The 85,143-nt window shown below is 72.8% G+C and carries 80 protein-coding genes and 1 pseudogene (1 of these 81 cut by a window edge); 44 read left to right on the forward strand and 37 right to left on the reverse strand.

Translation table 11 applies throughout. The features are described from left to right. The 8 genes and pseudogenes from ACFWW8_RS17775 to ACFWW8_RS17810 form a co-directional block, all read left to right on the forward strand. A protein-coding gene (locus ACFWW8_RS17775; protein ID WP_386529741.1) for an aldehyde dehydrogenase family protein crosses the window boundary here: on the forward strand, positions 1 to 1,196 show its 3' portion. It extends 262 nt beyond the left edge of the window; only the last 1,196 of its 1,458 coding nucleotides appear in the window; its start codon lies beyond the left edge, outside the window; it ends in the stop codon at positions 1,194 to 1,196. A 61-nt stretch (positions 1,197 to 1,257) separates the two neighbouring features. Further along, a complete protein-coding gene (gene mrdA / locus ACFWW8_RS17780) occupies positions 1,258 to 3,351 on the forward strand; it encodes a penicillin-binding protein 2 (RefSeq protein WP_386529742.1) in 2,094 nt (697 codons plus the stop codon). Between the two features lie 128 nt (positions 3,352 to 3,479). Beyond that, positions 3,480 to 3,992: a DinB family protein gene (locus ACFWW8_RS17785; protein WP_386529744.1), complete on the forward strand. Its 513-nt coding sequence runs from the start codon at positions 3,480 to 3,482 to the stop codon at positions 3,990 to 3,992. A gap of 13 nt (positions 3,993 to 4,005) precedes the next feature. After that, positions 4,006 to 4,641: a PadR family transcriptional regulator gene (locus ACFWW8_RS17790; RefSeq protein WP_386529745.1), complete on the forward strand. Its 636-nt coding sequence runs from the start codon at positions 4,006 to 4,008 to the stop codon at positions 4,639 to 4,641. Positions 4,642 to 4,718: 77 nt separating this feature from the next. Then, entirely contained in the window at positions 4,719 to 5,702 is a 984-nt protein-coding gene (locus ACFWW8_RS17795) for an ATP-binding cassette domain-containing protein (RefSeq protein WP_386529746.1), read from the forward strand. Beyond that, on the forward strand, positions 5,699 to 6,484 hold the full coding sequence (locus tag ACFWW8_RS17800) for an ABC transporter permease (RefSeq protein ID WP_386529748.1): 786 nt from the start codon (positions 5,699 to 5,701) through the stop codon (positions 6,482 to 6,484). The genes ACFWW8_RS17795 and ACFWW8_RS17800 overlap by 4 nt, the downstream gene beginning before the upstream one ends. 93 nt (positions 6,485 to 6,577) lie before the next feature. Then, complete coding sequence (locus tag ACFWW8_RS17805) at positions 6,578 to 7,336, forward strand: MerR family transcriptional regulator (RefSeq protein ID WP_386529750.1); 759 nt, start codon at positions 6,578 to 6,580, stop codon at positions 7,334 to 7,336. A gap of 132 nt (positions 7,337 to 7,468) precedes the next feature. Further along, positions 7,469 to 8,137, forward strand: a pseudogene (locus tag ACFWW8_RS17810) (VTT domain-containing protein); the annotation flags it as partial. A gap of 198 nt (positions 8,138 to 8,335) precedes the next feature. Here ACFWW8_RS17810 and ACFWW8_RS17815 read toward each other — a convergent pair. Continuing rightward, positions 8,336 to 9,979, reverse strand: coding sequence for a threonine/serine exporter ThrE family protein (locus tag ACFWW8_RS17815; RefSeq protein WP_386529751.1), 1,644 nt, complete (start codon positions 9,977 to 9,979; stop codon positions 8,336 to 8,338). 202 nt (positions 9,980 to 10,181) lie between these two features. Continuing rightward, positions 10,182 to 10,676, reverse strand: a complete 495-nt coding sequence (locus tag ACFWW8_RS17820) for an inorganic diphosphatase (protein ID WP_267723126.1) — start codon at positions 10,674 to 10,676, stop codon at positions 10,182 to 10,184. Positions 10,677 to 10,839: 163 nt separating this feature from the next. Between ACFWW8_RS17820 and dacB the strand changes: the two genes are divergently transcribed. The 6 genes from dacB (at position 10,840) to folE (ending at position 18,331) form a co-directional block, all read left to right on the forward strand. Further along, complete coding sequence (gene dacB, locus ACFWW8_RS17825) at positions 10,840 to 12,267, forward strand: D-alanyl-D-alanine carboxypeptidase/D-alanyl-D-alanine-endopeptidase (RefSeq protein ID WP_386529753.1); 1,428 nt, start codon at positions 10,840 to 10,842, stop codon at positions 12,265 to 12,267. 38 nt (positions 12,268 to 12,305) lie between these two features. After that, the gene (locus ACFWW8_RS17830) at positions 12,306 to 13,451 is read left to right on the forward strand and encodes a zinc-dependent metalloprotease (protein WP_386529754.1); all 1,146 of its coding nucleotides are present in this window, start codon (positions 12,306 to 12,308) and stop codon (positions 13,449 to 13,451) included. A 246-nt stretch (positions 13,452 to 13,697) separates the two neighbouring features. Further along, entirely contained in the window at positions 13,698 to 14,759 is a 1,062-nt protein-coding gene (gene tilS, locus ACFWW8_RS17835) for a tRNA lysidine(34) synthetase TilS (RefSeq protein ID WP_386529756.1), read from the forward strand. 65 nt (positions 14,760 to 14,824) lie between these two features. Further along, on the forward strand, positions 14,825 to 15,385 hold the full coding sequence (gene hpt / locus ACFWW8_RS17840) for a hypoxanthine phosphoribosyltransferase (RefSeq protein WP_383918050.1): 561 nt from the start codon (positions 14,825 to 14,827) through the stop codon (positions 15,383 to 15,385). Between the two features lie 207 nt (positions 15,386 to 15,592). After that, positions 15,593 to 17,626 carry an ATP-dependent zinc metalloprotease FtsH gene (ftsH, locus tag ACFWW8_RS17845; RefSeq protein WP_386529758.1) on the forward strand — a complete coding sequence of 678 codons (2,034 nt, stop codon included), beginning with the start codon at positions 15,593 to 15,595 and terminating at the stop codon, positions 17,624 to 17,626. Between the two features lie 96 nt (positions 17,627 to 17,722). Then, complete coding sequence (gene folE, locus ACFWW8_RS17850; RefSeq protein ID WP_386529759.1) at positions 17,723 to 18,331, forward strand: GTP cyclohydrolase I FolE; 609 nt, start codon at positions 17,723 to 17,725, stop codon at positions 18,329 to 18,331. A 94-nt stretch (positions 18,332 to 18,425) separates the two neighbouring features. On the opposite strand, the gene ACFWW8_RS17855 is transcribed toward folE, so the two are convergent. The 6 genes from ACFWW8_RS17855 to ACFWW8_RS17880 form a co-directional block, all read right to left on the reverse strand. Further along, positions 18,426 to 18,914, reverse strand: a complete 489-nt coding sequence (locus ACFWW8_RS17855; protein WP_386529760.1) for a DUF3180 domain-containing protein — start codon at positions 18,912 to 18,914, stop codon at positions 18,426 to 18,428. A gap of 58 nt (positions 18,915 to 18,972) precedes the next feature. Beyond that, positions 18,973 to 19,581: a 2-amino-4-hydroxy-6-hydroxymethyldihydropteridine diphosphokinase gene (folK, locus tag ACFWW8_RS17860; protein WP_386529762.1), complete on the reverse strand. Its 609-nt coding sequence runs from the start codon at positions 19,579 to 19,581 to the stop codon at positions 18,973 to 18,975. Further along, positions 19,578 to 19,937 carry a dihydroneopterin aldolase gene (gene folB / locus ACFWW8_RS17865; RefSeq protein ID WP_267723076.1) on the reverse strand — a complete coding sequence of 120 codons (360 nt, stop codon included), beginning with the start codon at positions 19,935 to 19,937 and terminating at the stop codon, positions 19,578 to 19,580. The genes folK and folB overlap by 4 nt, the downstream gene beginning before the upstream one ends. A gap of 131 nt (positions 19,938 to 20,068) precedes the next feature. Next, entirely contained in the window at positions 20,069 to 20,512 is a 444-nt protein-coding gene (locus ACFWW8_RS17870) for a nuclear transport factor 2 family protein (RefSeq protein ID WP_386529764.1), read from the reverse strand. A gap of 22 nt (positions 20,513 to 20,534) precedes the next feature. Then, positions 20,535 to 21,404, reverse strand: a complete 870-nt coding sequence (gene folP, locus ACFWW8_RS17875; protein WP_386529766.1) for a dihydropteroate synthase — start codon at positions 21,402 to 21,404, stop codon at positions 20,535 to 20,537. Between the two features lie 91 nt (positions 21,405 to 21,495). Further along, complete coding sequence (locus tag ACFWW8_RS17880; RefSeq protein WP_386529768.1) at positions 21,496 to 23,346, reverse strand: phosphatidylglycerol lysyltransferase domain-containing protein; 1,851 nt, start codon at positions 23,344 to 23,346, stop codon at positions 21,496 to 21,498. Positions 23,347 to 23,498: 152 nt separating this feature from the next. On the opposite strand from ACFWW8_RS17880, the gene ACFWW8_RS17885 reads away from it, so the two are divergent. After that, on the forward strand, positions 23,499 to 24,608 hold the full coding sequence (locus ACFWW8_RS17885) for an alpha/beta hydrolase (RefSeq protein ID WP_386529770.1): 1,110 nt from the start codon (positions 23,499 to 23,501) through the stop codon (positions 24,606 to 24,608). A 145-nt stretch (positions 24,609 to 24,753) separates the two neighbouring features. On the opposite strand, the gene ACFWW8_RS17890 is transcribed toward ACFWW8_RS17885, so the two are convergent. Next, positions 24,754 to 25,722 (reverse strand): ABC transporter ATP-binding protein, encoded by a 969-nt coding sequence (locus ACFWW8_RS17890; protein ID WP_386529772.1) that lies wholly within the window; start codon positions 25,720 to 25,722, stop codon positions 24,754 to 24,756. Between the two features lie 177 nt (positions 25,723 to 25,899). Here ACFWW8_RS17890 and ACFWW8_RS17895 point away from each other — a divergent pair, with 177 nt between their 5' ends. From ACFWW8_RS17895 to ACFWW8_RS17910, 4 genes are all read left to right on the forward strand, one after another. Next, positions 25,900 to 26,598, forward strand: a complete 699-nt coding sequence (locus ACFWW8_RS17895; RefSeq protein WP_386529774.1) for an ABC transporter permease — start codon at positions 25,900 to 25,902, stop codon at positions 26,596 to 26,598. A 4-nt stretch (positions 26,599 to 26,602) separates the two neighbouring features. Continuing rightward, entirely contained in the window at positions 26,603 to 27,271 is a 669-nt protein-coding gene (locus ACFWW8_RS17900) for an ABC transporter permease (protein ID WP_386529776.1), read from the forward strand. 32 nt (positions 27,272 to 27,303) lie between these two features. Then, positions 27,304 to 28,290 carry a glycine betaine ABC transporter substrate-binding protein gene (locus ACFWW8_RS17905; protein WP_386529778.1) on the forward strand — a complete coding sequence of 329 codons (987 nt, stop codon included), beginning with the start codon at positions 27,304 to 27,306 and terminating at the stop codon, positions 28,288 to 28,290. A 98-nt stretch (positions 28,291 to 28,388) separates the two neighbouring features. After that, on the forward strand, positions 28,389 to 29,492 hold the full coding sequence (locus ACFWW8_RS17910) for a hypothetical protein (RefSeq protein WP_386529780.1): 1,104 nt from the start codon (positions 28,389 to 28,391) through the stop codon (positions 29,490 to 29,492). Here ACFWW8_RS17910 and ACFWW8_RS17915 read toward each other — a convergent pair. From ACFWW8_RS17915 to ACFWW8_RS17925, 3 genes are all read right to left on the reverse strand, one after another. Continuing rightward, positions 29,489 to 30,619: a sensor histidine kinase gene (locus tag ACFWW8_RS17915; RefSeq protein ID WP_386529781.1), complete on the reverse strand. Its 1,131-nt coding sequence runs from the start codon at positions 30,617 to 30,619 to the stop codon at positions 29,489 to 29,491. The genes ACFWW8_RS17910 and ACFWW8_RS17915 overlap by 4 nt on opposite strands. Then, a complete protein-coding gene (locus tag ACFWW8_RS17920) occupies positions 30,612 to 31,334 on the reverse strand; it encodes a response regulator transcription factor (protein WP_386529783.1) in 723 nt (240 codons plus the stop codon). Before ACFWW8_RS17920 ends, ACFWW8_RS17915 begins: the two co-directional genes overlap by 8 nt. 99 nt (positions 31,335 to 31,433) lie before the next feature. Beyond that, entirely contained in the window at positions 31,434 to 32,168 is a 735-nt protein-coding gene (locus ACFWW8_RS17925) for a VanZ family protein (protein WP_386529784.1), read from the reverse strand. Between ACFWW8_RS17925 and ACFWW8_RS17930 the strand changes: the two genes are divergently transcribed. Next, complete coding sequence (locus ACFWW8_RS17930; protein ID WP_386529786.1) at positions 32,167 to 32,550, forward strand: hypothetical protein; 384 nt, start codon at positions 32,167 to 32,169, stop codon at positions 32,548 to 32,550. The two genes, ACFWW8_RS17925 and ACFWW8_RS17930, sit on opposite strands and share 2 nt — an antisense overlap. A gap of 4 nt (positions 32,551 to 32,554) precedes the next feature. Here the strand turns inward: ACFWW8_RS17930 and ACFWW8_RS17935 are convergent, their stop codons facing one another. The 3 genes from ACFWW8_RS17935 to ACFWW8_RS17945 form a co-directional block, all read right to left on the reverse strand. Next, on the reverse strand, positions 32,555 to 32,770 hold the full coding sequence (locus ACFWW8_RS17935; protein WP_386529788.1) for a hypothetical protein: 216 nt from the start codon (positions 32,768 to 32,770) through the stop codon (positions 32,555 to 32,557). Positions 32,771 to 33,001: 231 nt separating this feature from the next. Then, positions 33,002 to 33,859: an arylamine N-acetyltransferase gene (locus ACFWW8_RS17940; protein WP_386529789.1), complete on the reverse strand. Its 858-nt coding sequence runs from the start codon at positions 33,857 to 33,859 to the stop codon at positions 33,002 to 33,004. Between the two features lie 40 nt (positions 33,860 to 33,899). Continuing rightward, complete coding sequence (locus tag ACFWW8_RS17945; protein WP_386529791.1) at positions 33,900 to 35,042, reverse strand: NADH-quinone oxidoreductase subunit D; 1,143 nt, start codon at positions 35,040 to 35,042, stop codon at positions 33,900 to 33,902. 76 nt (positions 35,043 to 35,118) lie between these two features. Between ACFWW8_RS17945 and ACFWW8_RS17950 the strand changes: the two genes are divergently transcribed. Then, positions 35,119 to 35,610, forward strand: coding sequence for a PH domain-containing protein (locus ACFWW8_RS17950; RefSeq protein ID WP_386529793.1), 492 nt, complete (start codon positions 35,119 to 35,121; stop codon positions 35,608 to 35,610). 26 nt (positions 35,611 to 35,636) lie between these two features. Next, a complete protein-coding gene (locus ACFWW8_RS17955) occupies positions 35,637 to 37,142 on the forward strand; it encodes a PH domain-containing protein (RefSeq protein ID WP_386529794.1) in 1,506 nt (501 codons plus the stop codon). A gap of 67 nt (positions 37,143 to 37,209) precedes the next feature. Here the strand turns inward: ACFWW8_RS17955 and ACFWW8_RS17960 are convergent, their stop codons facing one another. After that, positions 37,210 to 37,890 carry a response regulator gene (locus ACFWW8_RS17960; RefSeq protein ID WP_386529796.1) on the reverse strand — a complete coding sequence of 227 codons (681 nt, stop codon included), beginning with the start codon at positions 37,888 to 37,890 and terminating at the stop codon, positions 37,210 to 37,212. Positions 37,891 to 37,937: 47 nt separating this feature from the next. Then, positions 37,938 to 39,137, reverse strand: coding sequence for a sensor histidine kinase (locus tag ACFWW8_RS17965; RefSeq protein ID WP_386529798.1), 1,200 nt, complete (start codon positions 39,135 to 39,137; stop codon positions 37,938 to 37,940). 106 nt (positions 39,138 to 39,243) lie between these two features. Here ACFWW8_RS17965 and ACFWW8_RS17970 point away from each other — a divergent pair, with 106 nt between their 5' ends. Continuing rightward, complete coding sequence (locus ACFWW8_RS17970) at positions 39,244 to 40,236, forward strand: SAM-dependent methyltransferase (RefSeq protein ID WP_386529800.1); 993 nt, start codon at positions 39,244 to 39,246, stop codon at positions 40,234 to 40,236. Positions 40,237 to 40,376: 140 nt separating this feature from the next. Here ACFWW8_RS17970 and ACFWW8_RS17975 read toward each other — a convergent pair whose 3' ends face one another. Together ACFWW8_RS17975 and ACFWW8_RS17980 are read right to left on the reverse strand one after the other, a co-directional pair. Then, on the reverse strand, positions 40,377 to 41,930 hold the full coding sequence (locus tag ACFWW8_RS17975) for a M28 family metallopeptidase (RefSeq protein WP_386529801.1): 1,554 nt from the start codon (positions 41,928 to 41,930) through the stop codon (positions 40,377 to 40,379). Between the two features lie 284 nt (positions 41,931 to 42,214). Then, positions 42,215 to 43,339, reverse strand: a complete 1,125-nt coding sequence (locus ACFWW8_RS17980; RefSeq protein ID WP_386529802.1) for a DUF5937 family protein — start codon at positions 43,337 to 43,339, stop codon at positions 42,215 to 42,217. A 152-nt stretch (positions 43,340 to 43,491) separates the two neighbouring features. Here ACFWW8_RS17980 and ACFWW8_RS17985 point away from each other — a divergent pair, with 152 nt between their 5' ends. Then, the gene (locus tag ACFWW8_RS17985; RefSeq protein WP_386529803.1) at positions 43,492 to 43,728 is read left to right on the forward strand and encodes a hypothetical protein; all 237 of its coding nucleotides are present in this window, start codon (positions 43,492 to 43,494) and stop codon (positions 43,726 to 43,728) included. A gap of 36 nt (positions 43,729 to 43,764) precedes the next feature. Here the strand turns inward: ACFWW8_RS17985 and ACFWW8_RS17990 are convergent, their stop codons facing one another. From ACFWW8_RS17990 to ACFWW8_RS18010, 5 genes are read right to left on the reverse strand one after another with little or no spacing between them, the layout of a single operon-like run. Beyond that, positions 43,765 to 44,574 (reverse strand): type III pantothenate kinase, encoded by an 810-nt coding sequence (locus tag ACFWW8_RS17990; RefSeq protein ID WP_386529805.1) that lies wholly within the window; start codon positions 44,572 to 44,574, stop codon positions 43,765 to 43,767. Positions 44,575 to 44,577: 3 nt separating this feature from the next. Further along, positions 44,578 to 45,549 carry a carboxylating nicotinate-nucleotide diphosphorylase gene (nadC, locus tag ACFWW8_RS17995; RefSeq protein ID WP_386529806.1) on the reverse strand — a complete coding sequence of 324 codons (972 nt, stop codon included), beginning with the start codon at positions 45,547 to 45,549 and terminating at the stop codon, positions 44,578 to 44,580. Positions 45,550 to 45,551: 2 nt separating this feature from the next. After that, entirely contained in the window at positions 45,552 to 47,300 is a 1,749-nt protein-coding gene (locus ACFWW8_RS18000; RefSeq protein ID WP_386529808.1) for an L-aspartate oxidase, read from the reverse strand. Continuing rightward, positions 47,297 to 48,289 carry a pantoate--beta-alanine ligase gene (gene panC, locus ACFWW8_RS18005; protein WP_386529810.1) on the reverse strand — a complete coding sequence of 331 codons (993 nt, stop codon included), beginning with the start codon at positions 48,287 to 48,289 and terminating at the stop codon, positions 47,297 to 47,299. The genes ACFWW8_RS18000 and panC overlap by 4 nt, the downstream gene beginning before the upstream one ends. After that, a complete protein-coding gene (locus tag ACFWW8_RS18010; protein WP_386529811.1) occupies positions 48,286 to 49,188 on the reverse strand; it encodes a Rossmann-like and DUF2520 domain-containing protein in 903 nt (300 codons plus the stop codon). Before ACFWW8_RS18010 ends, panC begins: the two co-directional genes overlap by 4 nt. Positions 49,189 to 49,298: 110 nt before the next feature. Here ACFWW8_RS18010 and ACFWW8_RS18015 point away from each other — a divergent pair, with 110 nt between their 5' ends. From ACFWW8_RS18015 to ACFWW8_RS18045, 7 genes are all read left to right on the forward strand, one after another. Next, a complete protein-coding gene (locus ACFWW8_RS18015) occupies positions 49,299 to 50,441 on the forward strand; it encodes a threonine aldolase family protein (protein WP_386529813.1) in 1,143 nt (380 codons plus the stop codon). 354 nt (positions 50,442 to 50,795) lie between these two features. Then, the gene (locus ACFWW8_RS18020; protein WP_386529815.1) at positions 50,796 to 50,981 is read left to right on the forward strand and encodes a DUF397 domain-containing protein; all 186 of its coding nucleotides are present in this window, start codon (positions 50,796 to 50,798) and stop codon (positions 50,979 to 50,981) included. Between the two features lie 80 nt (positions 50,982 to 51,061). Then, positions 51,062 to 51,661, forward strand: a complete 600-nt coding sequence (locus ACFWW8_RS18025) for a hypothetical protein (protein ID WP_386529816.1) — start codon at positions 51,062 to 51,064, stop codon at positions 51,659 to 51,661. A gap of 13 nt (positions 51,662 to 51,674) precedes the next feature. Continuing rightward, positions 51,675 to 51,842: a hypothetical protein gene (locus tag ACFWW8_RS18030; protein ID WP_386529818.1), complete on the forward strand. Its 168-nt coding sequence runs from the start codon at positions 51,675 to 51,677 to the stop codon at positions 51,840 to 51,842. A gap of 136 nt (positions 51,843 to 51,978) precedes the next feature. Beyond that, the gene (locus ACFWW8_RS18035) at positions 51,979 to 52,464 is read left to right on the forward strand and encodes a BlaI/MecI/CopY family transcriptional regulator (protein WP_386529819.1); all 486 of its coding nucleotides are present in this window, start codon (positions 51,979 to 51,981) and stop codon (positions 52,462 to 52,464) included. Between the two features lie 11 nt (positions 52,465 to 52,475). Beyond that, complete coding sequence (locus ACFWW8_RS18040) at positions 52,476 to 53,006, forward strand: amino-acid N-acetyltransferase (protein ID WP_386529820.1); 531 nt, start codon at positions 52,476 to 52,478, stop codon at positions 53,004 to 53,006. A 165-nt stretch (positions 53,007 to 53,171) separates the two neighbouring features. Next, positions 53,172 to 53,510 (forward strand): Lsr2 family protein, encoded by a 339-nt coding sequence (locus tag ACFWW8_RS18045; RefSeq protein WP_383932049.1) that lies wholly within the window; start codon positions 53,172 to 53,174, stop codon positions 53,508 to 53,510. Here ACFWW8_RS18045 and ACFWW8_RS18050 read toward each other — a convergent pair. Continuing rightward, entirely contained in the window at positions 53,489 to 54,067 is a 579-nt protein-coding gene (locus ACFWW8_RS18050; protein WP_386529821.1) for an SCO3374 family protein, read from the reverse strand. The two genes, ACFWW8_RS18045 and ACFWW8_RS18050, sit on opposite strands and share 22 nt — an antisense overlap. A 463-nt stretch (positions 54,068 to 54,530) precedes the next feature. Between ACFWW8_RS18050 and ACFWW8_RS18055 the strand changes: the two genes are divergently transcribed. Then, positions 54,531 to 57,056, forward strand: coding sequence for an ATP-dependent Clp protease ATP-binding subunit (locus tag ACFWW8_RS18055; RefSeq protein ID WP_386529822.1), 2,526 nt, complete (start codon positions 54,531 to 54,533; stop codon positions 57,054 to 57,056). A gap of 696 nt (positions 57,057 to 57,752) precedes the next feature. Continuing rightward, positions 57,753 to 58,379 carry a M23 family metallopeptidase gene (locus ACFWW8_RS18060; RefSeq protein WP_386529824.1) on the forward strand — a complete coding sequence of 209 codons (627 nt, stop codon included), beginning with the start codon at positions 57,753 to 57,755 and terminating at the stop codon, positions 58,377 to 58,379. 49 nt (positions 58,380 to 58,428) lie between these two features. Here ACFWW8_RS18060 and ACFWW8_RS18065 read toward each other — a convergent pair whose 3' ends face one another. The 7 genes from ACFWW8_RS18065 to ACFWW8_RS18095 all read right to left on the reverse strand — a co-directional run bounded on the left by ACFWW8_RS18065 (position 58,429) and on the right by ACFWW8_RS18095 (position 64,936). Beyond that, positions 58,429 to 59,733, reverse strand: coding sequence for a LamG-like jellyroll fold domain-containing protein (locus tag ACFWW8_RS18065; RefSeq protein WP_386529825.1), 1,305 nt, complete (start codon positions 59,731 to 59,733; stop codon positions 58,429 to 58,431). Positions 59,734 to 59,804: 71 nt separating this feature from the next. Further along, positions 59,805 to 61,121, reverse strand: coding sequence for a two-component system sensor histidine kinase CseC (gene cseC / locus ACFWW8_RS18070; RefSeq protein WP_386529827.1), 1,317 nt, complete (start codon positions 61,119 to 61,121; stop codon positions 59,805 to 59,807). A 12-nt stretch (positions 61,122 to 61,133) separates the two neighbouring features. Next, positions 61,134 to 61,841: a two-component system response regulator CseB gene (gene cseB / locus ACFWW8_RS18075; protein WP_386529828.1), complete on the reverse strand. Its 708-nt coding sequence runs from the start codon at positions 61,839 to 61,841 to the stop codon at positions 61,134 to 61,136. Between the two features lie 85 nt (positions 61,842 to 61,926). Next, positions 61,927 to 62,556 (reverse strand): hypothetical protein, encoded by a 630-nt coding sequence (locus ACFWW8_RS18080; protein WP_386529867.1) that lies wholly within the window; start codon positions 62,554 to 62,556, stop codon positions 61,927 to 61,929. A 38-nt stretch (positions 62,557 to 62,594) separates the two neighbouring features. After that, positions 62,595 to 63,155: a SigE family RNA polymerase sigma factor gene (locus ACFWW8_RS18085; RefSeq protein ID WP_319727094.1), complete on the reverse strand. Its 561-nt coding sequence runs from the start codon at positions 63,153 to 63,155 to the stop codon at positions 62,595 to 62,597. Between the two features lie 195 nt (positions 63,156 to 63,350). Beyond that, on the reverse strand, positions 63,351 to 64,298 hold the full coding sequence (locus tag ACFWW8_RS18090; protein ID WP_386529830.1) for an A/G-specific adenine glycosylase: 948 nt from the start codon (positions 64,296 to 64,298) through the stop codon (positions 63,351 to 63,353). Between the two features lie 29 nt (positions 64,299 to 64,327). Continuing rightward, complete coding sequence (locus ACFWW8_RS18095) at positions 64,328 to 64,936, reverse strand: phosphatase PAP2 family protein (RefSeq protein ID WP_386529831.1); 609 nt, start codon at positions 64,934 to 64,936, stop codon at positions 64,328 to 64,330. Between the two features lie 170 nt (positions 64,937 to 65,106). On the opposite strand from ACFWW8_RS18095, the gene ACFWW8_RS18100 reads away from it, so the two are divergent. Next, positions 65,107 to 65,928: a hypothetical protein gene (locus ACFWW8_RS18100; protein WP_386529833.1), complete on the forward strand. Its 822-nt coding sequence runs from the start codon at positions 65,107 to 65,109 to the stop codon at positions 65,926 to 65,928. Between the two features lie 68 nt (positions 65,929 to 65,996). On the opposite strand, the gene disA is transcribed toward ACFWW8_RS18100, so the two are convergent. Together disA and radA are read right to left on the reverse strand one after the other, a co-directional pair. After that, positions 65,997 to 67,121 (reverse strand): DNA integrity scanning diadenylate cyclase DisA, encoded by a 1,125-nt coding sequence (gene disA, locus ACFWW8_RS18105; protein WP_386529834.1) that lies wholly within the window; start codon positions 67,119 to 67,121, stop codon positions 65,997 to 65,999. 151 nt (positions 67,122 to 67,272) lie between these two features. Next, on the reverse strand, positions 67,273 to 68,685 hold the full coding sequence (radA, locus tag ACFWW8_RS18110) for a DNA repair protein RadA (protein ID WP_383929658.1): 1,413 nt from the start codon (positions 68,683 to 68,685) through the stop codon (positions 67,273 to 67,275). 315 nt (positions 68,686 to 69,000) lie between these two features. Here radA and ACFWW8_RS18115 point away from each other — a divergent pair, with 315 nt between their 5' ends. After that, the gene (locus tag ACFWW8_RS18115; protein WP_386529869.1) at positions 69,001 to 70,851 is read left to right on the forward strand and encodes a hypothetical protein; all 1,851 of its coding nucleotides are present in this window, start codon (positions 69,001 to 69,003) and stop codon (positions 70,849 to 70,851) included. Positions 70,852 to 70,974: 123 nt separating this feature from the next. On the opposite strand, the gene ACFWW8_RS18120 is transcribed toward ACFWW8_RS18115, so the two are convergent. Beyond that, entirely contained in the window at positions 70,975 to 71,805 is an 831-nt protein-coding gene (locus tag ACFWW8_RS18120; RefSeq protein ID WP_386529836.1) for a hypothetical protein, read from the reverse strand. Between the two features lie 63 nt (positions 71,806 to 71,868). Here ACFWW8_RS18120 and ACFWW8_RS18125 point away from each other — a divergent pair, with 63 nt between their 5' ends. From ACFWW8_RS18125 to ilvD, 4 genes are all read left to right on the forward strand, one after another. Next, positions 71,869 to 72,819 (forward strand): Ppx/GppA family phosphatase, encoded by a 951-nt coding sequence (locus tag ACFWW8_RS18125; RefSeq protein ID WP_386529838.1) that lies wholly within the window; start codon positions 71,869 to 71,871, stop codon positions 72,817 to 72,819. A 399-nt stretch (positions 72,820 to 73,218) separates the two neighbouring features. Then, a complete protein-coding gene (locus ACFWW8_RS18130; RefSeq protein ID WP_386529840.1) occupies positions 73,219 to 74,115 on the forward strand; it encodes a sugar phosphate isomerase/epimerase family protein in 897 nt (298 codons plus the stop codon). Then, positions 74,112 to 74,870, forward strand: a complete 759-nt coding sequence (locus ACFWW8_RS18135; RefSeq protein ID WP_386529842.1) for a TetR family transcriptional regulator — start codon at positions 74,112 to 74,114, stop codon at positions 74,868 to 74,870. Before ACFWW8_RS18130 ends, ACFWW8_RS18135 begins: the two co-directional genes overlap by 4 nt. 127 nt (positions 74,871 to 74,997) lie before the next feature. Continuing rightward, complete coding sequence (gene ilvD / locus ACFWW8_RS18140; RefSeq protein WP_386529844.1) at positions 74,998 to 76,848, forward strand: dihydroxy-acid dehydratase; 1,851 nt, start codon at positions 74,998 to 75,000, stop codon at positions 76,846 to 76,848. 121 nt (positions 76,849 to 76,969) lie between these two features. On the opposite strand, the gene ACFWW8_RS18145 is transcribed toward ilvD, so the two are convergent. Next, the gene (locus tag ACFWW8_RS18145) at positions 76,970 to 79,153 is read right to left on the reverse strand and encodes a PQQ-binding-like beta-propeller repeat protein (RefSeq protein ID WP_386529845.1); all 2,184 of its coding nucleotides are present in this window, start codon (positions 79,151 to 79,153) and stop codon (positions 76,970 to 76,972) included. 106 nt (positions 79,154 to 79,259) lie between these two features. On the opposite strand from ACFWW8_RS18145, the gene ACFWW8_RS18150 reads away from it, so the two are divergent. The 5 genes from ACFWW8_RS18150 to proC all read left to right on the forward strand — a co-directional run bounded on the left by ACFWW8_RS18150 (position 79,260) and on the right by proC (position 83,175). After that, positions 79,260 to 79,577 (forward strand): SH3 domain-containing protein, encoded by a 318-nt coding sequence (locus tag ACFWW8_RS18150; protein ID WP_386529847.1) that lies wholly within the window; start codon positions 79,260 to 79,262, stop codon positions 79,575 to 79,577. A 118-nt stretch (positions 79,578 to 79,695) separates the two neighbouring features. Further along, on the forward strand, positions 79,696 to 80,238 hold the full coding sequence (locus ACFWW8_RS18155) for a hypothetical protein (protein WP_386529848.1): 543 nt from the start codon (positions 79,696 to 79,698) through the stop codon (positions 80,236 to 80,238). 414 nt (positions 80,239 to 80,652) lie between these two features. Next, the gene (locus tag ACFWW8_RS18160; protein ID WP_386529850.1) at positions 80,653 to 81,519 is read left to right on the forward strand and encodes an ABC transporter ATP-binding protein; all 867 of its coding nucleotides are present in this window, start codon (positions 80,653 to 80,655) and stop codon (positions 81,517 to 81,519) included. Beyond that, on the forward strand, positions 81,516 to 82,262 hold the full coding sequence (locus ACFWW8_RS18165; protein WP_386529852.1) for an ABC transporter permease: 747 nt from the start codon (positions 81,516 to 81,518) through the stop codon (positions 82,260 to 82,262). The genes ACFWW8_RS18160 and ACFWW8_RS18165 overlap by 4 nt, the downstream gene beginning before the upstream one ends. Before the next feature lie 103 nt (positions 82,263 to 82,365). Continuing rightward, positions 82,366 to 83,175, forward strand: a complete 810-nt coding sequence (proC, locus tag ACFWW8_RS18170) for a pyrroline-5-carboxylate reductase (protein ID WP_383929690.1) — start codon at positions 82,366 to 82,368, stop codon at positions 83,173 to 83,175. 48 nt (positions 83,176 to 83,223) lie between these two features. On the opposite strand, the gene trpS is transcribed toward proC, so the two are convergent. Then, positions 83,224 to 84,222: a tryptophan--tRNA ligase gene (trpS, locus tag ACFWW8_RS18175; RefSeq protein ID WP_383809802.1), complete on the reverse strand. Its 999-nt coding sequence runs from the start codon at positions 84,220 to 84,222 to the stop codon at positions 83,224 to 83,226. Positions 84,223 to 85,143 lie beyond the last annotated feature (921 nt).

Genomic DNA, 85,143 nt, shown 5'->3' on the forward strand with positions numbered 1-85,143 from the left:
TCGAGGCGATGATCGACGAGCTCGGCGGGACGCGTCCCAAGGCCGAGTACGAGGTCCACATCGCCATGGAGTTCATCCGCGAGGCGATCCAGCTGGCCGTCCGCCCCGAGGGCCGCATCCTGGCCTCGCCGGTCGAGGGCAAGGAGAACCGCGTCCAGCGCCTCCCGGTCGGCGTCGTGACCGTGATCAGCCCGTTCAACTTCCCGTTCCTGGTCACCCTGAAGTCCGTCGCCCCGGCCCTGGCCCTGGGCAACGCCGTGGTGATCAAGCCGAACCAGAACGCGCCCGTGGTCGGCGGCGGGGTCATCGCCAAGATCTTCGAGGACGCCGGGCTCCCCGCGGGCCTGCTGAACGTCCTCGTCACCGACATAGCGGAGATCGGCGACGCCCTGCTGACCCACCCCGTGCCCAAGGTGATCTCCTTCGCCGGCTCGGACCGCGTCGGCCGACACGTGGGCGCCGTCGCCGCCCGGCACTTCAAGCGGACCGTCCTGGAGCTGAGCGGGAACAGCGCGCTCGTCGTCCTCGACGACGCCGACCTCGACTACGCGGTGGACGCGGCGGTCTTCAGCCGGTTCGTCTACCAGGGCCAGGTCTGCATGGCCGCCAACCGCATCCTGGTCGACGTCTCCGTCGCGGAGGAGTTCACCGAGAAGTTCACCGCCCGGGTCCGCGCCCTGAAGACGGGCGACCCGCACGACGCGGACACCCACATCGGCCCGCTGATCAACTCCTTCCAGGCCGACGCGCTCACCGCGCTCGTGGACCGGGCCCTCGCCGAGGGCGCGCAGGCGCTCGTGCGCGGATCTACGCGCGGCAACCTGGTGGAACCGACCGTCCTGGCCGGCCTCCCCGAGGACTCCCCGCTGCTGGGCCAGGAGATCTTCGGCCCGGTGGCCCTGCTGGTGGTCTTCGACGGCGAGGACGAGGCCGTGCGGCTGACCAACCTCACCCCGTACGGGCTGAGCGGCGCGGTGCACACCCGGGACGTGGAGCGGGGCGTGCGCTTCGCGCAGCGCATCGAGACGGGGATGATCCACGTCAACGACTCCACGATCGGGGACGAGCCGCTGGCCGCCTTCGGCGGGGAGAAGGCCTCGGGGCTGGGCCGGCTGAACGGCGAGGCCACCGTCGAGGCGTTCACGACCCAGAAGTGGATCTCGGTGCAGCACGGGCGGACGCGCTTCCCCTTCTGAGGGCTGCCCGATCTACACTCGACCGGGCGTACGCGGAGCAGCCGCCCGGGGGAGAGCAGAGTTGAGCAACATACCCGAGACCGGCCGGACCCCTCGGGTCCAGAACCGGCTCGTCGTCATCCAGATCGTCGTCTTCTCGCTCCTGCTCACCCTGGGCGGAAGACTCTGGTACCTCCAGATACGCAACGGCCAGGAGTACACGGACGAGGCCAAGAACAACCACGTCCAGCGTGTCGTCCAGCCCGCGGTCCGCGGCTCGATCCTGGACTCCCGCGGGGTCCCGCTCGCCGACAGCCAGACCCACCTCGTGGTCTCCGCCAGCCGCACCGAGCTGCTCAAGATGAAGGACCGCGGCACCGGAGTGCTGACGCGCCTCGCCGGTGTCCTGGGCATGAACCCCCAGGACGTCGTCGACAAGGTCCGGCTGTGCGACGCCAAGACGCCGCAGCCCTGCTGGAACGGCTCTCCCTACCAGCCCATCCCGGTCAGCGACGAGGCCACCACCGAGCAGGCGCTCCAGATCCACGAGCACGCCGAGGACTTCCCCGGGATCACCGCCGAGCCCACCGCCATGCGCCGCTACGCCGGACCGGACGGGGCCAACACCTCCCAGGTGCTCGGCTACCTCTCCCCGGTGACCGACGAGGAGATCGCCAAGGCGAAGAACTCCGACTCGCCGTACCTGCGCTCCGACCAGGTGGGCCGCTCGGGCCTGGAGCGGACGTACGACAAGGACCTGCGGGGCAAGGCGGGCATCACCCGCTACGAGGTCGACAACCTGGGGCGCGTCATCGGCCAGGGCCAGGCCGACAAGTCGCAGCCCGGCTCGAACGTGGTGACCTCGATCGACTCCCGGGTGCAGGCGGTCGCCGAGCGCGAGCTGAACAACGCCATGGTCGAGGCCCGCAAGACCTTCGACAAGAACAACACCCGCAAGAACTACGTCGCGGACTCGGGCGCCGTCGTCGTCATGGAGGCCAGGACCGGCCGCGTCGTGGCGATGGCGTCGAACCCGACCTACGACCCGAACGCCTGGGTGGGCGGGATCTCGGGCAAGGACTACGCCGAGCTCACCGACAAGAAGTCGAACTATCCGCTGCTGAACCGGGCGATCCAGGGCCAGGCGGCCCCCGGCTCCGTCTTCAAGGTGGTCTCCTCGACGGCGGCGGTCAACGCCGGCTACCCCTTCAACCGGCGCTACCCCTGCCCGAGCTCGTACTCGGTCGGCAACCAGACCTTCACCAACTTCGAATCCCAGGGCTACGGCGACATCACCATCGGCCGGGCCCTGGAGGTCTCCTGCGACACGGTGTACTACGCCATCGCGGACCAGGAGTGGAAGAAGGACGGCGGCATCAACCCCAAGAAGAACCCCAACGACTGGTTCTTCAAGACCGCCCACGCGTTCGGCCTCGGCAAGCCCACCGGCATAGACCTGCCGAACGAGGTGCCCGGCCGGGTCCCCGACCGCAAGTGGAAGCAGGACTTCTTCGAGGCGAGCAAGGCCTCCTGGTGCCGCGACGGCAAGAAGAACGGCACCTTCGCCGAGAAGATCGCCTACGAGAACTGCCGCGAGGGCGACCAGATGCGCGAGGGCGACGCCATCAACTACTCGATCGGCCAGGGCGACACCCTCGTCACCCCCGTCCAGATGGCCTCCGTCTACGCGGCCATCGCCAACGGCGGCACCCTCCACCAGCCCAGCGTCGGCAAGGCCGTGGTCAGCGCCGACGGCACCTCGGTCAAGGAGATCGCCCCGAAGGTCCAGGGCAGGCTGCCGATGGACGCGAAGCTGCGCAACGACATCGACGGGGCCCTCGCCGACGTCGCCACCACCGGCAGCGCCGCCTGGCGCTTCGGCGGCTGGCCGCAGAAGCAGATCCCGATGCACGCCAAGACCGGCACCGCCGAGGTCCAGGGCAAGCAGACGACCTCGTGGTTCGCCTCGTACACCGAGGACTACGCGATCGTCATGACGATCTCCCAGGGCGGCACCGGCTCCGGCGCCTCGGGCCCCGCGGTCCGCAAGATCTACGAGGCCATGTACGGGCTGGACGAGAAGGGCAACCAGGACCTCGCCAAGGCCCTGCTGCCGAAGCCGGCCACCGGACTCCCGGCGCTGCGCCCGGACGAGACCGGCGAAGCGACGCGCTGAACCGGCGATTGAGGACGGGAACTGACCGCAAGGCTCCGTAGCGTGGTTCACGTGACCGGGGGACGACACCCCTCCCGGTCACGAGCACCACGACCGCTACGAGAACCCCAGGAAAGAAGGCGTCCACCATGGCTCAGGTTTCCACCGAGGTCCCCGGCGACGAGCGCGGCACCCTGCTGGCCTTCGTCGAGGCCCAGCGCGCCGCCCTGCGCGAGGCGGCGGAGGGGCTGGACGAGGAGCAGGCGGCGAGCCGCCCGAGCGTCAGCGAGCTCTCGCTGTCCGGGCTGCTCAAGCACGCGGCGGAGTGCGAGCTGGGCTGGCTGCGCATGGCGCAGGGCAGGCCCGACGAGACCATCCGTTCCGAGGCGGACTGGAACGAGGCCTTCCGTCTCGTCGAAGGGGAGAGCATCCCGTCCGTCCTGGCCTACTGGGACGGGGTCGCGCGCGAGACGGAGGCCTTCATCCGCGCCGTCCCCAGCCTCGACGACAGCTTCCCGCTGCCGCCGGCGCCCTGGTTCCCCCAGGATGCGAAGGTCTCCATGCGCTGGCTGCTCCTGCACCTGGTGGAGGAGTTCGCCCGGCACGCGGGCCATGCGGACATCATCCGCGAATCCCTCGACGGGACCCGCGCGATGGGGTGAGTAGCCTGGCCCCATGTCAGCGATCCGGCTTCTCGTCCTCGGTGCCGTCCGCCAGCACGGGCGGGCGCACGGGTACCAGGTGCGAAACGACCTGGAGTACTGGGGCGCGCACGAGTGGTCGAACACGAAGCCCGGGTCGATCTACCACGCGCTCAAGCAGATGGCCAAGCAGGGCGTCCTGCTCGCGCACGAGGTGGCTCCCAGCGCCGCCGGCGGTCCGCCGCGCACCGAGTACGAGGTGACGGCCGCCGGCCGCGAGGAGTACTTCAAGCTGCTGCGCGAGGCCCTCGCCGCCTACGACCAGAAGGCGGACCTCCTCTCCTCGGCGATCGGCTTCATGGTCGACCTGCCCCGGGCCGAGGTCCTGGAGCTGCTCCGGGAGCGGCTGGGGAAGCTGGCGCAGTGGCGCTCGTCGGTGACGGACTACTACACGCCGGAGGGCGGCCCGCAGCAGCTCGGGCACATCGGCGAGATCATGCACCGCTGGGTGAGCTCCGCCGATGCCGAGGCGGACTGGACCCGGGGTCTGATCGCCCGGATCGAGGGGGGCGCGTACTCCTTCGCGGGCGAAGGCGGCGAGCCGTTCGTGGGGGTCCTGGCCGAGGGCCGGGAGAACCCCTACGCGCCGTCCGCGGAGTCCGGCAGGTAATCAAGTTTGACTAGGCCCTTCGCGGGCAGTACCTTGGCGCAGCTCGCTATTCAAGTTTGATTAGTGAAGGAGTTGCTTTGACGGTCTTCGTCGAAGGCGTTCACAAGCGGTACGGGGACAAGCCCGCCCTCGCCGGGCTCGACCTGGAGGTCCCCGCCGGCACCGTCCAGGCGGTGCTCGGCCCCAACGGGGCGGGCAAGACCACGGCCGTACGGATCATGAGCACCCTGCTGCGCCCCGACGCGGGAACCGTCCGCGTAGCGGGCCACGACGCCCGGACCGACCCGGCCGCCGTCCGCGCGCGGATCGGGCTCCTCGGCCAGCACGCGGCGCTCGACGAGGAACTGGACGGCCGGCAGAACCTGGAGATGTTCGGCCGCCTCTACCACCTGGGCGCCCGGCGGGCCGGGCTGCGGGCGGACGAGCTGCTGGCCCGCTTCGGCCTCGCGGACACCGGCCGCAAGGCGGTGAAGCAGTACAGCGGCGGCATGCGGCGCCGCCTCGACCTCGCGGCCTCGCTGATCACCGAACCGGAGGTGCTGTTCCTCGACGAGCCCACCACCGGTCTCGACCCGCGCGGCCGCGCCGAGGTGTGGGGCGCGGTCCGCTCCCTGGTCGGCGGCGGAACGACGGTCCTGCTCACCACCCAGTACCTGGAGGAGGCCGACCAGCTGGCCGACCGGATCGCCCTGGTCGACGGCGGCCGGGTCGCGGCCGAGGGGACGGCGGACGAGCTGAAGTCCCTGGTCGGCGCGGACCGGATCGTCGTCGTCCTGCGGGATCCGGACCGGCTGGCGGAGGCGGCCGCGCTGCTGCCGGACCCGGTGGTGACCACGGACCCGCCGACGCTCGGCTTCCCGGTCGAGAACCGGATGGAGGGGCTGGCCCTGACCCTGCGGGCGCTGGAGGGGGCGGGCATCGAGGCGGCGGACCTCGCGGTCCGCCGGCCCACGCTCGACGAGGTGTTCCTCCACCTGACGGACGGACCCGACGGCTCCGGGCCCCGCCCCGGCGGCTCCGCCGGGGCGGGCCGCGCCGACCGTACGGAGGTGTCCGCATGAGCGCGGCGGCATGGGTGGTCTCGGACTCCTGGACGATGACCCGGCGCGAACTCGCGCACTGGGCGCGGCAGCCGGTGCAGGTGGTCGTCGGGCTGGCCTTCCCGGTCATGATGCTGCTGATGTTCGGCTTCCTCGTGGGCGGCGGACGCGGCGTCGACGGCGAGTACGTCGAGTTCCTGGTCCCCGGCATGCTGGTGCTGACCATGGCCTTCGGCCTGGAGGGCACCATGACGGCCGTCACCCAGGACCTCGGCAAGGGGGTCATCGACCGCTTCCGCGCCATGCCGATGTCCTCCTCGGCCGTCCTGGTCGGGCGCAGCGCGGCCGACATGCTCCAGTCGGCGGTGGGCCTCGCCGTCCTGGCGGGCGTCGGGATGCTGCTCGGCTGGCGCTGGCACGGTTCGCCGGGCGCCGCGCTGACGGCCTTCGCGCTGCTCCTGCTGCTGCGCTTCGCCATGCTGTGGATCGGGATCTACCTGGGCATGGTCGCGGGCCGGCCGGAGCTGGTGGTGGCCGTGCAGATCCTGGTGTGGCCGGTGGGCTTCCTGTCCAACGCCTTCGCCAGCCCGGCGTCGATGCCCGGATGGCTGGGGGCGGTGGTCGAGTGGAACCCCATGTCGGCGACGGCGACCGCGGTCCGGGACCTGTTCGGCAACCCGGCGGCGGCCTCCGGCTCCTGGGCCTTCGAGCACGCCGGCCCGCTGGCCGTGGGCTGGCCGCTGCTGCTGCTCGCGGTCTTCGTCCCGCTGGCCGTGGGCCGCTTCCGGGGCCTCGGCCGCTGACCGCTCGCGGCGCACCGGCGGGGGCGGACTTGCACCTCACGCCGCGTGAGGAGCCACAGTGAAGGGCGTACCCGACCGAGAGGAGCGGAAGCGATGGGCTACTCAGTGGGCCAGGTCGCCGGATTCGCCGGAGTGACGGTGCGCACCCTGCACCACTACGACGAGATCGGTCTGCTCTCCCCGAGCGGCCGCAGCCACGCGGGGCACCGGCGGTACGACGACGCCGACCTCGACCGGCTGCAGCGCGTCCTGTTCTACCGGGAGCTCGGCTTCCCGCTCGACGAGGTCGCGGTCCTGCTGGACGACCCGGAATCGGATCCGCGGGAGCACCTGCGCCGGCAGCACGCCCTGCTGTCCGACCGGATCGCCCGGCTCCAGCAGATGGCCGCGGCCGTGGAGAACGCCATGGAGGCACAGAAGATGGGCATCAACCTCACCCCCGAGGAGAAGTTCGAGGTCTTCGGGGACTTCGATCCCGACGATCACGCGGAGGAGGTGGAGCGGCGCTGGGGCGGCACCGACGCCTACGCCGAGTCGCAGCGCCGGTCGGCCGGCTACACGAAGGACGACTGGCAGCGGATCCAGGACCAGGCGGACGACCTCAACCGGCGGCTCGTCGCGCTGATGGACTCGGGCGCGTCCGCCGAGTCGGAGCAGGCCATGGACCTGGCCGAGGAACACCGCGGCTGGATCACCGGCAACCACTACGCCTGCTCGTACGAGATGCACACCTGCCTCGGCGAGATGTACGTCGCGGACGAGCGCTTCACGGCCTACTACGACGCCCTGCGGCCCGGCCTGGCGGTGTTCGTGCGGGACGCGATCACGGCCAACGCGATCCGCAACCTGTAGACGGAAGGTCACGGATTCGACCCCCGCCGGTCCCTGGAACCGGGCGGGGGTCGTGTGCGTTGATAATTGAGACGCCCGCCCCGCCTGCCTGCCTCCGCCGGCACCCCCCCGATCCAGGAGAGTCCGGAACCCGTGTACACGATTGCGCTCGGCCCTGAGTGGCTGTCCCCGGACTATTTGATCTCGCACTTCGGCCTGATCGGCATCCTGGTCATCGTCTTCGCGGAGTCGGGACTCTTCGCGTTCCTGCCCGGCGACTCGCTGCTCTTCACGGCGGGCCTGCTCGTCGCGGACGGCCAGTACATCAAGCAGCCCCTGTGGCTGGTCTGCACGCTGATCGTGGCCGCCGCCATCATCGGCGACCAGGTCGGCTACATGATCGGCAAGTTCTTCGGGCCGAAGCTGTTCAACCGGCCCAACTCCAAGCTCTTCAAGCGGGAGAACCTCGACAAGGCACACGAGTTCATGGACCGGCACGGTCCGAAGGCCATCGTGCTCGCCCGCTTCGTGCCGATCATCCGCACCTTCGCCCCGATGGTCGCCGGCGCCGGCTCGATGAAGTACCGCACCTTCCTGACGTACAACATCATCGGCGGCATCGGCTGGGGCGCGGGCGTCACGGTCGCCGGATACTGGCTCGGCCAGATCGAGTTCATCAAGACCAACGTCGAGCCGATCCTCGTGGGCATCGTCCTCATCTCGGTGATCCCGGTGGTCTTCGAGGTGCTGAAGGCCCGCAAGGAGGGCAAGGCGAAGGCCGCCCAGGCGCCCGCCGTCGAGAACGAGGGCCCGCAGGCCCCGGGCCAGCGCGGCCGCCACGCCAAGCGCTAGCTCCCGCGGCCCCGGCCGCCCCGTCACGCCCCGGAGGCCCGCACAGGGCCCCGGGGCGTACGTGTGAGCGCAGAGGGCGCCGAGGGCGCCGTACGCCGGCACGGGAGCGGGTGCGGGTGCGGGGTTACGGGGTGCGGCGTACGGGGTGCTGGCCGGGCGCGGCGACCGTCAGAAGCCGCGGGTGCGCTTCGCCGCGCGGCGCTTGGCGGCGCTCGCGGCCCCCGGGATCCGCATGAACATCCGCGAGGCCTCCGAGCCCAGGTTGACCCCGATCGCGATGGCCAGCGCGATGGCCGCGGCGTTGGTCAGCGAGCCGAGCCCCTGGCTCAGGTGGTTCTCGGCGATCAGCAGCAGTCCGTAGTACGTCGCCGAGCCGGGCAGCAGCGGGCCGATGGCCGCGGTCACGTACGGCAGGGCGGACGCGAAGCGGTAACGGGAGAAGAGCTGCCCGAACAGGCCGACCAGGCCGGCCGCGATGGCCGTGGACGGCACCGGCTCCAGGCCTCCCGCGTAGTGCAGCGCCCCGAACGTCGACCAGGCGATCCCGCCGTTCAGCGTCACGATCCACACCGTGGAGCGCTCCTGCTGGAGCAGGATCGCGAAGGTGAACACCAGCACCATCGAGGCGGCGATCTGGATCAGCGGCCGCTGCTGGATCTCCAGGACCTCCTCCGGCCGGGGCGAGGCGTCGTTGAACTGCAGCCCCACGTAGAGCACGACCAGCACGCCCAGGATGATGCCGATGAAGAGGTACATGACCTCCAGCAGCCGGGCGGACGCGGTGATGTAGTAGCCGGTCAGGCCGTCCTGCACGGCCGCGACCAGGGCCCGCCCGGGCAGCAGCGCGAACAGCCCGCCGGTGATCACGGCAGAGGCCTTGACGTCGATCCCGGTCATGTTCAGCGCCACGCCGATGGCGGCGGGCGGCATCGCGGCGACGACGAACTGGTAGAACTCGGGCAGTCCCCGGCCGGCGCAGAGCCACGCCAGCCGGTCGCCGAGGACCGCGCCGATCGCGGCCGCGAAGAACACCAGGACCCCGCCGCCGACGAGGGTGGAGGCCGCGCCGGCGAGCAGCCCGGCGGCCGTCGTGAGCATCCAGCCGGGGTACGGGTGCCGGTTGCGGCGGATCTCGGCGAGGCGCCGGTAGGCCTCCTCCAGCGAGACGTCGTCGTGGGTGCTGATGTCGTCGACCAGCCGGAAGACGGCCGCGAGGCGGTTGTAGTCGGTGCCGCGGCGGCGCACGGTGCGGTTCGCCGACACCGGGTCGTCCACCAGCGAGGGCTGGTGGGTGATCGACAGCATGGTGAAGGTGACGGTGGGCTCGCAGCGGTCCAGCCCGTACGAGCGGGCCACCGCGAACATGGCCGCCTCCACGTCCTCGGCGGCCTCGCCGCCCGCCAGCAGCAGCTCGCCGATGCGCAGGGTCAGGTCGAGCACGCGCCCCACGGCCGGCCCGGTGTCCTCGGCCTGCTTGAACACGCGGTCGGGCACGGGACGGACGTCGACCGGCATGCGCAGCATGGTGCGCATCCGGTCCTGCCAGGGGGACTCCTTCAAGCCGGCCACGGGGAACCCCTGGGCGGGGGTGTAGGCGGGCGGGGAGTGCTGGGCGCTGTACGTGGCGGGGTGGGCGAAGGCGGAGCCCTCGGGCTCGGCCGGGAGGGTCGCGAAGCCGTCGGGCACCGCGAACTCGGAGGTCGGCTGGTCCTCCTCCGGCGCCTCGGGCACCATCCCGGGCGGCGTGGTGAAGGCGCTGCGCGCCTCGTCGGACTGGGGCTTCCTGTCCTCCGCCCCGTCGGCCTCCGCCACGCGTCCTCCTGTCCGTGATCGTCCCCGTGATCGTGCCCGTGATCATCCGCGCCTTCAGTATGCGGAATCGCTTCGTCCCCGGCGAAAGGGGCGTCCGTACCGGAAAAGCACAGCGGGCGGCACCCCCGACGGGGGGTGCCGCCCGCTGTGGCACGCGAAGGCCGGGGGCGAAACGCCCCGCGGACCCGCTCACCGGCGGAACCTAGTGGTGGCCGCCCTGCGCCTCCAGGCGCTTGTACGAGTTCTCGATCTCGGCCTCGGCCTCGGTGCGGCCGACCCAGTTCGCGCCCTCGACCGACTTGCCCGGCTCCAGGTCCTTGTAGACCTCGAAGAAGTGCTGGATCTCCAGGCGGTCGAACTCGGACACGTGGTGGATGTCGCGCAGGTGCTCGACACGCGGGTCGGAGGCCGGCACGCACAGCAGCTTGTCGTCGCCGCCCGCCTCGTCCGTCATGCGGAACATGCCGATCGCGCGGCACTTGATCAGGCAGCCGGGGAAGGTCGGCTCGTCCAGGATGACCAGCGCGTCCAGCGGGTCGCCGTCCTCGCCGAGGGTGTTCTCGACGAAGCCGTAGTCGGCCGGGTAGCTGGTCGAGGTGAAGAGGCGTCGGTCCAGACGGATCCGGCCGGTCTCGTGGTCCACCTCGTACTTGTTCCGCGAACCCTTGGGGATCTCGATGGTGACGTCGAACTCCACGTCCTGCTCCTCCATGATCAGCTTCATTGCTCCGGGACTGCGTTGGTTCCTCCGCGCGCGCGGTGGACCCGGCCCCGCGGGGTGGGGTGCCATGCTCGCGGCAAGACGCAGTGGTTAAGTGTCCCTCACGCATATGTGTGATCGCGAAAGGGGCTGGTCCGAGGTGCCCTCGCTCAAAACGTGGCAGCTCATCGCGGGGTCGGCCGCCCTCGGCCTGGCCCTGTCGGTGGCGACGGTGTCCGCCGCCGGTCCTTGGGACTCCGGCCAGCGTACGGCCGAGCGGGACAGGGTCGCCTCCTGGGGCCGTACGGGTGGCGCAGATCACGGCGCCGGCCCCCTGCCGCAGGCCGCGCCCAGCGCCCCCGGGGTGCTCGGGGCCGTCGGCCCCGGCGTCCCGCGCGGGCAGGCCGCGGCCGCCTCCGGGGGACTCGCCGCCGTGCTCGGCCCGCTGCTCGCCGACCGGGCCCTGGGCACCGTACGCGCCGCCTCCGTCGTCGACACCGCCACCGGGCAGGTGCTGTACGAGGCCGGGGCGCGGGACGCGATGACCCCCGCGTCCACCGTCAAGATCGCCACCGGGGTCGCGGCGCTGGCCGCCCTCGGGCCCGAGCACCGGATCCGTACGTCCGTCGCGCAGGGCGCGGCCCCCGGGCAGATCGTCCTGGTGGGCGGCGGAGACCCCTCGCTCACCGCCCGCAAGAAGGCGCCCGCCGGCTCCGGCGGCAGCCTCGTCGCCCTCGCCGCCGACACGGCCCAGGCCCTCAAGGCCGCCGGCACCGCCTCCGTGAGCCTCGGGTACGACGACTCCCTCTACACCGGCCCCGCCCGCCACCCGATCGGCGTCAACCCCAACCTCGCGCCCGTGACCGCCCTGACGGCCGACGAGGGCCGCCCCGACGAGTCCGTCTCCGGGCCCGTCGAACGGTCCGAGGACCCGTCGAAGGACGCCGCCCGCGCCTTCGCCGCCCTGCTGGCCGAGCGCGGCATCACGGTCACCGGCGAACCCGCCCGCGCCAAGGTCCCGCAGGGGGCCGCCCAGCCGCTGGCCTCCACCCTCTCCACTCCGCTGGCCGGGCTCGTCGAGCGGATGCTGACCCACAGCGACAACGACATCGCCGAGGCGCTGGCCCGGCAGACCGCCCTCGCCTCCGGACAGCCCGCGAGCTTCGAGGGCGCCGAGAGGGCCGTCGCCGCCCGCCTCGCCTCCCTCGGCGTCGACACCGCCGGCTCCCGCTTCGCCGACGGCAGCGGCCTGAACCGCGCCGACAAGGTCAGCGCCGGCCTGCTGACCGGGCTGCTGGCCAAGGCCGCCGACCCGCAGCGGCCGGAGCTGCGGCCCGTCCTGACCGGGCTGCCCGTCGCCGGGTTCACCGGCACGCTGCGCGCCCGCAACGCCGGTGCCTCCCCGGCCGCGGGCCTGCTCCGGGCCAAGACCGGCACCCTGACCGGGGTCAACTCCCTCGCCGGAACCGTCGTCGACTCCTCCGGCCGGCTCCTCGCCTTCGCCTTCCTCACCTCGAACAGCCCGGGCCCCGAAGGTGCGGAGAAGGCCCTGGACAAGCTGGCCGCGGCGGTCGCGGCCGCGTCGTAGGGGGTCCGCCCGGGGGCCGGTCCACGTACGGTTGACGCATGACGAGCATCAGTGGTGCGGAGATGGTCGACTGGAACCTCGCGGTGGCGACCGCGACCCGGCTGGTGCGACCCGGCCCGGAGGTCGGCCGGGACGAGGCGCGGGCCGTCGTCGCGGAGCTGCGCGGGCACGCCAGGACCTCGGAACGGCACGTGCGCGAGTTCACCCGGATGATGCCCGAGGGCATCGTCCTCCCCGACACGCCCGTGCTGGTCGTCGACCGCGCCGGATGGGTCAAGGCCAACGTGGCGGGCTTCCGGGCCCTGCTGCAGCCCCTGTTGGGCACGATGCAGGAGCGCCGCGCCGCCACTCCCGGCGGCGCCGTCCTCGGTGCGGTCGGCGGCAAGGTCACCGGCGTCGAGCTCGGCATGCTGCTGAGTTTCCTGGCCTCCCGCGTCCTCGGCCAGTACGAGACCTTCGCGCCGCCCTCCCGCGACCTGCCGGGCGCCGCCGCGGGGGGCGGGCGGCTGCTGCTCGTCGCGCCGAACATCGTGCACGTGGAGCGCGAGCTGGAGGTGAACCCGCACGACTTCCGGCTGTGGGTCTGCCTGCACGAGGAGACCCACCGTACGCAGTTCACGGCCGTCCCGTGGCTCCGGGACCACCTGGAGGGCGAAATCCAGACGTTCCTCGGAGCCACCGAACTGGACCCCTCGACGGTCCTGGAACGCATCCGCGAAGCCGCCCAGTCCTTCGCCGGGGCCCGCCCGGAAGCCGAGCGGGGCGACGAGGGCCGCTCCTTCGTCGAGCTGGTGCAGACCCCCGAGCAGCGCGAGGTGCTGGGCCGGCTCACCGCCGTCATGTCCCTCCTGGAGGGCCACGCCGACTTCGTCATGGACGGGGTCGGCCCCCAGGTGGTGCCCTCCGTCGCCGAGATCCGGGAGAAGTTCCAGCAGCGCAGGGCCACCGGGGCGGGCCGCCTCGACGCCGCCCTGCGCAAGCTCCTCGGCCTCGACGCGAAGCTGCGCCAGTACCGCGACGGGGAACGCTTCGTGCGCGCCGTCGTCGGCGAGGTCGGCATGGAGGGCTTCAACCGCGTGTGGACCTCTCCGAACACACTGCCGACGAAGGCCGAGATCGCCAGGCCCGCGGACTGGGTGGCCCGTGTGCACCGCAAGGGGAGCGAAGAGGGCGAACGGGAGTGACGCAGGGGGCGTAAAGATGTCTCACTGGGGGAAGCGGCGTCACCCGTCCGAGGGACCGTGGGCCGGGAATGGGCGTGCGATGCTCAGGGAACGGCTCGGCTCTGTCACCATCGACGCACTCTGAGTGACATCCCCGCCCCGCGGGGAAATCCGGGCACCACTCCAGAGCATCCCGTCCCAGGGGCCCTCCCGACACCCGCCGGGGGAGCCTCCGAGGCATCCGAACTCCACCGAAGGGCACCGGACATGGGTCCCCATCCTGCGGTCGCGGCGATACGCCTGGCGGTCCGCCGCGTACTCCACGACATCCTCACCGATCTCACCGAACTCCCCCAGACCCGGTCCGGGGCCGCGCCCTGTGCCGACCCGCGCTCCCGGGCCGGCGGCCCGCCGCTCGTCCTCGTCGCCTGCTCCGGCGGCGCCGACTCGATGGCCCTCGCCTCCGCCCTGGCCTTCGAGGCGCCCAAGCTCGGCATCCGGGCCGGCGGCATCACCGTCGACCACGGCCTCCAGGACGGCTCCGACCTGCGGGCCGCCGAGGTCGTCACCCGCATGACCGCGCTCCGCCTCGACCCGGTGGAATCCGTCGCCGTGCGCGTCGGCCGCGGCGGAGGCCCCGAGGCCGCCGCCCGCGACGCCCGCTACGGAGCCCTGGACGAGGCCGCCGACCGGCTGGGCGCCGCCGCCGTGCTGCTGGGCCACACCCGCGACGACCAGGCCGAAACCGTTTTGCTGGGCCTCGCCCGCGGTTCCGGCATCCGGTCCCTGTCCGGCATGGCCGAGAAGTCGGGCGGCCCCGGCCGGACCAACCGCTACCGCCGCCCCTTCCTCCAGGTCGACCGGCAGACCGCCCGCAAGGCCTGCATGGTCCAGTCCCTCCCCGTCTGGGACGACCCGCACAACACCGACCCCGCCTACACCCGCTCCCGGCTGCGCCACGAGGGGCTGCCCGCGCTGGAGAAGGCGCTGGGCAAGGGGGTCGTCGAGGCCCTGGCCCGGACCGCCCAGCTGTCCCGCGACGACGCCGACGCCCTGGACTCCTGGGCCGCGTCCGCGGAGACCGGCGTACGGGACGACGACGGCCGCCTGGAGTGCGCCAAGCTGTACGCCCTGCCCCCGGCCGTCCGCCGCCGGGTGCTGCGCAGGGCCGTGGTCGCCGCCGGTTCTCCCGCGGGGTCTCTCTTCGCCCGTCACATCGAGGAAGTCGACCGCCTCATCACCGGATGGCGCGGTCAGGGCGCCATCAACCTGCCCGGCCGGGTCGAGGCCCAGCGGCAGGGTGGCAGACTTGTCATTCGGCAGGGCTGATTGGCGCTCGAAACACGGCTGAGTCCTCCGGGTCGCCCCCGGAGCCCCGGCCGACAACGAAAGTGATGCGGGTGGACGAGAAGGACATGGGCAGCGACCTCCAGTCGGTGCTCATCACCAAGGAAGAGATCGACGCGAAGCTGGCCGAGCTGGCCGCGAAGATCGATGCGGAGTACGCGGGCAAGGACCTGCTCATCGTCGGTGTGCTCAAGGGCGCCGTGATGGTGATGGCGGACCTGGCACGTGCCTTGTCCACCCCGCTCACCATGGACTGGATGGCGGTGTCCTCGTACGGTGCCGGGACCCAGTCCTCGGGCGTGGTCCGGATCCTCAAGGACCTGGACACCGACATCAAGGGCAAGCACGTCGTGATCGTCGAGGACATCATCGACTCGGGTCTGACGCTGTCCTGGCTGCTGTCGAACCTGGGCTCCCGCGAGCCGGCCTCCCTGGAGGTCGTCACGCTGCTGCGCAAGCCCGACGCCGCGAAGGTCGCCATCGACGTGAAGTGGGTCGGCTTCGACATCCCCAACGAGTTCGTCGTGGGCTACGGCCTCGACTACGCGGAGAAGTACCGCAACCTGCCGTTCGTCGGCACGCTCGCCCCGCACGTGTACGGCGGCTGATCACCCTCCCGGCCCCCGGGACCACCCCTTCGCCCGGCGAGGGGAACCTGGGGGCGCTCCCCGGCGTTGGAGCAGGGGAAGCGGGTCTGTCAGCCGTCCCACGAGGCCGCGGGTGACAATACAGGGGTACATTCCGAAGAACAGTCTTTACTCACAGCAGCATTTACCTACGGGCAGGAGGGACGGGGTGCCTGGCGCCCCGTATGGATGGACGTGAAGCGATACTTCCGTGGGCCGGTCATGTGGATCGTGCTGGCCGTCCTCGCCGTGGTCGTGTTGATGAATGTCGTCGGCTCCGGCGGCGGCTACAAGTCGGTGGACACCAGCGAGGTCGTCAAGGCGATCAACAGTGGCCAGGTGGAGCAGGCGCGCCTGACCACCGGCGACAGCCAGATGATCAAGATCGATCTGAAGAGCGATCAGAAGCTCGACAAGCGCGACGGCACCAAGTTCCAGGCCAACTACATCGGGGATCAGGGCGTCCAGCTCGCCCAGAACCTCCAGAGCAAGTACGAAGCCGGTCAGATTCCCAAGGGCTACTCCGTCTCTCCGGACAAGACCAGCCCGTTCCTGAGCGTGCTGCTCTCGCTCCTGCCCTTCGTCCTCATCGTCGTTGTCTTCCTGTTCCTGATGAACCAGATGCAGGGCGGCGGCTCCCGGGTCATGAACTTCGGGAAGTCCAAGGCCAAGCTCATCACCAAGGACACCCCGAAGACGACGTTCGCCGATGTCGCGGGTTCGGACGAGGCCGTCGAGGAACTCCACGAGATCAAGGAGTTCCTCCAGGAGCCGGCGAAGTTCCAGGCCGTCGGCGCCAAGATCCCCAAGGGCGTGCTGCTGTACGGCCCGCCCGGCACCGGTAAGACCCTGCTCGCGCGCGCCGTCGCGGGCGAGGCCGGTGTTCCCTTCTACTCGATCTCCGGTTCCGACTTCGTCGAGATGTTCGTCGGTGTCGGTGCCTCGCGTGTCCGTGACCTGTTCGAGCAGGCCAAGGCCAACGCCCCGGCGATCGTCTTCGTCGACGAGATCGACGCCGTCGGCCGGCACCGCGGTGCGGGTCTCGGCGGCGGTCACGACGAGCGCGAGCAGACCCTCAACCAGCTGCTGGTCGAGATGGACGGCTTCGACGTGAAGGGCGGCGTCATCCTGATCGCCGCCACGAACCGTCCGGACATCCTCGACCCGGCGCTGCTGCGTCCGGGCCGTTTCGACCGGCAGATCGCGGTCGACCGTCCCGACATGCAGGGCCGTCTGGAGATCCTCAAGGTCCACCAGAAGGGCAAGCCGGTCGCCCCGGACGTCGACCTGGGCGCGGTTGCCCGGCGCACGCCCGGCTTCACCGGTGCCGATCTGGCCAACGTCCTGAACGAAGCGGCCCTGCTGACCGCCCGCTCGGACAAGAAGCTGGTCGACAACCACTCGCTGGACGAGGCGATCGACCGTGTCGTGGCGGGCCCGCAGAAGCGGACCCGGATCATGTCGGACCGGGAAAAGAAGATCACCGCGTACCACGAGGGCGGACACGCCCTGGTCGCGGCGGCCTCCCCGAACTCCGACCCGGTCCACAAGATCACGATCCTGTCCCGCGGACGGGCCCTGGGTTACACCATGGTCCTGCCCGACGAGGACAAGTACTCGACCACGCGCAACGAGATGCTCGACCAGCTGGCGTACATGCTGGGCGGGCGCGCGGCCGAGGAGCTGGTCTTCCACGACCCGACGACGGGCGCGGCGAACGACATCGAGAAGGCCACCGCCACGGCGCGGGCCATGGTCACGCAGTACGGCATGACCGAGCGTCTCGGTGCGATCAAGTTCGGCGGCGACAACACCGAGCCGTTCCTGGGGCGCGAAATGGCGCACCCGCGGGACTACTCGGAAGAGGTCGCGGCGCTGGTCGACGAAGAGGTCAAGAAGCTCATCGAGACCGCGCACAACGAGGCGTGGGAGATCCTCGTCGAGAACCGGGACGTCCTCGACAACCTGGTTCTCGAGCTGCTGGAGAAGGAGACGCTGAACAAGGAGCAGATCGCCGAGGTCTTCTCGACGATCGTGAAGCGTCCGGCCCGCCCCGCGTGGACCGGCTCCTCCCGCCGCACCCCCTCCACCCGTCCGCCGGTGCTCTCTCCCAAGGAGCTCCAGCTGACGAATTCGGCGAACGGCACGTCGGCGTCCGTCGCCGCGCCGGTCACGACGGAGAAGGGCATCGAGGTGGCCCCCGAGGACACCCCCGAGGCCTGATCCGACCGGAATGGAAGCCGCGCCCCCCAGGTTCTAGCCTGGGGGGCGCGGCACTTTCACGTGCCCGTTTGCGTGCCACACAGGAACGAGGATGAGATGACCGACCCAGTGACCCTGACCGGCGGCGAGGGCAGGATCGGCGAGTTCGACGAGAAGCGTGCCGAAGCCGCCGTACGCGAGCTCCTGATCGCCGTCGGGGAGGATCCGGACCGCGAGGGCCTGCGGGAGACCCCGGCGCGCGTGGCGCGGGCGTACCGGGAGATCCTGGCCGGTCTGCGGCAGAACCCCGAGGACGTGCTGACCACGGTCTTCGACCTGGGGCACGACGAGCTGGTCCTGGTGAAGGACATCGAGATCGTCAGCCTGTGCGAGCACCACCTGCTGCCGTTCCACGGCGTGGCCCACGTCGGCTACATACCGGCGGAGAACGGCAAGATCACCGGCCTGTCGAAGCTGGCCCGCCTGGTGGACGTCTTCGCCCGCCGCCCGCAGGTGCAGGAACGTCTCACCACCCAGATAGCCGACTCGCTGATGGAGATCCTGGACGCCCGTGGCGCCATCGTCGTCGTCGAGGCCGAGCACATGTGCATGTCGGTCCGCGGCATCCGCAAGCCGGGCGCCAAGACGATCACGTCCGCGGTCCGCGGCCAGCTCCGCGCCCCGGCGACGCGCGGCGAGGCCATGAGCTTGATCATCGCCCGCTGAGCGCCGCCGGCCGGCGCTCGGCGGCGCCGTACCTGCGCCACGGCCCCCCTCCGCGGACGCGCGGAGGGGGGCCGTGGCGTGTGGCGTGCTGCCGTCAGGCGGGGGCCGGGGCCTCCGGGGACTCGTCGTCGTCCCCGGGGAGCTTGAGGACGTGTTCCAGGAAGAGCGCCGCGGCGATGACCGCAGCGCCCGCCAGGACCGAGAAGGCGGCGTACCAGGCCTGGTCGCGGCGGGCGGGGACGTCCATGGCCTCGGTGAGCAGGAAGACGCCCACACCGCCGTACATCCCCGCCACGAGCGCCGCCACCAGGGCGCTGGCCTGGCCGAAGACCACCGCGCGGGCCGCCATCAGCGGCTCCACGCCCTTGGCGCCGGGCCGCCGTTCGCGCTGGGCCTTCAGCCGGGCGCGCAGCGACAGCGCGGTGGCCAGCAGCACCACGGCGATCACCGCCAGGACGATCGGAGCGGCCAGCGGGACGCCGGGGAGGGTGCCGTACGCGTTCCACAGGCGGGCGCCCGCCCAGGACAGGACGGCGGCGACCGCGAAGATGCCCGTCAGTACCGCCGGCCTCAGTTGCTTCACTTGCCCGTCCCCGCTTCCGCTCTACGCGCCGATCCGTCAGCAGCCCACAGGGTAACGACTACTCCGGGAGGCGGAGTTCCAGGTCGGTGCGCGGCGTGACGCCGGTCAGGCCGATGCCGGCCAGGAGCGCGGAGACGGCTCCCCGGCCCGGGATCTGGGCCTCCGGGTCGATGTCGTGCCAGGGGGCCAGCACGAAGGCGCGCTCGTGGGCGCGCGGGTGCGGGAGGGTGAGGAGGGGGTCCTCGGAGACCTCCTCGGCGTACGCGACGATGTCGACGTCGATGGTGCGGGGGCCCCAGCGCTCCTCGCGGACGCGGTCGAAGGCCTCCTCGATGGCCTGTCCGCGCTCCAGGAGGGAAGACGGGGGCAGGGTCGTCTTCACCGAGACGACCGCGTTGAAGTACGCGGGCTGGGAGCCGGGGTCCACGCCCCACGGCTCGGTCTCGTACACGCGGGAGACCGCCTTGACCCGCAGGCCCGGGGTGTCGCCGAGGGCGTCGATGGCGCCCTGGAGGGTCTCCAGCCGGTTCCCGAGGTTCGCGCCGAGCGCGATCACGGCCCATTTCGGGTTGGACAGCGTGACGTCCGCCGCGTCGACCGCCTCCACGACGGAGGCCGGTACCGGCTGGACGGTGGGGTCGCTCTGTGCGTTCAGTCCGTTGTTCATGCGCGGCTCCGGGTGATCGTGATGGTCACGTCGTCGAAGGGGACGGTGATGGGCGCGTCCGGCTTGTGGACGACGACCTCCACCTGTGCCACCGCTTCGTGCTTCAGGCACTGCTGGGCGATCCGCTCGGCGAGCGTCTCGATCAGGTCGACCGGCTCTCCCTGGACCACGTCGACGACCTCCTCCGCGACCACCCCGTAGTGCACGGTCTTGGCCAGGTCGTCGTCGGCCGCCGCGGGGCGGGTGTCGATGTGGAGCACGAGGTCGACGATGAAGGTCTGGCCCTCCTCGCGTTCCCGGGGGAAGACGCCGTGGTGCCCGCGGGCCTTGAGGCCGCGCAGCGAGACACGATCCACGCGAATCACTCCTGCTTTCGTAGGTGCTGCCGGTCCCGGGACTCCCCGGGGCCATGGGCCTACGCCGAGTGCGGTCGGCGTCGTCCGGCTTCGAATTTACCTGCGAAACACCCCGGCTCCCGCCGGAGGGGTCAGGAGGGGGCGTCCTCGTCGTCCTCGTCGGACTCCGTGAGGACGGGTGAACCGTGGTGGGACCAGAGCCGCCAGCCCCCGGGTGTGCGTCGGAACACATTCGTCGCGACGACCAGCTGGCCGACCAGCGGGCCGAGATCCCCGCCGTCCTCGGCGGGCCCGCCGCTGAGGATGTTCTCCGTACAGGTCACCAGTGCGGTGTCCTCGATGACGGCCACCTTGGTGTCGGTGAGGAAGAACTGGATGTAGTCCGTGTGGGACATGATCAACGCGTACGAGCGCAGCACTTCGCCGCGGCCGGAGAGGACCGGCCAGCCCGGGTGCACGCAGGAGATCTCGTCCTCCAGCCAGAGCGCCGACAGGGCGTCGAAGTCCCCCACCTCCAAGGCCCCGTAGAAGGCCGTGTTGACCTCTTCGACCGCTTCGATGTCGGTTCTGCTCACTGGGCTCCTCTTCGGTCGGTGGTCACAGTGCCCCTTCCACGGCGCGGGCCACCCGAACCGCGTCCGCGGTCGCCCGTACCTCGTGGACCCGTACGGCCCACGCACCCTGGTGGGAGGCGATGGCGGAGACGGCGGCGGTGGCCGCGTCGCGCTCGCGGGCGGGCGGCGGGGCGGCGTCCGCGCCAGCCAGGACCCGGCCGAGGAAACGCTTCCGCGAGGCGGCGATCAGGAGCGGGAAGCCGAGCGCGCGCAGGGCGGGGAGGTGGGCGACCAGGGCCAGGTCGTGGTCGGCGTTCTTCGCGAAGCCGAGGCCGGGGTCGACGACGAGCCGTTCGGGGGAGATGCCGCCGGCGACGACCGCGTCGAGGCGGTCGCGGAGTTCGGCGCCGACCTCGGCCACCACGTCGTCGTAGACGGCGAGGCTGTTCATGCCGGCGCTGAAGCCGCGCCAGTGCATCACCACGAAGGGGACCTCGGCGGCGGCGACCGCCGCGATCATCCCGGGGTCGGCGAGCCCGCCGCTGACGTCGTTGACCAGGACCGCGCCCGCGGCGACGGCGCGGGCCGCGACGCTCGCGCGCATGGTGTCGACGGAGACGGTCACGCCTTCGGAGGCCAGGCCGCGCACGACGGGCACGACCCGGCGCAGCTCCTCCTCCTCGTCGACGCGGGGGGCGCCGGGCCGGGTGGACTCGCCGCCGACGTCCACGAGGTCGGCGCCCTGGACGACGAGGTCGAGCCCGCGCTTGACGGCCGCGGTGGTGTCGAACCAGCGGCCGCCGTCGGAGAACGAGTCGGGGGTGACGTTGACGACGCCCATGACCCCGCAGCGGTCCCACTCCGGAAGACCTGCGACCCGGCCCCTGCCGGTGGCTCCGCGCTTCGTGTTCATAGGTCCAAGGGTAGGGCTGACCTGGATACGGCAGGGCCCCGGAGTCGCGGACCCGGCAGGGTCGCAGCTCCGGGGCCCGGTCGGTCCCGCCCTATGCGGCCTGGGCGGAGCGCTCCGTCTGCTTCGGAACCGCCGCCATGGGGTGGTGGGCGCAGGTGCGGACCGGCTTGGGCCGCCGGCGGCTGGCGAACAGCCGCGGCAGGGCCAGCGTCACGAAGCCCTCGGCCTGCATCGCGGCGAAGCCGATGCGGGGCAGGTCGCGGGTGGTGCGGAAGACCACGAAGCGGGGCTCCCAGCGGGGGCGGAACTTCGCGTTGAACTTGTACAGGGACTCGATCTGGAACCAGCGGGACAGGAAGACCAGCAGCCCGCGCCACATCCGCAGCACCGGGCCGGCGCCGATCTTCTCGCCGCGGGCGAGGGCCGAGCGGAACATCGCGAAGTTCAGCGAGACCTTCTCGATCTTCAGACCGGGGGCGGCCTCCAGGGAGGCCACGATGAGCAGCTCGTTCATGCCGGGGTCGGCGGCGCGGTCGCGGCGCATCAGCTCCAGCGACATGCCGTCGGCGCCCCACGGGACGAAGTGCAGGACGGCCTTCAGGTCGCCGAAGGGGCTCGTGTCGCCCTCCTCGACCCGGTGGGCGGTGGCGATGAAGCAGTCGCCGTCGCCCGGGTCGCCGACGCGGCCCAGCGCCATGGAGAAGCCGCGCTCGGTGTCGGTGCCCCGCCAGGCCTCGGCGGCGCCGCGCACCTGTTCCAGCTCGGTCTCGGTGAGCTCGCTGACCCGGCGGACCTTGGTGGTGTAGCCGTTGCGCTCGATGCGCTTCACCATCTGGCGGACATTGCGCATGGCGCGGCCCGAGAGGGAGAAGTCTTTGACATCGACAATCGCCTCGTCACCCAGCTCCAGGGCGTCGAGACCGGTCTCGCGGGTCCAGACCTCGCCGCCGGTCTCGCTGCAGCCCATGACGGCCGGGGTCCAGGAGTGGGCCTTGGCCTCCTCCATGAACCGCTCGATGGCGCCGGGCCAGGCCTCGACGTCGCCGATGGGGTCGCCGGAGGCGAGCATCACACCGGAGACGACGCGGTAGGTGACGGCGGCCTTGCCGCTGGGGGAGAACACCACGGCCTTGTCGCGGCGGAGCGCGAAGTGGCCGAGGGAGTCGCGCCCACCGTGCTTGGCGAGCAGCCCGCGCAGCTGGGCCTCGTCGTCGGCGGTGAGCCGGGCGGCCGGGTGCTCGGGACGGAAGGCCAGGTAGATGGTGGTGAGCGCGGTGAGCATGCCGAGCGCACCGAGGGAGTAGCCGACCGTCCAGGACACCCGTCCGGCGTAGTCGACGGGACCCTCGTAGCCGAAGAGGCCGTAGACGACGTGGGTGATCTGCTCGTAGAGGCTCGGGTCGCCGACGACCTTGCCCGGGTGCACGTTGACGATGACCAGGCCCAGGCCGATGGAACCGGCGCTCATCAGAACGAAGTTCGCGAGCGCCTTCCAGCGGCTGCGCGGGTCGGGCAGCGCCTTGAATTCACCCTGGTGGCGCAGCAGGAGCGCGAGGAGCACCGCCGAGATGATCACGCTGATCAGCGAGTGGCGGTACGTGAACTGCGCCGCCGCGCCGGCGGGCAGCAGGACGACGGCCGCCCGCCAGGCGCGCCGCTTGTGCCGCTTGAGGCCGTGTGCGAGCAGCAGGAGCAGGACGCCCGCGCTGATCGACAGGGCCGCCGCGAAGGGGCCGAGGGAACCGGGCAGCACTTCGGTCACCGCGTGGATCCGGCTGTGCCGGAAGCGCGGGAAGACTCCCGCCGCGATGTCCAGAAGGCCGACGATCATGACGGCCGTACCTACCAGGCCGGGAACCGACTCCGGCCGTGGTCCGCGGAGGATCCGGCGGACCCCGCTCGGAACCTGTCCCGACTTATCGCCATCTATCCTGCTAGACATCGCTTCCCGTTGCTCCGCGAGAGATCATGTGGCCGAAGGCCGCGACAGCCTCCGGTGTGTGGTGCGTCCATTAGGACGACATCGACGAGGAGCGGGTTCACTCTTCCGTCGGAAATTTCCAGTCCTGCCATCAGAAAGTCGACTGACTGCTCATGGGTCTCACCAGTTATACGGTCCTGGCGCTGGCCATCCTCGCCGGTGTGCTGCTCTTCGCGGCCACCGTCGTGTTCTGGCCGAGGCTCTCGGGCCGCACCTGGCGCGCGTACACCGGCCGGATCGGACTGCTGCTGGCGACCCAGCTGGCGCTGTTCTCGGCAGTGGGTCTCGCGGCCAACAAGTCGTTCCTGTTCTACGGCACATGGGCCGACCTGTTCGGCCGGGAGACGTCGATCGGCAAGGTCGTCGACCACTCGATGAGCAGCAAGGACATCAAGGTCGTCGACAAGCAGAAGCTGGACGTCCCCGGCGGGGGCAAGCCCCAGGTGGGCGGTCAGATCCTGAAGGTTGCCATATCGGGGCAGAAGTCGAAGATAACGAGCCCCGGCTACGTGTGGCTCCCGCCGGAGTACTTCCAACCGCAGCACAAGGACCAGAACTTCCCGGCGTCCATCGTCCTGACGGGGTACCCGGGCACGGCCGAGAACCTCATCAAGGGGCTCGACTACCCGATGAAGGCCTTCAGCCTGTCCAAGGCGGGCAAGATGAAGCCGATGATCCTGGTCATGCTGCGTCCGACGATCGCGCCGCCGCGTGACACCGAGTGCGTCGACATACCCGGCGGGCCGCAGACCGAGACCTTCTTCGGCGTGGACCTGCCGCAGGCCATCACCGACACGTTCCGGGTCGGCAAGAAGCCCGAGAACATGGGCTTCATCGGTAATTCCACGGGCGGTTACTGCGCTCTGAAGATCGCCGCGCACTACCCGCAGACGTTCGGTGCCGCCGCCGGGCTGTCCGCCTACTACGAGGCCCCCGACGACCCGACGACCGGTGACCTGTTCCACGGCGACGCGCAGCTGAAGAAGCGCGCGGACGTCCTGGCCAGCATCGACGCCAAGGAGCCGAGCGGGACCTCGTTCCTCGTCACCAGCAGCGAGAAGGGCGAGCCGAACCTCGGCGACACCAAGAAGTTCATCAAGAAGGTGAAGTCCCCCGACCGCGTCTCCTCGATCATCCTCGACAGCGGCGGCCACAACTTCAACACGTGGCGCCGCGAGATCCCGCCGATGCTGGCGTGGATGAGCGGCCGCATCCAGGCCTGAGCCGGGGGTGCGCGCAGGGGGACGCGCGGGAACGTGTGGGGGGAGGGCCCGGCTTCGGCCGGGCCCTCCCGCCGTTCCCGGCTCAGGCCGTGTCTTTCGGATCATGCCGGACACCCCGGGCCCGCCATGATCCGAAAGACACGGCCTAAGCCTCCTGGAGCTGGGCCCGGCGCAGCGCCCGGTGCACGCCCTCCGGGGTCAGCACGCCGATCAGCGCGCCGGAGGCCGGGTCGGTGACGCCGATCCGGCCCGAGTCCTCCTGGAGCAGGGCCGCCAGGGCCTCGCGCAGGCTCGCGCCCAGCTCGACCGCGGCCGCCGGGGCGGGGGCCTTCGCGTCCGCCCGCGCCAGGTCGGCCTCCGCGACGGCGGTGACGGCGAGCCGCTTGAGCCCCCGGTCGGCGCCGACGAAGGAGGCCACGTACGCGGTGGCGGGCGCCGCGAGCACGGCCGCCGGGCGGGCGAACTGCTCGATGGTGCCCGTGCCGTAGACGGCGATCCGGTCGCCGAGTCGGATGGCCTCCTCCAGGTCGTGCGTGACCAGCAGGATCGTCTTGCGCACCGTCTTCTGGAGCGTCAGGAACTCGTTCTGCAGCCGCTCGCGCACCACCGGGTCCACCGCGCCGAACGGCTCGTCCATCAGCAGCACCGGCGGATCGGCCGCCAGCGCACGGGCCACGCCGACCCGCTGGCGCTGTCCGCCCGACAGCTGCTCCGGGTAGCGGCTGCCGTACACGGACGGGTCCAGGCCGACCAGGTCGAGCAGTTCGGCGGCCCGCGCCCGGGCCTTGGCCTTCGGGGTGCCGATCAGCTGCGGCACGGTCGCCGTGTTCTCCAGCACCGTCCTGTGCGGGAACAGCCCGACCTGCTGGATGACGTACCCGATCCGGCGGCGCAGCTCCACCGGGTCGGCGCCGGCGATGTCCTCGCCGCCGAGGAGGATGCGGCCGGAGGTCGGCTCGATCAGCCGGTTGACCATCTTCATGGTGGTCGTCTTGCCGCAGCCGGACGGGCCCACGAGCGTGACCAGCTCCCCCTCCGCCACCTCGAAGGACAGGTCCTCGACGGCTGTCGTCCCGTCGGGGTAGCGCTTGGTCACGTGCTCGAATCGGATCACCCCGCCATCCTTCCCCAAGAGGGCGGTCCTATGGGCTTCGGGTGTGTCAGGGGAGTGTTGCGGGCGTGCGAAGGTTTCCGGCCAATGTGGGTACCTGGGGTTAAGGTCGCTCCTGGTTGTGGCATTCGGCAGGGACGTGCGTGCGGTGGGCGTTCGGTGAAGGGGGAGGTGAGGAGCGTGGCGGGGCAGAGCTGCCTGGTGGCGAACGACTGGATCTGCTGGGACTACGTGACCTCCCGCTCCCAGGAGCTCACCGACGCCACCCTCGAACACGTCTGGATCACCGGCGCCTCGGTCCTCATCGGGATCGCCGTGTCCGTGCCCCTCGCGCTGCTGGCCCGCCGCGGCCGCCGCTGGGCGGCCCCCGTGCTGGGTCTCACCACGCTGCTCTACACGGTGCCCTCCCTCGCCATGTTCTCCCTGCTGCTGCCCGTCTTCGGGCTCTCGGCGACGCTGGTGGTGACCGGCCTGGTGCTGTACTCGCTGACCATCCTGGTCCGCAACGTCCTGGCCGGCCTGGAAGCCGTCCCCGAGGAGGTGCGGGAGGCCGCGCGCGGCATGGGCTACGGCCCTTCCCGGCTGCTGTGGCAGGTGGAACTGCCGCTGGCGCTGCCCGCACTGCTGGCCGGTGTCCGGATCGCGACGGTCTCGACCGTGGCGCTGACCACGGTCGGTTCCATCGTCGGCAAGGGCGGCCTCGGCAACCTGATCGCCCCCGCCGTGAACACCTCCTTCAAGGCTCAGGTACTCACCGCCTCCGTCCTGTGCGTGCTGCTCGCGCTGGTCGCGGACCTGCTGCTGCTCGGCGTGCAGCGGCTGCTCACCCCCTGGACCCGGGTCACCGGGCGCCCCGCCGTCTCCGGCAAGGGGGCCTGAGGCCGTGGGCGTACTGGGCGGGGCCTGGGACTGGCTGGCCGACGGAGCCAACTGGTCCGGCGAGAGCGGCGTCTGGCACCGGCTCGGCGAGCACGTCTACGTCAGCGGGATCGCGCTGGCGATCGCCTGCGCGGTGGCGCTCCCGGTCGGCCTGTACCTCGGCCACCTCGGCAAGGGCGGCGCGCTCGCGGTCAACGTCTCCAACATCGGCCGGGCCGTGCCCGTCTTCGCGGTGCTGGCGCTGTTCATGGTCTCCCCGCTGCGCAACTCCGGCTACCTGCCGACCATCGTCGCCCTGGTGCTGTTCGCCATCCCGCCGCTGCTGACCAACGCGTACGTCGGCATGCGCGAGGTCGACCGTTCGGTGGTCGAGGCCGCCCGCGGCATGGGCATGTCCGGCGGCCAGCTCTTCCTGCGCGTGGAACTCCCGCTCGCCCGGCCCCTGGTGATGACGGGCCTGCGGTCCGGCGCCGTGCAGGTCATCGCCACCGCCACCATCGCGGCGATGGTCGGCCAGGGCGGACTCGGCCGGATCATCACCGCCGGCTTCAACACGTACGACACCGCGCAGGTCGTCGCCGGCGCCCTGCTCGTGGCGGCGCTCGCCCTGCTGGTGGAGGGCGCACTGATCGCGGCGGACCGGCTGCTGCCGCGGGCCGCGGCGTCCCGCTGATTCCTGTCCATCGCCTCGAACGGAGTACCCCCATGAGCAAGACCACGCGCGTCCTCGGCGCGTCCCTGGGCGCCCTGGCGCTGACGGTGTCGCTGGCCGCGTGCGGCGGCGACAGCCTGGAGAAGAGCAAGGACGGCGGCTCCGGCTCCGCCGAGCCCTCCGCGGGAGGCGGCAAGGGCAGCCTGGTGGTCGGCTCGGCCGGCTTCACCGAGGCCAACGTGCTCGCGGAGCTGTACGCGCAGGTCCTCAAGGACGCGGGCTACAGCACCTCCGTCAAGACGGTCAACAACCGCGAGCTGTACGAACCGTCGCTGGAGAAGGGCGAGATCGACGTCGTCCCGGAGTACGCGGCCACCCTCGCGGAGTTCCTCAACGCCAAGGTGAACGGTGCGAAGGCGCCGGAGGAGAAGCCGGTCGCCTCCAGCGACGTCGCGGCGACCGTGGCGGCGCTGGAGAAGCTCGCCGGCCCGCTGGGCCTGAAGGCGCTGCCGGCCGGCGGCGCCGTCGACCAGAACGCCTTCGCGGTGACGGGGGAGTTCGCCCGGAAGAACAACCTGAAGACGCTGTCCGACCTCGGCACGTCCGGCCTGAAGGTGAAGATCGCGGCGGGGGACGAATGCGCCGTCCGTCCCTTCTGCGCCCCCGGGCTGACGAAGACGTACGGGATCCAGGTGGCCGGAATCGACCCGAAGGGTGTCGGCACCCCGCAGTCCAAGCAGGCGGTCAAGGACGGCGCGGACCAGCTCGTGCTGACCACGACCACGGACGCCACCCTCGACGGCTACGGCCTGGTCCTGCTGGAGGACGACAAGAAGCTTCAGAACGCCGACAACATCCTGCCCGTGGTGAACGCCAAGGACGCGGGCGCCCCGGAGGTCGCGGCCGCGCTCGACAAGCTGACCAAGGCGCTCACAACGGCCGACCTGATCGACCTCAACCGCAAGGTGGACGCCGAGCGCGCCAAGCCGGCGGACGTGGCGAAGGCCTACCTGGAGTCCAAGGGCCTCGTGCGGAAGTAGCAGTTACGCGGTTGGTGGAGAAATGTGCGGTAACCGCCCGGCAAGGATTTGCCGGGCGGGTACCCCACGCGGCCTCAACGCCCTGTAAATTTCTGGCCATGCCCCGTGGACGCCACCGCAATCCAGAACCCCTGCACCGGCTGCTCACGCCGACGACCGTCGCCGGTGTCTCCGCCGTCAGCGCCGGCGCGGCCTGGCTGCTCGCCGAACCGCTGGCGCTACGGCTGCTCGTGGCCGTTACGGCCACCGCGGGGATCGCCGGAGCCGTCGTCATGCGCGCCTGGGACCAGTCGGCGGGACGCCGGGTCGCGGAGCTGGCGCGCGAGCGGGTCAAGGACGAGTGGAAGACGGACGAGCGGATAGCCGAGCTCGAATCCGACCTCGAAGAGGCCCGCGTGCTGCGGGCCAAGCTCGACACCAAGCTGCGGGCCAAGCGCGTGGAACTGGCCGGTCTGCGCGGCGAGCACGCGGCGCTGTTGCGCCGGTACGCCACCGCCGAGACCGAGCGGGCGAGCGCCCTGGAGCGCCGCCGGCTGCTGGCCGTCGAGGCGGCCGCGGCCCCGGCCGCGCCGAAGGAACTCCCCGCCGTCTCCGAGGAGCGCACCGCCGCCGGCGCGCCCACCCCGGTCGGCTACGCCCGGGCCAACGCGGCCCTCGGGGCGCTGGCCCGCGCGGCGAAGACCCCGGTCCTGCCGGGTCCGCCCCGGCCGCCGGCCGCCCGTGTCCCGGCGCCGGTCCCCGCTCCGGCGTCCGGTGCTCCCGCCCCGGCTCCCGCCCCGGGTCCGGCGCCCGCTTCCGGCGCGGCCGCCGATCCCGCTTCCGGCGCGGCCCGGGCCCACGTCCGTCCGGCGCTGTCCGGCGCGGACGCGGTGCCCGCGCGCCGGCTCGCCGCCGCGGTCGCCCCGTACGCGGCCCAGCGGCGTACGACGTCCCGCGTCGAGGGCGGCTTCGACTTCTTCGGCACCAAGAACGCGGCGCAGGCCCGCGCGGTGATCGAGGCCGTGCAGAACGAGGACCTGGCCGACGTCGTCGGCGCCGAGGCCCTCGCGGCACACAAGGCCGACGCCGCGCAGACCACCGCCGAGCCCCGGTTCAAGCCGGCGACCGCGGAGACCCGCGCGGTGGGCCAGGTCATCGACCTGACCGCCCATGACGAGACCGAGCCGATCGACGTGGCTCGGCTGCGCACCGCGATCTCCTAGGACCCCGCAGCGTTGACGGCCCGGCGGCCCTTGAGGCCGTCGCGTACGGGAGGCGTCGCGGGGAGCCGGACCGTGACGAGGAGTCCGCCGGCGGGGCCGGGGGCGAGGTCCAGGGTCCCGTCGTGGGCCCGGACGATGCTGTGCACGATGGCCAGCCCGAGGCCGACGCCGGCGTGCTCGTCGGTTCGTACGCGCTCCGTACCGCGCTGGAAGGGCTCGGTGAGGGTCGGCAGCAGCGCGGCGGGGATCCGGTGGCCCGTGTTCCCGACCCGCAGCACGCTCGTCGCGCCGTACGCCTCGGTGTGGACCGTGACGGTGCCGCCGGCGGGAAGGTTGTGGACGACGGCGTTCTGCACGAGGTTCGTCACCATCCGCAGCAGGAGCTCGGCGGAGCCGCCGGCCGGGGCCGGCCCTCCGGTGACGTCGAGCGCGATCCGGCGCCGTTCGGCGAGGGGGAGCAGGGTCTCGGCGGCCTCTTCGGCGAGGAGGGACAGGTCGACGTCCTCGCGGGCGAGGCTCCCGCGGTCGCCGCGGCTCAGCAGCAGCAGGGCCTCGGTGAGGTCGATGGCCCGCGTGTTGACGGCATGCAGGCGCTCGACGAGTTCGTCCCGGTCCCGCGCGGGGTCCTTGCGGGCGACGTCGAGGAGCGTCCGCGAGATCGCCAGCGGGGTGCGCAGCTCGTGGGAGGCGTTCGCGGCGAAGCGCCGCTGCTCGGCGACGTGGGACTCCAGTTGGTCGAGCATCGAGTCGAAGGCGTCGGAGAGTTCGCGGAACTCGTCCGTGCGTCCCGTCATCCGGATCCGGTGCGACAGCGACCCCTTCCCCGCCGTCCGTGCCGCGTCCGTGATCCGGGTGAGGGGGGCGAGCATCCGGCCGGCGAGGATCCAGCCCCCCACGAGGCCGAACACGAGCAGGAAGGCCAGTGCCGCGGCCGCGGCGGGCGCGAAGGTGTGCACGAGGAGGTAGCGGTTGGGCGAGACCCCGAGCAGTCCCTTGGAGTTGTCCGGCACGTAGCGCAGCAGGAACATCCACACCACGGCCAGCAGGAGGGCGCTGGCGAGGAGGAGGAACCCGGCGTAGCTGAGGGTGAGTTTCAGGCGGGCGCTGAGCCCCGGGCGTCTACGCACGGGTGGTGCCGCCGTGGACGGCGCCGGGCCCTTTGCCGCTTCCGTTGTTCTGCCCGCCGGCGTCGATCCGGTAGCCGACCCCGGGCACCGTGGCGATGATCCACGGTTCGCCGAGCCGTTTGCGCAGGGCGGAGACGGTGATGCGCACGGCGTTCGTGAAGGGGTCGGCGTTCTCGTCCCAGGCCCGCTCCAGCAGTTCTTCGGCGGATACGACGCCGCCCTCGGCGGTGACGAGGACTTCCAGCACGGCGAACTGCTTGCGGGTGAGCGCGACGTGGCGGCCGTCGCGGAAGACCTCCCGGCGGAAGGGGTCGAGCCGCAGGCCGGCGATCTCGCGGACCGGGGGCCGGGCGTGGGCGCGACGGCGGTCGAGCGCCCTCAGCCGCAGGACGAGCTCCCGCAGCTCGAACGGTTTGGTGAGGTAGTCGTCGGCCCCGAGCCCGAACCCGGAGGCCTTGTCGTCGATCCGGTCGGCGGCGGTCAGCATGAGGATCGGCAGGCAGCGGCCGGAGGCGACGATGCGTCGGGCGACCTCGTCGCCGGAGGGGCCGGGGATGTCGCGGTCCAGGATCGCGAGGTCGTAGGAGTTGACGCCGAGCAGTTCCAGGGCGGAGTCGCCGTCACCGGCGATGTCGGCGGCGATCGCCTCCAGCCGCAGACCGTCCCGGACGGCCTCGGCCAGGTACGGCTCGTCCTCCACGATCAGTACGCGCATGGCCGAAGCCTAAGGGCTGTCCCGCAGTCCCCGGCGGGCGCACGACGCCGGCTACGGCGCCTCGCCGCGTGGTGGGGCCGCGCCGACCGGAGGTGCGGGTCAGCCCGTCGGCGGGGTCGCGGGCTCGGGGGTCGGCGCGGGCTCGTGCGCGGGGCGGAGCCGCTCCGGCCGGGCCTGCGCCGTGGTGCGCCACCAGCGGCGCGAGGCCAGCGCGGCGACGGCGGCGCCGGCGGCGTTGACCAGGACGTCGTCCACCGAGGACACCCGGTCCAGCCGCAGGACGTACTGGGCGCTCTCCACGAGGACCGAGCAGCCCGCTCCGAGGGCGAGGACCCGCGGCACGGACGCCAGCGACGCCCACCGCATCGGGGCGAAGAACCCCAGCGCCGCGAGGACGAGCAGGTTTCCGGCGATCCCGAGCGGCCCCATCGTGACCAGGTCCCGCAGCGGTACGAAACTCAGCCGGCCCGGGACGACGCCGGCCCCGGAGCCCGGCATCAACGTCATCCACACGAACGGCACCGTCCCGTGGACCATGCCCACCTCGGCCAGCGACGTCCGCCAGGCGGAGGTGGCGCCGGCGGCCCGCCGGCGGACCGCCAGCGCCCAGGCCACCAGCACGGCCAGGGGCAGCGTGACCAGCGTCATGAGCACCACGCCGTTGAACGTGTCGAGGCAGCCGTGCCAGCGTCCGGCCATGCACATGGGGGCGGACATCATCAGCGGCCGCCGCACGGCGAGCACGGCTCCCGCCAGGCCGAGGACCGCCAGGCCGAGGAACACGATCGTGCGGGTGCGGCGGGGCGGCGCGGACGGGGTGGGGTCGAGGTTCATGGCTCCATGGGACACGGCGGGCCGTTGCGCGGGCGTATCGGATTCTCGATACGCCCGCGATACGCGGTTCCGCGGCGGCTCCGGTCCGGGCGCGGACCCCGGCCGCCGGACCCGGCCGCCCGCCCCGACCGCGTACGACCTGATCAGTCAGGCCAGGGGTGCCCGCCACCAGCAGTGGAGTGCGGCTCCGCGCGACCTGGGCGGCGACCTCGGCGCCGCCAGTTCCTCCCCGTGGGCGAAGGCCCGGGCGCAGGCCGCCTGGATCTCCGGCGTGGACACGGGGATCCCGGCCGCCCACGCCGACCTCTACCGGCGCGGCGTCGCCGCCGGCTCCGGAGCGGGCAGCAGCTCCCGGCTGATCGGCGTGCTCGGCGGCCGCTGAGGCGTCAGAACAGCGGGAGCTGCCCCGGGTGTTCGGACAGGACGAAGCCGTCCAGGGTCGGCGCGGAGGCGCCGAGCACCACCCGGGCCCGGGAGCCGGGGCAGGACACCAGGTCGCCGCGCCCGCTTCCGCCGGGAGGGTCGTGGCGGGCGATCCGGCCGGCGGTGACGGCGCAGTCGCGGCCGCAGGCCGGGCAGGCCCGGCGAGGGGAGTGGGACATGACCCCAAGTCTGCCCTGCCGCACGGACATCGCCGGCCCGGTCCACCCCCCGGCCCCGCCCTGAGCGGACCCGAGCGGACCTGTGCGGACCGGGACGGCCCTGTGCGGACCGGCACGGGCCCGCACGGACTTGAGCGGGCCCGCACGGACTTGAGCGGGCCCGCACGGACTTGAGCTGACCTGTACGGACCGGGCGGGCCCGTACGGAGCCGGCGTCCGACCCGGGCGGGGTCAGGCGCCGGCGGACTTCCGGGTCAGCCACGCCTCGTGGGCCCGCCGCGCCGCGGCCCACAGCGCCGACCGGTCCGCCGGGGTCAGGTCGTCGAGCCGCCGTCCGAAGACGTCCTCGATCGCCGCGCGGAACTCCTCCGGGCCCGCCAGCTCCCGCTCGCTCGTCCCCCGCACGGGATCGATCCTGCTCAGCACCCGGCCCCGCAGCACGTCCACACCGTCCGCGTCCCGCCGCAGCAGCGCGAAGGTCCGTACGAAGGGCGACTCGGCGGCGGTGGAGAGCCAGGTGTGCTTCGCCGCGAAGTCGGCCGTGGCCGCGGGGGCGTCGCGGAAGTTCACCCGGGGCATCGGCCCGCCGGGATTGCGGTAGGTCCAGCCCGGGCCCTCGCCGTCCAGCGGCTCCAGCCGTTCCATCACGTACCGGAAGCCGCCCCGCTCGTACGTGCCCGCCCGCAGCGGCAGCGGCTCGTGCGGGCCGTCGCCCAGTCCGGCGTCCACGAAGTAGGCCTCCCCGCCGACCCGGACGGTCAGGGCGAGGTGGTCGCCGCTCACCGCGCGGGACGCGGGGTCGGCGTTCACGCCGCCGAGGTGGCGGGTCACGTCGTAGCCGAGGGACGCGAGGAGCAGCGCGAAGGCGCCGTTGAGGTGGAAGCAGTAGCCGCCGCCCCCGGCGGCGATGCGCCGCGCCGACCGCTCGGGGTCGATCCCGGGCGGCCGGCCGAGCTGGATGCCGACGTTGTCGTACGCGACGCGCTCCAGGTGGGCCCGCTGGAGGGCGAACAGCCCCTCGGCGGAGGGGGCGCCCGGATCGGGGACGCCGAGCCGCCGCAGGTAGTCGGCGCGTATGCCGGGAATCATCCGGCCACTTTAAGGGCTGTCCCGTCATCCCCGGCGGGCATTACTTGTCGATGTCTCCGACGACGAAGAAGAGCGAGCCGAGGATCGACACCATGTCCGCGACGAGCTGCCCGGGCAGCAGCACGGCGAGCGCCTGGATGTTGTTGAAGGAGGCGCTGCGCAGCTTCAGCCGGTACGGGGTCTTCTCGCCCTTGGAGACGAGGTAGTAGCCGTTGACGCCGAGCGGGTTCTCGGTCCAGGCGTACGTGTGCCCCTCGGGCGCCTTGAGGACCTTGGGCAGGCGCTGGTTGACCGGCCCCGGCGGCAGCTCGGCCATCCGGTCCAGGCAGGCGACGGCCAGGTCCAGCGCGTTGTGGGTCTGGTCCAGCAGGACCTCGAAGCGGGCCAGGCAGTCGCCCTCGGTGCGGGTGACCACCTTCAGGACGTCCTGGAGCTCGCCGTAGGCCAGGTACGGCTCGTCGCGGCGCAGGTCGAAGTCGACGCCCGACGCGCGGGCGATCGGGCCGGACACCCCGTACGCGTGCACCGCCTCGGCGGACAGCACCCCCACGCCGCGCGTGCGGCCGCGGAAGATCTCGTTCCCGTGGACCAGCTTGTCGTAGACGTCCATCCGGGTGCGGACGTCGGCGATCGCGGCGCGGGCCCGGCCGAGCCATCCCGCCGGGAGGTCCTCCTTGAGGCCGCCGACGCGGTTGAACATGTAGTGCATGCGGCCGCCGGAGATCTCCTCCATGACGGCCTGGAGCTCCTCGCGCTCGCGGAACGCGTGGAAGATCGGGGTGATCCCGCCCAGTTCGAGCGGGTACGAGCCGAGGAACATCAGGTGGTTCAGCACCCGGTTCAGCTCGGCCAGCAGGGTCCGCATCCACACGGCCCGCTCGGGGACCTCCATGCCGAGCATCCGCTCGACCGCCATGACGACGCCCAGCTCGTTCGAGAACGCGGACAGCCAGTCGTGGCGGTTCGCGAGCATCACGATCTGCCGGTAGTCGCGGGCCTCGAAGAGCTTCTCGGCGCCGCGGTGCATGTAGCCGACCACCGGCTCGGCGCTGACGATCCGCTCCCCGTCCAGGACGAGGCGCAGCCGCAGGACGCCGTGCGTGGAAGGGTGCTGGGGGCCGATGTTGAGCACCATGTCGGTGCTCTCCGCCGCGCCGCCGATGCCGACCGTGGTCTCCGTCATGCGGGCATTGTCTCAGCAGGAGGGGAGGGATCGTCGATCCGTCCGGATCGGCGGCCCGCCCGCCTAGGGTGGACGCATGGAAACGGGGACATCGGGTGGGACGGGCGGGCCCGAGTGGGTGGGGCTGCCGGGCGGGCTCCTCACGCTCAGGCGGCTGCTGCTGGTGATCTGGATGACGCTGCTCGCGGCGGTGACGGCGGTCGTCCTCGGCCTGGCGGCCGGCCCGGCGTGGGCGGTGGCCGGGGCGTTCTGGCTCGCGGTGCTGGCCTGGGGCTGGGTGATGCTGGGCCGGAACTGGCGGTCGTGGCGGTACGCGGAGCGCTCCGACGACCTGCTGATCAGCCGGGGCGTGCTCTGGCGGGAGCAGACGGTGGTCCCGTACGGGCGGATGCAGCTGGTCGAGGTGACCTCGGGCCCCCTGGAGCGCCGCTTCGGGCTGGCCTCCGTCCAGCTGCACACGGCGGCCGCGGCGACGGACGCCAAGATCCCGGGGCTGGTCCCCGCCGAGGCGGAACGGCTCCGCGACCGGCTCACCGCGCTCGGCGAGGCAAGGTCGGCGGGCCTGTGACCCCGGCCCGGGCGGGGGACGAGCCGGTGACCACCGGTCCGGCGGCCGGCGAACCGCCGGCCGCCCGGACCGCCCCGGAGCCGGGGGGCGGCGTGGCGGACGGTCCCGCACCCTCCGCCGAACCGCCCTACCCCGAGCCGCCCTACCCCGAGCCGCCCTCCGCCGAGGTGCCCTCCGCCGAGGTGGCCTCCGAGCGGCGGCTGCACCCCTTCACCCCGCTGCGCCGCGCCTGGGTGCCCATCGCCGCCACCGTCGGCGTGATCGTCCAGCAGGGCGACCGGGCGGGGGAGTGGGTGGCGGACCTGTCCGCCCTGCTGCGCGTCCTCGCCGTGCTCGCGCTGGTCCTCGTCTTCGGCACGTACGGCTTCCTGAGCTGGTGGTTCACGCACTTCGCGGTGACCGGCACCGAACTGCGCATCCGCACCGGCCTGTTCTTCCGCCGCACCGCGCACATCCGCCTCGACCGGCTCCAGGCGGTGGACGTCACCCGGCCGCTGCTGGCCCGGCTCACCGGGGTCGCCTCCCTGCGGCTCGACGTCATCGGGACCGACGACAAGGACGAGCTCGCCTTCCTGAGCGAGAAGGAGGCCGTCGCCCTGCGCGCCGAACTCCTCGCCCGGGCGGCGGGCTTCACCCCCGAGGAGGCCGTGACGCTGGGCCAGGCCCCGGAGCGGGAGCTGCTGCGGGTCACCCCCCGGGACATCGCCGTCTCCCTCGTGCTGAGCCTGAGCGTGCTCGCGGCGCTGGCGGGCGGGATCGTCGCGCCGGTGTGCGTCTGGTGGATCAGCTCCAGCCCGTGGGCGGCCGTCGTCACCCTGCTCCCGATGCTCGGCGCGGTGTGGGCGGGCAGCGTCGGCCGGTTCCTCACCGAGTACGACTGGACGGTCGCGGAGTCCCCCGACGGCCTGCGCCTGGACCACGGGCTGCTGGACCGGGCGCACGAGACCGTGCCGCCGGGGCGCGTGCAGACCGTACGGATCGTGGAGCCGCTGCTGTGGCGGCGGCGGAACTGGGTCCGCGTGGAGCTGGCCGTGGCGGGCTCCAAGAACGACGTCCTGGTCCCGGTGGCCTCGCGGGACGCCGCGTACGCCGTGATCTCCCGGGTCCTGCCGGGGGTGGACCTCGCGGCGCTCGCCTTCGAGGGCTCCCCGCGCTCCGGGTCGCGCTGGGTGGTTCCGCTGTGGTGGAAGGGCTACGCCCTGGCCGTCTCCCCGGACGTGTTCGCCGCCCGGCACGGCCGCCTGTGCCGCCGTACGGAGATCGTCCCGCACGCCAGGGTGCAGAGCGTCCGCCTCTCCCAGGGCCCCTGGACGCGGGCCCGCGGCCTGGCCGACGTCCACGTCGACACCGGTGCGAACGGCACGGTGACGGCCCGGCTGCGCGACGCGGCCGAGGCCGCGGAGCTGCTGCACGCCCAGGCCGCCCGCTCGCGCACCTCCCGGGCCGCGGCCCGCCCGGACCGCTGGATGACCCGGGGCCCGGCCGGAACCGACGAGGGCCCCGGCCCGGGAGGGCCGGCCGGAACCGGCTGAGCGCCGGCCGGAGCCGCCCGAGGGCTGCCCCGTCGTCCCCGGCCCGCCGGGGACCGCGGGACAGCCGTCAGCCGGCCGCCGGGCCGCCGCCCGCGCGGACCAGGCCCGTCTCGTACGCCAGGACGACGACCTGGACGCGGTCGCGCAGCCCGAGCTTGGTCAGGATGCGGCCCACGTGCGTCTTGACGGTGGCTTCCGACAGGACCAGCCGGGCCGCGATCTCGCCGTTCGACAGGCCCTGGGCGACCAGCAGCATGACCTCGCGCTCGCGCTCCGTCAGCCGGTCGACCTCCTTGTTCCGCGGCTCCTCCGTGGTCGTCGGCAGCATCGGCGCGAACCGGTCCAGCAGCCGCCGCGTCGTGGACGGGGCGACGACCGCGTCGCCGCTGTGCACCGAGCGGATCGCCGCCAGCAGCTCGGCGGGCGGCACGTCCTTCAGCATGAAGCCGCTCGCGCCCGCTTTCAGGCCCGAGAAGGCGTACTCGTCGAGGTCGAAGGTGGTCAGGATGATCACCTTGGGGTGTTCGGGCGGCTCGCAGATCCGCCGGGTCGCCTCGACCCCGTCGAGCTTGGGCATGCGGACGTCCATCAGCACCACGTCCACTTTGGTGGCCCGCAGCACCTCCAGCGCCTCCAGGCCGTTGCCCGCTTCGGCGACGACCTCCATGTCCGGCTGGGCGGCGAGCACCATGCGGAAGCCGGTGCGCAGCAGCACCTGGTCGTCGACGAGCATCACGCGGATGGACATCAGTTACCTCGTCCTCTTCAACTTCAAGAACTCCAAGAACTTCACGGTCAACTCTTCTTCAGGGGAAGCAGCGCGCTGATCCGGAAGCCGCCGCCCGGCCGCGGCCCGGTGTCCAGGGTTCCGCCGACCATACCGATCCGCTCGCGCATGCCGATCAGCCCGTGCCCGGCCCCGTCGGCGCCGCCGTCCTCGTACAGCTCGTGGGCGGCGCCCCGGCCGTCGTCCTCGACGAGCAGGCCCAGGCCGTCGTCGAAGTAGACCAGCCGGACGCTGGCCCGCGCCTCCGGGCCGCCGTGCTTGCGCGTGTTGGTCAGTGCCTCCTGGACGATCCGGTACGCCGTCAGCTCCACCCCGCTGGGCAGCTTGCGCGGCGCGCCCTCGACCTCGAAGTCCACCGCGAGCCCGGCCGCCCGCACCTGCTCGACCAGCACCTCGATCTGCTCGACGTCCGGCTGCGGCACGTAGTCCTCGGACTCCTCGGGTTCGCCGGTCCGCAGCACGCCCAGCAGCCGGCGCATCTCGGCGAGGGCCTGGCGGCCGGTGCCCGAGATGGTCTGGAGGGCCTCCTTGGCCTGCTCGGGGGCCACGTCCATGACGTACGCGGCTCCGTCGGCCTGGACCACCATCACCGAGACGTTGTGCGCGACCACGTCGTGCAGCTCGCGGGCGATCCGGGCGCGCTCGGCGGCGACGGCGACCTTGGCCTGCGCCTCGCGCTGGTTCTCCAGCCGCTCGTTGCGCTCGATCAGCTGGGCGTAGTAGGCCCGGCGGGTGCGCAGCGAGTCGCCGGCCACCCAGGCGAGGGCGAAGGGGACGATGACGAACAGGGCGAACAGGACGCTCTCCGGGTCGCTGAGGCCCTTGTCCACGCCGAAGCGCAGGAAGTACAGCGGCGAGGCCAGCAGGCCGACGCCCAGCGCGGTGCGCGAGACCCAGCGCGGGAGGTCGCCGGCGGCCACGGTGTACAGGATCACGAGCATGGCGACGTCGGTGAACTGCGCCTCGATGCCGAGGCCGAGCTGGTAGAGGCCGGCGCCGAGGGCCAGCCAGAACATCGCCTGCGTCCACTTGCGGCGCAGCGCCACGACGGCGGTCATCGCCAGGGTCACGGGGACCGCTGCGAGCCGGTGGCCGGTGCTCGCGCTCATCGACGCCACGCTCAGCATCGAGAACCCGAAGAAGAAGACGGCCCAGAAGCTGTCGACGCCCGTCGGGTGTCTGCGGAGGAATTCGTAGAGGCGCTGCACGTAACCCAGCGTAGGGAAAGGAGATAGGTGCTGGAGTCAACCACAGGTGCGACCTTGCACCGGGGGCGTACTCCCGAAGGTGGACCCTGAGCTTAGCCTTTGCGTGATGAGCACCCAGGGTGAACGAATGATTCCGGTCCGGTGGCGGGCGGCGATGGAGGCCGCGCTGTACGGGCCCGGCGGCTTCTACGTGCGGCCGGGCGGCCCGGGGCCCGCGGGGCACTTCCGCACCTCGGTGCACGCCTCCGGACTGTACGCGGGCGCGGTGGCCCGGCTCCTGCTCCGGGTGGACGCCGCCCTCGGGCACCCGCCGGCGCTGGACCTGGTCGACGTGGGCGCCGGGCGGGGGGAACTGCTGACCGGGGTGCTCGCCGCGCTGCCGGCGCGGACGGCCGCGCGGGTGCGCCCGTACGCCGTGGAGCGGGCGGAGCGGCCGCCGGGGCTCGACCCGGGCATCGGCTGGGGCGCCGCCCCGCCCGAGCGGACGACCGGGCTGCTCTTCGCCAACGAGTGGCTGGACAACGTGCCGCTGGAGGTGACGGAGGACGGGCGCTACGTCCTGGTCGCGCCGGACGGCACGGAGACCCCCGGCGGCCCCCTCGACGACGCGGACCGGGCCTGGCTGGAGCGGTGGTGGCCGGGCGGCGGCCGCGCGGAGGTGGGCCGCACCCGGGACGAGGCCTGGGCGGCGGCCGTGGCCACCGTGGAGCGGGGCCTGGCGGTGGCGGTGGACTACGCCCACGTACGGGAGGCGCGGCCCCCGTACGGGACGCTGGCGGGCTTTCGCGCGGGCCGGGAGGTGGCGCCGGTTCCGGACGGCGGCTGCGACGTCACGGCCCACGTGGCCCTGGACGCGTGCGCCGGGCCGGGAGCGGTCCTGCTGACCCAGCGGGAGGCCCTGGCCGCCCTCGGCGTCTCGGGGGCCCGGCCCCCGCTGGCGCTGGCCTCCACGGATCCGGCGGCGTACGTCCGCGCCCTGGCGGCGGCCGGCGAGGCGGCGGAGCTGACGTCCGCGGCCGGCCTGGGCGCGTTCGGCTGGCTGGTCCAGCCGGTGGGCATCCCGGCGTGGCCCGGGGACGGCGGCGCCGCCGGGACCTGACGGGCGGCGCGGCCGAGGGGACTCCGGCGGGGCTGCCGGAGGGGCCGGGCACGCCGGAGGGGCCGCAATCCCCACGGGATCGCGGCCCCTCCTCACCGGAGGCGGGCGACCGCTGTGGGCCACCCGCCTCCGGCTGCTGCCTACTGCTTGACCTCGTCGTGGCCCGGGTGCAGGCCACCGCCGCCGCCGCTGCCGCCGGGGGTCGGCACCGAGACGACCGGCTTCGTCAGCGGGGCCAGGTCGTGCGCGTAGTGGCCGACCGCGTCCGCGATGACGTCGACGTTGATGTCGAGCGCCTTCTGGTCGATGTTGTTGATGTCGTCACCCTTGCCGTGGTAGTTCACGTCGTAGGCGACACCCGCCTGACCGCCGAACTTCGCGGCCTCCTCGGGCGTCTTGATGCCCTCGGCGCCGGTGAACGTGCCGCCGGACGGGATGCCGACCTCGATGAACGGGCCGTAGTCCGAGCGGCCGGAGAAGTCCGTGCCGGCGTGCGGGATCTTCTTCGAGTCGAGGAAGTCGGTGATCCCCTTCTCCAGCTGGGCCGAGCCCGCCGGGCCGGGGCCCGAGCCGGTCGCGTCCGAGTCGTCGCCGTCGTAGACGAAGTACGCGGCGTTCGGCGAGCCGATCATGTCGAAGTTCAGGTAGAGCTTGATCTGCTTCTTCTGCGCGTCGGTCAGGCCCGCGACGTACGCCTCGGAGCCGAGCAGGCCGAACTCCTCGGCCGACCACCAGGCGAACTTGACCTTGTTCTTGATCTTCGTCTGGCTGCTCGCCAGACGCTGCGCGACCTGGAGGATGCCGGCCGAGCCGGAGCCGTTGTCGTTGATGCCCGGGCCCACCGCGACCGAGTCGAGGTGCGCGCCGAGGAAGACGGTGTTGTCCGCGTCGCCGCCGCGGGTCTCGGCCACCACGTTGTACGTCTTGCGGTTCTCGCGCAGCTCGCGGATGTCGAGGGTGACCTCCACCGGGCCGGCCGCGGCGTCGGCGGCGAGCCGCTCGCCCTCGGCCTGGGTGACGCCGCCGGTCGGGACCTTGCCCGCGGCCGGGTCGCCGAGGGTGCCGTTCAGGGCGCCCTCGGTGTTGTTGAAGATGATCGCGCCGACCGCGCCGGCCGCCGCCGCGTTCTCCTGCTTGACCGCGAAGGCGCAGCCGCCGCGCTTGACCAGGGCAATCTTGCCGGTGAAGGCGCCGGCGGCGAAGTCGCCGGGCTCGCAGCCGTTGGTGCCGTCCGCGTCGACCGGGGCGACCGCCAGCTGGGCGGTGACGCCGCCCTCCGGGCCGCTCTTCGTGTACGTCATCAGGTGGATCGGGACGTCGCGCCCGTTGGAGCCGTTCACCGTGAGGGTCTCGGCGACCGTCTCGACGTACACGAAGTCGAACTCGTTCTTCGTGACCTTGTATCCGGAGGCGCGCATCACGGCCTCGACGTACTGGGCGGACTGCACGTGGCCTTTGGAGCCGGCCACGCGGGTGCCCTTGTTGTAGTCGGCGATCGCCTGGAAGACCTTCAGGTGGTTGTTGGCTCCCTTACCGGTCGCCTCCTTGACCAGCTTCTTCGCCAGCGCGTCACCCTTGGCGCGGTCGCTCTGCGGGCTGCCGGTGGCACCGGCCGGCCCGGCGAGCAGCAGGGGGGAGACAAGGGCCGCGGCCGCCAGGGCGGCGGTTGCTGCGGCTATACGGCGTGAGGGCATGTAGGTCCTTCCACGACAAAGACGAGCAGGGCAGGTCAGGTGGAGCGGTGGGACGGTGCACCGTGCGCGAGGGCCGGTGGCAGCGGTGGTGGCACGTTAAACAGCAAGTGGCCACTCTGGCCAGAGTTTTCACTGATTCCGGTTTATGAATTCCGTATATCGGTGAATCTGCGCCGATCGAAACAGGCCAAACCCAGGCCCCGTTCGGCCAAGGTCGGGCCTGGTCCGGGCAGGTTCAGGCCATGTGCCGACCACGAAGGGGGGCGCCGGCCCCGGCCGGGTCCTCAGCGCAGGATGCCCTCGATGAAGTCCGACCCGATGCGGGCGACGGCCGTCAGGTCCAACTGGTGCTGGACGTAACGGCCCTGGCGCCGCGTGTGCATCAGCCCGGCCCTCTTCAGGACGGCCAGGTGCCGTGACACCTCCGGCGCGGTGATCCCGTACACGGCCGCCAGCTCGCTCGTCGTGTACGGGGCCCGGGCCAGGCTCCGGCACAGCCGCATCCGCATGGGATGCGCCAGCGCCTCCATCCGCAGCTGCAACAGCTCCACCGAGCCCGGCGCGGAGGCCGGTGCGGGTGAGCCGAGCGGATAGTGGATCACCGGCCGCCACCCCGGTGCGTGCAGCACGAGCAGGTGCGGCCAGCCGAAGTTGGTCGGCACGAGGACCAGGCCGCTGCCTATTCGCGGATCGGTGGCGGTGGTCGAGCCGTTCACCATCTTGTCGGCGGTGACGGTGGTCAGCGCCTCGTCGACGCTCAGCGCGGAGGAGACCTCCTTCAGCGCGGCCGGCAGGCCCTTGCGCCGCAGCACCTCCGCCTTGTGCCGCGCGTCGGCGCTCTGCCCGGGCTCGATCCGCTTCCAGGTCTCCGCGAAGAACGCCGCGTCGCAGTCCTCCAGCAGCCGCCGCATCCACACCCGGACCCCGGCGGTGTCGTCCAGCAGCCGGACCGAGAAGGCCAGCTGGCGCGGGCCCCGGGCCGCGGCCGCCTCCAGGGCCCTGGCCCGGGCCCCCGGGTCGGTGAGCGGCGAGGGACCGCCGCCCACGTTGTAGAGCGCCAGCCAGCAGTGCTCCAGGGCCGCCATCACGAACTGCTCGTCGTCCATCCGGTCGAGGACGTCGAGCTCCCCGGCCAGGGTCGCGGCGGGCCGGCCGCTTCCCCCGGGGGTTCCGGCGAAGGCCATGAAGAGGTCCGAGAAGGAGCTCCGCCACATGAAGTCCGCCTCCAGCAGCCGGTCCGCGAGGTCCGGGTCCAGGGCGGCGGCGGTGGCGGTCGTCCAGGAGGTCAGCCGGGGGTGGTGGGAGGGCTGCGCGAGCGCGTGCAGGGCCATGCAGAGCTCCGCCAGCGGAGAGGGCGCGAAGACGATCCGCTCCGCGGGGAGCCCGGCGATGTCGATGGTGACGCTCATCAGCCCATTCTGCCGGTGGGACCGCCTCGCGGGGCACGGGGGGCGGGGCCGGACGGCCTACCGGCCCCCCGCCGGGACCCGCCCCCCGGCGTCGATTGACGGCCGCCGTCAATCGACGGGCGGGGACGCCGGACCGGGGTCAGGGTGGAGGCATGAGCGCCATCGAGCAGTACCTCATCGACACCTACCGTGCCTCCCGGCACGGCGACCCGATGCCCCCGCCCCCCGGCCGGGACGACGTCGCCGCCCTGCGCGCGGTCCGGTCCCACGCCCGGGCCGAGGCCGTCCTGGAGGGACGCCCGGCCGGCCATCCGTGGCGGGCCGCCCTGCTGCGGCTGCTGCGGCACCCCGCAGGGCCCGGCGGGACCTGCGCCACCCCGCGGAGCTGACGGGGGGCGACGCCGGTCACCGCGGGCCGCGCCCGCTCACTCGAAGTTGGGCGCGTTGCGCTCGTACACCAGCCGCAGGCCGATCAGGGTCAGCCACGGCTCGTGGTCGTCGATCACCGCGGACTCCCCGAGGACGATCGGTGCCAGGCCGCCCGTGGCGATCACGCGGACGTCGTCCGGGTCGCCGTGCGGGCCCGCCAGCTCCTTCGCCATCCGGGCGACGATCCCGTCGACCTGGCCAGCGAAGCCGTACACCACGCCCGACTGCATCGCCTCGACCGTGGACTTGCCGATCACGTTGCGCGGCCGGGCCAGCTCGATCTTCCGCAGCTGGGCGCCCCGTACGCCGAGGGCCTCCATCGAGATCTCGATGCCCGGGGAGATCACACCGCCCACGTACTCGCCCTTCGCGGACACCGCGTCGAACGTGGTCGCCGTGCCGAAGTCCACCACGATCGCCGGGCCCCCGTAGAGCTCGACCGCCGCGACCGCGTTGATGATGCGGTCCGCGCCGACCTCCTTCGGGTTGTCCATCAGGATGGGCACGCCCGTCTTGATCCCGGGCTCCACCAGCACCGCCGGCACGTCGCCGTAGTAGCGGCGGGTGACCTCGCGCAGCTCGTGCAGGACCGACGGCACCGTCGAGCAGATCGCGATGCCGTGGATGCCGTCGCCCAGCTCGGTGCCGAGCATCGGGTGCATGCCCATGAGGCCCTGCATCAGCACGGCCATCTCGTCGGCCGTGCGCCGCGGGTCGGTCGAGATCCGCCAGTGCTCGACGATCTCGTCACCGTCGAACAGGCCCAGGACCGTGTGGGTGTTGCCTACGTCGATGGTGAGGAGCACGGGTTACACCGCCTCGCGCAGATCGAGACCGATGTCCAGGATCGGGGAGGAGTGGGTCAGCGCGCCCACCGCCAGGTAGTCCACGCCGGTCAGGGCGTAGTCGCGGGCGGACTCCAGCGTCAGGCGGCCGGAGGACTCCAGCGTCGCGCGGCCGGCCACCAGGGCGACGGCCTCGGCGGTCTGCGTCACCGTGAAGTTGTCCAGCAGGATCAGGTCCGCCCCGGCCTCCAGGACCTCGCCGACCTGCTCCAGGGTGTCGACCTCGACCTCCACGGGCACGTCCGGGAAGGCCTCCCGCACGGCCGCGAAGGCCTGCGCGACGCCGCCCGCCGCGATCACGTGGTTGTCCTTGACCAGCGCCGCGTCCGAGAGGGACATGCGGTGGTTGACGCCGCCGCCGCAGCGCACCGCGTACTTCTCCAGCGCGCGCAGGCCCGGGGTGGTCTTGCGGGTGTCGCGGACCTTGGCCGTGGTGCCGTCCAGCACGTCCGCCCAGCGGCGGGTGGCCGTCGCGATGCCCGACAGGCGGCACAGGATGTTCAGCGCGCTGCGCTCCGCGGTCAGCAGATCGCGGGTACGGGCGCGGACCGAGAGCAGCAGCTGCCCCGCCTTGACGGCGTCGCCGTCCTCCGCGTGCCGCTCCACCTCGAAGGCCTCGGTGCAGACCACGGAGAACACGGCCTCGGCGATGCGCAGACCGGCCACGACGCCGTCCTCGCGCGCCACGAAGTCGGCGACGGCCTCGGCCTCCTCGGGCACGGTCGCCACGGTGGTGACGTCCACCCCGCCGTCCAGGTCCTCGGAGAGCGCCATGTGCGCGATGTCCTCGACCTCGACCGGGTCCAGGCCGGCGTCCGCCAGCAGCTGCGCCAGCGCCGGGTCGAGGCCGGTCTCCTCGCCGTCACCGCAGCCGCAGTCGTCGCCACAGCCGCCTTCGGTGCGGTCGATCAGGGGGAGTTCGTCGGGGGTGCTCACGGTCACTGCTCCAGGCTCTGGGTGGTGAGGGGGTGTCGTACGGACGGGAAGTCCGCGGAGTCGGTGGGGGTGACGACCAGGGCCCGCTTCTCGGTCGCGGAGAGCCGGACGACGAGGTGGCGGCGCCAGTCGGCGTCGTCCCGGTCGGGGTGGTCCTCGCGCCAGTGGCAGCCGCGGGTCTCCACCCGCTGCCGGGCGGCGGCGACCAGCACGCGGGCCACGCACAGCAGGTTCGTGGCCTCCCAGGTGTCGACGCCCGGCTCGGCGGTCTTGCCGTGCGCCTCCAGCTCGTTCAGGGCGGTCGCGTACAGCCCTTCGAGGGCCTCGGCCGCGGTCCGCAGCGAGCCGGCCGAGCGGAGCACGCCCGCGCCGTCCGTCATGATCCGCTGGACCTCGTACCGCGCCCCGGAGGGCTGGAGCGGACCGGTCGCGGGGACCGGGACGCCGGGGCCGCTGCCGGCCGGCGGGGAGGCCACGATGTCGTCGGCGATCCGCTCGGCGAAGACCAGCCCCTCCAGCAGGGAGTTCGAGGCCAGCCGGTTCGCCCCGTGCACGCCGGTGCAGGCGACCTCGCCGCACGCGTACAGACCGGGGACCGTGGTCCGCCCCTGCAGGTCGGTGCGGACGCCGCCGGACGCGTAGTGCGCCGCGGGCGCGACCGGGATCGGCTCGGTCACCGGGTCGATGCCGTGCGCGCGGCAGGCGGCCAGGATCGTCGGGAAGCGCTGCTCCCACATCGCGGCCCCGAAGTGCCGGGCGTCCAGGTACATGTGCGCGGCGCCCTGCTCCTGCATGCGGCGCATGATGCCCTTGGCGACGATGTCGCGCGGCGCCAGCTCGGCCAGCTCGTGCTGCCCGGTCATGAAGCGCACGCCGTCCGCGTCGACCAGGTACGCGCCTTCGCCCCGCACCGCCTCCGACACCAGCGGCTGCTGCCCCTCGGCGTCCGGGCCCAGGAACAGCACCGTCGGGTGGAACTGGACGAACTCCAGGTCCGAGACCTCCGCGCCGGCCCGCAGCGCGAGCGCCACCCCGTCGCCGGTGGACACCGACGGGTTCGTGGTGGCGGAGAAGACCTGCCCCATGCCGCCGGTCGCCAGGATCACGGCGGGCGCGTGGACGGCGCCCACCCCGTCGTGCTGGCCCTCGCCCATGACGTGCAGGGTGACGCCGGCCGTACGCCCCTCCGCGTCCTGCAGCAGGTCCAGTACGAGCGCGTTCTCGACCGTCTCGATGCCCGCCGCCTGCACCGCCCCGACCAGCGCCCGGGAGATCTCGGCGCCGGTGGCGTCGCCGCCCGCGTGCGCGATCCGGCGCCGGTGGTGGCCGCCCTCCCGGGTCAGCTCGATCTCGCCCGTCTCGGCCGAGGTGTCGAAGACGGCGCCCGCGGCCATCAGCCGCCGCACCGCGCCCGGGCCCTCCGTGACGAGCAGCCGGACGGCCTCCTCGTCGCACAGGCCCGCGCCCGCGACCAGCGTGTCGGCCAGGTGCTGCTCGGGGGTGTCGCCCTCGCCGAGGGCCGCGGCGATGCCGCCCTGGGCCCAGCGGGTGGAGCCGTCGTCGAGACGGGCCTTGGTGACCACGACGGTACGGCGGCCCCCGGCCGCGCAGCGCAGCGCGGCCGTCAGGCCCGCGACGCCGGAGCCGACGACCACGACGTCCGCGTCGATGGACCAGCCGGGGGCCGGGGCGTGCAGCCGTATGCCGGTACCGGCGCCGGTGCCTGCGGTGCCTCTGCCTGGGGTGCTCACGAGTGTGCTCCGAACTCCAATGGGATGTTGTCGATCAGCCGGGTCGTGCCCACCTTCGCGGCGACGGCCAGGACGGCCCGCCCGGTGAACCCGGGGGCGGCCTCGGTGAAGTCCCGCGGGTCCACCAGCGCCAGGTAGTCCAGTACCAGCGGCGGCTCGTGGCGCCCCGCCTCCTCCAGCACGTGGCGCGCCGCGGCCCGTACGGCGTCCGGCAGCCCGGCACCCGCCGCCGACACGGCGTGCGCGTCCGCGGAGGCGCGGATCTCGCCCAGCCTCGCCAGCGCCGAGGCCCGCTCGTCGCTGGCCGGGGACGCCTCGGCGCGGGCCCGCAGCGCCGCCTGCGCGGCGAGCCGGTCCCGTCCGGCGAACAGGGCGCGGGACAGGGCCAGCGCGGTGCGCCGCTCGGCGGGGGACAGGTAGCGGTTGCGCGAGGACAGCGCGAGCCCGTCCTCCTCGCGGACGGTCGGTACGCCGACCACCTCCACCGGGAAGTTCAGATCGGTCGCCATCCGCCGGATGAGCGCCAGCTGCTGCGCGTCCTTCTGGCCGAAGAGGGCCAGGTCGGGGCGGGTGAGGTGGAGCAGCTTGGCGACGACGGTCAGCATCCCGTCGAAGTGCCCGGGACGGGTGGCCCCTTCGAGGCGGCCGCCCATGGGCCCGGCGCTGATCCGCACCTGCGGGTCGCCGCCGGGATACACCTCCTCGACGGCCGGGGCGAACACCGCGTCGGCGCCCGCCTCCCCGGCGATCGCGAGATCGGCGTCCAGGGTCCGCGGATAGCGGTCGAGGTCCTCGCCCGCCCCGAACTGCAGCGGGTTGACGAAGACGGTGACGACGACCTGGCCGTCCGGCCCGGCCTGCTCCCGCGCGGTGCGGATGAGGGTGGCGTGGCCCTCGTGCAGCGCGCCCATCGTCATCACCACGGCCCGGCGGCCGGTGCGCGGCAGCGCGTGCAGCTCGGCCGCGGTGTGCAGCAGCAGCCGGCTCATGCGTTGCCGTCCTCGTCCGCGAGCACCCCGAGGAGGTCCTCGGCGAGTTCGGGCTTGAGCAGACCGTGCGCGAGGGCCCGGTCGGCGGTGGTCCGGGCCATCGCCAGGTAACCGGCGACCGCGCCGGGCGCGTGCCGGCGCAGCTCCGCGACGTGCGCGGCGACCGTACCGGCGTCCCCGCGGGCCACCGGGCCGGTCAGGGCGGCGTCGCCGGAACGCAGGGCGTTGTCGAGGGCCGCGCCGAGCAGCGGGCCGAGCATCCGGTCGGGGCGCTCGACCCCGGCCGTGCGCAGCAGCTCCAGCGACTGGGCCACCAGGGTGACCAGGTGGTTCGCGCCGAGGGCCAGGGCCGCGTGGTAGAGGGGGCGGTTCTCCTCCGCGATCCACTCGGGCTCACCGCCCATCTCGATGACCAGCGCCTCGGCGGCGAGCCGCAGCTCGTCGGGGGCGGTGATCCCGAAGGCGCAGCCGGCCAGCCGCTGCACGTCCACCTCGGTGCCGGTGAAGGTCATCGCCGGGTGCAGGGCCAGCGGCAGCGCGCCGGCCCGGCGTGCCGGGTCGAGCACGGCGGTCCCGTACCGGCCGGACGTGTGGACGAGGAGCTGGCCCGGCCGGACGGCACCGGTCTCGGCGAGGCCCTCGACCAGCGACGGCAGCGCGTCGTCGGGGACGGTGAGGAGCACCAGGTCGGCCCGCTCCAGCACCTGCGCGGGCGGAACCAGCGGTACGTCGGGCAGGAGCCGCGCGGCGCGGCGCACGGAGGCGTCGGAAACTCCGGACACGGCGACGGGCACGTGCCCGGCCTGCTGGAGCGCACGGGCCAGCGCGGGGCCGACCCGCCCGGCTCCTACGACGCCGACGGCCAGCCGGGCAGGGCGGGGCTGCTGTGATGGGTTCACGCGGGGAGGGCCTTCCGTTCCAGTCCGCGGGGGGTACCGGACGATACGCCGCCATGCTAGCCCCTGGCCCTGGGCCGTCCCGTGTGGCCGGTCGGCGATGATCGGGAGCTATGAACGAGGACAGCAGCGGGCACGACGAGGACACCGCGCGCACGAAGCGGCTGGTGGCGGCCTGGAAGGGGGCGGACCGGACCCTGTCCCGGAGCCTTCTGGAGCCGACGGTGGAGGAGCTGCTGGATCTGCTCCGGGACGCCCCGTACGCCATGGACGAGCCGGCCGACGTGTACGGCGACGGGGTGGTCGCGGAACTGGAGCGCAGGGTCGCGGAGCTGCTGGGCACCGAGGACGCGGCGTTCTTCCCGACCGGGACGATGGCGCAGCAGGTCGCCCTGCGCTGCTGGGCGGCGCGGACCGGCAACCCGGTGGTGGCCCTGCACCCGATGTCCCACCCGGAGCGCTGGGAGGGCGGAGCCCTGTCGGCGGTCTCCGGCCTGCGGGTGGCGCACCCGACGGTCGAGCCGCGCCAGCCGACGCCCGCCGAGGTCCGGGACCTCGCTGAGCCCTTCGGCACGCTCATGCTGGAGCTGCCGCTGCGCGACGCGGGCTTCCTGCTCCCCTCGTGGGAGGAGCTGGAGGCGCTGGTCGACGCCGCCCGGGAGCGGGACGCGGTCGTCCATTTCGACGGGGCCCGGCTCTGGGAGTCGACGGTGCACTTCGGCCGCCCGCTCGCGGAGATCGCGGCGCTGGCGGACTCGGTGTACGTGTCCTTCTACAAGTCGCTCGGCGGCCTCAGCGGCGCCTGCCTGGCGGGCCCGCGGCCCTTCGTGGAGGAGACCAGGGTCTGGCGCCACCGCTACGGCGGCCAGGTCTTCCGGCAGTTCCCGCAGGCTCTGTCGGCCCTGGCCGGCCTGGAACGGGAGCTGCCCCTCCTCCCGGCGTACGTCGCGCAGGCGCGGATGGTGGCGCGGGCCCTGCGGGACGGTTTCGAGGCGGCCGGGACCCCCTGGTTCCGCGTCCACCCGGAGGTGCCGCACACCCACCAGTTCCAGGTGTGGCTCCCGTACGGGGCGGACCGGCTGACCGAGGCGGGCCTGCGGATGGCGGAGGACACCGGCCGGGTCCTGTTCCGCCGCTGGTCCGAGGACGGGCCGCCGGGCCTGTCGCTGACCGAGCTGGAGGTGACGGAGCCGGGCCTGTCGTGGACGCCGCAGGAGGTCGCGGAGGCCGTGGCCGCCTTCACGGCACGCCTGTAGGCCACCGCTGCCGGGCCCCGGCGACCGGCGGCGGCGCTCGCGCCCGGCCCCCGCGCCCCGCCGTCGGGGGGCCCCCCCCCCCCGGGGGGGGCCCCCCCCCCCAACCCCCCCCCCACCCCCCCCCCCCCCCCCCCCCCGAGCAGAAACAAACACGAAAAAAAAGGGCCCCCCCCCGGGGCGGGCCCCGGGCGCCGGGCGGGGGCGCCCGCCCCCGCCCCCCGCCCCCCGCCGGGGGGCCCCCGGCGCGCGGGGGGCACGACGCACCGAATTCCGCCAATGTCACCGGCCCGAAGCCGCCGCGGCGTTACCTTCCCTTCACAGGAATGACCGGCGACCGCGCCCGGAGGAGACACCATGACCGCTCAGCCCGTGTGGCAGAAGTCCTCGTTCTGCGACGAGGGGGACGCCTGCGTCTACGTCGCCGCGACCCCCGGTTCGCTCGTGCGCGTCGCCGACCGCGCCGACCCGGCGCACCTCGTGCTCGCCACCACCCAGTCCGCCTGGGCCGACTTCCTCCGCGCCGTCAAAGAGTCCGGCTGACCGGCGGCGCCGGCGCGCCCGCCGCGCCGACGCCGCTCATCAGCAGGGGTTTTTGTCCGATTAGCGAGTATCTTCGGCCCATGCCCACGCCCTACGGATCCCGCGGCGGCATGGCGTTCAGCCCTGCTGAGCTGCACGTGCTCAGGCGCTCGCTCGCCCACGCCCTCCAGTCCTCCTCGGCCCCCCTGCCGGCCGCGGAGGTCCAGGACTGCCTGCGCCTCGCGCGCGCGGTGGACGACGCGGTGGCGGAGGCGGTCCGGCTCAGAGCCTTCCTCCTGGAGGATCTCGGCCGCTACCGGCGCGCGCTCCCCGGCAGCCTCTCCGGGTACCTGGAGCTGCTCCAGGACGCCCTGGCCGCCGGTTACGAGCCGGTGCCGGACGACCTCGCCGCCCTGCGCGCCCTGCGGGCCAACCCGCTCGCCGCCGCGCTGCTGGACCGGGCCCGGGCCGTCGCCGAGCGCTCCGTACGCAGACGGCTCTCGACCACCCCCGCGCCCCGCAGCCGGCTGCTGACGCTCGCCGGGGTGCAGGGGGGCGGCCAGGGCGGGCGCCCGCCCGTTCCGGCGCCGCAGCCCAAGGACCGGCCGAAGCCGGAACGGCCCGTGCCCACGCCCGGCGAGGTGTTTCCGCCGCGCCGCAAGCCCACCCCGCCCCCGGCGGCGGGACGCGCCGCCGGGTAGCTACGCTGAGGGCATGGACTACGTCTCCGCGCTCGTGCCCCCCATCGTGATGGCCGCGTTCTTCATCGCTCTCGTCGTGACGATCGTGAAGACCCAGGGCGGCGCCAACAAGGCCAAGGAGGACGCGGCGGTCGACGCCGTGCTCGCCCGGGCCGAGGCCGCCCGGCAGCCCGGGAAGTAACACCCCGCAGCCTTCGGGCACCCCAGGGCCCCCGGGCACCACGGGCGTACGGCCACCGCGGCCGTGCGCCCGATTTGCTGCGCGTTGCCATCGGTATGGCCGGGCAATTCACCGCAATCCGCACTATCGTGCTGGTGTGCCTCGCCCCTTGGGAGATCTCGAAGACGCCGTCATGACGCGGGTGTGGCAGTGGAACCGCCCGGTCACCGTTCGGGAGGTGCTGGAAGACCTCCAGCAGGAACGGTCCATCGCTTACACCACGGTCATGACCGTTATGGACAATCTTCATCAGAAGGGCTGGGTCCGCCGGGAGGCGGAAGGACGCGCCTATCGGTATACGGCGGTCTCCACCCGCCCCGCCTACTCGGCCGCGCTGATGAACGAAGCCTGGTCGACGAGCGACAACCCCGCGGCCGCCCTCGTCGCCTTCTTCGGCATGATGTCGGCGGAACAGCGCGAGGCACTCCGGGACGCGGTGAGGATCGTCCAGCACGACGACGAGGCGGCGGACGCCGTCGTCGCGACCGCGGAAGCGGAAGCCGCGGAAGCCGAGGCCGCCGCGCCCGCCGCGCGAGAAGGGGAAGACGGCTCCGGCGAGCACACCGCCGGTCCGGGGCGATAGCGTCCGGGCCCATGGGAGAGTTTTCCGCTGCACACGCAGAAACAGTGACGATCCGCCGTGCCCGCACCCGCGATGTTCCCGCGCTGCGCCGCCTGCTCGACCAGTACGTGCAGCAGCGGATCCTGCTCGACAAAGCGCCGGTCGTCCTTTATGAGGACATCCAGGAGTTCTGGGTCGCGGAACGCGACTCGGACCACGAGGTGGTCGGTTGCGGGGCTCTCCACGTGATGTGGGAGGACCTCGCCGAAGTGCGCACTCTCGCCGTGGACCGCGAGTTGAAGGGCATCGGCGTCGGTCACCGGGTGCTGTCCCAGTTGTTGGAGACCGCCCGCGCGCTCGGGGTCAGCCGGGTTTTCTGCCTGACCTTCGAAGTGGACTTCTTCGCGAAGCACGGGTTCACCGAGATCGGCGAGACGCCGGTCGAGACCGATGTCTACATGGAGCTCCTGCGTTCCTATGACGAGGGCGTCGCGGAGTTCCTCGGTCTCGAACGGGTGAAGCCGAACACCTTGGGCAACAGTCGCATGCTTCTGCACCTCTGATCGATGCCCTCGGCTTTTCCGGTGTCCCACACACCCGCGGCCTATGTCCGAATCGCGTACGTTTCCCGCCCTGTTGCGGTCTCGAACCTCTCCCCGGGGGTTTGTGTTTTCCCCGCAAAAGCGGTTTCCTTTCCGCGTACTGCTTTTCGATGAAAGGAAATCCCGGTGGCACAGAAGGTTCAGGTCCTTCTTGTCGACGACCTCGACGGCGGCGAGGCGGACGAGACGGTGACGTTCGCTCTGGACGGCAAGACCTACGAGATCGACCTCACCACCGCCAACGCTGAAAAGCTCCGCGGTCTGCTCGACCCGTACACCAAGGGCGGACGCCGCACCGGTGGCCGTGCCAGCGCCACCCGCACCAAGGGCCGCGCCTCCGCGACGACCGGTAACCCGGACACCGCCGAGATCCGCGCGTGGGCCAAGGAGAACGGTTACAACGTGAACGACCGCGGCCGCGTTCCGGCCGAAATCCGCGAGGCCTACGAGAAGGCCAAGGGCTGACGGGTCCGGCGCGTGCGCCGCAATCGCGCCCGGTGGCACTCCGTCGCCGCCGCCGCGACCAGGCGTACGAGATCGGGCCCGCCCGCGGGTCCGGCGCCCTTCCCGGGAGCGGGAAGGGACGGCAGCAGCGCCTCACACCCCTTCTCGGGGGGCCGCAGCCACACGGCGGCCTCCCGGGGGCCCTCTCCGGAGGGAGCTCCGGGCGGCTTCGGAGCGGTGATCCGGCCACCCTCACCCAGGGCCGCGAGATCCAGGGCGACCCCGCCCCACTCCAGCCAGTCGAGCAGACCGTCCAGCTCTTCGGCGCTCCCGGCGGCCACCAGGAACCGCATCCGGCGTCCCATCAGGGCCACCGGTCCGGTGGCGACGGGCCTGCGCAGCAGGGCGGCCCCGGCGTCGGAGGGCAGCTCCAGCACGTCGAACCGGGTTCCGGTGACGAGCTGGGCCGGCGGTCCGCCGGCGACGGTCCAGCCGAGCACCCGCTCGTACCAGGAGGCGTACGCGTCCTCCCGGGGCGGTACGCGGGGCGACGGGACGGTGACGCTGCTGACGGCCATGTCCGGAGCAACTCCCGAATGCCCCGGGGGTTACGGGCGGTGTGACGCACCGCACGCGGTCCCATGCGGAACGTAAAGATCCGCAGCGGTGGGGTCCCACATTCGGGACGCAACCGTGTTCGCCCTTAGCGGAGTGAACCGGGGTCACCGGCATGGAGTGTCAGTCCTGACGGGTAAGACATTCCTAGTGGATCGGGGCGACACGCTGATTTGTGCGGCTCCCGTTCGCCACCGGCGTACACGCGTGACGGGTATCTGCCTGGCCTGCGGGAACATCGTCTCCCACTATCGGGTTGGAGCAGTTGTCGGCTGTTCAGGCCGGTTTTCCTCACCGACGTGGGGGTGAGCCGCGGACGGATGTCGGCAGTTGGAATGAGCTGTCCCGCCCCGCGGGACTAGCATGCGGAAGGACAGGGCGGGGACCGACCCCGAACTGCCCGACCGCTCTGAGGAGCGATAAACGATGTTCGAGAGGTTCACCGACCGCGCGCGGCGGGTTGTCGTCCTGGCTCAGGAAGAAGCCCGGATGCTCAACCACAACTACATCGGCACCGAGCACATCCTCCTGGGCTTGATCCACGAGGGTGAGGGTGTCGCCGCTAAGGCCCTGGAGAGCCTCGGGATTTCGCTCGAGGCTGTTCGCCAGCAGGTTGAGGAGATCATCGGACAGGGGCAGCAGGCCCCTTCCGGCCACATCCCCTTCACCCCGCGGGCGAAGAAGGTCCTGGAGCTGTCGCTCCGAGAGGCCCTCCAGCTCGGCCACAACTACATCGGCACCGAGCACATCCTGCTCGGCCTGATCCGCGAGGGCGAGGGCGTCGCAGCCCAGGTCCTCGTGAAGCTGGGCGCCGATCTCAACCGGGTCAGGCAGCAGGTCATCCAGCTGCTCTCCGGCTACACCGGGGGCGGCAAGGAGTCGGCCGCGGCCGGCGGCCCGGCCGAGGGCACGCCCTCGACCTCGCTCGTCCTGGACCAGTTCGGCCGCAACCTCACGCAGGCCGCCCGCGAATCCAAGCTCGACCCGGTCATCGGGCGCGAGAAGGAGATCGAGCGGGTCATGCAGGTCCTGTCCCGCCGGACCAAGAACAACCCGGTCCTCATCGGCGAGCCCGGCGTCGGCAAGACCGCCGTCGTCGAGGGGCTGGCGCAGGCGATCGTCAAGGGCGAGGTCCCCGAGACCCTCAAGGACAAGCACCTCTACACGCTTGACCTCGGTGCCCTGGTCGCCGGTTCCCGCTACCGCGGTGACTTCGAGGAGCGCCTGAAGAAGGTGCTCAAGGAGATCCGCACCCGCGGCGACATCATCCTGTTCATCGACGAGCTCCACACCCTCGTGGGTGCGGGCGCCGCCGAGGGCGCGATCGACGCCGCGAGCATCCTCAAGCCGATGCTGGCCCGTGGTGAGCTCCAGACCATCGGTGCCACGACGCTGGACGAGTACCGCAAGCACCTCGAGAAGGACGCGGCCCTCGAGCGCCGCTTCCAGCCGATCCAGGTGGCGGAGCCTTCCCTCCCCCACACGATCGAGATCCTCAAGGGCCTGCGGGACCGCTACGAGGCCCACCACCGCGTCTCCATCACGGACGAGGCCCTCGTCCAGGCGGCGACGCTGGCGGACCGGTACATCTCGGACCGCTTCCTCCCGGACAAGGCGATCGACCTGATCGACGAGGCCGGCTCCCGGATGCGCATCCGCCGGATGACCGCGCCGCCGGACCTCCGCGAGTTCGACGAGAAGATCGCGGGCGTGCGCCGCGACAAGGAGTCGGCCATCGACTCCCAGGACTTCGAGAAGGCGGCGTCTCTCCGCGACAAGGAGAAGCAGCTGCTGGCGGCGAAGGCCAAGCGCGAGAAGGAATGGAAGGCCGGCGACATGGACGTCGTCGCCGAGGTCGACGGCGAGCTCATCGCCGAAGTCCTCGCGACCGCGACCGGCATTCCCGTCTTCAAGCTCACCGAGGAGGAGTCCTCGCGACTGCTTCGCATGGAAGACGAGCTGCACCGTCGGGTCATCGGCCAGAAGGACGCCATCAAGGCGCTCTCCCAGGCGATCCGCCGTACCCGTGCGGGTCTGAAGGACCCGAAGCGCCCGGGTGGCTCGTTCATCTTCGCCGGTCCGTCCGGTGTCGGTAAGACGGAGCTGTCGAAGACGCTCGCCGAATTCCTCTTCGGCGACGAGGACGCGCTGATCTCCCTCGACATGTCGGAGTTCAGCGAGAAGCACACGGTTTCCCGTCTCTTCGGTTCGCCCCCCGGCTACGTGGGCTACGAAGAGGGCGGCCAGCTCACCGAGAAGGTGCGCCGCAAGCCGTTCTCCGTCGTCCTCTTCGACGAGGTCGAGAAGGCCCACCCGGATATCTTCAATTCCCTTCTCCAGATCCTGGAGGACGGTCGCCTGACCGACTCCCAGGGCCGGGTCGTGGACTTCAAGAACACGGTCATCATCATGACGACCAACCTGGGTACGCGGGACATCTCGAAGGGCTTCAACCTGGGCTTCGCGGCCCAGGGCGACACCAAGACCGGATACGAGCGGATGAAGGCGAAGGTCAACGAAGAGCTCAAGCAGCACTTCCGGCCCGAGTTCCTCAACCGTGTCGACGACACGGTCGTCTTCCACCAGCTCACCGAGGAAGACATCATCCAGATCGTCGACCTCATGATCGCCAAGGTCGACGAGCGCCTGAAGGACCGCGACATGGGCATCGAGCTGAGCGGTGACGCGAAGCTCCTGCTCGCCAAGCGCGGTTACGACCCGATCATGGGCGCCCGCCCGTTGCGCCGGACCATCCAGCGCGAGATCGAGGACCTGCTCTCGGAGAAGATCCTCTTCGGCGAGCTGCGTCCCGGTCAGATCGTGGTCGTCGGCAAGGAGGGTGAGGGCGAGACCGCCAAGTTCACCTTCCGCGGCGAGGAGAAGACGGCTCTGCCGGACCTCCCCCCGATCGAGGCCACGGGCTCCGGCCCGGACCTGTCGAAGGGCGCGTGACCGCCGCCGCTTAGCGGCGCGGTACGGACGAGAGGGGCGGCCCCGGAACCAGTCGGTTCCGGGGCCGCCCCTCTCGCGTGCGTGGCGTCCTGTGGCCGCCCGGGGGCGGTGCCGGCCCCGGGCGGGCGTGCGGACGGCTCCCGGGCGGTGTCGGGCCGTGAACGGACTCCGGCGGTGGTCTGCTCCCGCGAGGGAGCCGTACGGCGGCTTGTGGCGCCCGGTACCGGCCGCCACAGGTCGCGCGAAGCCGAAGCGCGGCGCGGAGGGCCGGAGAGGGCCGGTCGACGCGCGCGGTCGTCGGGAGGCGTGACGACGCGGGCGGTCGACGCGGGGGGTGGTCGGCTCCGGGACGGCCGGCGCGGACGGGCAGCACGCAGTGACGGCCGATGGTCCGGGACCGGGCCGCCGAGGGGCCGCGGCCGGTGACAAGCCGCACAAGACAAATCGGACGTACTAGGCGGATTCGTAGATCCAAAGGACCCCAAAACGGAACCTCCGCCCCAGCGGGGGGCGGTCAACAGGTCCGAGAGCCCCCGACCCGGCTACGAGCCCGGGTAGTAACGGAGGCGTTTGGGGAACGCCGGGGGCGCGGGTTACCAAGGTGGAGCCAGCCCGGCACGTGCTTGATCGTGCCGGGTCACTTCATGCCCGAAGAGGGCGTGACTCGTCCTGTCCCCGGCCTCGGAGGTCTATTTCATGTTCGCGAAGCGCGTCACTACCCGTCGTACCCGCATTGCCGTCGGCGTAACCACCTTCGGTGTGCTGGCCCTCGGGGCCGGGACGTCCGCCGCGTTCGCCGACACGACGCAGACCGCCCTGACGGGCACCGCCCAGCTGGTCGCCCAGCAGGCCTCCGCCCAGACCGCCGCGGCCAAGGGTGCGGCCGCCAAGGGCGCGAAGACCGGCGTGTGGGACAAGCCGGTCGAGAAGTACACGCTGTCCGCGACCTTCGGCCGGGGCGGCACCATGTGGTCGCACAAGCACTCCGGTCAGGACTTCGCCGTCCCCGTCGGCACCCCGGTCAAGGCCGCGGGCGCCGGAACCGTCGTCAAGGCCGGCCCCAACGGCGGCGGCGACGGCCCGGCCTACGGCAACGCCATCGTGATCAAGCACGCGAACAACACGTACTCCCAGTACGCGCACCTCTCGCGCATCCAGGTCAAGATCGGCCAGAAGGTCTCCACGGACCAGCGGATCGCCCTGTCCGGCAACACCGGAAACTCCAGCGGCCCCCACCTGCACTTCGAGATCCGCACCACCCCGAACTACGGCTCGGCCGTCAACCCGGTCGCCTTCCTGCGCAACGCCGGCGTCCACCTCTAAACAGCGGTACGCACGAGCCGGCCGGCAAGGACCGTCGGCCGGCCGGTGATCAGAGCAGGACCCATGCGCCGGTCGGCTTGACCGACGAGGGCAGCTTGTTCTGGCGGACGGCGGCGACCTGCTCCGGCGTCAGGGCCACGCCGAAGGTGCGCATGCTGTCCATGGCCCCGTTCCAGGAGCCGGTCCAGTTGCCCTCGTGGCGGGAGCGGGCCAGCTGGAGCGGGCCCGGGGCGTTGTGGACGTCCGTGACCTGGCCCTCCGAGGCCTTCTTGCCGTTCACGTACAGGGTGATCGTCTTCTTGTCGGCGTCGTAGGTCCCCGTCAGCGTCGTCATCGTCTTCGCCATCTTCATCCCCTCCGCGGCGACGGTCTGCGTCGTGGAGTCGGCCCCCTGGTCGCTCGTCTGGACGCGGAAGATCCACGCGGGCTTGCCGTTCACCTCGTCCGAGCCCAGCTCGAAGCCGAAGGTCTTGTCGTTGCCCTGGCTGACGGCTATCTGGCGGCCCTTCGGGGAGCGGTTCCAGACGCGGGCCGAGACGGTGAAGCTCTTGGACGCGTCGACGACGCGCTTCTCGGCCTCGGCGTACGACTTCTCGTTGCCCTTGGTCCGCAGCTCGTAGTGCTTGTCGATCGCGAAGACGCCCGCCTCGGCGCTCATCTTCAGGTGGTCCTTGCCGCTGTGGTCCCGGATCAGCGTCGGGTCGCTGGCGACGGTGGGGGACTTGTCGACCGGGCCCTTGCTCTTGGAGCCCTCCGGCTTGGGGGAGGCCGACCCGGTCGCCGCCGGGGCGTCGTCCGCGACGTCCTGCGGCTTGTCGTCGTCCCCGCCCATCAGCAGGAACGTTCCGCCACCGGCGAGCAGGGCCAGTACGGCCACCAGTCCGCCGATCGTCCACAGCCGCTTCCTGCGCCGCTCGGCCGCCGAGCGCTCGGCGAGCGCCTCCCAGTCCGGCTGGTCCGGCTGCTGCGCGAACGGCGCCGACTGCTGTGCACCGGCCGGCGGCCACGCCCCGCCCGGGTCCGCCGCCCCGCCCGGGTCCGCCGCTGCGGCCGGGGCGCCGCCGGGGAACGGCTGGTAGCCGCCCGGCCGGTACGGCCCCGGCAGGTCCTGCTGGTACGGGTTCGGTTGCCCCTGCCCCTGCCCCTGACCCTGGTCCGCGGGGTAGCCGTAACCGCCCGCGGACGGCGGCGCCGGGTAGCCGTAGCCGCCGCCCGGCGCGGGCTGCGGGCCCCGGTCGGCCGGGTAGCCGTAACCGCCGGACGCGGGCGGTCCCGGCGGGAACCCGTAGCCGCCGCTCCCCGGGGCGGGCTGCTCGGGCTGCGGGCTGCTGGGGGGATTCGTACCGTCGGTCATGCCAGGGATGCTAAGTCACGCGCCCGGCAGGACCTACGGCCCGGTACCGCTCCGGCACCGGACCGCGATGCTCACTCCTGGGGCAGCTTGACGACCGGGAAGCTGCCCGTCGCCGTCGGCGCGTGCTCCGGAAGCCACAGCACCGCCACCGCGCCCGCCGCCGTGCCCTCGCGCTCGAAGCCGCCCGGAGCCGCCACGTTGCGGAACGTCAGCCGGGCGCCCAGCACCCGCGCCTGCCCCTCCGCGATCGTCAGCCCCAGCCCGTGGCCCACGCCCGCCCGGTCCGTGGAGCCGGTCCGGAACCGGCTCGGCCCCTCGCGCAGCAGCGCCTCGGGGAATCCCGGCCCGTGGTCGCGGACCCGTACGACCCGCCCCTCCACGTCCACCTGGATCGGCGGCTGCCCGTACCGGGTCGCGTTGGCCAGCAGGTTTCCCAGGATCCGCTCCAGGCGCCGCGGGTCGGTGCTCACGATCTCGTCCGCCACGACCCGTACGGAGGCCTCCGGCATCAGCGCCCGCACCCGACGGCTCACGAACTCGCCCAGCGCCACGTCCTGGAGCTCCGCCCGCTCGGACGCGCTGTCCAGCCGGGCCACCTCCAGCACGTCCTCCACCAGGGCGCGCATCGCCTGCGCCCGGTCGCGCACCAGCTCGGTCGGCCGCCCCGGCGGCAGCAGTTCCGCCGCCGTCAGCAGGCCCGTCACCGGCGTCCGCAGCTCGTGCGCGATGTCCGCGGTCACCCGCCGCTCGGCCTCCAGCCGCTGCTGGAGCGCGTCGGCCATGGCGTCCACGGCCCGCGCGAGGTCGTCCGTCTCGTCCCGTACGAGGCCCCCGACGGCGTCCCGCACCCGGACCTCGGGATCCCCGTGGGCCACCCGCTGCGCGGCCGCCGCGGCCTTGCGCAGCCGGCGCGAGATCTGGCCCCCGATGAGGACGCCGAGCGCCGAGCCGCCGATCACGACGGCGAGGGAGCCGACGACCAGCGCCCGGTCGAGGTCCCGGACCATGTTGGCGCTCTCCCGGAACTGCGTGTGCAGCGACAGCACCTGCCCGTTGCCGAGCGGCACCGCGGCCCATACCTCGGGCGCGCCCTTGCGGGTCTCCTGCACGTACGTCCCGCGCCGGCCGGAGCGGGCCTTCTCGCGCAACTCGGCCGGCAGTTCCGGGTCGTTGAGCTTGGCCACCATGGGCGGCTTGCGCCCGGCCTCGGCGACGCCGGCCATGAACTGGACCCGGTCGAGCTGGGTCTCGCGCGCGCTCTCCAGCATCGACACCCGGGCAGCACTGTGCACCACCAGGCTCAGCGCCACCGCGGTGAGCGCGCCGACCGCGGCGATGGCGAGGGTGATCTTCCAGCGGATCCCCGTGCGCAGGGTGAAGCGCCTCATGCCGTCGTGGCCTCAGGCCTTCAGCTTGTATCCGAAGCCGCGGACCGTTTCGATCCGGTCCTGGCCGATCTTGGTGCGCAGCCGCTGCACGTGGACGTCGACCACCCGGGTGTCGCCGCCCCAGTCGTAGTCCCAGACCCGCTCCAGCAGCCGGTCGCGCGACAGTACGGTGCCGGGCGCGGAGGAGAACTCCAGCAGCAGCCGCATCTCGGTCGGCGTCAGCGCCACGGCGGCGCCCGCCCGGCGGACCTCCATGCCCTCGGTGTCGACCTCCAGGTCGCCGAAGGCCAGGACCCCGCGCTCGCCGGAGTCGTCCTCGACGCCCGAACCGCCGTTCTGCGGGCCGCCGGCGTGACCGAAGCGGCGCAGCACGGCGCGGATGCGGGCGACCAGCACCGAGCCGTCGAAGGGCTTGGTCACGTAGTCGTCGGCGCCCGCCTCCAGGCCCAGGACCACGTCGATGGAGTCGGCGCGCGCCGACAGCATGATCACGGGGACGGTGGACTCGTCGCGGATGCGCCGGCACAGGCTCACCCCGTCCATGCCGGGCACCATCACGTCGAGCAGCGCGATGTCGGGGCGGTCGGCCCGGAAGGACTCCAGGCCGGACAGGCCGTCGGGCATCGCGGTGACCACGAACCCGTCGCGTTCCAGCGCCAGGGTGGTGGCCTCGCGGATGACGTCGTCGTCCTCCACGAACAGGACATGGGTCTCGGCCATGCGGGAGCCTCGCCTCGGTTCTTCTCTTCGCTCGGTTCTGCGGTGGTCAGGGGGGTCGGGCGGTCGGGCGGCCGGCGCCGGGCCGTCAGCTCTTCGGCGTGACCACCGGCGCGGGCTGGCCCCCGCCGTCGACCACGTTGCTGTACTCCGAGTGCACCCGGTCGTGCTCGACGAACTTCTCCCCGTTCCAGCGGTACGTGATCACGTCCTCGCCCGACGGATAGGCGAGCGCGTCGCTCTTTCCGTAGACCTGCTTCGTGACCACCAGGTCGCCCCGGTCGATCTCCGCGTAGACGGGTGGCTGCTCGTCCGAGAACACATTCTCGTACTTTCCGGAGTCCTCCCGGTACACGAACGAGCCGCGGCCCAGGGCGTCCGCGCAGGACAGCACGTTGACGACGACGTCGACGACGGGGCTGCCGGTGACCCTGCCGTAGCTGACGTCGACCGGGTACTCCTTGCCCGTGCAGGGCTTGAGGTCGCGCTTGATCGCGTTGCTGACCTTGGGGTCGGCCATGAGGAGCCGGACCGGGTCCACCTTCGGGGCGGGCTTCCCGGACGGCGTCGAGGCGGGGTCGGACGGGGACGCGGACGGGGCCGTCTTGGCCACGGCGTCGGTGCGCGCGGGCCCGCCGTCGCGCAGACCGGTGCCGCCTGTGGCACAACCGACCGCGAACACGGCTGTGCCGACGAGGACGACCGTCCCCGCCGACATCAGCACCAGCGACCCGCCGCTGCTCAAACCCTGGCCTGTCAGGCCGCGCACCGCTCACGCCCCTCGTACCGCATGGTGTGGTCACCGCGTTCCAGCGCGCGCATGTCGAGGTCCCGGCTCTCCAGTTCCTGCCGGAGGCGGGCCAGTGCGCGGTGCAGGGTGCTCTTCACGGTTCCCGCCGACATCCCGAGCGCCGCGGCCGTCTCCTCGGTGCTCATCTGCTCCCAGTGTCGCAGCACCACCACGCTGCGCTGCTTGGGCGCGAGCACCTTGAGGATGTCCATCAGCAGGGCGCGGTCGGCGCGCTGGTCGGAGCCGTCCTCGACGGAGGCGTCCGGGAGCTGCTCGGTGGGGACCTCTTCGAGCTTGCGGGCGCGCCACCACTCGGTCCGGGTGTTGATCATGACGCGACGGAGGTAGGCGTCGGCCAGGGACTTGTCGGCGATGCCGTCCCAGCGGCCGTAGGTGCGGACGAGGGCGGTCTGCAGGAGGTCCTGCGCGTCGGTGGGGTCCGGGACCAGGCGCCGGGCGCTGCGCAGCAGCGCGTCCTGCCGAGTGCGTACGTACTCTTCGAATTCGAGTACCTCGCCGTGCGCCATCTCAGACCGCCTCCGTTCCGTCCAACCGCTCAACCGCTGCCTTACGGACTCGAAGGTACGGAGGGGTTGTCACGGGCCTGTGCGGGCCAGCCTTCGGTGGGCGCACGGACACCCATAGGTTGTGTAACAGCGCCCGTGAGCTGCGGTTTCCCGGTCCGAAGCGGAATGTGGCAGTCAGCCCCGGACCGGTTCCCGTCAGGTCTGCGGCAGCCGGTAGAGACCGCCCGCGAGCGGTTCCACGAGCCCGTCGGAAACCAGCCCGTCCAGCGCCCGGGCACGCTGCACCGGCTCGTCCCAGACGGTGTCGAGCACCGCCTGCGGAACCGCGCCCACGGCCTCCCGGAGCACCGCCAGGAGCTTGCCGCGCACCTGCCGGTCCGTGCCGGCGTACGTCTGCCCGCGCCGCGGCGGCCCGTCGTGCGCCGGTTTCCCGGCCAGCCGCCAGGCGCACAGCCCGGCCACCGGGCAACGGGCGCAGTCCGGGCTCTTGGCGGTGCACACGAGCGCGCCGAGCTCCATCGAGGCCGCCGCCCAGCGGGCCGCCGTGTCCTCGTCCTGCGGGAGCAGGGCCCGGGCGAGGCGCCGCTCGGCGGCCGTGGTGGCGTTCGGCGGGTACTCGACCCCGGTGGCGGCCCGCGCGAAGACCCGCCGGACGTTGGTGTCCAGCACGGCGTGCCGCTGCCCGTACGCGAACGAGGCGACGGCCGCCGCGGTGTACTCCCCGATGCCGGGCAGTGCGAGCAGCTGCGCGTGGTCCCGCGGTACGTCGCCCCCGTGCCGTTCCGTTATGGCCAGGGCCGCGCCGTGCAGCCGCAGGGCCCGCCGGGGGTAGCCGAGCCGCCCCCAGGCCCGTACGGCCTCTCCCGGGGCGTCGGCGGCCAGGTCGGCGGGCCGCGGCCACCGGGCGAGCCACTGCTCGTACACCGGCAGGACCCGGCTGACCGGGGTCTGCTGGAGCATGAACTCGCTGACCATGACCCCCCAGGGGCCGGCCTCGGGGCGGCGCCAGGGCAGGTCGCGGGCGTGCTCGTCGAACCACGCGATGACGGGGGAGTGCAGCGCGGAGTTCGCGGCGGGCTGCGGCGCGGTCGGCTGTGGCGCGGAGGTCTGTGACGCGGAGGTCTGTGATGGGGATGCAGTCATGGCAGACGGCATCCTGGCACGTTTCGCCCCTACCGCGCCGGGCCGGGCCCGGTGAACCACACGGCGGCGCGGACCCCGCTCGCCCGCATGGCCGCCATGATCGTACTGATCGGACCGGTGAGGGCCAGGACGGCGAGGGCGGCCACCGCGCCGCCCAGCAGCAGGCCGATCGCGACGTCGTGCGGGTAGTGCACGCCGACGAAGACGCGGGAGAAGGCCATCAGCAGGGCCACCGGCACGGTCAGCAGCGCGAGCCGGCGTACGGCCAGGGCCAGGGAGACGGCGGCGGCGCCGGCGATCGTCGCGTGGTTGCTGGGGAAGGACCAGTCGCCGACCGGCGGGCACGCGAGCAGCGAGGCGGCGGCCCCGGTGACGGCGCGGCAGGGCCGGTCCTCGTCCAGGGCGGACTTCAACGACTCGGAGGTGACGTACGCGAGGGCGGTGGCCAGCGGAGCCAGGACGGCGACCGCGACCGTCCGGGGGCTGCGGCGGCCGCGCGAGCGCCACCAGACGGATATGAAGAGCAGGCCGAAGACCAGGAGGCCGTACTCGGTCCAGACCTCGAAGGCCGACTGCACCCAGCCGGGCGTCGAGTGGGCGAAGTCGGTGATGTCGCGGTAGAGGTCGGAGCTGTCCATGGTCACCGACGGTACGCAAGGAAAAAGGGCACCCGCGTCAGTCTGCTGGCTGATTCCGGACGTTCTCGGCGGGGTTCGCGGGCTCCCGCAGGCTGATGATCGGCAAAACACGCCCATCGCACGGCATGGGGGGCGCGGAACGGAGCGCGGACTCTCGTAAAGTTCCGTCCGTGGGATCTCTGCGCAATCCGGTCGGGCCGCTCCCCTCCTCCATCTACTGGCGACGGAGGGCCGTGCTGGCGTCCGTTGCCGCGCTCCTCGCGATTCTCGCCGTATGGGCCGTCAGCTCCGGCGGGAACGGGTCGAGTACGAACGGCAAGGGCCAGGGCCGCCCCGGCACCATCACGATCACCCCCGGTCCCTCGGGCACCGGGCCGGCGATCAGTCAGGCCCCGGGCGGCCGGGCCGAGTCGGGCGGCGGCGGTACGACCGGCTCCGAGGGCGGCGGCTCCGCGGGCACCGGCAAGAACGGCGAGCCGGGCTCGTCCCCCGGCGCGGGCACGGGCGGCGCGGCGGCAGTGGCGGGCGGCGCAGGCGGCGCAGGCGGAGGCGGTGGCGCGGCGCAGGTTCCGGCCGACTCCGCCCTCCCGACGTGCGCGACGAGCGCCCTCCAATGGGAGGTGAAGAGCGCGAAGAACGAGTACGAGGCGAACGAGAAGCCTCGGCTGGAACTGATCGCCCGCAACATCTCCGGAACGACCTGCAAGGTCGACCTCGGCCCGAAGCAGGCGATCCTGACGATCCTTCAGGGGCGCGACAGCAAGGCGGTCTGGTCCTCGGCCGACTGCCCGCCGGGCGCGGGCAACGTCTTCTTCCGCGTCGCCGCGCAGGGCGAGACGAAGCACGTCCTCGAATGGGACCGCACGTTCAGCGCCCCCGACCAGTGCCGGACGCCTCCGGCGGGCAGCGCGACGGCGGACACGTACGTGGTGGAACTCAAGTCGCCGGGGATGCCGGTGGCCAACACCTCGTTCGTCCTGAAGCAGGACTGACGGTCCGTCGCCCCGGCCCGGATTCCGCACGGGCCGGGGCGACTGCGTCGGCCCGTGCGGGGTGTGCCTCAGACGTAGCGTTCCAGGATGGACGATTCCGCGAGGCGGGACAGGCCCTCGCGGACGCTGCGCGCCCGCGCCTCGCCCACGCCGTCGACCGTCTGCAGGTCGTCCACGCTGGCCGCGAGCAGCTTCTGCAGCCCGCCGAAGTGCTCCACCAGGCGCTCGATGATGGCACCCGGCAGCCTCGGCACCTTCGCCAGCAGCCGGTAACCCCGCGGCGACACCGCCGAGTCCAGGGTCTCCGGCGATCCGGTGTAGCCCAGGGCCTTCGCGACGATCGCCAGTTCCAGCAGGTCCGGGTGCGTCAGCGCGTCCAGTTCGGCCAGGGCCTCGTCCACCGTGCGGGAACGCTTCGCCGTCGGCTCCGGGACGTAGTCCCGGATGACCAGCTCCCGCTCCTGCTCGATCCCGACCGTCAGCTCGTCCAGCTGCAGCGACAGCAGCCGCCCGTCCGTGCCCAGTTCGACCACGTACTCGGCGATCTCCGTCGCGATCCGGCGCACCATTTCCAGCCGCTGGGCGACCGCCGTCACGTCACGGACCGTGACCAGGTCCTCGATCTCCAGTGCCGACAGCGTGCCCGCGACCTCGTCGAGGCGCAGCTTGTACCGCTCCAGCGTGGCGAGGGCCTGGTTCGCGCGCGACAGGATCGCGCCGGACTCCTCCAGGACCCGCCGCTCGCCGTCGACGTACAGCGCGATCAGCCGCATCGACTGCGAGACCGACACCACCGGGAAGCCGCACTGCTTCGAGACGCGGTCCGCCGTGCGGTGCCGCGTGCCCGTCTCCTCGGTGTGGATCGACGCGTCCGGCACCAGCTGCACGCCGGCCCGCAGGATCTTGGTGATGTCCTTGTCGAGGATGAGCGCGCCGTCGAGCTTGCACAGTTCGCGCAGCCGGGTCGCGGTGAACTCCACGTCCAGCACGAAGCCGCCGGTGCACATCGCCTCGACGCTCTTGTCCATGCCGAGCACGATGAGCCCGCCGGTGTTGCCGCGGACGATCCGTTCCAGCCCGTCACGCAGCGGCTGACCAGGTGCGACCGCGCTCAGCGAGGCACGCATCATGGCCTCCTGCTTGGAGCTCGCGCCCGACTTACCGGATGCTGCTGCCCCGTCCTTGGCTGCCACTGCACTCCTCGGGTCGCGGGTTGCGCCGCCTGCGTACGGCCGGGCGGACCATCCAGAAGTCTACCGGCGCGCGCTGTGGCCCCGCCGTTGCTTGGTCAGGTCCGCCCCGCGGGGCCCCCGGACGGGCCCTCTGACCAGGGGATCCGTCCCGCTACTCGGCCGCCCGCTCCTTGGCCGGCGTACGGGAGCGCCCGCGCGGCAGCACCCGCAGGGCGTCACCCATGTCGGCGACCTCCACGACCTTCATCCCGGCCGGGACCTTGCCCGGATCGGACGGCACGAGGGCGTGCGTGAAGCCGAGCCGGTGCGCCTCGGCGAGCCGGCGCTGTACGCCCGTCACCCGCCGCACCTCGCCGGCCAGGCCGACCTCGCCGATGGCGACGAGGTTCTTCGGCAGCGGCACGTCGCTGGCGGCCGAGGCCAGGGCCAGCGCGATCGCCAGGTCGGCGGCCGGCTCGGTCAGCTTCACCCCGCCCACGGTCGCGGAGTAGATGTCGCGCTTGCCGAGCGCGGTGATCCGGCCGCGCTGCTCCAGCACCGCCAGCATCATCGACACCCGCGAGGTCTCCAGGCCGGAGGTGGTGCGCCGGGGCGAGGGGATCTGCGAGTCGACCGTCAGCGCCTGCACCTCCGCGACCAGCGGGCGCTTGCCCTCCAGGGTCACGGTCAGACAGGTGCCCGGAACGGCCTCGGCGCGCCGGGTCAGGAAGAGCCCGCTCGGGTCGGCGAGCCCGGTGATCCCCTCGTCGTGCAGCTCGAAGCAGCCGACCTCGTCGGTGGCGCCGTACCGGTTCTTGATGCCGCGCACGAGCCGCAGCCGGGCGTGCCGGTCGCCCTCGAAGCTCAGCACCACGTCGACCAGGTGCTCCAGGAGCCGGGGGCCGGCGATGGCGCCGTCCTTCGTCACGTGTCCCACGAGGAGGGTGGACATGCCCCGCTCCTTGGAGGCCCGGATCAGTGCGCCGGCGACCTCGCGCACCTGGGCCATGCCGCCGGGCGCCCCGTCGATCTCCGGGGAGGCGACGGTCTGTACGGAGTCCAGGATGAGGAGGGAGGGCTTCACGGCGTCGAGGTGCCCCAGCACGGCCGAGAGGTCGGTCTCGGCGGCGAGGTAGAGGTGGTCGCTCAGCGCGTGGATCCGGTCGGCCCGCAGCCGCACCTGGCTCGCGCTCTCCTCGCCGGTGACGTACAGGGTGCGGTGCTCGTCGCTGGCCGCCTTCGCCGCCACGTCCAGCAGCAGCGTCGACTTGCCGACGCCCGGCTCCCCGGCGAGCAGCACGACGGCGCCCGGCACCAGGCCGCCGCCGAGGACGCGGTCCAGCTCGTCCACGCCGGTGCTGCGCGCGGTCGCCGTACGGCCGTCGACCTGGGCGATCGGCACCGCGGCGGTGGAGACGCGGCCGGCGGCGGTGGTGCGCACGGCGGGCGCGCCCATCTCCTCGACGGTTCCCCACGCCTGGCACTCGGGACACCGCCCGAGCCACTTCGCGGTGGTCCACCCGCACTCGGTACAACGGTAGGACGGCCGGTCCTTGGCGGATGAACGAGCGGTGCGGGCAGCCATGCGCCCCACGGTAGCCGCCCCCACCGACAACGCCGGCGGGGGCGGTGGGTGCGGGGCCTGCTCCCCGTGGGCGGCGTGCCGGTGCGACCGCGTCAAGGCCCGGGTCAGCGTGTCGCCGATCTGTTCACCCGTAAGGACTAAAACTGCTGGAGGCTTCCGGGCCGTCACCGGCGCGCCGCCTACGGTCGCGAGGTGAACAGCAGCAACCAGGGACACCCCTCATCGCGCACCGGCGCACACCCGGCGCACGGGCGCACGTCCTCAGAGGATGCGGAGGAGGATTCCACGGAGGGTTCCACGCAGCGTTCCACGGGGATCGGGGAGCCCGGGGGGCCCCGCGGATCCGGTGGCCGGGAAGGGGCCGACGGCTCCCGGGGGCGGTCGGGGGAACAGCCGCCCGAGCCGCCGCCCTTCCGTCACGAGCCCTACCTGGACGGCCTGTTCACCTACTGCCTGTCGGTGCTGTGCGACCACGACACCGCCACCGAGGTGCTGGGCGACGCCCTCGCCGCCGCCGAGCGGCATCCCGGCCGCTGTCCCGACGAGGGGGACCGGCGGGCCTGGCTGTACGCCCTCGCCCGCTGGGGCTGCCTGCGCCGCCTCGCCGAGAAGCGGCGCGTCCGGCACGGAGCGCATGCCGCCCGGCGCACGCCGGAGCACGCCGACGGCGCCCCCGCGCCGGGGGTCGCTGCGGACCCCGGGAGCGGTGCGGGCCCCGGCGGCGCTGCCGGCCCTCGGGGCGCTGCGGGTACTGCGGGTGCGACCCCCGGTCCGGACGGCGGCGAAGCCGTCCCCGCGGGCCGGCGCCCCCTCGACGTGAGCGCGTACCGCCGTACGGAGCTGGCCCGGCTCGCCTGGCCCGAGGCGGCGGGCACCACCCCCGAGCAGCGCGAGGCCCTCGAACTCGCCGTACGCCACCGCCTCGGCGTCGCCGAACTCGCCGCCGTCCTCGGCACGCCGCAGGCCGCCGCCCGGGAGCTGCTGTCCGGGGCCGCCTGCGAGGTCGAGCGCACCCGCGCCGCCCTCGCCGTCGTGGAGACCGGCGGCTGCCCCAGCGTGTCGCGGCTCACCGGCGACGGCCAGGTGCTGCTCTCCACCAGCCTGCGCGCCGAGCTCGTCCGGCACGTCGACGACTGCCCGCGCTGCCGCCGCGTCGCCGAACGCGTCGGCGCCGGGTCCCCCTGGCCCGGTTCCGGCATCGACACGGCCGCGCTCCCGCTGGTCCCCGCCCCGCGCACCGCCGTGCACGCCGCGATGCTCCGCTCCGGCCGGCGCCGGGGCGGCGGACACGGACCGCGCTTCGACCGCACCGGGTTCCCGATGGACCCCAAGGACCGCGCCGCCCGGCGCGACCGGCTGCGCGCCCGGGCGGTGACCACCACCGTGGTCGCCACCGTCGTCGCGGCGCCGGTCCTGGCGCTGTGGGCGGCGTACCGGGACGCTCCCGGCACCGGCGAGCCCGTCGGCGGCGACGGCACCCGCATCTCCGCCGGCGAGTCCGACGTCCCGCCGCACGCCGGGGGCCGCCCGCTGGCCGCGTACGAGAACGCCGGCAACGCCGCCAGCACCACCGGCGGCCCCGGCTTCGCTCCGGGCAGCGCCGAACCCGACGTGTTCGTCGAGGTGATCAGCACCGGCCCGCCGGTCGCCTCCGACGCGGGCCGCCCCGGCGCCCCCGGCCGGCTCACCGTCGCCGCGTCCTCCCGCGGCGCCACCACGCTGCTCACCCTCACCGCCTCCGGCGGCGGACCGGTGGACTGGCACCTGTGGTCCGACGGCCCGTGGCTGCGCGCGAGCCGGACCGCGGGCACGCTGGCTCCCGGAGCATCGGTCACCCTGCGGATCACCGTGGACACCGCGGCCCAGCCCGTCGGCGCCTGGACGGCTCGCGTCGGGGTCGACCCGGGCGGCGCCGTGGTCTCCATCCAGGGCCGCGGACGCCCGGCGCCGCCGCCCGCCGCGACGCCGAACCCGCCCGCGAGCCCGCGGCCGCCGTCGCCGGAGCCGACCCCGCCGCCGGCGACCCCCACCCCGACTCCCGCGCCGACCGAGCCGACGATCCCGCCGTCACCGACCACCGCGCCGTCGGCGGAGCCGACGGACGGGACAGGGGCCACGGCGTCCCCGACCCCGCCGGCCTCCGACCCGCCGGGCCCGGGCTCCTAGGCTCCTAGGAGGTGGCGTCACGGTCGTCCCGTGCGTGCCGGACACCGCGCGGCAGGAGCGAGCGGGACGACACCCCCGGGTGTCCGACCCTGGCGCCCGGGTCCCGGGGCGCATCAGGGTGCCTCAGGGCGCGATCGGGTCCGCCGGGTGCGGGGCCATCGGCAGCAGCGAGGCGAGCCGCGCCTCGCACAGCCGGACGAGCTCCTCGTACGCCTCCTTGCCCATCAGCTCCGTCAGCTCGGGCCGGTACGTGACGTACACCGGGTCCCCGGCGCCGTGCGCGGAGGTCGCCGACGTGCACCACCAGTGCAGGTCGTGGCCGCCCGGCCCCCAGCCGCGGCGGTCGTACTCGCCGATCGACACCTGGAGGACGCGGGTGTCGTCGGGCCGGTCGATCCAGTCGTACGTCCGGCGGACGGGCAGCTGCCAGCAGACGTCGGGCTTGGTCTCCAGCGGCTCGCGCCCCTCGCGCAGCGCCAGGATGTGCAGCGAGCACCCCGCTCCGGCGGGGAAACCGGGCCGGTTCTGGAAGATGCACGAACCCTCCCAGCGCCGGGTCTGCTTCTCCCCGTCGTCGTCGAGCTGGGTCCAGCCGGTCTCGCTGCCCACGTCGTGGAACTGCCACAGCTCGGGCGTCAGCCGGGCCACATGTTCCGCCACGCGCTTCTCGTCGTCCTCGTCGGAGAAGTGCGCGCCGAGCGTGCAGCACCCGTCGTCCGCCCGGCCCGCCTGGATGCCCTGGCAGCCGCTGCCGAAGATGCAGGTCCAGCGGGAGGTCAGCCACGTCAGGTCACAGCGGAAGACCTGTTCGTCGTCCGCGGGGTCGGGGAACTCCACCCAGGCCCGGGGAAAGTCGAGCCCTTTCTCGTCGGGTACCGCGGGCTTGCGCTTGCCCTCGGCCTTGCCCGCGTCCTTCTTCGACCGGGTCGTGTTGGCCTTCTTCGTATTTGGCACAAACCAAAGCCTAAGCGCCCCTTACGCAACCCCCCGTCCTTCACCGCAGTAGCGTTCCCCCCTATGAGACTCGGTGTCCTTGACGTGGGTTCGAACACGATCCATCTGCTGGTGGTGGACGCGCATCCCGGTGCGCGCCCCCAGCCCGCGCACTCGCACAAGGTGGACCTGCGCCTGGCGGAGCTGCTCGACGAGCACGGTGCGGTCACGCCGGACGGCGTCGAGCTGCTGGTGTCGGTGATCGGCGAAGCGGTGCAGGCCGCCGAGGACAAGGGCTGCGAGGACCTCGTCCCCTTCGCGACCAGTGCCGTCCGCGAGGCCACGAACGCGGACGAGGTGCTGGCGCGCGTGAAGCTGGAGACCGGCATCGACCTGCCGATCCTCAGCGGTGACGACGAGGCCCGCCTGACGTTCCTCGCCGCGCGCCGTTGGTTCGGCTGGTCGGCCGGGAAACTGCTGGTCCTGGACATCGGCGGCGGTTCGCTGGAGATCGCGTACGGGATGGACGAGGACCCGGACCGCGCCGTCTCCCTCCCGCTCGGCGCCGGCCGGCTCACGGCGGCCTGGCTGCCGGGGGACCCGGTGGACGTGGCCGACGTCCGTGCGCTGCGGCGTCACGTACGGGCCCAGATCGCGCGGTCGGTCAGGGAGTTCAGCCGCTTCGGGGCCCCGGACCACGTGGTGGCCACGTCGAAGACCTTCAAGCAGCTGGCCCGCATCGCGGGCGCGGCCCGCTCGGCGGACGGCCTGTACGTCCAGCGGGACCTGACCCGCAAGTCCCTGGAGGAGTGGGTCCCGCGCCTGGCCGCGATGACCACGGCCCAGCGGGCGGCCCTCCCGGGGGTCTCCGAGGGGCGGGCGAACCAGATCCTGGCGGGCGCGCTCGTCGCGGAGGGCGCGATGGACCTCTTCGGGGTGGAGGAGCTGGAGATCTGCCCCTGGGCCCTGCGCGAGGGCGTCATCCTCCGCAAGCTGGACCACCTGCCGACCGTGGGGGAGCCCGACGGGCCGTAGACGGCTCCGGGGGAGCGCCCGAGCGGGAAGCTCGGGAAGGCGACCGCGATCAGCAGGTGGACGGCCGCGGTGAAGCCGTTCACGGGGTCCTCTTTCCGTCTTCTCCGGTCCGTTTCCGTCCGTGGGCCGGTCCGGCCCGGCCGCGTTCCGCCCGGCCCGGCCTGCCCGGTCCGGCCCGGTCCGGCGGGTGACTCTCGTGACATCCCCAACCGTGCCGCGCCCCCCTGACGGACCGCGCAGAGCCGGCCGGCAGAGTCCTGACAGGCCCGTATCCGCAGCTCGGACCGGCCGGCGCGCGGCCGGGTCCGTACGGGCCGTGCGCCGGGCCGGTGCGCTCCGCCCGGGCGCCCCTTCGCCCCGCCCCGGCCCGGCGCTCCGTCGGCCCCGTACCCTGTGTCCGTGGCAGAACCAGTCCGCGTACCGACCGCGAAGGTCGCGCTCTCCACGGCCTCCGTCTATCCGGAGTCCACGGCGACCGCCTTCGAGATCGCCGCGCGCCTCGGTTACGACGGCGTCGAGGTGATGGTCTGGACGGACCCGGTGAGCCAGGACGTCGACGCGCTGCGCCGCCTCTCCGACCACCACCGGGTGCCGATCCTCGCCGTCCACGCGCCCTGCCTGCTGATCACCCAGCGCGTCTGGTCCACCGATCCGTGGACCAAGCTCCAGCGCGCCCGGGCGGCGGCCGAACGGCTCGGCGCCTCCACGGTCGTCGTGCACCCGCCGTTCCGCTGGCAGCGCCAGTACTCCCGGGACTTCGTCTCCGGCATCTGGCGCATGGCCGACGAGACCGACGTCCGGTTCGCCGTCGAGAACATGTACCCGTGGCGCTACCGCGACCGCGAGATGCTCGCCTACGCGCCGGAGTGGGACGTCACCAAGGACGACTACCGGCACTTCACCGTCGACCTCTCGCACACCGCGACCGCGCGCACCGACGCCACCGCGATGATCGACCGCATGGGCGACCGGCTCGCGCACATCCACCTCGCCGACGGGAACGGCTCCGCGAAGGACGAGCACCTCGTCCCCGGACGCGGTACGCAGCCCTGTGCCGAGTTGCTGGAGAGCCTGGCCCGTACGTCCTTCGACGGCCACGTCGTCATCGAGGTCAACACCCGGCGCGCGATGTCCTCCGCCGAGCGCGAGGCCGACCTCGCCGAGGCGCTGGCCTTCACCCGGCTGCACCTCGCGACCGCGGCCGACGCCCCTGCCGTCCGGCCCCGGTCCGAGTCCCAGCCCCGGCCCCGGTCACAGTCCCGGTCCCAGTCCCGGCCCCGGGCCCGGCGCACGTGACGGAGCCGAGGGAGTCGGCGGAACCGGCGGAACCGGCGGAACCGGCGGAGTCACCGGAGCCGTCCCGGCCCCGGGACCGGCCGACCGAGCCCGCCGCGTCGACCGAGCCCGCCGCGTCGACCGAGCCCGCTGCGTCGACCAAGCCCGCCCCGCGCCGCCGCCGCGGTCCCGGGCGGCCCCGCCACGACGAAGCCGACGAGGGTCCCGGCACCCAGGAGCGCATCCGGCTCGCCGCCCGCTCCGAGTTCGCCGCGCGCGGCTACGACAAGACCTCCGTACGCGGCATCGCCAAGGCCGCCGGGGTCGACCCGGCCCTGGTCCACCACTACTTCGGCAGCAAGGACGACCTGTTCGCCGCCGCGATCGAGGTCAGCATGGAGCCGGCGCTGGTGATCCCGGCGATCCTCGGCGCGGGCCCCGACGGCATCGGCGAACGGCTCGCCCGCTTCTTCCTCGGCGTCTGGGAGAACCCCGCCACCCGCGCTCCGCTCCTCGCGGTGATCCGCTCGGCCCTCACCCACGAGGCGGCGGCGGCGGTGCTGCGCCGGCTGGTCCTGCGCCGCCTCCTGGAGCGGATCGCCGCCGACCTCGACGTCCCCGACCCGACCTTCCGCGCCGAGCTCGCCGCCTCCCACATGGTCGGCATCGCGATCCTGCGCTACGTGCTCCAGGTGGAGCCCCTCGCGTCGGCGGACCCCGAGGACATCATCAGACTGGTCGCGCCCACTCTTCAGCGGTACCTGACCGAAGAATGAGCCTTTCGTCCCGCCATCCGGACGGGGTGTCCGCATCGCGGGCGAGGGGCGTAGCCTCGTAACTGCTTCATATCTACCGTCGCGGTCGAGTCCGTACGGCCGACCGCACTTATGGGGAGTGAACCCGATGCCCGAGCTGAGGTCCCGCACCGTCACCCACGGCCGCAACATGGCGGGCGCACGCGCCCTTATGCGCGCTTCGGGCGTAGCGAGCGCGGACATCGGGAAGCCGATCATCGCGGTCGCCAACTCGTTCACCGAGTTCGTCCCCGGCCACACCCACCTGGCCCCGGTCGGCCGCATCGTCTCCGACGCGATCCTCGCCGCCGGCGCCGTCCCCCGCGAGTTCAACACCATCGCGGTCGACGACGGCATCGCCATGGGCCACGCGGGCATGCTGTACTCCCTCCCGTCCCGCGACCTCATCGCGGACTCGGTCGAGTACATGGTCGAGGCGCACTGCGCCGACGCCCTGATCTGCATCTCCAACTGCGACAAGATCACCCCCGGCATGCTGATGGCCGCCATGCGCCTCAACATCCCGGTGGTCTTCGTCTCCGGCGGCCCGATGGAGGCCGGCCAGGCCACCCTCGTCGACGGCACCGTCCGCAAGCTCGACCTGATCGACGCCATGGTCGACGCCTCCAACGAGAACGTCTCGGACGAGGACGTGCTGCGGATCGAGGAGAACGCCTGCCCCACCTGCGGCAGCTGTTCGGGCATGTTCACCGCCAACTCGATGAACTGCCTCGCCGAGGCCATCGGCCTCGCCCTCCCCGGCAACGGCTCGGTCCTCGCCACACACACCGCCCGCCGCGCCCTGTACGAGGACGCCGGCCGCACGATCGTCGAGATCACCAAGCGCTACTACGAGCAGGACGACCACTCGGTCCTGCCCCGCTCCATCGCCTCCCGCCAGGCGTTCGAGAACGCCATGGCCCTCGACATCGCCATGGGCGGCTCCACGAACACGATCCTGCACCTGCTCGCCGCCGCGCAGGAGGCCGGGCTGGACTACGACCTCACGGACATCGACGAGGTCTCCCGCCGGGTCCCGTGCCTGTCCAAGGTCGCGCCGAACGTGGCGCCCGGCGGCACGTACTACATGGAGGACGTCCACCGGGCCGGCGGCATGCCCGCCATCCTGGGCGAGCTGCACCGCGGCGGACTCCTGAACAAGGACGTCACCTCCGTCCACTCCGAGAACCTGGAGACCTGGCTCGCGGACTGGGACCCCCGTTCCGGCACCGCCACCGACGTGGCCATGGAGCTGTGGCACGCGGCCCCCGGCTGCAAGCGCTCCGCCTCCGCCTTCTCCCAGTCCGAGCGCTGGGCCAGCCTCGACCTCGACGCGGAGGGCGGCTGCATCCGCTCGGTGCAGCACGCGTACTCCAAGGACGGCGGCCTCGCCGTCCTGCGCGGCAACATCGCGGTCGACGGCTGCGTCGTGAAGACGGCCGGTGTCGACGAGTCGATCTGGACGTTCGAGGGGCCGGCGGTCGTCTGCGAGTCGCAGGACGAGGCCGTCGACAAGATCCTCCGCAAGGAGATCACGGCGGGCGACGTCGTCGTCATCCGCTACGAGGGCCCGCGCGGCGGCCCCGGCATGCAGGAGATGCTCTACCCGACGTCCTTCCTCAAGGGCCGCGGCCTCGGCAAGGTCTGCGCGCTGGTGACGGACGGCCGCTTCTCCGGCGGCACCTCGGGCCTGTCCATCGGCCACGCCTCCCCGGAGGCGGCCTCGGGCGGCACGATCGCGGTGGTCGAGGACGGCGACCGCATCCGGATCGACATCCCGAACCGCTCCATCGAGCTGCTCGTCGACGAGGCCACCCTGGCGGCCCGCCACGCGGCCCTCGGCGGCGTGTACGCCCCGAAGAACCGCGAGCGCAAGGTCTCGGCGGCCCTGCGCGCCTACGCCGCCATGGCCACCAGCGCCGACAAGGGCGCGGTCCGCGACGTCTCCCTGCTGGGCTGAGCCCCCGCTTCCGTGACGGGACCCCGCCGGGCACACCGCCCGGCGGGGTCCCGCCACGTGCGGCTGCGGCCCGGCGGGCGCGGGGGTGCGGGTGCCGGGCGCGCGGGCCGGAACCGGGCGGTCAGCCCGTACCGGCGGGGTCCCGCGCCGACACCGCGAACACCGACCCGTCCGGCGCGGCCGCGTAGACCCGCCCGCCGACGACCACCGGCGCGGGCAGGGTCGCGCTGAACGCGGCCTGGCCCGCCCCCATCCTGGGCTGCGTCTGTCCCGCGAACCGCCCGGCCGCCGCGTCGACGGCCAGCAGCCGCCCGTCCTGCGCCGTCAGGTAGACCCGCCCGTCGGCGGCCACCGGCCGGGACGCCGCCCCCGCGCCGGTCTCCAGCCGCCAGCGCTCCCGGTCCGGTCCGACCGCGACGAGCCCGCCCCGGCCCTCGACCGCGTACAGCGTCCCGTCGGCGCCGACCGACGCCTCCGCCTCGTACAGCGGGACCGACAGGCGTACCCGGTGGACCGCGCGGGTCGCCGCGTCCACCCGTACGACGCCGCCCGTCCGGGCCCCCGCGTCGTTGTCCAGCAGGTACACCGCGCCGCCCGCCACCCCGACCGGCCGCAGCCGTCCGGCCGTCCGCGTCTCCCAGCGGACGGCCCCGGTGGCCGGGTCCACCTCCGCGAGCCGGGTCGATCCGGCGTCCGCGTCGGGCGTCGCCGCGTAGAGCACGGGCGGGACCGTACCGGCGGGGCCGCCCCACCACACGGATCCGGCGCCGCCGATCCGCTTCGTCCAGCGCTCGGCGCCGCCCGCCGCGTCCAGGGCGGTGACCTTGCCGTCCGCGGCCACCACGAGCACGTACGGACCGGCCGGCACGACCCGCGCCCCGCCCGGCAGCGCGCGCCGCCAGCGCTCGGCGCCCGTCGCCGGGTCCAGTGCCTGCAGCAGCTCGCTGCCGGGGGCCACCGCGAGGACCACTCCGTCCGCGTGCAGCGGCGTGCTGTCGGTGACGGCCCCGGGGGCGGGTGCGCCCGTACGGACCGACCACAGCACCGAGCCGTCGGCGGGGTCCAGCCGCGCTGCGGCCAGCCCCCGCCCCGAGCAGTACAGGCCGGCGCCGGAGGCCCCCGCCGAGCAGGACGCGGCGTGCCCGCCCAGGGACACCGCCCACGGCGAGAACGGCTTGCCCGCGGCGCCCGCGGTCCCCGGGGCCGGCGCCCCGGACGCGGAGGCCCCGGACCGGGCGGCGGCCTCCCCGCCGGTGCCGGACCACGCGTACCCGGCGACCGCCCCCGCCGCGAGCAGCACCCCGAGCCCGGCGGCCACCAGCGCCGGTACCCGCCGGGCCCGGCGGGTACCGGGGGCGGCGGGCGGGGCGGGCGGGGTGGCGGGCGGCGCGGGCGGCTCCCGCCGGTGCGTGACCTCGTCGCCGGACCCGGGCCGCTCCGCCACCGGCAGGCGCGGCTGGGGGATGAAGGCCTGCGTGTCCTCGGCGGTCGGATAGGCGGCGGCGCGCATCTCCGAGATCAGCGCGTCGGCCGTCGGCCGCTCCGCGGGGTCCTTCGCCAGGCAGCGCGCCACGATCGGGGCGAGCCGCGCCGGCAGCCCCGTCAGGTCGGGCTCGCTGTGGACGACCTGGTACGCCACCAGGTAATGGCTGTCGGAGTCGAAGGGCCCCCGCCCGGTCGCGGCGTGCACCAGCACGGCCCCCAGCGCGAACACGTCCGCCGCGGTCCCCACCTCGCGGGGCCGCTGGAACTGCTCCGGCGCCATGAACGGGGGCGTGCCGATCAGCTTGCCCGTCTCGGTCCGCAGGTCGCTGTCGGCCGGGCGCGAGATGCCGAAGTCGATGACCCGCACACCGTCCGAAGCCATCAGCACGTTGCTGGGCTTCAGGTCCCGGTGCACGACCCCCGCCCGGTGGATGTCCCGCAGGGCCTCCGCCAGCCCGGCGGCGAGCCGGGCCAGCTCGACGGGGTCCAGCACCCGTTCCCGTACCCGCTCGGACAGCGTCGGCGCGTCGATGAACAGGGTGGCCATCCACGGCCGCTCGGCCTCCGGATCGGCGTCCACGACGGGCGCGGTGAACGCGCCGCTCACCCTGCGCGCGGCCGCGACCTCCTGCCGGAAGCGCGCCCGGAACTCCGGATCCACCGCGTGCTGGGGGTGCACGACCTTGACGGCGAGTTTCAGCCCGGAACTGGAATCGGCGAGGTGGACCACGCCCATGCCGCCGGAGCCGAGCACGGATTGGAGCCGGTACTGCCCGGCGTACTCCGGAAATCCCGCGTAGTCCGCGCGCAGCGAATGCACGGCTCACCACCCCCGCCGGAGCCTAGTCCATCGTCCGTACGCACATCCAAGGGCTTGGTACCCTGCGCGCGTTGCGCAGAGCAACACCCAAGGGGGGAGTTTTCACATGTCCATGGAGAACGATTCAAGCCAAGTCCAGACGGTCGCCGCCACCGAGGCCGTCGCCACCGAGGGCCTTCCGACGTACCCGCTCGCGCCCGGCAGCCGGGTCAACGTCCGCAGCGGCCCGGGCACCAACTACTCGATCATCGACGTCCTGCCGGCCGGCGGGTACGTCACGATCCGCTGCCAGTGCCCCGGAACGAACATCAGCGGCCCGTACGGCACCACGAACATCTGGGACTGCATCGGCAACGGCCGCTTCGTCTCGGACGCCTACGTGAGGACGGGCAGCGACGGCTACGTCACGGGCCGCTGCTCGTAGGCCGCCTCAGGCCGCCTCACCGGAACCCGGGACGGCCGCTCGACCGTTCCGCCGTTCCGCCGTTCCGCCACGCGAGACGCACCCGGTCCGTCCGGCCCGGCGGGGGATAATCGCCGATGTGAGCGACGAGCAGCGAGACCAGACCCCCGCCGAGCCGGCCGCGGCCCCGGCCCCGGCCGCGCAGGAGCCCACGGGACCCGAGCCCGAGCCGATCCCGTTCTTCGGCACCACCTGGGTGCAGCACGACGGCGGTTACGCCCTGCGCCGCGCCGCCGTCGCCGTCGGCTCCCTGGTCACCGCCGTCGCGGCGGCCCTCCTGCTGCGCCTCTCGTACGAGGGACTGGAGATCGGCGACGTCGGACCCTTCCTCAGCATCTCCGTCGTCGTCCTCTTCGCGATCGCCAGCTCCATCGCCTTCGCCAAGACCTGGGACTCCTTCAGCCGCCGCGCGGCCCCGTCCTCCGACGAGACCGCGCTCAAGGGCCTCAAGACCATCGGATTCATCGGCTCCCTCATCGCGTACTTCATCCGCTGCTTCTTCGAGGCCCCGGGCGAGAAGCTGCGCCGCGCCGAGTACGAGCGCGCCACGACGGAGTTCGCCCGCCGCCGCAGCTCCCGCACGGGCAACCCGGCAGCCCGCCGCCCCAAACGCAAGAAGTGACCCCCGCCCCGCGCCCGAGCCGCTCCGGGACGACCACGCCGGCGGCGGCGCGCTGCCGGAGGGGCGCCGGCACGGGCCGTACCGGCGGGACGCGCTGACCCCGACGGCTCGAGGCCGCGGGCCGATGCGTACGAGCCCCCCTGCCCGCCGGCCTCGCGGCCGATCTGCGGCGGGAGGTGTGCGCGCAACCGGCTGCGGTCGGGCCGGGTGACGAGGCGCTGCCCGACCGGGGTGGTGCACACCGAGTTCCACCGCGCGGCCGGGCGGATCACCGTCCCCATCCCGGCCGACGCGTAAGGCGGCGGCCAGGCCGCTCGCACGGGACGCGCCCCCACCGGAGCGGCCGCACCGAGCACCACCCTTGTTCCGGTCCGGCGATTGACGACCGGCATCGGTGGGAGCATTATTCATCACATGATGAATAACCCGGCGGGGAGAGGCCACGCCCGTACCCCGGCCGCCGTCCACGCCCACGACCTCACCGTGCGCCGCGGCACCGGCCCCACCCTCCGTACCGTCCTCGACGCCATCGCCTTCGACGTTCCCCGCGGCCGCATCACCGGCCTCCTCGGCCCCTCCGGCTGTGGAAAGTCCACCCTGATGCGGGCCGTCGTCGGCACCCAGGCCCACGTCACCGGCACCCTCGACGTCCTCGGCCGCCCCGCCGGCCACCCCGAGCTCCGCTCCCGCATCGGCTACGTCACCCAGGCGCCCTCCGTCTACGACGACCTCACCGTGCGGCAGAACCTCGACTACTTCGCCGCCGTCCTCGATCCCGGCCGGGCCGCCGCCGACCGCCGTGCCGCGGCCGTCGCCCGCGCCATCACCGACGTCGACCTCGCCTCCCGCGCCGGAGCCCTCGCCGGGAACCTCTCCGGCGGTCAGCGCAGCCGCGTCTCCCTCGCCGTCGCCCTGCTCGGCGCCCCGGAGCTCCTCGTCCTCGACGAACCGACCGTCGGCCTCGACCCCGTCCTGCGCCGGGACCTGTGGAACCTCTTCCACGACCTCGCCGCCACCCGCGGCGCCACGATCCTCGTGTCCTCCCACGTCATGGACGAGGCCGAGCGCTGCCACGGCCTCCTTCTCATGCGCGAGGGCCGGATCCTCGCCCAGGACACCCCCGACGCCCTGCGTTCCCGCACCGGCTCCGCCACCGTCGAGGAAGGCTTCCTCCGCCTCGTGGACGAAGCCAACGCGCGCGCCGCCACCACCGCGGCGGCCCCCCTCACCGCCTCCACGCCCGCCTCCGCCACCACCACCGCCGGGGAGCACACCCGATGAACGCCCTCAGCCCCGCCCGCACCGCCGCCACCGCGGCCCGCGTCCTGCGCCAGCTCCGCCACGACCCCCGCTCCATCGCCCTGATGCTGCTGGTCCCCGTCGTGATGCTGACGCTGCTCCGCTTCGTCTTCGACGGCAACGCGCAGACCTTCGACGGCATCGGAGCGTCCCTGCTCGGGATCTTCCCCCTCATCACCATGTTCCTGGTGACCTCCATCGCCACCCTGCGCGAGCGCACCTCCGGCACCCTGGAACGCCTCCTCGCCATGCCGCTCGGCAAGGGCGATCTCATCGCCGGTTACGCCCTCGCCTTCGGAGCCGTCGCCGTCGTCCAGTCCCTCCTGGCCACCGGCCTCGCGCTCTGGGCGCTCGGCCTCGACGTCGTCGGCTCCCCCTGGCTGCTCCTGCTCGTGGCGCTCCTCGACGCGCTCCTCGGCACCGCGCTGGGCCTGTTCGTCTCGGCCTTCGCGGCCTCCGAGTTCCAAGCCGTCCAGTTCATGCCGGCGGTGATCTTCCCCCAGCTGCTCCTGTGCGGCCTCTTCGCGCCCCGCGACACGATGCAGCCCGTCCTCTCGGGTCTCTCCGACGTCCTGCCCATGTCCTACGCCGTCGACGGCATGACCCAGGTCCTCACCCACAGCGACGTGACCGCCGCCTTCGTCCGGGACGCCGTCATCGTCGCCTCCTGCGCCGTCCTCGTCCTCGGCCTCGGCGCCGCCACCCTCCGCCGCCGCACCCCCTGACGCCCACGGGCCGGACGGCCCCGCCCCGTTCCCTTCGCGGGTGAAAGGATGAGGCCGCACACGCACTCCACGCGCAAGAACCGTTCGGCGAGGTGAATCGGGCATGACCCAGACAGTCGCAGTCCTCGGTACCGGCAAGATCGGCGAGGCCCTGCTCAGCGGGATGATCCGCGGCGGCCGACCCGCCTCGAAGCTCCTCGTCACCGCCCGCCGCCCGGAACGCGCCGAGGAGCTGCGCTCGCGCTACGGCGTCGAGGCCGTCTCCAACGCCGAGGCCGCCAAGCGCGCCGACACCCTCATCCTCACCGTCAAGCCGCAGGACATGGGCCGGCTCCTCGACGAGCTCGCCCCGCACGTCCCCGCCGACCGCCTGGTCATCAGCGGCGCCGCCGGCATCCCGACCTCCTTCTTCGAGGAACGGCTCAGCCCCGGCACCCCCGTCGTCCGCGTCATGACGAACACCCCCGCCCTCGTCGACGAGGCCATGTCCGTCATCTCGGCCGGCAGCCACGCCACCGCGGCGCACCTCCTGCACACCGAGGAGATCTTCGGCGGCGTCGGCAAGACCCTGCGCGTCCCCGAGTCCCAGCAGGACGCGGCCACGGCCCTCTCCGGCTCGGGACCCGCCTACTTCTACTTCCTCGTCGAGGCCATGACCGACGCCGGCATCCTCCTCGGCCTGCCCCGCGCCCAGGCCCACGACCTGATCGTGCAGGCCGCCGTCGGCGCCGCCGTGATGCTCCGCGACAGCGGCGAGCACCCGGTAAAACTCCGCGAGGCCGTCACCTCCCCGGCCGGCACCACCATCAACGCCATCGTGGAGCTGGAGAAGCACGGCGTACGCGCCGCCCTGATCGCCGCCCTCGAAGCCGCCCGCGACCGCAGCCGCGAGCTGGCCTCCGGCAACAGCTGAGCCACCCGGGACGGGTGGGGGGCCCGGGACACGCGGGCCCCCCACCGGTCACGGCTCCAGCAGCCCGATCGCCCGGTACGCCCGGTCCACCACCGGCCGGGCCAGCTCGCGGGCCCGCCCGGCCCCGGCGCGCAATACCTTCTCGACCTCCGCCGGATCCGCGGCCAGCTCCGCGTGCCGCTCCCGTACCGGCCGCAGCAGCTCGACCACCGCGTCGGCGACGTCCCGCTTCAGCGCCCCGTACCCCTGATACCCGTCGGCCAGCGCCGCCGGATCGCCGCCGGTGCAGGCTGCGAGGACGTCCAGCAGGTTCGCGACCCCGGGCCGCTCCTCCCGGTCGTAGACGACACCGCCGTCCCCGCTGTCGGTGACGGCCCGCATCACCTTCTTGCGGACCACCTCCGGCTCGTCGAGCAGATAGACGATGCCCGCCCCGCTCGCATGGGACTTCCCCATCTTCGACGTCGGCTCCTGGAGGTCCATGACCCGCGCGGCCACCGCCGGATGCGTCGCCCTGGGGACCGTGAAGGTGTGCCCGTACCGCTGGTTGAACCGCACGGCCAGGTCCCGGGTCAGCTCGACGTGCTGCCGCTGGTCCTCACCCACCGGAACCTCCTGGGTTCCGTACGCCAGGATGTCGGCGGCCATCAGCACGGGATAGGTGAGGAGCGAGAGCCGCACGCCGTGCCCGGCGGCCTGCGCCGTCGCCGCCTTCTCCTTGTACTGGATCATCCGCCGCAGCTCTCCGTCGGTGGCGGTGCACTCCAGCAGGTACGCGAGCCGGGTGTGTTCGTCGACGTGGCTCTGCACGAAGAGCGTGCACCTCCGCGGGTCCAGCCCGGCGGCGAGCAGCAGCGTCGCCGCCTGCCGACTGAGCCGGCGCACCCGCGCCGGCTCGTGCTCGACGGTCAGTGCGTGCAGGTCGACGACGCAGAACAGCGCCTCGTCCGGTTCCTGGTCCGCGGCGACCCACTGCCGCACGGCGCCCAGGTAGTTCCCCAGCGTCAGATGCCCGGTCGGCTTGACCCCGCTGAAGATCCTCGTCATGTCGTGTTCTCCCTCGTGAGTGGTGTGTACGGGGCCGCCGCCGGGCGACCGTGCCACTCCCGGGGAGGGGAGAAACGAAAAACGGCCGCCGGAGCGGCGGCCGTGAGCGCGTGCGTGCTCGCGTGGGGTCCGGCCGCCGTCAGGCGGCCCACCAGCGAAGGCTGAGCGGAAGCACGTGCGTAGTCATGGCCCCACCGTAGACCGCGGGAGGCGAGGACGGGGTGAGATTCGCGCACTCCGCGTGGCCGGCCGACCGGGGGTTGACACACCTGTGCCGGATCCGTAGGGTTCTTCGAGTTGTCCGAAGTGAGCGCCGACCCCCGGTCGGTCCCCGGACAGCCATCCCGCACCTCCACATTCGAACGTACGACTCACTTTGTCGTCCCGTTTTCATGTGTATTTGCGAATGAGGAATCCGCGTCCGAAGACGTGGCCGCCGATTAGGTTCGGGGGCAAGGAATCCGCTACTGTCTCACTCGCCGCAAGGGCCCTACGGCCCCGAAGGCAAAGCCCGCTGACCGGGAGTCAGGCCCGAAAGGTTCTGATAGAGTCGGAGTCGCCGGAAAGGAAAGCGCGAAAGCGAATACCTGGAAAGCACCGAGGAAGTCAGGCCCGAAAGGATCTGATAGAGTCGGAAACGCAAGAACAGAACGAAAGCCCGGAGGAAAGCCCGAGAGGGTGAGTACAAAGGAAGCGTCCGTTCCTTGAGAACTCAACAGCGTGCCAAAAATCAACGCCAGAAGTTGATACCCCGTCCATTTCGGTGGATGAGGTTCCTTTGAAAAAGTCCTGCGGGTCCCGGTTTCGGGGTGCTTGCAGGCAATTACACAGCGAGGACGTTGTGGACGATCGGTCTTATTCCGACCTGGTTGTCCCGCTCTAAGTGTGTGTGCACCCGATTACGGGTAAACATTCATGGAG

The organism is Streptomyces sp. NPDC058701, assembly GCF_042715295.1.
Taxonomy (GTDB): domain Bacteria; phylum Actinomycetota; class Actinomycetes; order Streptomycetales; family Streptomycetaceae; genus Streptomyces.

What these genes read in the sequence shown, in the direction of transcription:
- ACFWW8_RS17785 (WP_386529744.1), top strand. Translation starts at nt 3,480, where the DNA reads ATGGCTCAGGTTTCCACCGAGGTCCCCGGCGACGAGCGCGGCACCCTG.
- ACFWW8_RS18020 (WP_386529815.1), top strand. Translation starts at nt 50,796, where the DNA reads ATGACCGCTCAGCCCGTGTGGCAGAAGTCCTCGTTCTGCGACGAGGGG.
- ACFWW8_RS18040 (WP_386529820.1), top strand. Translation starts at nt 52,476, where the DNA reads ATGGGAGAGTTTTCCGCTGCACACGCAGAAACAGTGACGATCCGCCGT.
- cseC (WP_386529827.1), bottom strand. Translation starts at nt 61,121, where the DNA reads ATGAGGCGCTTCACCCTGCGCACGGGGATCCGCTGGAAGATCACCCTC.
- ACFWW8_RS18125 (WP_386529838.1), top strand. Translation starts at nt 71,869, where the DNA reads ATGAGACTCGGTGTCCTTGACGTGGGTTCGAACACGATCCATCTGCTG.
- trpS (WP_383809802.1), bottom strand. Translation starts at nt 84,222, where the DNA reads ATGACGAGGATCTTCAGCGGGGTCAAGCCGACCGGGCATCTGACGCTG.
- folP (WP_386529766.1), bottom strand. Translation starts at nt 21,404, where the DNA reads ATGAACACGAAGCGCGGAGCCACCGGCAGGGGCCGGGTCGCAGGTCTT.
- ACFWW8_RS17940 (WP_386529789.1), bottom strand. Translation starts at nt 33,859, where the DNA reads ATGATTCCCGGCATACGCGCCGACTACCTGCGGCGGCTCGGCGTCCCC.
- folK (WP_386529762.1), bottom strand. Translation starts at nt 19,581, where the DNA reads ATGAACAACGGACTGAACGCACAGAGCGACCCCACCGTCCAGCCGGTA.
- ACFWW8_RS17800 (WP_386529748.1), top strand. Translation starts at nt 5,699, where the DNA reads ATGAGCGCGGCGGCATGGGTGGTCTCGGACTCCTGGACGATGACCCGG.
- proC (WP_383929690.1), top strand. Translation starts at nt 82,366, where the DNA reads ATGACCCAGACAGTCGCAGTCCTCGGTACCGGCAAGATCGGCGAGGCC.
- ACFWW8_RS17790 (WP_386529745.1), top strand. Translation starts at nt 4,006, where the DNA reads ATGTCAGCGATCCGGCTTCTCGTCCTCGGTGCCGTCCGCCAGCACGGG.
- ACFWW8_RS17885 (WP_386529770.1), top strand. Translation starts at nt 23,499, where the DNA reads ATGGGTCTCACCAGTTATACGGTCCTGGCGCTGGCCATCCTCGCCGGT.
- ACFWW8_RS17950 (WP_386529793.1), top strand. Translation starts at nt 35,119, where the DNA reads ATGGAAACGGGGACATCGGGTGGGACGGGCGGGCCCGAGTGGGTGGGG.
- ilvD (WP_386529844.1), top strand. Translation starts at nt 74,998, where the DNA reads ATGCCCGAGCTGAGGTCCCGCACCGTCACCCACGGCCGCAACATGGCG.
- ACFWW8_RS17880 (WP_386529768.1), bottom strand. Translation starts at nt 23,346, where the DNA reads ATGTCTAGCAGGATAGATGGCGATAAGTCGGGACAGGTTCCGAGCGGG.
- panC (WP_386529810.1), bottom strand. Translation starts at nt 48,289, where the DNA reads ATGAGCCGGCTGCTGCTGCACACCGCGGCCGAGCTGCACGCGCTGCCG.
- ACFWW8_RS18160 (WP_386529850.1), top strand. Translation starts at nt 80,653, where the DNA reads ATGATGAATAACCCGGCGGGGAGAGGCCACGCCCGTACCCCGGCCGCC.
- ACFWW8_RS17980 (WP_386529802.1), bottom strand. Translation starts at nt 43,339, where the DNA reads ATGAGCGTCACCATCGACATCGCCGGGCTCCCCGCGGAGCGGATCGTC.
- cseB (WP_386529828.1), bottom strand. Translation starts at nt 61,841, where the DNA reads ATGGCCGAGACCCATGTCCTGTTCGTGGAGGACGACGACGTCATCCGC.
- ACFWW8_RS17945 (WP_386529791.1), bottom strand. Translation starts at nt 35,042, where the DNA reads ATGACGGAGACCACGGTCGGCATCGGCGGCGCGGCGGAGAGCACCGAC.
- ACFWW8_RS18060 (WP_386529824.1), top strand. Translation starts at nt 57,753, where the DNA reads ATGTTCGCGAAGCGCGTCACTACCCGTCGTACCCGCATTGCCGTCGGC.
- ACFWW8_RS17925 (WP_386529784.1), bottom strand. Translation starts at nt 32,168, where the DNA reads ATGAACCTCGACCCCACCCCGTCCGCGCCGCCCCGCCGCACCCGCACG.
- folE (WP_386529759.1), top strand. Translation starts at nt 17,723, where the DNA reads ATGACCGACCCAGTGACCCTGACCGGCGGCGAGGGCAGGATCGGCGAG.
- ACFWW8_RS17910 (WP_386529780.1), top strand. Translation starts at nt 28,389, where the DNA reads ATGCCCCGTGGACGCCACCGCAATCCAGAACCCCTGCACCGGCTGCTC.
- radA (WP_383929658.1), bottom strand. Translation starts at nt 68,685, where the DNA reads ATGGCTGCCCGCACCGCTCGTTCATCCGCCAAGGACCGGCCGTCCTAC.
- ACFWW8_RS18150 (WP_386529847.1), top strand. Translation starts at nt 79,260, where the DNA reads ATGTCCATGGAGAACGATTCAAGCCAAGTCCAGACGGTCGCCGCCACC.
- ACFWW8_RS18090 (WP_386529830.1), bottom strand. Translation starts at nt 64,298, where the DNA reads ATGACTGCATCCCCATCACAGACCTCCGCGTCACAGACCTCCGCGCCA.
- ACFWW8_RS18050 (WP_386529821.1), bottom strand. Translation starts at nt 54,067, where the DNA reads ATGGCCGTCAGCAGCGTCACCGTCCCGTCGCCCCGCGTACCGCCCCGG.
- ACFWW8_RS18080 (WP_386529867.1), bottom strand. Translation starts at nt 62,556, where the DNA reads ATGTCGGCGGGGACGGTCGTCCTCGTCGGCACAGCCGTGTTCGCGGTC.
- ACFWW8_RS18025 (WP_386529816.1), top strand. Translation starts at nt 51,062, where the DNA reads ATGCCCACGCCCTACGGATCCCGCGGCGGCATGGCGTTCAGCCCTGCT.
- ACFWW8_RS17935 (WP_386529788.1), bottom strand. Translation starts at nt 32,770, where the DNA reads ATGTCCCACTCCCCTCGCCGGGCCTGCCCGGCCTGCGGCCGCGACTGC.
- ACFWW8_RS17905 (WP_386529778.1), top strand. Translation starts at nt 27,304, where the DNA reads ATGAGCAAGACCACGCGCGTCCTCGGCGCGTCCCTGGGCGCCCTGGCG.
- ACFWW8_RS18095 (WP_386529831.1), bottom strand. Translation starts at nt 64,936, where the DNA reads ATGGACAGCTCCGACCTCTACCGCGACATCACCGACTTCGCCCACTCG.
- ACFWW8_RS18055 (WP_386529822.1), top strand. Translation starts at nt 54,531, where the DNA reads ATGTTCGAGAGGTTCACCGACCGCGCGCGGCGGGTTGTCGTCCTGGCT.
- ACFWW8_RS18015 (WP_386529813.1), top strand. Translation starts at nt 49,299, where the DNA reads ATGAACGAGGACAGCAGCGGGCACGACGAGGACACCGCGCGCACGAAG.
- ACFWW8_RS17985 (WP_386529803.1), top strand. Translation starts at nt 43,492, where the DNA reads ATGAGCGCCATCGAGCAGTACCTCATCGACACCTACCGTGCCTCCCGG.
- tilS (WP_386529756.1), top strand. Translation starts at nt 13,698, where the DNA reads ATGGGTCCCCATCCTGCGGTCGCGGCGATACGCCTGGCGGTCCGCCGC.
- ACFWW8_RS18065 (WP_386529825.1), bottom strand. Translation starts at nt 59,733, where the DNA reads ATGACCGACGGTACGAATCCCCCCAGCAGCCCGCAGCCCGAGCAGCCC.
- ACFWW8_RS17930 (WP_386529786.1), top strand. Translation starts at nt 32,167, where the DNA reads ATGGCTCCATGGGACACGGCGGGCCGTTGCGCGGGCGTATCGGATTCT.
- ftsH (WP_386529758.1), top strand. Translation starts at nt 15,593, where the DNA reads ATGGACGTGAAGCGATACTTCCGTGGGCCGGTCATGTGGATCGTGCTG.
- ACFWW8_RS18085 (WP_319727094.1), bottom strand. Translation starts at nt 63,155, where the DNA reads ATGGCGCACGGCGAGGTACTCGAATTCGAAGAGTACGTACGCACTCGG.
- hpt (WP_383918050.1), top strand. Translation starts at nt 14,825, where the DNA reads ATGCGGGTGGACGAGAAGGACATGGGCAGCGACCTCCAGTCGGTGCTC.
- ACFWW8_RS18165 (WP_386529852.1), top strand. Translation starts at nt 81,516, where the DNA reads ATGAACGCCCTCAGCCCCGCCCGCACCGCCGCCACCGCGGCCCGCGTC.
- ACFWW8_RS17920 (WP_386529783.1), bottom strand. Translation starts at nt 31,334, where the DNA reads ATGCGCGTACTGATCGTGGAGGACGAGCCGTACCTGGCCGAGGCCGTC.
- ACFWW8_RS17805 (WP_386529750.1), top strand. Translation starts at nt 6,578, where the DNA reads ATGGGCTACTCAGTGGGCCAGGTCGCCGGATTCGCCGGAGTGACGGTG.
- ACFWW8_RS18030 (WP_386529818.1), top strand. Translation starts at nt 51,675, where the DNA reads ATGGACTACGTCTCCGCGCTCGTGCCCCCCATCGTGATGGCCGCGTTC.
- ACFWW8_RS17975 (WP_386529801.1), bottom strand. Translation starts at nt 41,930, where the DNA reads ATGCCCTCACGCCGTATAGCCGCAGCAACCGCCGCCCTGGCGGCCGCG.
- ACFWW8_RS17960 (WP_386529796.1), bottom strand. Translation starts at nt 37,890, where the DNA reads ATGTCCATCCGCGTGATGCTCGTCGACGACCAGGTGCTGCTGCGCACC.
- ACFWW8_RS17970 (WP_386529800.1), top strand. Translation starts at nt 39,244, where the DNA reads ATGAGCACCCAGGGTGAACGAATGATTCCGGTCCGGTGGCGGGCGGCG.
- ACFWW8_RS17830 (WP_386529754.1), top strand. Translation starts at nt 12,306, where the DNA reads ATGACGAGCATCAGTGGTGCGGAGATGGTCGACTGGAACCTCGCGGTG.